Source organism: Lysinibacillus sp. 1 U-2021 (assembly GCF_029916965.1).
Taxonomy (GTDB): domain Bacteria; phylum Bacillota; class Bacilli; order Bacillales_A; family Planococcaceae; genus Lysinibacillus; species Lysinibacillus capsici.
Genome location: NZ_CP123966.1, coordinates 1,730,147 through 1,845,489, shown reverse-complemented (window position 1 = coordinate 1,845,489; position 115,343 = coordinate 1,730,147). Strand labels below are relative to the sequence as shown.

General features: G+C 39.7%; 116 protein-coding genes and 2 pseudogenes (2 of these 118 running past the window's edge). 62 read left to right on the top strand and 56 right to left on the bottom strand.

Annotation, left to right across the window (positions count from 1 at the left end; translation table 11 throughout):
• The 3 genes from QH639_RS09415 to QH639_RS09405 all read left to right on the top strand — a co-directional run.
• Positions 1 to 721, top strand: the 3' portion of a protein-coding gene (locus QH639_RS09415) for an LLM class flavin-dependent oxidoreductase (RefSeq protein WP_131521583.1). It extends 335 nt beyond the left edge of the window; the window shows 721 of its 1,056 coding nt (coding positions 336-1,056); the start codon falls outside the window, past its left edge; its stop codon occupies positions 719 to 721.
• Positions 722 to 734: 13 nt separating this feature from the next.
• Positions 735 to 1,301, top strand: coding sequence for an NADPH-dependent FMN reductase (locus QH639_RS09410; protein WP_131521526.1), 567 nt, complete (start codon positions 735 to 737; stop codon positions 1,299 to 1,301).
• A 349-nt stretch (positions 1,302 to 1,650) separates the two neighbouring features.
• Positions 1,651 to 2,325, top strand: a complete 675-nt coding sequence (locus QH639_RS09405) for a serine/threonine protein kinase (protein ID WP_131521525.1) — start codon at positions 1,651 to 1,653, stop codon at positions 2,323 to 2,325.
• 86 nt (positions 2,326 to 2,411) lie between these two features.
• On the opposite strand, the gene QH639_RS09400 is transcribed toward QH639_RS09405, so the two are convergent.
• Positions 2,412 to 2,855: a hypothetical protein gene (locus QH639_RS09400; protein WP_281115986.1), complete on the bottom strand. Its 444-nt coding sequence runs from the start codon at positions 2,853 to 2,855 to the stop codon at positions 2,412 to 2,414.
• Positions 2,856 to 3,103: 248 nt separating this feature from the next.
• Here QH639_RS09400 and QH639_RS09395 point away from each other — a divergent pair.
• Together QH639_RS09395 and QH639_RS09390 are read left to right on the top strand one after the other, a co-directional pair.
• Positions 3,104 to 3,294, top strand: a pseudogene (locus tag QH639_RS09395) (DUF3955 domain-containing protein).
• 373 nt (positions 3,295 to 3,667) lie between these two features.
• On the top strand, positions 3,668 to 3,946 hold the full coding sequence (locus QH639_RS09390; protein ID WP_004231354.1) for a YuzB family protein: 279 nt from the start codon (positions 3,668 to 3,670) through the stop codon (positions 3,944 to 3,946).
• Between the two features lie 49 nt (positions 3,947 to 3,995).
• On the opposite strand, the gene namA is transcribed toward QH639_RS09390, so the two are convergent.
• A complete protein-coding gene (namA, locus tag QH639_RS09385; protein ID WP_131521523.1) occupies positions 3,996 to 5,006 on the bottom strand; it encodes an NADPH dehydrogenase NamA in 1,011 nt (336 codons plus the stop codon).
• Positions 5,007 to 5,054: 48 nt separating this feature from the next.
• Entirely contained in the window at positions 5,055 to 5,858 is an 804-nt protein-coding gene (proC, locus tag QH639_RS09380) for a pyrroline-5-carboxylate reductase (protein ID WP_131521522.1), read from the bottom strand.
• 347 nt (positions 5,859 to 6,205) lie between these two features.
• Here proC and QH639_RS09375 point away from each other — a divergent pair, with 347 nt between their 5' ends.
• From QH639_RS09375 to QH639_RS09300, 16 genes are all read left to right on the top strand, one after another.
• On the top strand, positions 6,206 to 7,195 hold the full coding sequence (locus QH639_RS09375; RefSeq protein WP_193767393.1) for an MBL fold metallo-hydrolase: 990 nt from the start codon (positions 6,206 to 6,208) through the stop codon (positions 7,193 to 7,195).
• Between the two features lie 8 nt (positions 7,196 to 7,203).
• Positions 7,204 to 7,959, top strand: coding sequence for an SDR family NAD(P)-dependent oxidoreductase (locus QH639_RS09370; protein WP_281115984.1), 756 nt, complete (start codon positions 7,204 to 7,206; stop codon positions 7,957 to 7,959).
• Positions 7,960 to 8,069: 110 nt separating this feature from the next.
• A complete protein-coding gene (locus QH639_RS09365) occupies positions 8,070 to 8,864 on the top strand; it encodes a MerR family transcriptional regulator (RefSeq protein WP_281115983.1) in 795 nt (264 codons plus the stop codon).
• Positions 8,865 to 8,938: 74 nt separating this feature from the next.
• The gene (locus tag QH639_RS09360; RefSeq protein ID WP_131521518.1) at positions 8,939 to 9,748 is read left to right on the top strand and encodes a CPBP family intramembrane glutamic endopeptidase; all 810 of its coding nucleotides are present in this window, start codon (positions 8,939 to 8,941) and stop codon (positions 9,746 to 9,748) included.
• A 284-nt stretch (positions 9,749 to 10,032) separates the two neighbouring features.
• Entirely contained in the window at positions 10,033 to 11,226 is a 1,194-nt protein-coding gene (locus tag QH639_RS09355) for an argininosuccinate synthase (protein ID WP_281115982.1), read from the top strand.
• Positions 11,227 to 11,307: 81 nt separating this feature from the next.
• Positions 11,308 to 12,687 carry an argininosuccinate lyase gene (argH, locus tag QH639_RS09350; RefSeq protein ID WP_009370279.1) on the top strand — a complete coding sequence of 460 codons (1,380 nt, stop codon included), beginning with the start codon at positions 11,308 to 11,310 and terminating at the stop codon, positions 12,685 to 12,687.
• 202 nt (positions 12,688 to 12,889) lie between these two features.
• Positions 12,890 to 13,267, top strand: coding sequence for a carboxymuconolactone decarboxylase family protein (locus QH639_RS09345; RefSeq protein ID WP_112118372.1), 378 nt, complete (start codon positions 12,890 to 12,892; stop codon positions 13,265 to 13,267).
• Between the two features lie 583 nt (positions 13,268 to 13,850).
• Positions 13,851 to 14,228, top strand: coding sequence for a GntR family transcriptional regulator (locus QH639_RS09340; RefSeq protein ID WP_054549216.1), 378 nt, complete (start codon positions 13,851 to 13,853; stop codon positions 14,226 to 14,228).
• A 7-nt stretch (positions 14,229 to 14,235) separates the two neighbouring features.
• Positions 14,236 to 15,315, top strand: coding sequence for a DUF1648 domain-containing protein (locus tag QH639_RS09335; RefSeq protein ID WP_131521516.1), 1,080 nt, complete (start codon positions 14,236 to 14,238; stop codon positions 15,313 to 15,315).
• 13 nt (positions 15,316 to 15,328) lie between these two features.
• Positions 15,329 to 16,612, top strand: a complete 1,284-nt coding sequence (locus tag QH639_RS09330) for an alpha/beta hydrolase (RefSeq protein ID WP_281115981.1) — start codon at positions 15,329 to 15,331, stop codon at positions 16,610 to 16,612.
• An 11-nt stretch (positions 16,613 to 16,623) separates the two neighbouring features.
• Positions 16,624 to 16,938, top strand: coding sequence for a DUF3784 domain-containing protein (locus QH639_RS09325; protein WP_281115980.1), 315 nt, complete (start codon positions 16,624 to 16,626; stop codon positions 16,936 to 16,938).
• 224 nt (positions 16,939 to 17,162) lie between these two features.
• The gene (locus tag QH639_RS09320) at positions 17,163 to 18,350 is read left to right on the top strand and encodes a hypothetical protein (protein WP_281115979.1); all 1,188 of its coding nucleotides are present in this window, start codon (positions 17,163 to 17,165) and stop codon (positions 18,348 to 18,350) included.
• A 17-nt stretch (positions 18,351 to 18,367) separates the two neighbouring features.
• Positions 18,368 to 19,540, top strand: coding sequence for an amidohydrolase (locus QH639_RS09315; protein WP_281115978.1), 1,173 nt, complete (start codon positions 18,368 to 18,370; stop codon positions 19,538 to 19,540).
• 108 nt (positions 19,541 to 19,648) lie between these two features.
• On the top strand, positions 19,649 to 19,801 hold the full coding sequence (locus QH639_RS09310; protein ID WP_004231380.1) for a YpzG family protein: 153 nt from the start codon (positions 19,649 to 19,651) through the stop codon (positions 19,799 to 19,801).
• Positions 19,802 to 19,920: 119 nt separating this feature from the next.
• Positions 19,921 to 20,457, top strand: coding sequence for a hypothetical protein (locus QH639_RS09305; RefSeq protein WP_054549220.1), 537 nt, complete (start codon positions 19,921 to 19,923; stop codon positions 20,455 to 20,457).
• Between the two features lie 20 nt (positions 20,458 to 20,477).
• The gene (locus QH639_RS09300) at positions 20,478 to 20,816 is read left to right on the top strand and encodes a cupin domain-containing protein (RefSeq protein ID WP_281115976.1); all 339 of its coding nucleotides are present in this window, start codon (positions 20,478 to 20,480) and stop codon (positions 20,814 to 20,816) included.
• A 30-nt stretch (positions 20,817 to 20,846) separates the two neighbouring features.
• Here QH639_RS09300 and QH639_RS09295 read toward each other — a convergent pair whose 3' ends face one another.
• Positions 20,847 to 21,338, bottom strand: coding sequence for a GNAT family N-acetyltransferase (locus QH639_RS09295; RefSeq protein WP_281115975.1), 492 nt, complete (start codon positions 21,336 to 21,338; stop codon positions 20,847 to 20,849).
• Between the two features lie 69 nt (positions 21,339 to 21,407).
• On the opposite strand from QH639_RS09295, the gene QH639_RS09290 reads away from it, so the two are divergent.
• Entirely contained in the window at positions 21,408 to 21,836 is a 429-nt protein-coding gene (locus QH639_RS09290) for an NUDIX hydrolase (RefSeq protein WP_004231389.1), read from the top strand.
• A 52-nt stretch (positions 21,837 to 21,888) separates the two neighbouring features.
• Here the strand turns inward: QH639_RS09290 and QH639_RS09285 are convergent, their stop codons facing one another.
• From QH639_RS09285 to mscL, 3 genes are all read right to left on the bottom strand, one after another.
• Positions 21,889 to 23,049, bottom strand: a complete 1,161-nt coding sequence (locus QH639_RS09285) for an aminotransferase class I/II-fold pyridoxal phosphate-dependent enzyme (protein ID WP_131521509.1) — start codon at positions 23,047 to 23,049, stop codon at positions 21,889 to 21,891.
• Between the two features lie 3 nt (positions 23,050 to 23,052).
• Entirely contained in the window at positions 23,053 to 24,168 is a 1,116-nt protein-coding gene (locus QH639_RS09280) for a methionine biosynthesis PLP-dependent protein (protein ID WP_131521508.1), read from the bottom strand.
• 715 nt (positions 24,169 to 24,883) lie between these two features.
• On the bottom strand, positions 24,884 to 25,273 hold the full coding sequence (mscL, locus tag QH639_RS09275; protein ID WP_009370295.1) for a large conductance mechanosensitive channel protein MscL: 390 nt from the start codon (positions 25,271 to 25,273) through the stop codon (positions 24,884 to 24,886).
• 204 nt (positions 25,274 to 25,477) lie between these two features.
• Here mscL and QH639_RS09270 point away from each other — a divergent pair, with 204 nt between their 5' ends.
• Positions 25,478 to 26,173: a lytic transglycosylase domain-containing protein gene (locus QH639_RS09270; RefSeq protein ID WP_281115974.1), complete on the top strand. Its 696-nt coding sequence runs from the start codon at positions 25,478 to 25,480 to the stop codon at positions 26,171 to 26,173.
• A 38-nt stretch (positions 26,174 to 26,211) separates the two neighbouring features.
• On the opposite strand, the gene QH639_RS09265 is transcribed toward QH639_RS09270, so the two are convergent.
• Positions 26,212 to 26,469, bottom strand: a complete 258-nt coding sequence (locus QH639_RS09265; protein ID WP_004231402.1) for a GlsB/YeaQ/YmgE family stress response membrane protein — start codon at positions 26,467 to 26,469, stop codon at positions 26,212 to 26,214.
• A 790-nt stretch (positions 26,470 to 27,259) separates the two neighbouring features.
• Here QH639_RS09265 and QH639_RS09260 point away from each other — a divergent pair.
• The 17 genes from QH639_RS09260 (at position 27,260) to QH639_RS09180 (ending at position 49,803) form a co-directional block, all read left to right on the top strand.
• Positions 27,260 to 28,435: an amino acid deaminase/aldolase gene (locus QH639_RS09260; RefSeq protein WP_131521506.1), complete on the top strand. Its 1,176-nt coding sequence runs from the start codon at positions 27,260 to 27,262 to the stop codon at positions 28,433 to 28,435.
• A complete protein-coding gene (locus QH639_RS09255; protein WP_281115972.1) occupies positions 28,423 to 29,745 on the top strand; it encodes a D-arabinono-1,4-lactone oxidase in 1,323 nt (440 codons plus the stop codon). The genes QH639_RS09260 and QH639_RS09255 overlap by 13 nt, the downstream gene beginning before the upstream one ends.
• Before the next feature lie 370 nt (positions 29,746 to 30,115).
• On the top strand, positions 30,116 to 31,786 hold the full coding sequence (gene ilvD / locus QH639_RS09250) for a dihydroxy-acid dehydratase (RefSeq protein ID WP_004231412.1): 1,671 nt from the start codon (positions 30,116 to 30,118) through the stop codon (positions 31,784 to 31,786).
• Positions 31,787 to 32,271: 485 nt separating this feature from the next.
• Positions 32,272 to 34,038: a biosynthetic-type acetolactate synthase large subunit gene (gene ilvB, locus QH639_RS09245; RefSeq protein ID WP_237898178.1), complete on the top strand. Its 1,767-nt coding sequence runs from the start codon at positions 32,272 to 32,274 to the stop codon at positions 34,036 to 34,038.
• On the top strand, positions 34,035 to 34,550 hold the full coding sequence (ilvN, locus tag QH639_RS09240; RefSeq protein ID WP_004231416.1) for an acetolactate synthase small subunit: 516 nt from the start codon (positions 34,035 to 34,037) through the stop codon (positions 34,548 to 34,550). The genes ilvB and ilvN overlap by 4 nt, the downstream gene beginning before the upstream one ends.
• 86 nt (positions 34,551 to 34,636) lie before the next feature.
• On the top strand, positions 34,637 to 35,671 hold the full coding sequence (gene ilvC / locus QH639_RS09235) for a ketol-acid reductoisomerase (RefSeq protein WP_016991908.1): 1,035 nt from the start codon (positions 34,637 to 34,639) through the stop codon (positions 35,669 to 35,671).
• A complete protein-coding gene (locus QH639_RS09230; RefSeq protein ID WP_281115971.1) occupies positions 35,658 to 37,193 on the top strand; it encodes a 2-isopropylmalate synthase in 1,536 nt (511 codons plus the stop codon). Before ilvC ends, QH639_RS09230 begins: the two co-directional genes overlap by 14 nt.
• Positions 37,194 to 37,377: 184 nt before the next feature.
• On the top strand, positions 37,378 to 38,478 hold the full coding sequence (leuB, locus tag QH639_RS09225; protein WP_004231422.1) for a 3-isopropylmalate dehydrogenase: 1,101 nt from the start codon (positions 37,378 to 37,380) through the stop codon (positions 38,476 to 38,478).
• A 17-nt stretch (positions 38,479 to 38,495) separates the two neighbouring features.
• Positions 38,496 to 39,905 (top strand): 3-isopropylmalate dehydratase large subunit, encoded by a 1,410-nt coding sequence (gene leuC, locus QH639_RS09220; protein WP_131521502.1) that lies wholly within the window; start codon positions 38,496 to 38,498, stop codon positions 39,903 to 39,905.
• Between the two features lie 33 nt (positions 39,906 to 39,938).
• Positions 39,939 to 40,529, top strand: a complete 591-nt coding sequence (gene leuD, locus QH639_RS09215) for a 3-isopropylmalate dehydratase small subunit (RefSeq protein ID WP_131521501.1) — start codon at positions 39,939 to 39,941, stop codon at positions 40,527 to 40,529.
• Between the two features lie 305 nt (positions 40,530 to 40,834).
• On the top strand, positions 40,835 to 41,719 hold the full coding sequence (rbsK, locus tag QH639_RS09210) for a ribokinase (RefSeq protein WP_131521500.1): 885 nt from the start codon (positions 40,835 to 40,837) through the stop codon (positions 41,717 to 41,719).
• 256 nt (positions 41,720 to 41,975) lie between these two features.
• Positions 41,976 to 43,826, top strand: coding sequence for a dynamin family protein (locus tag QH639_RS09205; protein ID WP_237898177.1), 1,851 nt, complete (start codon positions 41,976 to 41,978; stop codon positions 43,824 to 43,826).
• A 104-nt stretch (positions 43,827 to 43,930) separates the two neighbouring features.
• A complete protein-coding gene (locus QH639_RS09200) occupies positions 43,931 to 45,151 on the top strand; it encodes an RtcB family protein (protein ID WP_237898176.1) in 1,221 nt (406 codons plus the stop codon).
• 72 nt (positions 45,152 to 45,223) lie between these two features.
• Complete coding sequence (locus tag QH639_RS09195; protein WP_231595618.1) at positions 45,224 to 46,225, top strand: LacI family DNA-binding transcriptional regulator; 1,002 nt, start codon at positions 45,224 to 45,226, stop codon at positions 46,223 to 46,225.
• A gap of 100 nt (positions 46,226 to 46,325) precedes the next feature.
• Positions 46,326 to 47,747 carry an aldehyde dehydrogenase family protein gene (locus QH639_RS09190; protein WP_131521496.1) on the top strand — a complete coding sequence of 474 codons (1,422 nt, stop codon included), beginning with the start codon at positions 46,326 to 46,328 and terminating at the stop codon, positions 47,745 to 47,747.
• Positions 47,748 to 47,767: 20 nt separating this feature from the next.
• Entirely contained in the window at positions 47,768 to 48,613 is an 846-nt protein-coding gene (gene ahlS / locus QH639_RS09185) for an AhlS family quorum-quenching N-acyl homoserine lactonase (RefSeq protein WP_115673339.1), read from the top strand.
• 17 nt (positions 48,614 to 48,630) lie between these two features.
• The gene (locus tag QH639_RS09180; RefSeq protein ID WP_131521495.1) at positions 48,631 to 49,803 is read left to right on the top strand and encodes an iron-containing alcohol dehydrogenase; all 1,173 of its coding nucleotides are present in this window, start codon (positions 48,631 to 48,633) and stop codon (positions 49,801 to 49,803) included.
• Positions 49,804 to 49,923: 120 nt separating this feature from the next.
• Here QH639_RS09180 and QH639_RS09175 read toward each other — a convergent pair whose 3' ends face one another.
• Together QH639_RS09175 and QH639_RS09170 are read right to left on the bottom strand one after the other, a co-directional pair.
• Entirely contained in the window at positions 49,924 to 50,433 is a 510-nt protein-coding gene (locus tag QH639_RS09175; RefSeq protein ID WP_048392396.1) for a ferritin, read from the bottom strand.
• Between the two features lie 200 nt (positions 50,434 to 50,633).
• Positions 50,634 to 51,395, bottom strand: a complete 762-nt coding sequence (locus QH639_RS09170) for a TerC family protein (RefSeq protein ID WP_016994674.1) — start codon at positions 51,393 to 51,395, stop codon at positions 50,634 to 50,636.
• A 415-nt stretch (positions 51,396 to 51,810) separates the two neighbouring features.
• Here QH639_RS09170 and QH639_RS09165 point away from each other — a divergent pair, with 415 nt between their 5' ends.
• Both QH639_RS09165 and QH639_RS09160 read left to right on the top strand, forming a co-directional pair.
• The gene (locus QH639_RS09165; protein WP_131521494.1) at positions 51,811 to 53,571 is read left to right on the top strand and encodes an ABC transporter ATP-binding protein; all 1,761 of its coding nucleotides are present in this window, start codon (positions 51,811 to 51,813) and stop codon (positions 53,569 to 53,571) included.
• A 295-nt stretch (positions 53,572 to 53,866) separates the two neighbouring features.
• The gene (locus tag QH639_RS09160) at positions 53,867 to 54,286 is read left to right on the top strand and encodes an SRPBCC family protein (RefSeq protein WP_237898174.1); all 420 of its coding nucleotides are present in this window, start codon (positions 53,867 to 53,869) and stop codon (positions 54,284 to 54,286) included.
• 39 nt (positions 54,287 to 54,325) lie between these two features.
• Here QH639_RS09160 and QH639_RS09155 read toward each other — a convergent pair whose 3' ends face one another.
• The 5 genes from QH639_RS09155 to QH639_RS09135 all read right to left on the bottom strand — a co-directional run bounded on the left by QH639_RS09155 (position 54,326) and on the right by QH639_RS09135 (position 59,408).
• Positions 54,326 to 55,807 carry a spore germination protein gene (locus QH639_RS09155; protein ID WP_131521492.1) on the bottom strand — a complete coding sequence of 494 codons (1,482 nt, stop codon included), beginning with the start codon at positions 55,805 to 55,807 and terminating at the stop codon, positions 54,326 to 54,328.
• Complete coding sequence (locus tag QH639_RS09150; RefSeq protein WP_131521491.1) at positions 55,807 to 56,931, bottom strand: GerAB/ArcD/ProY family transporter; 1,125 nt, start codon at positions 56,929 to 56,931, stop codon at positions 55,807 to 55,809. The genes QH639_RS09155 and QH639_RS09150 overlap by 1 nt, the downstream gene beginning before the upstream one ends.
• 148 nt (positions 56,932 to 57,079) lie before the next feature.
• Entirely contained in the window at positions 57,080 to 57,970 is an 891-nt protein-coding gene (gene rsiV, locus QH639_RS09145; RefSeq protein WP_281115968.1) for an anti-sigma-V factor RsiV, read from the bottom strand.
• Entirely contained in the window at positions 57,963 to 58,481 is a 519-nt protein-coding gene (locus tag QH639_RS09140) for an RNA polymerase sigma factor SigV (protein WP_004230723.1), read from the bottom strand. Before QH639_RS09140 ends, rsiV begins: the two co-directional genes overlap by 8 nt.
• A 153-nt stretch (positions 58,482 to 58,634) precedes the next feature.
• On the bottom strand, positions 58,635 to 59,408 hold the full coding sequence (locus QH639_RS09135; RefSeq protein WP_281115967.1) for a sulfite exporter TauE/SafE family protein: 774 nt from the start codon (positions 59,406 to 59,408) through the stop codon (positions 58,635 to 58,637).
• 215 nt (positions 59,409 to 59,623) lie between these two features.
• On the opposite strand from QH639_RS09135, the gene QH639_RS09130 reads away from it, so the two are divergent.
• From QH639_RS09130 to QH639_RS09105, 6 genes are all read left to right on the top strand, one after another.
• On the top strand, positions 59,624 to 60,049 hold the full coding sequence (locus QH639_RS09130; protein WP_048392403.1) for a hypothetical protein: 426 nt from the start codon (positions 59,624 to 59,626) through the stop codon (positions 60,047 to 60,049).
• Positions 60,050 to 60,123: 74 nt separating this feature from the next.
• Positions 60,124 to 61,119, top strand: coding sequence for an LLM class flavin-dependent oxidoreductase (locus tag QH639_RS09125; protein ID WP_131521487.1), 996 nt, complete (start codon positions 60,124 to 60,126; stop codon positions 61,117 to 61,119).
• A gap of 710 nt (positions 61,120 to 61,829) precedes the next feature.
• The gene (locus tag QH639_RS09120) at positions 61,830 to 62,219 is read left to right on the top strand and encodes a GntR family transcriptional regulator (RefSeq protein ID WP_004230719.1); all 390 of its coding nucleotides are present in this window, start codon (positions 61,830 to 61,832) and stop codon (positions 62,217 to 62,219) included.
• Entirely contained in the window at positions 62,216 to 62,905 is a 690-nt protein-coding gene (locus tag QH639_RS09115; protein ID WP_131521486.1) for an ABC transporter ATP-binding protein, read from the top strand. Before QH639_RS09120 ends, QH639_RS09115 begins: the two co-directional genes overlap by 4 nt.
• Complete coding sequence (locus QH639_RS09110; protein WP_237898172.1) at positions 62,902 to 63,729, top strand: hypothetical protein; 828 nt, start codon at positions 62,902 to 62,904, stop codon at positions 63,727 to 63,729. Before QH639_RS09115 ends, QH639_RS09110 begins: the two co-directional genes overlap by 4 nt.
• A 13-nt stretch (positions 63,730 to 63,742) precedes the next feature.
• Entirely contained in the window at positions 63,743 to 64,960 is a 1,218-nt protein-coding gene (locus QH639_RS09105) for a hypothetical protein (protein ID WP_131521484.1), read from the top strand.
• Positions 64,961 to 65,053: 93 nt separating this feature from the next.
• Here QH639_RS09105 and QH639_RS09100 read toward each other — a convergent pair.
• Positions 65,054 to 65,284: pseudogene (locus QH639_RS09100) on the bottom strand (radical SAM/CxCxxxxC motif protein YfkAB); the annotation flags it as partial.
• 252 nt (positions 65,285 to 65,536) lie between these two features.
• On the opposite strand from QH639_RS09100, the gene yfkAB reads away from it, so the two are divergent.
• On the top strand, positions 65,537 to 66,640 hold the full coding sequence (yfkAB, locus tag QH639_RS09095) for a radical SAM/CxCxxxxC motif protein YfkAB (RefSeq protein ID WP_237898171.1): 1,104 nt from the start codon (positions 65,537 to 65,539) through the stop codon (positions 66,638 to 66,640).
• A 288-nt stretch (positions 66,641 to 66,928) separates the two neighbouring features.
• Here the strand turns inward: yfkAB and QH639_RS09090 are convergent, their stop codons facing one another.
• Positions 66,929 to 67,183: a hypothetical protein gene (locus QH639_RS09090; RefSeq protein WP_131521482.1), complete on the bottom strand. Its 255-nt coding sequence runs from the start codon at positions 67,181 to 67,183 to the stop codon at positions 66,929 to 66,931.
• A gap of 402 nt (positions 67,184 to 67,585) precedes the next feature.
• Between QH639_RS09090 and QH639_RS09085 the strand changes: the two genes are divergently transcribed.
• The 5 genes from QH639_RS09085 to QH639_RS09065 all read left to right on the top strand — a co-directional run bounded on the left by QH639_RS09085 (position 67,586) and on the right by QH639_RS09065 (position 71,292).
• Entirely contained in the window at positions 67,586 to 68,290 is a 705-nt protein-coding gene (locus tag QH639_RS09085) for a YjjG family noncanonical pyrimidine nucleotidase (protein ID WP_259419640.1), read from the top strand.
• Positions 68,291 to 68,472: 182 nt separating this feature from the next.
• Positions 68,473 to 69,108, top strand: coding sequence for a 50S ribosomal protein L25/general stress protein Ctc (locus QH639_RS09080; RefSeq protein WP_048392414.1), 636 nt, complete (start codon positions 68,473 to 68,475; stop codon positions 69,106 to 69,108).
• A 139-nt stretch (positions 69,109 to 69,247) separates the two neighbouring features.
• Positions 69,248 to 69,481, top strand: a complete 234-nt coding sequence (locus QH639_RS09075) for a hypothetical protein (RefSeq protein WP_281115966.1) — start codon at positions 69,248 to 69,250, stop codon at positions 69,479 to 69,481.
• A 327-nt stretch (positions 69,482 to 69,808) separates the two neighbouring features.
• Positions 69,809 to 70,822, top strand: coding sequence for a hypothetical protein (locus QH639_RS09070; RefSeq protein ID WP_001590894.1), 1,014 nt, complete (start codon positions 69,809 to 69,811; stop codon positions 70,820 to 70,822).
• 8 nt (positions 70,823 to 70,830) lie between these two features.
• A complete protein-coding gene (locus tag QH639_RS09065; protein ID WP_000340973.1) occupies positions 70,831 to 71,292 on the top strand; it encodes a type II toxin-antitoxin system death-on-curing family toxin in 462 nt (153 codons plus the stop codon).
• 412 nt (positions 71,293 to 71,704) lie between these two features.
• Here QH639_RS09065 and QH639_RS09060 read toward each other — a convergent pair whose 3' ends face one another.
• Positions 71,705 to 71,992 (bottom strand): PerC family transcriptional regulator, encoded by a 288-nt coding sequence (locus QH639_RS09060; protein ID WP_000617437.1) that lies wholly within the window; start codon positions 71,990 to 71,992, stop codon positions 71,705 to 71,707.
• A 77-nt stretch (positions 71,993 to 72,069) separates the two neighbouring features.
• Between QH639_RS09060 and QH639_RS09055 the strand changes: the two genes are divergently transcribed.
• The 3 genes from QH639_RS09055 (at position 72,070) to QH639_RS09050 (ending at position 74,236) form a co-directional block, all read left to right on the top strand.
• On the top strand, positions 72,070 to 72,216 hold the full coding sequence (locus tag QH639_RS09055; protein ID WP_281115964.1) for a hypothetical protein: 147 nt from the start codon (positions 72,070 to 72,072) through the stop codon (positions 72,214 to 72,216).
• 451 nt (positions 72,217 to 72,667) lie between these two features.
• A complete protein-coding gene (locus QH639_RS26495) occupies positions 72,668 to 72,853 on the top strand; it encodes a helix-turn-helix transcriptional regulator (RefSeq protein ID WP_001236873.1) in 186 nt (61 codons plus the stop codon).
• A gap of 1,032 nt (positions 72,854 to 73,885) precedes the next feature.
• A complete protein-coding gene (locus tag QH639_RS09050) occupies positions 73,886 to 74,236 on the top strand; it encodes a hypothetical protein (protein WP_024196381.1) in 351 nt (116 codons plus the stop codon).
• Between the two features lie 18 nt (positions 74,237 to 74,254).
• On the opposite strand, the gene QH639_RS09045 is transcribed toward QH639_RS09050, so the two are convergent.
• The 23 genes from QH639_RS09045 to QH639_RS08935 all read right to left on the bottom strand — a co-directional run bounded on the left by QH639_RS09045 (position 74,255) and on the right by QH639_RS08935 (position 93,229).
• A complete protein-coding gene (locus QH639_RS09045) occupies positions 74,255 to 76,360 on the bottom strand; it encodes a hypothetical protein (protein ID WP_001029852.1) in 2,106 nt (701 codons plus the stop codon).
• Positions 76,360 to 77,781 (bottom strand): phage DNA ejection protein, encoded by a 1,422-nt coding sequence (locus QH639_RS09040; RefSeq protein WP_000246959.1) that lies wholly within the window; start codon positions 77,779 to 77,781, stop codon positions 76,360 to 76,362. Before QH639_RS09040 ends, QH639_RS09045 begins: the two co-directional genes overlap by 1 nt.
• Entirely contained in the window at positions 77,781 to 78,458 is a 678-nt protein-coding gene (locus QH639_RS09035; protein ID WP_000909175.1) for a hypothetical protein, read from the bottom strand. Before QH639_RS09035 ends, QH639_RS09040 begins: the two co-directional genes overlap by 1 nt.
• Positions 78,452 to 78,913, bottom strand: coding sequence for a DUF2824 family protein (locus tag QH639_RS09030; protein WP_000420670.1), 462 nt, complete (start codon positions 78,911 to 78,913; stop codon positions 78,452 to 78,454). The genes QH639_RS09035 and QH639_RS09030 overlap by 7 nt, the downstream gene beginning before the upstream one ends.
• A 16-nt stretch (positions 78,914 to 78,929) precedes the next feature.
• Positions 78,930 to 79,091: a hypothetical protein gene (locus tag QH639_RS09025; RefSeq protein ID WP_001018524.1), complete on the bottom strand. Its 162-nt coding sequence runs from the start codon at positions 79,089 to 79,091 to the stop codon at positions 78,930 to 78,932.
• Positions 79,092 to 79,675: 584 nt separating this feature from the next.
• On the bottom strand, positions 79,676 to 82,432 hold the full coding sequence (locus QH639_RS09020; protein WP_001244106.1) for a TOPRIM and DUF927 domain-containing protein: 2,757 nt from the start codon (positions 82,430 to 82,432) through the stop codon (positions 79,676 to 79,678).
• Positions 82,419 to 82,790 carry a hypothetical protein gene (locus QH639_RS09015; protein ID WP_001208876.1) on the bottom strand — a complete coding sequence of 124 codons (372 nt, stop codon included), beginning with the start codon at positions 82,788 to 82,790 and terminating at the stop codon, positions 82,419 to 82,421. The genes QH639_RS09020 and QH639_RS09015 overlap by 14 nt, the downstream gene beginning before the upstream one ends.
• Positions 82,783 to 83,124: a hypothetical protein gene (locus tag QH639_RS09010; protein WP_000628970.1), complete on the bottom strand. Its 342-nt coding sequence runs from the start codon at positions 83,122 to 83,124 to the stop codon at positions 82,783 to 82,785. The genes QH639_RS09015 and QH639_RS09010 overlap by 8 nt, the downstream gene beginning before the upstream one ends.
• A gap of 10 nt (positions 83,125 to 83,134) precedes the next feature.
• The gene (locus QH639_RS09005) at positions 83,135 to 83,737 is read right to left on the bottom strand and encodes a hypothetical protein (protein WP_001058740.1); all 603 of its coding nucleotides are present in this window, start codon (positions 83,735 to 83,737) and stop codon (positions 83,135 to 83,137) included.
• On the bottom strand, positions 83,730 to 83,951 hold the full coding sequence (locus tag QH639_RS09000) for a hypothetical protein (RefSeq protein ID WP_000181940.1): 222 nt from the start codon (positions 83,949 to 83,951) through the stop codon (positions 83,730 to 83,732). Before QH639_RS09000 ends, QH639_RS09005 begins: the two co-directional genes overlap by 8 nt.
• The gene (locus QH639_RS08995) at positions 83,948 to 84,211 is read right to left on the bottom strand and encodes a hypothetical protein (protein ID WP_001024677.1); all 264 of its coding nucleotides are present in this window, start codon (positions 84,209 to 84,211) and stop codon (positions 83,948 to 83,950) included. The genes QH639_RS09000 and QH639_RS08995 overlap by 4 nt, the downstream gene beginning before the upstream one ends.
• Positions 84,208 to 84,402, bottom strand: a complete 195-nt coding sequence (locus QH639_RS08990; protein WP_001065661.1) for a hypothetical protein — start codon at positions 84,400 to 84,402, stop codon at positions 84,208 to 84,210. Before QH639_RS08990 ends, QH639_RS08995 begins: the two co-directional genes overlap by 4 nt.
• On the bottom strand, positions 84,395 to 85,462 hold the full coding sequence (locus tag QH639_RS08985) for an ash family protein (protein WP_000958748.1): 1,068 nt from the start codon (positions 85,460 to 85,462) through the stop codon (positions 84,395 to 84,397). The genes QH639_RS08990 and QH639_RS08985 overlap by 8 nt, the downstream gene beginning before the upstream one ends.
• The gene (locus QH639_RS08980; RefSeq protein WP_000476150.1) at positions 85,456 to 85,638 is read right to left on the bottom strand and encodes a DUF4222 domain-containing protein; all 183 of its coding nucleotides are present in this window, start codon (positions 85,636 to 85,638) and stop codon (positions 85,456 to 85,458) included. The genes QH639_RS08985 and QH639_RS08980 overlap by 7 nt, the downstream gene beginning before the upstream one ends.
• Positions 85,631 to 86,464: an antA/AntB antirepressor family protein gene (locus QH639_RS08975; protein WP_001019369.1), complete on the bottom strand. Its 834-nt coding sequence runs from the start codon at positions 86,462 to 86,464 to the stop codon at positions 85,631 to 85,633. The genes QH639_RS08980 and QH639_RS08975 overlap by 8 nt, the downstream gene beginning before the upstream one ends.
• A 12-nt stretch (positions 86,465 to 86,476) precedes the next feature.
• A complete protein-coding gene (locus QH639_RS08970; RefSeq protein ID WP_000412546.1) occupies positions 86,477 to 86,908 on the bottom strand; it encodes a hypothetical protein in 432 nt (143 codons plus the stop codon).
• Entirely contained in the window at positions 86,908 to 87,111 is a 204-nt protein-coding gene (locus QH639_RS08965; RefSeq protein ID WP_001090781.1) for a helix-turn-helix transcriptional regulator, read from the bottom strand. The genes QH639_RS08970 and QH639_RS08965 overlap by 1 nt, the downstream gene beginning before the upstream one ends.
• 112 nt (positions 87,112 to 87,223) lie before the next feature.
• Positions 87,224 to 88,069 (bottom strand): hypothetical protein, encoded by an 846-nt coding sequence (locus QH639_RS08960; RefSeq protein ID WP_000735991.1) that lies wholly within the window; start codon positions 88,067 to 88,069, stop codon positions 87,224 to 87,226.
• A 95-nt stretch (positions 88,070 to 88,164) separates the two neighbouring features.
• Complete coding sequence (locus QH639_RS08955; RefSeq protein WP_001384863.1) at positions 88,165 to 89,424, bottom strand: tyrosine-type recombinase/integrase; 1,260 nt, start codon at positions 89,422 to 89,424, stop codon at positions 88,165 to 88,167.
• A gap of 188 nt (positions 89,425 to 89,612) precedes the next feature.
• The gene (locus QH639_RS08950; protein ID WP_281115962.1) at positions 89,613 to 90,005 is read right to left on the bottom strand and encodes an endoribonuclease YicC domain-containing protein; all 393 of its coding nucleotides are present in this window, start codon (positions 90,003 to 90,005) and stop codon (positions 89,613 to 89,615) included.
• A 37-nt stretch (positions 90,006 to 90,042) separates the two neighbouring features.
• The gene (locus QH639_RS08945) at positions 90,043 to 91,470 is read right to left on the bottom strand and encodes an amino acid permease (protein ID WP_281115961.1); all 1,428 of its coding nucleotides are present in this window, start codon (positions 91,468 to 91,470) and stop codon (positions 90,043 to 90,045) included.
• Positions 91,471 to 91,580: 110 nt separating this feature from the next.
• A complete protein-coding gene (locus tag QH639_RS08940; RefSeq protein ID WP_131521587.1) occupies positions 91,581 to 92,342 on the bottom strand; it encodes a dimethylarginine dimethylaminohydrolase family protein in 762 nt (253 codons plus the stop codon).
• Between the two features lie 14 nt (positions 92,343 to 92,356).
• Entirely contained in the window at positions 92,357 to 93,229 is an 873-nt protein-coding gene (locus tag QH639_RS08935) for a dimethylarginine dimethylaminohydrolase family protein (RefSeq protein WP_281115960.1), read from the bottom strand.
• A 309-nt stretch (positions 93,230 to 93,538) separates the two neighbouring features.
• Between QH639_RS08935 and QH639_RS08930 the strand changes: the two genes are divergently transcribed.
• Both QH639_RS08930 and rpmB read left to right on the top strand, forming a co-directional pair.
• Positions 93,539 to 94,282: an IclR family transcriptional regulator gene (locus QH639_RS08930; protein ID WP_131521589.1), complete on the top strand. Its 744-nt coding sequence runs from the start codon at positions 93,539 to 93,541 to the stop codon at positions 94,280 to 94,282.
• A 186-nt stretch (positions 94,283 to 94,468) separates the two neighbouring features.
• Positions 94,469 to 94,657: a 50S ribosomal protein L28 gene (rpmB, locus tag QH639_RS08925; protein ID WP_004227417.1), complete on the top strand. Its 189-nt coding sequence runs from the start codon at positions 94,469 to 94,471 to the stop codon at positions 94,655 to 94,657.
• 92 nt (positions 94,658 to 94,749) lie between these two features.
• On the opposite strand, the gene spoVM is transcribed toward rpmB, so the two are convergent.
• From spoVM to QH639_RS08850, 15 genes are all read right to left on the bottom strand, one after another.
• On the bottom strand, positions 94,750 to 94,851 hold the full coding sequence (spoVM, locus tag QH639_RS08920; RefSeq protein ID WP_099805045.1) for a stage V sporulation protein SpoVM: 102 nt from the start codon (positions 94,849 to 94,851) through the stop codon (positions 94,750 to 94,752).
• Positions 94,852 to 94,869: 18 nt separating this feature from the next.
• Positions 94,870 to 95,523: a thiamine diphosphokinase gene (locus QH639_RS08915; protein ID WP_259419881.1), complete on the bottom strand. Its 654-nt coding sequence runs from the start codon at positions 95,521 to 95,523 to the stop codon at positions 94,870 to 94,872.
• The gene (gene rpe, locus QH639_RS08910; RefSeq protein WP_131521707.1) at positions 95,520 to 96,188 is read right to left on the bottom strand and encodes a ribulose-phosphate 3-epimerase; all 669 of its coding nucleotides are present in this window, start codon (positions 96,186 to 96,188) and stop codon (positions 95,520 to 95,522) included. The genes QH639_RS08915 and rpe overlap by 4 nt, the downstream gene beginning before the upstream one ends.
• A 2-nt stretch (positions 96,189 to 96,190) precedes the next feature.
• A complete protein-coding gene (gene rsgA, locus QH639_RS08905; RefSeq protein WP_131521591.1) occupies positions 96,191 to 97,075 on the bottom strand; it encodes a ribosome small subunit-dependent GTPase A in 885 nt (294 codons plus the stop codon).
• A gap of 11 nt (positions 97,076 to 97,086) precedes the next feature.
• Positions 97,087 to 99,075, bottom strand: coding sequence for a Stk1 family PASTA domain-containing Ser/Thr kinase (gene pknB / locus QH639_RS08900; protein WP_237899602.1), 1,989 nt, complete (start codon positions 99,073 to 99,075; stop codon positions 97,087 to 97,089).
• 2 nt (positions 99,076 to 99,077) lie between these two features.
• Positions 99,078 to 99,827, bottom strand: coding sequence for a Stp1/IreP family PP2C-type Ser/Thr phosphatase (locus QH639_RS08895; protein ID WP_131521593.1), 750 nt, complete (start codon positions 99,825 to 99,827; stop codon positions 99,078 to 99,080).
• A 6-nt stretch (positions 99,828 to 99,833) separates the two neighbouring features.
• Positions 99,834 to 100,976, bottom strand: a complete 1,143-nt coding sequence (gene rlmN, locus QH639_RS08890) for a dual-specificity RNA methyltransferase RlmN (protein WP_048395368.1) — start codon at positions 100,974 to 100,976, stop codon at positions 99,834 to 99,836.
• Entirely contained in the window at positions 100,976 to 102,337 is a 1,362-nt protein-coding gene (gene rsmB / locus QH639_RS08885) for a 16S rRNA (cytosine(967)-C(5))-methyltransferase RsmB (RefSeq protein WP_131521594.1), read from the bottom strand. Before rsmB ends, rlmN begins: the two co-directional genes overlap by 1 nt.
• Positions 102,334 to 103,275: a methionyl-tRNA formyltransferase gene (gene fmt / locus QH639_RS08880; RefSeq protein WP_259419882.1), complete on the bottom strand. Its 942-nt coding sequence runs from the start codon at positions 103,273 to 103,275 to the stop codon at positions 102,334 to 102,336. The genes rsmB and fmt overlap by 4 nt, the downstream gene beginning before the upstream one ends.
• Position 103,276: 1 nt before the next feature.
• Positions 103,277 to 103,771, bottom strand: coding sequence for a peptide deformylase (gene def, locus QH639_RS08875; RefSeq protein WP_004227388.1), 495 nt, complete (start codon positions 103,769 to 103,771; stop codon positions 103,277 to 103,279).
• A gap of 84 nt (positions 103,772 to 103,855) precedes the next feature.
• Positions 103,856 to 106,267 carry a primosomal protein N' gene (priA, locus tag QH639_RS08870; RefSeq protein WP_237899600.1) on the bottom strand — a complete coding sequence of 804 codons (2,412 nt, stop codon included), beginning with the start codon at positions 106,265 to 106,267 and terminating at the stop codon, positions 103,856 to 103,858.
• Complete coding sequence (coaBC, locus tag QH639_RS08865; protein WP_131521598.1) at positions 106,264 to 107,268, bottom strand: bifunctional phosphopantothenoylcysteine decarboxylase/phosphopantothenate--cysteine ligase CoaBC; 1,005 nt, start codon at positions 107,266 to 107,268, stop codon at positions 106,264 to 106,266. Before coaBC ends, priA begins: the two co-directional genes overlap by 4 nt.
• Before the next feature lie 134 nt (positions 107,269 to 107,402).
• Positions 107,403 to 107,630 carry a DNA-directed RNA polymerase subunit omega gene (rpoZ, locus tag QH639_RS08860; protein WP_004227380.1) on the bottom strand — a complete coding sequence of 76 codons (228 nt, stop codon included), beginning with the start codon at positions 107,628 to 107,630 and terminating at the stop codon, positions 107,403 to 107,405.
• A 4-nt stretch (positions 107,631 to 107,634) separates the two neighbouring features.
• Positions 107,635 to 108,252, bottom strand: a complete 618-nt coding sequence (gene gmk, locus QH639_RS08855; protein ID WP_004227379.1) for a guanylate kinase — start codon at positions 108,250 to 108,252, stop codon at positions 107,635 to 107,637.
• 43 nt (positions 108,253 to 108,295) lie between these two features.
• Positions 108,296 to 109,171, bottom strand: coding sequence for a YicC/YloC family endoribonuclease (locus tag QH639_RS08850; protein WP_259419884.1), 876 nt, complete (start codon positions 109,169 to 109,171; stop codon positions 108,296 to 108,298).
• A 262-nt stretch (positions 109,172 to 109,433) separates the two neighbouring features.
• Between QH639_RS08850 and QH639_RS08845 the strand changes: the two genes are divergently transcribed.
• From QH639_RS08845 to QH639_RS08835, 3 genes are all read left to right on the top strand, one after another.
• Positions 109,434 to 111,131: an Rqc2 family fibronectin-binding protein gene (locus QH639_RS08845; RefSeq protein WP_259419885.1), complete on the top strand. Its 1,698-nt coding sequence runs from the start codon at positions 109,434 to 109,436 to the stop codon at positions 111,129 to 111,131.
• A gap of 254 nt (positions 111,132 to 111,385) precedes the next feature.
• Positions 111,386 to 113,071 carry a methyl-accepting chemotaxis protein gene (locus QH639_RS08840; protein ID WP_131521601.1) on the top strand — a complete coding sequence of 562 codons (1,686 nt, stop codon included), beginning with the start codon at positions 111,386 to 111,388 and terminating at the stop codon, positions 113,069 to 113,071.
• A 909-nt stretch (positions 113,072 to 113,980) separates the two neighbouring features.
• On the top strand, positions 113,981 to 115,343 hold the 5' portion of the coding sequence (locus QH639_RS08835; protein WP_237899592.1) for a peptide ABC transporter substrate-binding protein. It continues 296 nt past the right edge of the window; 1,363 of the gene's 1,659 nt are visible here — the first part of the coding sequence; the start codon lies at positions 113,981 to 113,983; its stop codon lies off the right edge, out of view.

Genomic DNA, 115,343 nt, shown 5'->3' with positions numbered 1-115,343 from the left:
ATCAAATGGTCGTGCAGAAATTGTAGCGGGACGTGGTTCACGTGTAGGTGCCTATCACTTACTAGGTGTTGATTTACAAGATTATGAAGAAATCTTTGAGGAAAAATTAGAGCTTCTTATGAAAATCAATGATGAGGAGCTTGTGACTTGGGAAGGGCAATTTAGAGCACCACTCCACCATGCACAAATTTTACCGCAGCCAAAAAACGGCTCGTTGCCAATATGGCGTGCGGTGGGTGGACCACCTGCCAGCGCCATTAAAGCAGGTTATATGGGCATTCCGATGATGCTTACAACATTAGGTGGACCTGCTATCAACTTTAAACCATCAGTGGATGCCTATCGCGAAGCGGCAGAGCGCAAAGGCTTTGACCCAAATGAATTACCTATTGCCACAACAAGCTTGTTTTATGTAGCAGACACAACAAAAGAGGCATTGCAGGGCATGTATCCACATTTAAACGGTGGTTTCCAAGCGATTCGTGGTGGGGGCTATCCAAAGCAACAATTTGCACAAGCGCCTGATACACGTGATGCTTTAATGGTGGGCAGTAAAGAGCAAATTATTGAAAAACTACTTTATCAATACGAACTATATGGCATGCAACGCTTTATGGCACAAATCGATTTTGGTGGCGTACCATTCGAAAAATTGATGAAAAATATTGAAATCATTGGTAATGATATAATTCCAGCGATAAAAAAACACACAGCAAAATAAGGAGTGGCTCATTATGAAAATTGTCGCACTTGCGGGTTCTATTGTCGGCTCAAAGACAAGAACAGCTACACAAAAGTTAGTCGAGATGTTACAAGAAAAATACCCACAGCATGAAGTAACATTACTAGATCTTGCTGACTATCAGCTAGTTTTTAGTGATGGACGTAATTACTTTGACTATGAAGGCGATACAAAATATGTGACGGAAACCATTATGGCTGCAGATGCGATCGTTATTGGGACGCCAACATTCCAAGCATCTATACCAGCTACATTAAAAAACATCTTTGACCTTTTACCTGTCAATGCCTTCCGCGATAAAGTCGTCAGTGTTATTGTTACAGCGGGTACATCCAAGCATTATTTAATGGTGGAACAGCAACTAAAGCCGATCCTTGCTTATATGAAAGCGCACATCGTACCGACCTATGTATTTATAGAAGAAAAGGATTTTTTACGTAAAGAAATTGTCAATGATGATGTCCTTTTTCGTCTAGAACGGTTAGCGGAGGATACCGTGATGGTTACAGAGGCTTTTGCAGAAATTCGAGCCAAAAAAGATGCTGAATATGATTTTTAAAGATTAATAGAAGAAACGCTGTGAAGTAGTCTGACACAGCGTTTCTTTTTGTGTCAAGGCTAGCTATTAGTTCGTGACAATCATGATAAAAAATAAAACCCAAATCACTTTGAGTTTTTAATAAAGGTGGTTAAGGGTAAATAGAGAATAGAACTTGTTCTTCTGTAGCTAACTAAGCAGTATACTTTCCATATGGAGAAATGGAAATAGAAACTTCTAGTAGTTCCCAACGTTTTAAAATTAAAGAGTATGTGTAGGAAACTTGAGATTTGAATATTGTTAGGGGCGATATAGAATTCCTACTGAAGTAGTGTAGTTTTCTTCAATGTAAATGATGGGAGAGATGGAAATGGAAAACGACTGGGACAAAGCTATAGGTTCTCTTTCTAAAATAAACGTTTTTTCAAACCCAAATAACGAGCCTGTTACCATAAGTGGTGAAGCTGATGATTTGAAATGTATAGGTGTTGGAACGGATGCGGCTGTTTTTCAAGCTCTTTCCGCCCCAGCGTATGCATTTAAACTATATGCCAAAGACAAAGTGCACAAAGTAAAAGTTGAAGCAAATGTGTATCAAATACTTGGAGATTCACCTTTCTTTTCAACATGCTTTGCTTCACATGACGAATACCTTGTTTTAAGTTACGAAGAAGGAAAAACGCTTTTTGATTGCATTCTACAAGGTATTCACATTCCAAAACAGGTTATAAATGAAGTGGAGGATGCAAGAGAATATGTTCGGAAGAAGGGCCTTAACCCTCGTGATATTCATTTGAAAAATATTTTGCTACAGAATGGAAGGGCAAAAATAATTGATGTCTCTGAGTACACACTACAGGGTAATGATCATCGATGGGAGCATTTAAAAAAAGGATATGAGCAATACTATCATGTAATTGATGGAAATTCTGTGCCGTTTTGGTTAGTAGAAACAATACGAAAGTGGTATAACCAGCGTGGAAAGAATACTTCATACGAAGAGTTTACAAAAAATATTTTAAAGTTTCTATTAAAAAATAATTGAACTTACGGGAGCTACCTTTTACGAGATGCTTTAATAGAAATAAAGAAAACAGACAACAAAATTTCATTGACTGTTTTAAAAAATACTTATTCGCTTATAATAGTAGGTTTATCAAATGAGACAATATCAATAATATGGTCTAAACAAACAATCTGATAATGGAATAGCTCCTTGTAGGAATAGATATCGAGAGCTATAGTTCCTTTACTTATAAAATCTAAATAAGTTGATTTTGTAAAAAGACGTACTGAGTTACCCAAGAAATCATCTTCTTGATTGACAAAATGAAATGATTCGTCAAAAACAGTATAGGCTACATATGAATCGAATTCTATATGTATGACCGGTAATGTCTTATCAATTTCAATAGGATAGACATCATTTATAGTATATTCCTCAAAACTTATATCCTCGATTTCGGAGCTGACGGAAGCTCTAGAAATAGAGACTCTCAGAGAGTTTGTCCCTGGCTCTACTATATTATCTAAAAACAAATAACCTTTCCATTGCATTAAATCTTCATAGTTCATACAAATCATCCTTCCATATTATCACTTGAGATTATGGTCATTTTATAGTTAGAATTTCAAAATGTCAATTTTGAGATTGGTTGAATTAGAATAAAAATTTATTGTTTATCAATAAAAAATAATTGACTTAGAATATATTTTGGGTTTGTGATTGTTACAGCGAGTTGTAGAAAGCTGCAGTGTAGGAATTAAACATAAAAATATTTAGGAGAGAAGAAAAAGTTATGAAAAAATATATTTTGGCATGAATGCCAATCATATTAGGCGTACTTAGTTTTTTAATCTTTATGGTGAAAGGGAGTAATGTAGCACCTGATGGTACATTAGAAGAACCATTCTTTCTTATTCCAATAGGATTTTTATTGTTATTTATTGGATTTATATGTGTAGTAGGGTGGCGTTAAAATCGGTTATTAAAAAGACACAATACGTTAAATAAGAGATAAAACAACCAGGTCATACATAAGAGACTTGGTTGTTTTTAATATTTACTTAATAAAAGCACTACATTTGTGTGGGAGTTTTGTTTACACGATCTATGACTGATGATTTGATTGAACAACATAAATAGCTATTTTAGTTGACTGCAAAATTGTACTTGAAGGTTTTGCATGATAAGTTTGTAACTACCTTTTTTCAAGGCAGTCATCTTCGTTTAATGGTTGTACATTAATTTCATAAGAAAAACTTATGTTGATTGAGCTGAAAGATTAATAGTATTTTATGATAATCATTTTGCTTAACGCTACAGTTTTCATGTAGTTTATGGAATTGTGGTATGATTATTTTTAGAGAGTAGGGGGTCAATAAACATGGTATTTTCTCTTTTTAAAAAAAAGAAGGAACCACAGCAGCTAAAAAATAGAGTGGAGTTTTGTATCACTAATTTAGCTCTTGGTGCGGCAGATGCGTATGATGTATTAGTAGAACGAGAAGATATTGAGATAGAGGAATCTGGTTGTACATCCCATTGTGAAATCTGTGAGCAAGGTATTTTTGCGATAGTAAATGGGGAAGTTGTGACAGCAGATGACGCGGAGACATTGGTACAGGCTATTGATGAAGAATTAAAACAAAATCCACTTTTCTAATGAAAAAACAGCTTGCTGGAGCACAAGCTGTTTTTTGATGGAAATGTAATTACCAACCACGAACGTATTGAACGGGAGGCTGCACGTCTTCTCCTAGCTCTTTAGCTGCATGTAGTGCCCAGTAAGGGTCTCGTAATAAAACACGCGCTAAGAATATTAAATCTGCACGATTATTTTGGAGTATCTCTTCGGCTTGAATGGCTGTGGTAATAAGACCAACTGCACCAGTAGGAATATCAGCCCCATGCTTAATCGCTTCTGCATGTGGTACCTGATAGCCTGGAAAGACATTGATGGCTGCTGGTACAACGCCCCCTGTTGACACATCAACTAAATCAACACCTTGAGATTTCATCCAGCGGCTAAAAACAATAAAGTCATCCATTGTTGTACCATCTTCCGCATAATCTTCCGCAGAGACACGTACCAATAAAGGACCATCCCATACACTGCGAACAGCATCGATGACTTGACGTAGAATGCGATATCGATTTTCCTGTGAGCCCCCATATCGATCTTGACGTTTATTCGTAGCAGGTGATAAAAACTCGCTAATTAAATAGCCATGTGCGCCATGAATTTCTAGTACATCAAAGCCAGCCTTTGCGGCACGAATAGCTGCTTGTTTAAATGCCTCGATGACATAGTGAATGTCCTCTTCTGTCATTTCTGTTGGCGTTTTATAGTCTGAACTAAAGGCAATCGCTGATGGAGCAAAAATTTCGCCATCTACTGTTGCTTTGCGACCAGCATGTGCAAGCTGGATGCCTGTTTTAGCGCCGTACGCTTTCATCCCCTCAACTAATTGACTTAATCCTTCAATATGTGCATCATCCCAAATCCCTAAATCCTTATTTGAGATACGACCTTCTGGCACAACACCAGTAGCTTCTAAAATGATTAAGCCTACTTGACCAGCTGCACGTGTTGCATAATGGACCAAATGAAAGGGTGTTACCATGCCATCGTCTTGTGCTGAGTACATGCACATAGGTGCCATCACAACACGGTTTTTTAAGGTGATAGATTGCAATGTATAGGGTTCGAATAATTTACTCAAAATAAAGCCTCCTAATTCCTAGTGATACACTCTATTTTGCACATAATGCTACCCATTTGCAAGTGAACGAGATCGTGCCTCGGCTTCTTTAATACAGGCTTCGATGGCTTCATTAAATTGATATTGCTCTAATGCCTGTATCCCTGCCTCCGTCGTGCCACCAGGACTTGTCACCTTTTTGCGTAAGACATCTGGTTCATCTAATGACTGCTTGAGCATCTCAGCTGTCCCCGCAAGTGTTTGAGTCATTAGCAAGCGCACCGTATCTTTCGATAAGCCTACCTTCGTCCCTACTCGTTCAAAAGCTTCCATTAAATAATAGATATAGGCAGGGCCGCTACCTGAAAGGGCTGTGACTGCATGTAACTGATCCTCATCGACTTCAATAACGGAGCCAACAGCCTCTAATAACTGGAGGAATAGGATACGCTGGTCTGCAGATACCTCGTTATTGAATGCAATGCCACTTGCTGACATGCCGATTGTAGCGGAAGTATTCGGCATCACCCTTGCTACTGGGCGACTCCCTAAAAATTCTGTAATTGTATCAATCGCAATGCCTGCTAAAATAGATAGTACAGCAGTGTGTGCCGTAAGTTTAGGCTTTAAATCACACATAGCAGCAATAGCATCTTTCGGCTTCATCGCTAAGATAATCAGATCTGCCTGTTGAAAAATCGCAGGATCAAACACACAATGGACACCATATGTTTCATGTAGGAAATGTAAGCGTTCCTTGTCTGAGCGATTGGTGACGTAAATTTCCTGTGGTGTGAACACCTTTTGTTTAATCCAGCCTTGCATCAATGCTTCCGCCATTGAGCCTGCACCGATAAATAAAATTTTTCTCATGAACAAAACCTCCAGTTCAAAATAAAAAAGCGCTCTCGTCCTTATCTAGAAGGACGAAAACGCTCTCGTTTCCGCGGTACCACCTTTGTTTGCCAATTGTTGGCACAACTCTTAGCCCTCTTATCGCAAGGGAAACGGTTATGTTTGCATAACTGCTCAGAAGTAGGTTCGGTAATGGGAGCGGGTGATGTTACTCTCAGCAAATGTAACACTCTCTAACACCTTCACCAGATACGTACTCGTCTTCTTCAACGCACATAAATAATTAGATTATTCAAAATTATAGTGAGGAATAAGCAACCTGTCAACAGGAGGATGACGAAAACAGAAAAAACTTGTAAAATAGAATGAATCAGTATTCACAAGTGCGTGAAAAGGGGGAGACAACTTTGTCTATATACAAGATAGAAATACCAACACCCTATGCAGTAGGAGATGTCAATGCATTTATTGTAAAAGGCGATGCACTTAGCATTTTTGATGTTGGCCCAAAAACAATGGAAGCCTATGATGCTTTAAAATGGGGGATTCGAGCAGCAGGCTTTGACATGCAAGATATTGAACAGGTTGTGTTAACCCATCACCATCCAGATCATGCGGGATGGGTCGATGCTTTTCCATATGCAGAAATTTTAGGGCATGCCTATAATGACAAATGGCTTCGTCATGATGAAGACTTTTTACGCTATCATGAACAATTTTACAGTGAACGTTTATTGGAGCATGGGGTACCACAAGAATATATTGCAAAAAGTGTCCATGTTCGTCGTGAATTGGAGCTTGTAGGGGAACGACCATTAACGCAAATTTTGGCAGATGGAGATGAAGTTCCTGGGCATCCAGGATTAAAGGCAATCGAAACATTAGGTCACGCACAAAGTCACTTCATTTTTTGGGATGAAAAAACTCATCATGTGATTGGTGGAGATTTATTGCTTGAAAAAATAACGCCCAATCCATTAATAGAGCCACCATTGGATCGTACTGTAGGACGTACAAAATCTTTACTACAATATAATGCATCCCTTGAAATTCTACGTCAATTACCTGTCAAAATGATGCATACAGGGCATGGAGCAGAGCTAGAGGATATTCCGTTGTTAATTGTTAAACGATTAGAGCGACAGCACCAACAATCAATGAAAGTTTTTGAATTATTAGGCGATGATCAATTAACAGTTGTCCAAGTAACAAAACGCTTGTATCCTGCTATCTTCCAGCATCAGCTTGGTTTAACTTTATCTAAAACACTTGGTCATTTAGATTACCTAGAGGCCAATGACTATATTACGTCAACAAAGACAGAAGCAGGTATCTATTTATTTCAAAGGAAGTAGGTTTATACATGAAACATCCTAACAAAACAATCTTTGTGACAGGAGCTACAAGTGGGGTTGGCTTAAAAATAACTGAATTACTAGTAGCTCAAGGGCATATCGTTTATGCCACAGGTCGCAATGCCGTTGCACTAAAGGTGCTAGAGCGTTTAGGTGCTCAAGTGATCCAAGCGGATTTAACCAATCTACATACACTTGATGATGTTTGTGCGCAGCTACCACCGATTGATGTAGCGATTCTTTCAGCAGGTGTAGGGAAGTTTGCTGTAGCCCCTGCTTTACAGGATGAGGATATTGCGCAAATGATCGAATTAAATGTTAGCGTACCCATTTATCTTGCCAAACGATTAGCCTCTAAGATGATAGAGCGTAAACAGGGCCATTTAATATTCATTGGTTCTCAGGCTGGGAAGGTGGCCACACAAAAAGCGAGTGTCTATGCTGCGACGAAACATGCTATTGTCGGTTTTACCAATGGATTGCGTATGGAATTAGCTCCGTACAATGTAAAAGTGACAGCCATCCATCCTGGTCCCATTGATACACCATTTTTAGATAAAGCCAATGATACAAGTGGCTACCGAGAATCCTTAGGGCGCTTTTTATTGTCAGCGGAGGAAGTAGCCAAAGAGACAGTGAAAACGATTGATCGTCCTGTTCGTGAGATTAATCTACCTAGAATTATGGGATTGTCGAGTAAATTGTATGCATTAGCCCCTGCGACCATTGAATGGCTAGGCAAATCATTTTTCCATAAGAAATAACAACATTTGAAACTGTAAACATGCTTCACGAGCTTGTCTACGGTTTTTTTCATATTTACATATAATAGTAGCTATAGTAGTAAAGAGGAAGAGATGAAAGGAAGACTTAGATGTATACAATTGGTCAAGTTGCAAAATTTTTAGGAGTTTCTAGAGATACCTTAAAATTTTACGAAGAAAAGGGATTAGTAAAGCCCCAGCAAAATAGTGAAAATGGGTATAGAACTTACAATCATTTTGATATATACGACATTACAACAATCAATTTTTATAGAGAAATTGATTTTGAAATCAAAAAGATTCAGGAATTGAGAAAAGGCAAGAGTATAGAGGGCATCCAATCATTGTTAGTAGAAAAGGAACAAGAAGTATTAGAGGAAATAGCTTATAAAAAGCTACAATTAAAAAAGCTCCAGCTTGTAAAAGAGGATTGTCAAAAAATTAGCCAATATCTAGGCACGTATACTATAAAGGAAATGAAACCATTAGAAATAATGGGCGTAATAGATCATTATACAGCCTATGATGAATATGATTCGTTAAAAGAAAATGCAGATAGTATAAAGAAAGCGGTAATTCTTACTTCTTTAAGAAGAGTTATTAGATTCGATGATAGCGGAATGCTCGTAAATAAATTTATGGTTGTCAGGAAAGTAGAAAATAGCGATCATCCAATTAAAGGTGAAGTTTTAGCGCATCCCAAATGTCTTTATACAATTATTGAAGATGGGCGCTGGTCAACAGGTGGCAAAAATACAGACAATAAAGTAGAGGCTGGTATAAGAAAAGTAGCTAAGGAAAATGGCTATGAGCTTTTAGGGCTTGTTTATATCAACTTATTGCTTACCACTTATGAAGAAGGGCTTGAACGTATTTTTTTAGAAATGTATGTACCGATAAAATAATGGCAAAATGGGTTTGACCTGTGAGCAACCCCTAGGTTTATGCTGAAGATATTCAGATGAAATGGGGGATCTACTTGCGTAGAAAAAAGAAATTAAAAAAACCAGTAGCAAGCTTTATTATTTTAACCAATATTATTTTTTGGCCACTTTTCTGTGTTGTAGGAGCCGTCAAGCTATTAGGCTATCCTACTTGGCTATTTGATACCGTACGCTGTCTATCGGCTTGGTCATCCACCTTTGCCTTTGCGTTACTATTTCCAAGAATCTATCCTGGGCAACGTTTTATCCACTTTGTCAAACAAAAATTCAAAAACAAATTGTCACTTTCAGTAATTGTTTTAATCGTGATGATACAAACAGCTATCTTTATCATGATTTTGTTTCAAATCATGAATAATTATGAAGAAAACTCTATTTTTACGGTGTCTTCATGGGGCATGCTCAGTTTTTATTTTGTTAAAACGCTTTTGTCAGGACCACTGGGTGAGGAGTTAGGATGGAGGGGCTTTGCACTGCTGGAGCTGCAAAAGAAGTATTCGCCATTAATAGCTTCAATTATCATAGGCTTTTGGTGGGGAATGTGGCATTTACCGATATGGCTTACAACAGGGTTTATAGGAATGGATTTGATCAAATATAGCTTCTTCTTTATGTTAACGATTATAGCTACGACCATCATCATGACAGTATTTTATACGATCAATCAGAATTTAATGATTCCTATTATTATTCATCAGCTCTTTAATTTTTTTATCGGCTCTATCAATGGCAACCTAATTGATTTAATCATGTATAATGCCATTTTATATTCGGCGGTGGCCGTTCTACTGATTTTGATTAATCCTAAAAAAGTATTGTATAAGATAGATCAGCTAAGTAACTAGAAAGAATCCAGTTTGTATCATGGATTCTTTTTTTTCGTCCGTTGCTAAATTTATATAGTATACATTTATATATATAGTAAAAAAACGTTTTTTTGAGTGAATTGCCATGGATTTCTTGTCAACCTTATACAAGGAACGACTTACTTTTGACAATAAAAATAAAAGTCTATGAATTTATAAAAATACACTTGTATTTATTTTTATAACATGATACTATTCGTGTATAAACTTTTAAATGAATGTATAAACATACATATCGATAGAGCAATGGAGGCGCATTTTTAATGGCAAATAAAAAAGTGGTATTAGCTTATTCAGGTGGACTTGATACTTCGGTAGCAATTCCATGGTTAAAAGAACAAGGTTGGGACGTAATTGCAGTATGTCTTGACGTTGGCGAAGGGAAAGATCTTGAATTCGTAAAAAATAAAGCGCTTCAAGTAGGAGCGATTGAATCTTATATGGTAGATGCGAAAGACGAATTTGCTGAAGGGTATGCATTAATTTCTTTACAAGCACATACATGGTATGAGCAAAAGTATCCTTTAGTATCAGCACTTTCCCGTCCACTTATCTCGAAAAAACTAGTAGAGATTGCTAATCAAGTAGGCGCAGATGCTGTTGCGCATGGTTGCACAGGTAAAGGGAATGACCAAGTTCGTTTTGAAGTATCGATTAAAGCATTAAATCCAGATTTAGAGGTATTAGCACCAGTACGTGAGTGGGGCTGGAGCCGTGATGAGGAAATCGAATATGCAATGAAGCATAATGTACCGATTCCTGCAACATTGGATTCACCATTCTCAATCGACCAAAACCTATGGGGCCGTGCGAATGAAGCTGGCATCATGGAAGACCCATGGGTGTCACCACCAGAAGAAGCGTATGGCTTAACTGTTTCTGTTGAAAATGCACCGAATGAAGCAGAGTATGTGGAAATCGAGTTTGTAGCTGGTAAACCAGTAGCATTAAACGGAAAAGAAATGAAGCTTGCTGATTTAATTCAAGAATTAAATGCAGTAGCGGGTGCTCATGGTGTAGGACGTATCGATCACGTTGAAAATCGTTTAGTTGGTATTAAATCTCGTGAGGTTTATGAAATTCCAGGTGCAAAAGTGCTGTTAACAGCGCATAAAGAGCTTGAGGACTTAACGCTTGTAAAAGAATTAGCACACTTCAAGCCAGTAATCGAGAAAAAACTATCCGAATTAATTTACGACGGTCTATGGTTCTCACCATTACGTGATGCTCTGGAAGCATTCCTTGAGCAAACACAACAATATGTGAATGGTACAGTACGTGTGAAACTATTTAAAGGACATGCGATTGTAGAAGGACGTAAATCACCAAATTCATTATACAGTGAAAAGCTAGCAACATACTCGAAGGAAGATCAATTCAATCATGCTTCCGCTGTAGGCTTTATCGAGTTATGGGGTCTACCAACTGTAGTGAACTCATCTGTGAATAAAAAGTAATGTTGAACAAGCAAGGTGTGGTGAGGCATTTGTGCTTATACTACACCTTTTGATAAGTAATCGAGGAAAAGGTGAGCTGACATGACAAAACTTTGGGGTGGACGTTTCCAAAAATCAGCAGAAGCATGGGTAGACGAATTTGGCGCATCCATTGGCTTTGACCAGCAACTTGTGCTAGAGGACCTTGAAGGTAGTGTTGCACATGTCACAATGCTTGGTGCCACAGGAATTTTACCAGCAGCTGATGTAGAGGCCATACTAGGTGGTCTTGCCCAATTAAAAGATAAGGCAATCGCAGGTGAGCTTGAATTTAGCGTTGCCAATGAAGATATACACTTAAATTTAGAAAAAATGTTAATTGATTTAATAGGTCCTGTCGGTGGCAAACTACATACAGGACGTAGCCGAAATGACCAAGTAGCAACGGATATGCATCTTTTCTTGAAAAAGCGTGTGCAGGAAGCAATTGATTTAATTGTGACGTTCCAACAAACACTATTAGACAAAGCACAAGAGCATATTGAAACGATTGCACCAGGTTATACGCATCTACAACGTGCACAGCCAATCTCCTTTGCACACCATTTAATGGCTTATTTTTGGATGCTAGAGCGTGATAAACAACGTTTTACAGAATCCATAAAACGTATTGATATTTTACCTTTAGGTGCTGGGGCAATGGCAGGGACAACTTTCCCGATTGACCGTTTAAAATCAGCAGAGCTATTAGGGTTTAGCGAGGTTTACGCAAACTCCATGGATGCTGTAAGTGATCGTGATTTTATCGTAGAATTTTTAAGTCATTCCTCCTTACTTATGGCGCATTTATCACGCTTTGCTGAGGAAATTATTATCTGGTCTACAGATGAATTTAAATTTATCGAACTGGATGATGCCTTCTCAACAGGTTCTTCGATTATGCCACAAAAGAAAAACCCAGATATGGCAGAGCTTATTCGTGGTAAAACAGGGCGTGTTTATGGGAATCTAATGGGCTTATTAACGGTGTTAAAAGGCACACCATTAACATATAACAAAGATATGCAGGAGGACAAAGAGGGGATGTTTGACACTGTTCATACGATTCTTGGTTCACTTAAAATCTTTGAAGGTATGGTTCGTACAATGACTGTCAACACGGAACGCTTACATCAGGCTGTTCACGCTGATTTTTCAAATGCAACGGAGCTAGCAGATTACCTCGCTACAAAGGGGATGCCATTCCGTGAGGCACATGAGGTGACTGGTAAGCTTGTCTTTACATGTATTCAAAAGGGCATTTATTTATTAGACTTGCCATTGGAAGAAATGCAGCAAGAAAGTACGTTAATTGAAGCGGATATTTATGATGTACTAGCGCCAGAAGCTGCTGTTCGCCGCCGCCATTCCTTAGGTGGTACTGGCTTTGAACAAGTAAAAATCCAAATTGAAAAAGCGAAAGCCTGTCTTGTAGCCATTTAATTTTTGCGTGCATGTCCTTGTGACTTTTTGCATAGATATTCATTAAAGCTGTCCTGTGAGGCACTATGAAAACCTTTATCCTTTTTCACTGAGCCAGAGGGTGACGTAAAGAAGAGAACCTTACATATGTGAAGGACAATCCCCAATTCTGGAGACGCGGAATTGGGGTTTTTGTATAAGTAAATGTAGGAGGGATGAAGAAATGAATGAACGTTTTACAAAGGGGCTCGAAACAATTAAACAATATGTGACAGAAGAAGAAGCAGCACGGATGATTGAATCCGATGCATTAGCCGATATAGCACCCGATTTACGCAAAATGATTATTGAATTTGCTTACGGTGATGTCTATGCACGGCCTGGGCTGGATGCAAAGAGTCGAGCACTCGTCGTGATAACAGCGGTAGTTACACAAGGTGCTGCACCACAAACCAAAACGCATATTCAGCGTGGATTACATGCAGGCTTGACACAGACAGAAGTGGTCGAGGCACTTTTACAATTAGCACCCTACATCGGTTTTCCAAGAGTGCAAAATGCTTTAACGATAGCCCAACAAGTCTTTGCAGAAAAAAGCTAAAGCATGTATAAAAAATAGAAGAAGGCTCATAATAAGAGAGGAACCACTTATTAATCTAATCTGATGGGGAGGATGCAGAATGAGTAGTAATAGTCAAACACCCAAAGACCAAGAATCTCAGGAAAGTCCGCCACAACTGTTGAAGGTTGAAGCTTCATAAATCTTAAGCCTAAAGGTGAAACAGACTATTCTGTTTTGCTATAGATTAAGAAGAAGTGTAAACCATACCAGTTAAAAATCAAATAGAAGCAATAAGTGTCCATGGATCCAGAATTATTCTGGGTCCTTTTTGTTTCTTATTTGGGGTCTAAAGTACTCAAGATATCCGCTCTAAATGAAATTCAAAGCGCTCCTAAGGAAGGGGTATCCGCTCTAAATGGAGTTCAAAGTGCTCCTAGGGGAGGAGAACCCGCTCTAAATGAAGTTCAAAGCACTACTAAGGGAAGGCTCCCGCCCTTATTGTGAAAAAACCTCTACTCAACACCATAAAAAATTCCTTCATTTGACATTAAAGAAAATCTGTATTACTATATACATAACAGATTTCTGTTTGGTTACAAGCAATACAGATTGGAGGGTTATTATGCAAATACAATTAGATCCAAACAGTGAATTGCAGCTATATAAACAATTGGCCAATCAAATAATAGAATGCATTGCGCAAGGTGAGCTGAAAAATGGTGATACTTTACCGTCTGTACGTTCGATGGCTACAGATCTAGGCATCAATGTTAGCACGGTCAGTAAAAGTTATCATGAGCTTGAAGAGAAGGGCTTAATTGAATTGAAGCCGAAAGCAAAAGCGGTCATTATTGGTGGTCAAAAGAGGGCGCTGGAAGAAACGGAGGTTGAAAAAGTCGAAAATGCCTTGAAGCCTATCATGGCGGAGGCTTTTGCGCGTGGCCTCGAGAAAGAGCAAATGACAAGTTTGTTCCAGCGAATTTTAAAACAATGGAAGTAGGGGTAGTATGCTTATAATTGTAGGCATCTTTATCATTGTCGGAATTATGGAAATGATGACACCACATTTAACAAGAAAAACACTTGTTTTTGGTGTTTCCATACCCGAACCATATGTCAAACATCCACAATTAAAGCTGTGGAAGAAGCATTATAGCCAAATCATCGCAGGGATTGCTGGCTTATTCCTAGTAGGTCAAATCGCTCTCTATCTTTCACCTATACAAGAGGAGAAGGTATCTTTAATTTCCTTTATCCTTTTGTATGTCATGCTCCTTTTATCATCAGGTCTTTACATGAGTTATCATGCTAAAACGAAAAAATTAAAGGTGCAGGAGCAGTGGGAGGCACAAATAAAAACAATATATGTGACAGATTTGTCTATCCGTCAGAAAGAGGAAACATTATCACCTATATTTTTTAGTGTACCCATTATCATCACACTTGCATTAATCGCTTTTACGTACATGAACTATGAGTCAATCCCTGAGGTTTTCGCGATACATTGGAATGGGGCAGGGGAGGTCGATGGTTGGACTCAAAAATCGCGGCTCTCAGTCATCAGTATGCCACTGATATTATTGGCAATACAAATTAGTTTTTTCATGATGAGTCAAGGCATGAAAAGTGCCAAAATTCAATTAAGTGCACAGGCCAAAGAAGCATCCATTCATCGGGAGTTAACTCAGCGTAAATACGGAAGCTGGTACCTGGCAGCTATTAATTTTAGTATGACAATTCTATTTGTTGTTTTACACTATACAACTGTTATTTTACAAGACCAAACAGCTCCCTACTTCTTCCCACTTTTTCTTGTCTTTAATGTCGTTACGTTGGGTGGTTTACTAGTGTTCATTTGGAAGCTCAGTAAAAGTAATGAACGTTTTGATGAGGTACATACAAATGAAACAGCTGCCACAGATGATCAATACTGGAAATGGGGTATTTTTTATTGCAATAAAAATGATCCATCCCTATTAGTGCCTAAAAAGTTCGGGATTGGTTGGACTGTTAATTTCGCGAACAAATGGTGTTACATCTTAATAGTGATTACGTTACTGCCAATTTTATTGGTGATTTTCATATAGAAAGGAAGATTAGATGAAAAAATGGTTATTGATTTGCTGTACAATTTTACTTTTAGCTGCCTGTGGGCAAAAAGAGGTCACTGCTCAACATCAAGGAACAAAGGGGACAAATGCAATGAATGAACAGTTTATTGGAAAATGGGAAGGGAATATTGAAACGCCAAACGGACCATTACCGATTATTATTGATTTAAAGAAGGAAAGTGGTACATTATCCGTGCCAGCACAGGGCTTATCTAATTTTCCGTTTCAAAGTGTGACGTATACAGGTGATAAAGTAAAAGTGTCCATAAATTTAAACGGCTCTGCTATTGCCATTAATGGCACAATCAAAAATGAACAAATAGAGGCTACATTTCAACAAAATGGTGGGAAATTTCCTTTAATACTAAAGGCTTATAAAGAGCAACCTGTTACCTATGACACATTAAAAATTCCCGTTCAAAACGGCAACTTAACGGTAGCTGTACAAAAGGCTTCCCCATCTCCATCACCAGTGGCACTGATAATAGCAGGATCGGGGCCAACTGATAAAGATGGTAATTCCGCTTTGGCTGGAAAAAATAATAGCTTGAAAATGTTGGCCGAAGGTTTAGCACAACAGGGCATTGCGACGGTGCGTTATGATAAGCGAGGACTTGGTGACAATCAAGCGCTCTTAACAAAGGAAGAGGATGGAACGTTTGACCAATACGTGGATGATGCTGTACAAATTATCCAAACATTGATGGCTGATAAAGCCTACACAAGTGTCCATATAATTGGCCATAGCGAAGGCTCACTCATTGGTTTGCTCGCGGCTCAAAAGACAGGCGTAGCATCCTTTGTCTCCTTAGCTGGTGCAGGTAGATCGTTAGATGAAGTGCTTTTAGAGCAATTAAAAGGTCAATTAGCACCAAAGCTTTTTAATGAATCCACGAATATTTTGACAGCTTTAAAGCAAGGGGAGCAAGTGAAAAATATTTCGCCAGAGCTACAGGCCCTTTTCCGTCCATCTGTACAGCCTTTTCTAATTTCCTTGCTAAAATATCAACCTGCTAATGAGCTTGCAAAAGTAAAAAGCCGTGTATTGTTAGTCCAAGGAACAACGGATTTACAAGTGAAGGAAGCCGATGCTGAGGCATTGAAGAAAGGCAAACAAGACTCAAAATTACTTTATCTAGCGGGTATGAATCACGTATTGAAAAAGGCACCGGCAGATCGCGCCAAAAACTTAGCAACCTATGCAGACCCTTCGCTGCCACTGCATGAAGAATTACTACCAGCAATTGAGCAATTTATTAAAAATGAAAAGTAGGATAATTAACCTTGGGAGTACTTGTCTATTTAATAATCATGCTGCCGTTTCTCATCTTCGCCATTGTTCTATCGCAAGGTAAAGGAGCTTTTCTACTTGAAGGCTTTCATACGATGGCACAGGAAAATAAAGAACAATATGATGAAAAGGCACTGGCAAGATTTATGGGAAAAATGATGTATGGCTACTGTTTTTGTGTCCTTTTATGGATACTAAACGAATTTTTCCATACACAATGGTTATTTCATGTAGGTCTTGTACTTTTTGTTGCCCTTACGATATTTTTATTGATCTATGCGAACACAAGTAATCGTTTCAAAAAATAGCATGTAAGAGAAAGTAGAACCATTTTATAATGGTTCTATTTTTTTGTAAGCGCTTTATGAAAATTCTTTAAAATCTAAATATTTGGAAAACCGTAATTTTAGTGTCGCGAATATGCTCGTTCACGCGCTGTTTTTCTTCTTTTCTGTAAAAATAGAATTTTAAGAATAATTAGTATTATTATAGATGACATTAAAAAATTACTAAGTTAGGAGAATTCTTTGATATGTCGCAAATGTTAGCACTGACGATAGTACTTGCTATTCTTTACATCGGAGATATCGTAGCAACAAGAACGAAGGCGTGGATTCCATCTGTGTTCGTCTGTGCGGTATTATTTTTAATTGGCTATTGGACATTCTTCCCGAAAGATATTGTTAGTATTGCCGGGATTGGTCCAGTCGTTGCCACGATGTTAATGTATTTATTAATTACGAATATGGGTACACTTCTGTCCCTTAAGGAATTGAAAAACCAGTGGAAAGCCATCGTTATTTCTTTAGCAGGTATTGTAGGCATCATCGCCATATTATTTACAATTGGTGCCTTGCTATTTGATTTAAAAACGATGATTGTTGCAGTTCCACCATTAGTCGGTGGTGTTGTGGCAGCGCTAGTGATGTCAGAAGGCGCTTCTGCAGCTGGCTTAGAGGATTTAGCCGTCTTTGCCATTGTAATTTATGTCATTCAAGGTTTTGCAGGATATCCCATCACGTCCATTGTATTGAAGCGTGAAGCAAAACGTTTATTAAAAGAACACCAGCAAGGGAATATACAATCGGTAACACAGGTAGAGGAAGATGTTGAACAGGCATCTGAGCAACCAAAATTATTTAGGAAAATTCCTCCCAAGTACAATACAGAATACTTTAAATTTTTCCGTTTAGCGCTTGTTGGATTATTAGCGTATGGTACATCTACAGCATTAGCACCTGTTGTGACAGTCAATGCGTTAGTGCTATGCCTAGTGTTTGGTGTCCTTGCATCGACATTTGGTTTTTTAGAAAGACAACCATTGCAAAAAGCAAATGGCTTCGGTTTTGCCATTATGGGGTTAATGCTCTTTATATTTGATGGCTTAAAACAGGCTTCCCCTGAAATGCTGATGCGTATTATTGTGCCATTAGTAGTGTCTATTGTCTTAGCAGTTATTGGTATGTATATTTTCTCTTTCATCGTAGGGAAAGTTTTAAAGGTCAGCCCGAATTTAGCGTTTGCTGTATCCTTAACAGCGCTCTATGGGTTCCCCGCAGATTATATTTTAACGAATGAAGTAGTGAAATCGTCCACAGCCGATCAAAAAGAACGAGAAATGCTGTTAAGTCATATGTTACCACCGATGCTTGTGGGAGGTTTCATTAGTGTAACGATAACATCTGTGATTTTAGCGGGTATTTTTGTCAATTGGCTATAAAGAAGGAGAGAGTCAGCATGAATAAAATGAAAGAAATTATTGCGGAATTAAATAGTGAGCTTGTGGCAATTCGTCAAAAATTGCACAGTGAGCCAGAGCTTTCTTGGGAAGAATATGAAACAACGAATTATGTAGCAGCATATTTAGATAACCTGGGTATTCCATATAGACGAACAGAGCCAACAGGCATTATTGCGGAGTTAAAAGGGGGCAAGGAAGGAAAAACCGTTGCCTTACGTGCAGATATGGATGCATTGTCAGTTTATGAAATACGAGAAGATATTCCGTATCGCTCTAAAACGGATGGTAAGATGCATGCCTGTGGTCATGATGCGCATACAGCCATGTTGCTGATTGCAGCTAAGACATTACATACGGTACAAGAAGAAATTGAGGGAACAGTTCGTTTTATTTTCCAGCCAGCGGAAGAAGTAGCTACAGGCGCAAAAGCGATGGTAGAGCAAGGAGCAATGAAAGGTGTAGATAACGTCTTTGGTATTCATATTTGGTCACAAATTGACACAGGGAAAATTCAGTGTAATAGAGGTCCTGCCTTTGCCTCTGCTGATATTTTCAAAGTGCGCTTTAAAGGGCAGGGCGGTCATGCCGCAGTACCACATGATGCCATTGATGCCGTGATGATTGCTTCAACGTTTGCTTTGAATGTCCAAACAGTTGTGGCACGTACAGTCAATCCACTTCAACCTGCCGTTCTTACAATTGGAAAAATGGAGGTTGGCACACGCTTTAATGTAATTGCAGAAGATGCCATTTTAGAAGGGACTGTGCGTTGTTTTGATAAAGAGGTTCGTTCACATATCGAAACGCAAATTCGTCATTATGCTGACCAGATTGCCTCACTTTATGGTGGCACAGCAGAGGTCGTTTATGAATATGGTACACAAGCCGTCAACAATGATGTGGCGAGTGCCAGCTTAGTCGAGCGCCTTGCAGCTGAACATTTTGGCGCGGATGCTTATCATATTGATGATCCGACAATGGGTGGAGAAGACTTTAGCTTTTACTTAGATGAAGTACCTGGCTGTTTTGCTCTAGTAGGCTCAGGCAATACAGAAAAGGATACACGCTGGGCACATCATAACGGCCATTTTACTATCGATGAAGATGGTTTGCGCGTTGGAGCCGAATTATATGTACAATATGCGTTAACTTGGTTAAGCGAAAACTAATAAAGTGAAGTAAATAAGCTTCTTATGAAATTAGTATAAATTCACCTTAACTGGTCATAATAAAGAAGATTTCACTTATGAAATCTATAATGATGAGGAGGATGAAAAATGAGTAGGTTCGAACAACTAGACCCCAAATCTCAAAAAATCCACCGCAACTGGTCAAGGATTAAGCGATCAAAATCGCAAGTAAATGGTGAAACGGAGATTACTCTCCATAACCGTCTCTTGCGAAGTGAAGCAAAGGCCCGTCAGTTTTAATCATGCTAGAAAAGTAAGTGTCATCAAGCCCAGAAAAAATTCTGGGTTTTTCTTTATGACTAAGAAAGATGTATTATATTGTAAGGAAGTAATTTCTAACAGAAAAGGAGGGGAAAGCTATGATTAATCCTATTCCCATTTATCTACAGCAATTTGCAGGAAACGTCCAAATTATAGATGACGTTGAATCCCAGTTTCAGCTTCATTCTAGTGCAGGCAATGAACAATTTGAAATTTGGTATTACGGTGATTTGCTAATGATTGAAGGGGAGGAAATGCCTTATATTACAGGCTCAACCGCTAGAATCGTTGCTAAAGATCCTTTATCCGCCGAGGAAATTTTGCTCTTTGATGCGACGCTACATGGTTATAATGCGCTATTTTGTGAGGCGTATACAGAGAATCACCGTGACAACCGTCCACTAGAAAAATATAATTTACCCGAAACAAAAGTCGTATTATCATTTTTCTATAACATCGACTATGACGAAGAAATAGACGACTATGAGGTAGATGAACAAGAAAATGTTCAACTTATAAATGGAGAAACCACTAACTGGGAAACGATTAAAAGAAATGGCTATGATGCATTTGCTTTTTATTTTAAAAAAGAAGATGGAACACTTTTAGCATTTGCTGAAGAAGAACTAGCCTAATAGGAAGGGATTTTCGCGAAATGCAACTCATACAATTTACACAAGATTTAGCAAATCCAATTCATCAATACCAATCCATCGATACATTTTATAGAAAAATCACGAAAACGGAAGTACCTACGATGATTGGTTTCATCTATATTGAGCCAGGCGGTGTGGTTGGTTTGCATGACGCCCCCATTCCACAGCTATTTATCGTTATTAATGGAGAGGGATGGATTAGTGGTGAAGATGGTGAAAAAATCACGATAAAAACTGGACAGGGAGTACTATGGCATCAAGGACAGGCACATGAATCTGGTAGTATAACGGGCTTAACAGCACTTGTTATCCAAGCGGAGCAGATAAATCTTACATAAATAAAAGTGTAACGGTAGTTGCAAGAACCGTTACACTTTTTCATATTGTTTAACCAATTTAACTGTTTTAAGTAGATGGCCATCAAATTGTTCATCAAATTCTTCTATTGCTACAAATCTCTTTGCTTGATAAAAATGCATACCAAGTTTATTTTCTTTCTCTACACAAACAAATAAAGACGATAGATTTGGGAGCATGCGTAGTCCTTCCTGTAAAAGTGCAGTACCCACGCCCTTACCATGCATATCAGGATGTAAATAAATCGCATGTAGCTCCGCCTCACCTTGTGTTACATTTGAAAAATTAGCAAAGCCTACTAGCCATTCATCAAAAATTGCAACGAGAAACGGACTATTGATAAGACGTTCGATTAATCGTTCTCGACTATAAGCTAGTTGTAAAAAACGATCTTGAATGTCACGTGGAATGATTCCTTCGTATGTATGATGCCAGCTTATTCTAGCAATTTCTTGTACAAAAGTAATGTCATTTTCTTGCATCTGTCGTATAATAAGTGTCAACACTTTTCACCTGCTATTCCAATTTTTCTCTTTATTGTAACATTCAATCATTCAAAGGGGGTCACTTTCATGCAAGTAATTGAAAAAGCTTTTGGCTATATCACGAGAACGCATGAGGATCAATTACAGGTACTCGTATTTGAACAGAATTCAGTTGGGGCAGGTATCCAGGTGCCCAAAGGTACGGTTGAGGAAGGGGAAACACCTTTAGATGCTGTGAAACGTGAAATGCTAGAAGAAACAGGTCTAACCACACTTGTCGTTCAAGCGCTAATAGCACAGGATTATTTTAACCATCCATCAGGTGTTTTACAGAAACGGTATTTTTATCATTTAACATCCGATGAAACACGGGATGCATGGCAACATCATCCAACAGGCTTAAACGAAGGGGATTTAATCTTTTCATTCTATTGGATTTCAGCTGAGCAAGATGCCCTGCTAGCAAAGGGGCATGGCGATTATTTATACCGATTGTTAGCAAAGGTGAGAAATTGAACCTATCATAATAAAACCGCGTCAATTGGACGCGGTTTTTATGTTGATTCAATTAAGCCTTGGCAGCAATCTCTAGGGCTTGTGCAAAATCAGCAATTAAATCATCAACATGCTCAAGTCCTACAGAAAAACGTAGAAGACCATCTGTGATGCCTCGTTTAGCACGCTCTTCAGGCTCCATAGCAGCATGACTCATTTTTGCAGGGTAAGAAAGGATAGATTCTACTCCTCCAAGAGAGACCGCAAATACTGGAATTGTCATCGCCTCAACCAATGCCTTTGCAGCTGTATAGCTTGGTAGTCGGAAGGATAAAACGGCCCCAGGACTTGTGCTTTGACGTTGATGAATAGCGTAGCCAGGGTGTGAAGCAAGCCCTGGATAGTAGACCTGCTCAACTAGTGGATTGCTAGCCAAATACACAGCAATTTTTTGTGCAGATTCAGCAGAACGACTAAAACGTACATCTGTTGTTTTGATGTTTTGTAGTAGTGTGAATGAATCCTGTACACCTAAAATATTACCGAATGAATTTTGGATAAAGTAGAGATCCTGACCTAGCTTTTCATCGGCAGTAACCGTTAAGCCAGCAATAATATCAGAATGTCCAGATAAAAACTTCGTTGCACTATGAATGACGACATCTACACCAAGTTCTAGTGGGCGTTGGTGTAACGGTGTCATAAAAGTATTATCCAAGAATGTGAGGCAGTGGTGTTGCTTAGCAAGCGCCACTACACCACGAATATCTGTAATGCCTAACGTTGGATTTGATGGTGTTTCCATATAAAGTAGTTTTGTAGCTGGCGTGATTGCTGCTTCTACAGCTGCTAGATCCGTAAAATCTACAAATGTATGGGAAATCCCAAAGCGCGGCAACACCTTTGTTACAAAACGATAGGTTCCACCATAAACATCCTCAGTCATGACGATATGATCTCCCTGCGATAACAGCATTAATGCTGCTGATACGGCAGCGATACCAGATGAAAATGCATGGGCACGAACGCCACCCTCAAGCTCTGCTACAGCTTTTTCTAACGCATCTCTTGTAGGGTTGCCTGAACGAGCATAATCATATTCTCCAAATTCATCTATACTTTCTTGATGGAAAGTAGACGACAGATACATCGGGACGTTAACAGCCCCTTTTTTATTACTATAGCCATCACGAACACCTGCGTGAATGAGGCTTGTTTCAATACGGTGCTTCATCAATTACGCCTCTTTTCTAAGGATATCAAACACTTGTCGTAAGTCTGCCATTAAATCTTCTGCTTCCTCAATGCCAACAGAGAAGCGTAATAAACGATCACAAACGCCACGCTCCACACGCTCTTCATAAGGCATATCTGCATGTGTTTGTGTAGCAGGATACGTAATAAAGCTTTCGACACCGCCAAGACTTTCAGCAAAAGTAATTAACTTTAAGTTACGAAGGAATGGGTCAATCCACTCAGGCTTTTGCAAGCGGAATGACAGCATGCCACCTTTTCCAGTATAAAGGACATCGGTCACTAACTCTTCTTCCTCTAAGTAAGCAGCAATTGCCTTCGCATTGGCATCATGTTGCTTTAAGCGTAGATGCATTGTTTTTAGACCACGAATAAGTAACCATGAATCCATAGCTCCTAGCACCATACCACTACCATTATGAATAAAGCCAATGCGTTCGGCTAATTCTGTGCCTTTAGCAACCACTAGCCCAGCTAAAACATCATTATGACCACCAATATACTTCGTTGCAGAATGAAGCACAATATCTGCGCCTAATTCAATAGGGCGTTGGAAGTATGGCGTATAAAATGTATTATCCACAATTAGCCATGCCCCATGCTTATGTGCTAACTCCGCATACACTTGTAAATCAAACTCCTGCATAAGTGGATTTGTTGGTGTTTCAATAAATATTGCACGGGTATTTTCATTCATCAATGCTTCCACCTGTTCAACCGATTCAAATTTTGAATAAACAGGCTTAATATTATAAGTATCTTGGAAGAAGTTAAATAGTCTATATGTACCACCATATAAATCATCTGGCACGACTAATTCATCGCCTGGTTTAAATAGGGATAACACCAATTGAATGGCAGCCATCCCGGAACTACAGGCAAAGCCCATATCGCCACCCTCTAAATCAGCAATTCCTGCTTCTAAAAGAGCACGTGTTGGATTTTTTGTACGTGTATAGTCAAAACCAGTAGATTCACCAATCCCAGTATGTTTATAAGCAGTCGATAAGTGAATGGGTGGGCTCACAGCTCCTGTTGCTGGGTCACTTAAATTACCAAGTTGTACAAGCTTTGTTTCTATACTTCTGTTTAATGTCATGACGTCACTCTTTTCTTCAATATTATTAAAAGCAACAGCTTTCGCTTTCAATTTAATAGTATTCTCAATAATTGTTACCAATTTAACATGGATACTAAAGAAGAACAAGGTGATTTCTGAAAATTAGCTAGATTATTTATAGTTAATCACCTAGGAATAGTAGGAGATTAACTGTGGCTTTATGCGAAATAAATAGTTTCTAAGTTAGCGAATAGAAGATAGAAAGTAGCGGTTAGAACGTGAAAAGTAGTGGATACAACGCGAAAAGTGGCGGATAGAACAGACAAAGTGAGGGATAGGTTTTGAAGTAGCGGATAGAACGTAAAAAGTGGTGGATACAACGTGAAAAGTGGCGGATAGAACAGACAAAGTGAGGGATAGGTTTGAAGTAGCAGTTAGAACATGAAAAGTAGTGGATACAACGTGAAAAGTGGCGGATAGAACAGACAAAGTGAGGGATAGGTTTTGAAGTAGCGGTTAGAACGTGAAAAGTAGTGGATACAACGTGAAAAGTGGCGGATAGAACAGACAAAGTGAGGGATAGGTTTTGAAGTAGCGGTTAGAACGTGAAAAGTAGCGGATACAACGTGAAAAGTGGCGGATAGAACAGACAAAGTGAGGGATAGGTTTTGAAGTAGCGGATAGAACACAAAAAGTAAAGGATGCAAAATAAAAACATCTGCCTCCTTTGAGAGACAGATGCTTTAACAACATGTTAGGCTTGTTCTTTTTTTAGCAAGTCGCGAATTTCTTTGAGAAGCTCTTCTTTGGCATCGAGTTCAGGTGCTGGTTCTTCCACGACTGCTTCTTCTTTTTTACGTGTGAGCTTTGTCATAATTCGTAAGGCCATAAAAATGGCAAATGCTATGATTAAAAAATCAATGATGGATTGTAGAAATACACCAAAATTGATTTGGGCTTCACCTGAGCCAAAAACAAAACTCTTTGTTAAATCAATACCACCTGTTAAAACACCGACTAATGGCATGATGATATTTTCAACTAAGGAGGTAACAATTTTACCGAAAGCACCACCAATAACTACTGCTACTGCTAGATCGACAATATTGCCTTTCATCGCAAATTCTTTAAAGTCTTTCCACAAAATAAATTCCTCCCTATTAATAACCAATAAACGAATCAATCTGTATTTTACTATATTTTTACCAAACCTTTCAACTGCTTTCATGGTGGAAATGATGTACTTTCATAGATGTGGAAGACTTCAATCTTTCAAAATGAAAAGATATACTGCACATGACGGAAAATTTGGTAATATAGAAAAAGAATACTAGATTAGGTGTGACGTATGGCAAAGAAAAAGAATAACAAACCCATGTTATCACCCGCGACAAAATTGGGTATGATAGCATTATTGATTCCAATTGCAATTACCGTGTATGTCCTCACGTTTTTTACTTGGAAAGAGCTTCAAACATTACCGATATTCGAAAAGCTTGTCCAGCAAAAGGCAATTGAGGAGATTCAACAGCATTTCGATATGAAAATTCCTGAGCAATACATTCCCGTTTATGTAGCTGCAGAAGAAAAATATGGTGTACCCTGGACATTACTTGCTGCTCATCATCGTATTGAAACACGGTTTTCTACGGTAAAATCAATGGTATCATCTGCTGGGGCAGAGGGGCATATGCAATTCATGCCCTGTACATTCGTTGGCTGGCAGCATCCTACATGCTCAGGTTTAGGTAAAGGAAGTATCACGAAAACTGAATTAATGAGTCCTGAGACAATTGCTAAATACGGAGGATATGGTGTTGACGCAAATGGGGATGGAATAGCCGATCCTTATGATATAGAGGATGCAGTATTTAGTGCTGCGAATTACTTATCTAAATACGGTGCTGCGACAGGGAATATTAAGAAAGCTGTTTATCAATACAACCATAGCGAGAAATATGTTGAGGATGTGTTATATTACTACCAGTTGTATGATGATTTTCACGATGAGCTCCAAGCAGCTGTTCTTTTACATGGAAAATAATAAAGAGCCATCACACTGGATGGCTCTTCATTACATATTTAAGTTGCTTTACGCATACCTTTTAAAATAAGGCTGACGATAAAGATCAACACGATGGCACCGATTAGTGCTGGGAACACGTAGAAATCACTTACTCTCCAGCCCCAGTTCCCTAAAACCATACTACCAATCCAAGAACCGACAATCCCTGCAATAATATTCCCGATGATGCCGCCTGGTACATCTTTACCTAAAATGACGCCAGCTAACCATCCAAGAATTCCTCCAATAATTAAATACCAAATGAAACTAATCATTACTTTCATCTCCTTAAATTTAAGATATAATGGCGATTACTTAGTTATACCCTGAATGGAGTAGATTAAACACTGTGATTTGTTTAGTAATTATTACATGTTGTAAATAAGGCTGTAGACAAATGAATGCAGCTCCTTTGCTGTGCTCACTTTATAGCTAATCCAACTGCATAAATTACTGTGAAAATGTCCACATTAACTACAATTACTTCTATATTGTACATACACCGATTATCGCTTACTTCTATAGTATGTTCATGCATTCAATTCGTACCAGAAATGAATGAAACGCCAGTAACAATAAAAAACAGCCATTTAACTAAATTATTTACTACAATAGCCATTTCATTCGTGAAAAAATACATTATTTATTGAAACAGAATGTCAATTCCCTGTACAATTCCTTATTTTTGGGGAGAATTTTTAGAGTAGAGAAAGAAAAATGGGTAAATTTCCACTTTTTAATAGTTTGAAAATTCTGTATAAAGGAATTATAATGTAGAAAAGGAGCGTGGTCGTATGAATATGGCTGTTATGAAACGTTTAAATCGTCAAGGGTTTTTAATTGCTGGTTTGCATTTATTAGTGATGCTAAATCTTGCAGCTGAATTCTTATACGCATCGTAATCAACTTAATAGAAAGGTGAATAAAATGTTTATCCCCTATTAAAACAACCGTGTAGTCTTATTGTAAAACAGGCTCACGGTTGTTTTATTATGCTTAATTAACTGAAAAAAGGAATTGTTCTGCTAAATGTCTAATACATAGTTTATACAAGGGAGTGATGAAATGACGTCAAGATTGGATCAAGCATTTTGTGATTTGGAAAGACCATTTGCATGGTTAGATTTAGATGCACTAGATAAAAATATACAAATGGTTCAAGATGCTTGTGGTGGAAAACAAATTCGTATTGCAACAAAATCGATTCGTTCTATTGAGGTCCTTCGTTATATACAGAAAAAACTTGTGAATGTTGTGGGGGTTATGACATTTACTGCAGCAGAGACCCTTTTTTTATTGGAGCAGCAGTTTGATGACTTATTGCTTGGCTATCCAGTAATGGAGGAAGCAATGATTCGTCGATTGTTGCATTTTGTAAAGGAAGGAAAAATCGTTACCTTTATGGTAGACAGAGCAGAACATATCCAACTATTGGCGAAATTAGGACAAGAGATTGGCGTACGTGTACAGGTTTGTATTGATCTTAATGTTTCTAATGATTTTAAAGTATTGTATTTTGGAACAAAACGTTCGTCATTGTCTTCTCTTGAAACGTTGACACCTTTTTTACAAACCATTCAAAATACCCCTGTAATTGAAGTGGTAGGAGCGATGGGCTATGAGGCACAAATAGCAGGGGTTGGCAATCGTCCTGCAAATGCTTTAAAAGGTAGAATCATAGAAGCCATGCAAGTACAAGCCAAAAAGCAAGTAACGCAGTTTCGTCGATTAGCGATCGCCCATATCAAGGCCTATTTTCCCAATCTGCGCTTTGTGAATGGTGGAGGATCGGGAAGTATGACGTACACCAATCAACAGAAGGAAGTAACGGAAATTACAGTTGGCTCAGCTTTTTATGCACCTGCATTGTTCGATCAATTTACACATTTACAGCTAGAAAAGGCTGCTGGATTTGCCTTACGTGTAACAAGAATGCCGGAAAAAAATATCGTTGTTTGTCATGGGGGAGGCTACACGGCTTCTGGAGCCATTGGGATGGATCGTTTGCCTGTATTCTATGACCCTACTACTTTTGCATATCTTAGCCTAGAAGGCGCAGGGGAAGTGCAAACACCCATTAAGGTCAAAGGGAAGAGTGTCCATATTGGCGATACCATTTATTTTCGACATGCGAAGGCTGGAGAGCTTTGTGAGCGTTTTCAGGTCCTCCATGCTATTCGTGGGAACAAGTATGCAGGACATTACACAACATATAGGGGGGATGGACAATGTTTTCTATAGAAAAATGGCGAAATGGTGAAAAGTGGACAAACTGGGCTGGTAATGTTATTTCCTATCCGAGTGAAATCTATTTACCACACTCTATTGATGAAGTTTCAGCAATTGTGAAGCATGCGTGTCAATCAGGAAAGACAATCCGTGTCACAGGTGCTGCTCATTCTTTTAGCGCTGTGGCTATGCCTGAGCATATAGCCATTTCCTTACATAATCTGCGTGGATTAATCGCTGTGAATGAGGAAAGGCAGGAGGCAACATTATGGGCGGGGACCTACCTATATGAAATTGGACCAATGCTAGCGAAACACGGTTTTGCGTTAATCAATATGGGCGATATACAGGAGCAAACCATAGCAGGAGCAGTGTCAACTGGCACACATGGTACAGGGGTTACACTTGGTTCTCTATCGTCAGCTGTCCAGGCATGGGGATTTGTAGACGGTACGGGTACTTATCAGGAACATAGGAGAGGTATGGATGATTTATCTGAAGCACTGCATGTATCTCTTGGGATGCTAGGTGTTCTGGTCAAAGTAACGATTAAAGTCATACCACTATATGGTTTGCATTATGTGGGGGCAAGAGAAACATTAACAAATGGTCTCTCGTTATTTGCGGGGGATATTCGTCAACATCGTCATGTGGAGTGGTTTTATTTCCCTGGTAGTGAAACAATTCAAGTAAAACGGATGAACGCGGTCGCGCCTGTCTTTCAAAGTGAATGGAATAAAAAAATAGAAACGTTAAAGCTACAAATAGTAGAAAATGGTGCTTTCTTTGCGATGTCAGAGCTTTGTAAGTGGAAACCAGGTTTAAGTGGTGCCATGAGCAAAATAGCGGCTGCCAATGTGGTAGAAAGTGAAAAAGTAGGGATAAGCTATGAAATTTATCCCTCACCTCGTAGCGTGAAGTTCCAAGAGAGTGAATATGCCATCCCACTATCACAGTTTGCAGCTTGTTTGGAGGAAATCCATGCAACCTTTAAAAAAGGGACTTTTAATGTTCATTTTCCTTTAGAGTGTCGAACAACTGCAGGCGAAGCAGGTTTTTTAAGTCCAACACAAGGGCGTGAGTCGGCTTTTATAGCCTTTCATATGTATAAGGGAATGGCAGAAGAGCCTTACTTTAAATGGGTGCATACATTGATGCAAAAATATGAAGGTCGTCCTCACTGGGGAAAACAACATCATTTAACAGCGCAAACGGTCTATGCGTTGTATCCAGAGATTGAAAAGTTTTTAAGCATTCGACACCAATATGATCCTGAACAAGTATTTTTTACAGGATACTTAAAAAAATTGTTTCTATTGTAAGCGTTATCTCTAGGGTTGGATGATTTAAGTTATTCAAATATATGGGAATTATTTATTTACTTATTGTTGTTTATTATTGAAAAATTAAAATTTGAACGAAATGTCAAAATTTTTATCAAAACGAGATAAAACTGATGCTTAATCAGCATGTAAACGATTTCAATTTTGACAGATTTTTTGAATTGTTTAAACAATTCAAAAAATACTGTTGACGAGACCTTTTTTTCGTACTATGATAACAACAATTTAACACGTTCGTTACAGCGGTAATCGTCTAAGAGACTATTACTCTATAAACAAAAATTAAAAAGACAGAACATTTTGTCTATAGAAACGAACATAGTATGGATAGCAATGAGGGGCGTTTAAAATGAGAAGTGACATGATTAAAGTAGGCGTAGATCGAGCGCCACATCGAAGTCTTTTATATGCAACAGGCAAAGTAAAAGCAAAAGATCTAGGCAAACCATTTATTGGGGTTTGTAACTCTTATATCGACATAATACCAGGTCACGTTCATTTACGTACGTTCGCTGATGTAGTGAAAGAAGCTATTATTGAAGCGGGTGGTATTCCATTCGAATTTAATACAATTGGTGTCGATGATGGTATTGCAATGGGGCATATTGGTATGCGTTATTCCTTACCAAGTCGTGAAATTATAGCAGACTCTGCTGAAACAGTTATTAATGCACATTGGTTTGATGGCGTATTTTATATTCCAAACTGTGACAAAATTACACCAGGAATGCTTATGGCAGCGGTTCGTACGAATGTACCATCTATCTTTGTTTCAGGTGGTCCAATGGAGGCAGGAACTTCTGCAGCAGGGAAACAGCTTTCCTTAACATCTGTGTTTGAAGGTGTAGGAGCACACAAATCAGGAAAAATGTCTGCGGAAGAGCTGTTGGATATTGAGAATAATGCTTGTCCGACGTGTGGTTCATGCTCAGGCATGTTTACAGCAAATTCCATGAACTGCTTAATGGAAATGCTTGGTGTTGCTTTACCTGGAAATGGTACAATCGTTGCCACTTCTGAAGAGCGTCACAAGCTGATTAAAGAAGCAGCTAAGCAATTAATTCGCATGGTCAAGGAAGACGTTAAACCTCGCGATATTATTACAAAAGAGGCAATTGATGATGCTTTTGCTCTTGATATGGCAATGGGGGGCTCCACAAATACAGTTCTTCATACATTAGCAATTGCCAATGAAGCCGAAATAGATTACAACATTGAAGATATTAATAAAGTAGCGGAAAGAGTGCCTTATTTAGCAAAAATCATGCCTGCTTCAGATATTTCAATGGATGATATTAATAAAGCGGGTGGAGTAAGTGCCATTATTAATGAATTAACATCTATTCCAGGTGCTATTCATCCAGACCGTCCAACCGTAGCAGGCGTTACAATGGGTGAGCTTGTCAAAGATTATCACATCACGAATGATCAAGTCATTCGAACAAAAGACAATCCATATAGTGCTGTAGGTGGATTATCCGTTTTATTCGGTAACATCGCACCAGATGGCTCTGTTATTAAAGTAGGGGCCGTTGATCCTTCTATCAAAGTATTCAAGGGCGAGGCAATTGTTTTTGATTCACAAGAAGCAGCACAAGAAAACATTGATAATGGAACGGTGAAAGAGGGCCATGTAGTCGTCATTCGCTATGAAGGACCTAAGGGTGGCCCAGGGATGCCAGAAATGCTTGCACCAACATCTGCCATTCAAGGTCGAGGCCTTGGTACAAAGGTTGCATTAATTACAGATGGTCGTTTCTCAGGTGCATCTCGTGGTATTTCAATTGGCCATATTTCACCAGAAGCTGCTGAAGGCGGTCCAATCGCTTTAGTAGAAAACGGAGATATTATCGAAATTGATCTACCAAATCGTACGATTAATTTACAAGTTTCAGATGAAGTTTTAGCTGAACGTCGTGCAAAATTACCAGTCTTTGAGCCAAAAATCAAACGGGGTTGGTTAGCAAGATATTCAAAATTAGTGACGAGCGCTTCCACTGGAGGCGTAATGAAAATTTAACAACTAGATAAATAAAAACGTTGATGAGGTTAAAGGTTCTAGAGCCTTGTATCTACCAGAGAGCCGGTCGTGCTGGAAGCCGGCGATACAACTAGATCCGACATCCCCTCGGAGTGGGCTATTAAACGTGTTAACACCATTAGATAGCTCCGGGCATAGTCGAAAGTGCTCGTTATTAATGAATAAATGTTTTATGGCACTATATTGGATGCGATGTCTTTCGCATTGGTGCATAAATGCTGTCATTTATTCGCGAGGTAGCAATTATTTGCTATAAAAAAGGGTGGTACCATGGAAAGTCTTTTTCATCCCTACGTAAGGTAGTTCTTTGCGTGTGGAGAAAAAGGCTTTTTATTATTTTCACGATGCAATTGAACAGCCTCTCAACGAAAAGGATGAGAGGAATAGTCAATCCAGCTATTGACACTTCACTAATCTACAACACTGATGTGTGAGTTTGAAAGAAATGAAGGAGGCATAATTTGATGAGTGCGAATGTTTCAATCAATGAACAAGAACAATTAGCTACAACAGCAACAGCTGAACAAACCTATCAAGCAAAGGACGGTGCAGATGTATTAGTGCAGGCATTGCACGATCAAGGGGTTGAAATTGTCTTTGGCTATCCAGGAGGAGCCGTATTACAAATTTATGATGCGATGTATAAAAACCCAATTCGCCATATTTTAACAAGACATGAACAGGGTGCTATTCATGCGGCGGAAGGCTATGCTCGTGTTTCAGGTAAAACGGGCGTTGTTATTGCCACAAGTGGACCTGGTGCAACAAACCTTGTAACAGGTATTGCGGATGCCATGATCGACTCTATTCCATTGGTTGTTTTTACAGGACAGGTTGCGACATCTGTGATCGGAACAGATGCTTTCCAAGAAGCCGATATTATGGGGATTACAACACCGATTACAAAGCACAACTATCAGGTGCAGGATGTCAATGATATTCCCCGCATTGTGAAGGAAGCTTTCCATATCGCTAGCACAGGTCGTAAGGGACCAGTTGTCGTGGATTTCCCAAAAAACGTTTCCCAAATGTTGTTTGATGTAGAGAATCCACCGCAAGCACCTGATGAAATTTATTTACCAGGCTATCAGCCAACATATAAACCAAATTATCTACAAGTCCAAAAGGCGATTCAAGCCATTTCATTGGCAAAAAACCCAATCATCTTAGCGGGTGCAGGTGTTCTTTTTGCGGATGCACGTGAGGAATTAACGACTTTCGCAGAAAAATATCGTATTCCAGTAACGAACACATTGCTAGGATTGGGCTCCATCCATGGTGAACATGACTTATTCCTTGGGATGGCTGGGATGCATGGTACAGCTACAGCAAATACAGCGATCACAAAATCGGATTTATTACTCAATATTGGGGCACGATTTGATGATCGTCTAACAGGTAATCTAGCTACATTTGCACCAAATGCAACGATTATCCATATCGATATTGATCCTGCTGAAATTGGCAAAAATGTACCGACAGATATTCCAATTGTTGCTGATGCCAAGGAGGCTTTAAAAGCCCTATTGAAAAAGGATTTCCAAGGTCCTGATACAGCCGATTGGTTAGCTTATTTAAGGAATCATGCAATGGAATATCCATTATGGTATTGCAAGGATACAAATACGCAAGAAATCCTACCACAAGAGGCATTGCAATTAGTGCACAAGGTAACTGAAGGGAATGCCATTGTGACGACAGATGTTGGGCAGCATCAAATGTGGGCAGCACAATATTATCATTTAAATAATGATCATGCATGGGTAACGTCTGGTGGACTTGGTACGATGGGCTTCGGCTTCCCGGCCGCAATTGGCGCCCAATTTGCGAAGCCAGACAAAAAAGTTATTTCGATTGTAGGAGATGCAGGATTCCAAATGACGGCACAGGAGCTATCCATCCTACAGGAATTTAACTTACCAGTAAAAATAGTGATTTTGAATAATAGCTGTCTAGGCATGGTGCGTCAATGGCAACAAACATTCTATGAAGAGCGCTATTCATCATCACTGATGCCGATCCAACCAGATTTTGTTAAGTTAGCTGATGCTTATGACATTAAAGGCTATCGTATTAACACAATCGATGAAGCAGAGTCTATTTTCCGTGAGGCACTGCTGTCTGATGAGCCAGTATTAATTGACTGTCGAGTGAAACAGCTTGAATGTGTTTACCCAATGGTAGCACCTGGCAAAGGCTTACATGAAATGATTGGGGTGAAAAAGAATTGAAACGAGTAATTACCGTAACTGTGATTAACCAAAGTGGTGTATTAAACCGTTTGACAGGTTTATTGATGAAGCGTCAGTTCAATATTGAATCGATTACAGTAGGTCATACGGAGCAACCGAATTTTTCAAAGATGACCTTCGTTGTTAACGTAGAGGACGAACGCAAAATTGAGCAGCTAGTGAAACAGTTATCCAAGCAAATTGATGTGTTAAAGGTCAATGACATAACCGATAAATCGATTGTTCTGCGAGAGCTAGCACTAGTAAAGGTGATTTCCCCACCAAATTTACGTTTGGAAATGAATTCAATTGTTGAGCCGTTCCGAGCCCAAATTATTGATACAGCCAAAAATGTTGTGACATATCAAGTAGTAGGACATCCAGAGAAGATTGATGCCTTCATCGAACTCATTCGACCGTATGGCATTAAAGAACTTACACGTACAGGAGCAACTGCCTCCGTTCGTGAAACACAAAAAGTCTCAAACCCGCAGCTCTCTATTTTAAAATAGTTTGCATATAAAAATAAATAGCTTTATAGACAAAGCAAGAATCTAAAGCTATAAAAAACAAAACATATTCTAGGAGGAAATTAACTATGGCTACAATGTACTATGAGCAAAATATCAACGAGGACGTATTAAAAGGAAAGAAAATCGCAATTATCGGTTACGGTTCACAAGGTCATGCACATGCTTTAAACCTTAAAGAATCAGGTTTTGACGTGGTAGTAGGCGTTCGTCCAGGTGGATCTTTCGATGCGGCAAAAGCAGATGGTATTGACGTAAAAACAGTAGCTGAAGCTGCACAAGAAGCAGATGTTATCCAAATTCTATTACCAGATGAGCGTCAAAAAGCAGTTTATGAAGCGGAAATTGCGCCACATTTACAAGCTGGTAAAGCATTGATGTTTGCACACGGCTTCAATATCCATTTCGGTCAAATTACACCACCAGCAGACGTTGACGTATTTTTAGTAGCACCAAAAGGACCAGGACATCTAGTTCGTCGTCAATTCCAAGAAGGTGCTGGGGTACCAGGACTATTCGCTATTCACCAAGATGCTACAGGCCAAGCAAAAGATTTAGCGCTTGCGTATGGTAAAGGAATCGGTGCTGCACGTGGTGGGCTTCTTGAAACAACATTCAAAGAAGAAACAGAGACAGATTTATTTGGTGAACAAGCGGTACTTTGTGGTGGTGCAACACAGCTAGTAAGAGCAGGATTCGAAACATTAGTAGAAGCTGGTTATCAACCAGAATTAGCCTACTTTGAAACACTACATGAGCTTAAATTAATTGTTGACCTAATGTTTGAGGGCGGTATGGCAACAATGCGCTACTCAGTTTCAGATACAGCAGAGTGGGGAGATTATGTGGCAGGACCACGCATCATCGATGAGTCTGTAAAAGCTCGTATGAAAGATGTATTAACAGATATCCAAGATGGTACATTTGCTCGTCGTTGGATTCAAGAAAATGAAAATGGTCGTCCAGAATATACAAAATTCAAAGAAGCTGGTGCGAACCATCAAATCGAAGAAGTAGGCGCTAAACTACGTGCTATGATGCCATTCATCAACGAAGGTAAAGAAAAAGTTGTGAGAGAAGTGGCGACAAGTGCGAAAAATTGATATTTTCGATACTACGCTTCGCGATGGTGAACAATCTGCTGGGATTAACTTAAACACAGCTGAGAAGATTGAAATTGCCAAACAATTAGAGCGCCTTGGTGTGACAATTATCGAAGCAGGATTTCCTGCTTCGTCACCCGGTGACTTTGATGCGGTCCATCGCATTGCAGGTACAGTAAAAAATTCCATTGTGACGGGGCTAGCTCGCTGTATCCAAAAGGATATTGATGCTACATGGGAAGCGATAAAATTAGCACAACAGCCACATATTCATATTTTTCTAGCCACATCACCTATTCATATGGAATACAAATTAAAAAAATCTCCTGATCAAGTGATGGAGCAAGCGATAGAGGCTGTTAAATACGCTAAAAAATTCTTCCCACTTGTACAATGGTCTGCTGAGGATGCATTCCGCTCTGATCGTGAATTTTTAGTGCGAATTATGAACGAAGTGGTTGCTGCTGGTGCAACAACGATTAATGTTCCAGACACTGTAGGGTATGCATCCCCACAAGAATATGGTGCATTATTTAAGTTCCTACTGGAAAATGTCAAAGGTGCTGACAAAGTGAAATTCTCCGCCCATTGTCATGATGATTTAGGGATGGCAACAGCTAACACGATTGCAGCAATAGAAAATGGTGCTGCACAAGTCGAAGGAACGATCAATGGTATCGGCGAGCGCGCAGGTAATGTGGCACTCGAGGAAATTGCTGTAGCACTTCATATTCGCAAGGACATTTATCAGGTGCAAACAGGCATTCAGTTGCAAGAAATTAAACGGACGTCTCAATTAGTCAGTAAATTGACAAATGTTGTGATTCAGCCAAATAAAGCGATTGTAGGAAGAAATGCATTTGCACACGAATCGGGCATCCATCAAGATGGTGTCTTAAAAAATCCAGAAACCTATGAAATTATTTCACCTTCTTTAATCGGCGAAGGTGAAATACCATTAGTTCTCGGGAAACATTCTGGTCGTGCAGCCTTCCGTGATCGTGCGGAAACAATGGGCTTCCATCTTTCTGATGAAAAGTTGAACAAAGCATTTGTGGAATTTAAAAAATTGGCTGATCGTAAAAAAGAAATTACAGAGGAAGATTTACTCACTCTTCTTACTGAGCAGCAAGTTCAAGTAGAAGATGTACCACTCTTTGAGTTGAAAATGGTGCAGGTACAATATGGTACTGAAAATATTCCTACAGCGACAGCCATTGTGCTTACACCTGAGGGACTAGAGAAAACCGTTGTAGCTACTGGCTCTGGTTCAGTAGAAGCCATTTTTAATACACTGGAGCAACTTGTACCTGGAGCTGTACATGTCATTGATTACCGTGTGACCTCGGTTGGCAAAGGACGAGATGCACTGGGTGAAGCGGTTATTAATATTCGCTATGATGAGGTTTCGACTACAGGCCGTAATTCCTCTCAAGATGTTTTAGAAGCATCGGCAAAAGCTTATTTAAATGCTATTAACCGTCATTTAATTCAAGCAAGCCTTCGCGCACATCCTGTATAGGTTTCTGAGGTAGTGAATTGTATGAAGTACCATTCACAAGTCGGATGCAATGATGTCATGGCGTATTGTATCAATTAATCAAAAATTACGCTTAGACGTAATGACTACGCTCACCTCGATAAAAGGTAGGTGAGCGTCTTTACTAAATTAGCGAATACGCTATACAAAGAAAGGTGTTTTGACGATGGAGAGAAAAATTACAGTACTTCCCGGTGATGGAATTGGGCCAGAGGTTGTTGCTTCTGCTGTACGTGTATTACAGGTGATTGGTAAACGATTTAATCATACATTTCATTTAGGATATGCAACAATTGGTGGTGCTGCGATCGACCAGCATAATAATCCATTACCGGATGAAACAATCGAGATGTGTGAAAATAGTGATGCGATTTTATTAGGAGCTGTAGGTGGTCCAAAGTGGGATCAAAACCCTCCTGAATTGCGCCCAGAGAAAGGGTTACTGCGAATTCGGAAACACTTCGATTTATTTGCCAATCTACGTCCAGTAAAGGCGTTCCCGAGTTTACTAGATGCTTCACCATTAAAGCGTGAAGTGGCTGAGAACGTTGATTTAATGATTGTACGTGAACTAACAGGCGGCGTATACTTCGGGGAACCACGTATGCGTACTGAAAATGGCGCAATTGATACAACGGTTTACTCTAAAGCAGAGGTAGAGCGTATCGTTGAAAATGCCTTTGAACTAGCACGTTTACGTGGTGGCAAATTATGCTCTGTTGACAAGGCGAATGTGCTTGAAACAAGTCGCTTATGGCGTGAAGTTGTAGAAGCAAAGAAAAAAGAGTATCCAGATGTAATCGTAGAACATAACCTAGTAGACTCTGTCGCAATGAAACTGATTACAAATCCTGGACACTATGATGTAGTCGTTACTGAAAATATGTTTGGTGATATTTTAAGTGATGAAGCATCTGTTATTACTGGTTCTCTAGGTGTTTTACCATCCGCATCCATTCGTGGTGATAATTTTGGCTTATATGAACCAGTACATGGCTCCGCACCAGAAATTGCAGGGCAAGGTGTAGCAAATCCTGCTGCAACCATTTTATCCGTAGCGATGATGCTGCAATATTCATTTGGCTTAAAAGAAGAAGCAGCAGAAATTGAACGCGCGGTAAGTGCAGTATTTGATGATGGCTACTTTACAGCAGATCTTGCTCGTGACGGCAGTCGTATTTTATCAACTAATGAATGGACAGATAAGGTAATTAACGAAATTGATACTAGCTTTGTATCACAAAGTATTATGACAACATATATTTAAAGAAATAGGTGAAGACAATGGGTAAAAATATAATTGAAAAGATTTGGGATAAACATGTTGTTTATCAGGAAGAGGGCAAACCGGACCTGTTATATATTGATCTTCATTTAATTCATGAAGTAACATCTCCGCAAGCTTTTGAAGGGTTACGCATGAACGGACGTAAAGTGCGTCGTCCTGATTTAAGCTTTGCGACAATGGATCATAACGTACCAACAAAAAATTTACCAACTATCCATGATCCCATTGCGCGCAATCAAATCGAAACATTAGCTAAAAATGCTGAGGAATTTGGCGTTGAGTTAGCAGGCATGGGTCACCCTGACCAAGGGATTGTCCATGTGATTGGGCCAGAGCTTGGATTAACACAGCCTGGTAAAACCATTGTTTGTGGGGATTCTCATACATCGACTCACGGTGCCTTTGGGGCCATTGCATTTGGTATTGGAACATCAGAGGTGGAGCATGTATTATCGACGCAAACATTATGGCAAAATAAGCCGAAAACGATGGAGATTCGTGTCGAAGGGGAGCTACCAGTTGGGGTAGCGGCAAAGGATATTATTCTAGCCATCATTGCCAAGTTCGGAATAGGTGTTGGTACAGGACATATTGTGGAATTCACTGGAGAGGCTATCCACAAACTATCTATGGAAGAACGCATGACGATTTGTAATATGTCAATTGAGGCAGGCGCAAAAGCAGGGCTTATCTCACCTGACCAAACAACAGTCGATTATATTCGTGGACGCAAATATGCACCGCAGGGAGAAAAATTGGAAGAAGCAGCCGCTTACTGGTTAAGTCTTGCTTCAGACGAAGATGCAACGTACGATACGGTTCGTATTATAAAAGCTGAAGAAATTGAACCAATCATTACGTGGGGAACAAACCCATCGATGGGTACTGGTGTTTCTGGGCATGTTCCAACACAAGCAGATTATGAGGATGAATCAGACAAGGCGGCACTTCAAAAAGCACTTGCCTATATGGGCTTAGAGGAAGGCCAGCCATTAACATCCATTGACATCCAGCATGTCTTCATTGGCTCCTGCACAAACTCACGCATTAGTGATTTGCGTGCAGCTGCTGATGTCATCAAAGGACGTAAGGTGCATGACAAGGTCACAGCCATCGTTGTCCCAGGCTCACATACAACGAAAAAACAAGCTGAGGCAGAAGGTTTAGATAAAATCTTTTTGGATGCTGGCTTTGAATGGCGTGAGTCTGGTTGCTCGATGTGCCTTGCGATGAATGATGACGTCGTACCAGCTGGAGAACGCTGTGCCTCTACCTCAAACCGCAACTTTGAAGGACGTCAGGGCGCAGGAGCTCGTACACATTTAGTGTCACCACCAATGGCAGCAGCCGCTGCGATTGCAGGTCACTTCGTCGATGTACGTGAATTTGTGAAGGAAACAGTGTAAGTCTTGCTTTACTCGGGAAGGGATGATTGAAAAATGGAACCAATTAATATCGTAAATAGTGTCATCACACCACTTGATCGAAAAAATGTTGATACCGATCAAATTATTTCAAAAGAATTTCTAAAACGTATTGAGCGCACAGGTTTTGGACAGTTTTTATTTTACCATTGGCGTTTCGATGCACAAGGCAATGAAATAGCTGACTTTGTATTAAATAAACCTGAATTTAAAGAATCTAAAATTCTAGTGGCGCAAGATAATTTCGGCTGTGGCTCCTCTCGTGAACATGCACCATGGGCAATTTTAGATTACGGTTTTAACGTTGTGATGGCACCTTCTTTTGCAGATATTTTTCATAATAACTGCTTCAAAAACGGTATCTTACCGATTAAGCTAACAGAATCGGAATGTGATGCTATTTTAGCAAAAGGCTTAGCAAAGCCCTATAGTATGGAAGTAAATCTTGCAGAGCAAACCGTAACAGGTGAAGATGGTACAGTTTATCATTTTACAATTGACCCGTATTATAAAGAAACGTTACTGAATGGTTGGGATGAAATCGCCTTAACCTTTAAATATGAGGACCACATCGCCGCATATGAGGCGAAGCGAGTAGCCTATTAATGGATGTGACTGAAGACAAATTTGATGTTGTCTTCAGTTTTTTTGTGTTTGTAGTGCATTTCCTATATGAAATTATTTATAATAAAGGAAACATCAAATGCGAAGGTGGCACTATGTTATCATTATAAAAATATTTGTATATTAAAGGACAAATCCAGCTAGCTTTTGAAAGCATCCCTAAAACAGTCGATAGGCATTTCGGAAATTTTTAATTCATACGAATTTTTATATTGTTAAGCTACTGAAATGATACTACTCATTTCAGTTGTTTTTTTGTTTGATCAAAAGATGAAAGGTGGAATTCCATGATTACAGTTATAGGAAGTTTAAATATGGATTTAGTTGTACAAATGAATGCTTTTCCAAAGCAGGGGGAAACCATTCTAGGTAACTCGTTTCAAACAGTTCCAGGAGGAAAAGGGGCTAATCAAGCAGTTGCCGCAGCTCGTCTTGGCAGTGAGGTGGCGATGGTTGGCTGTTTAGGGAATGATCATTTTGGTGAGACATTACATGCTGCTTTACAGCAAGAGCAGATTCAGACAAACGCCATTGTAAAAAGCACCACTGCTCCTACAGGCATTGCTAATATACTTATTTACAATAACGATAATCGAATTGTTGTCGTACCTGGAGCTAATTATGACCTAAGCATATCCCATCTTGAAGCTTCAAAAGAGTTGATACAAAAAAGTAACTTGGTAATTATACAGCTTGAAATCCCTAAAGAGACGACAGCCCATGCCATTCATTTATGTAAAGAAGCGGGTGTTCCGATACTGTTGAACCCTGCTCCAGCAGCCAATTTTGATGTGCAGTGGATGGACGATATTACCTATTTAACACCTAACGAGACAGAATGTGCTGAAATTTTTAACGAGCCAGTGGAACAAGTTTTAGAAAAATATCCTAATAAATTAATCGTGACGCTAGGAAGTGATGGTGCACGTTATTTCGATGGCTCCTATCCAATTCATGTTCCAGGTTATATGACAACAGTCGTGGATACAACGGGCGCAGGTGATACCTTTAATGGTGCTTTAGCCTATGCTTTAGTAGAAGGGCAATCGTTGGATGAGGCTGTATATTTTGCTAATATCGCTGCCTCCTTATCTGTAGAGAAATTAGGTGCCCAAGGTGGAATGCCATTACTTGGAGCTGTTTATGCTCGTATGGCTGGTTTGGAGGAATAGGACAAAGGTCAGCTATTCAGCAACCTTGGAGAGAAATCTCCAAGCCTAATACTTCTAAACTCATAGATGGGACTATTCCCTTTAGTCTGTGTAGCAATCATATATGAAGCAGACAGGAAATAGGTGTAAGGATGAATTCCTATTTGTCGTATAAACGTATAAGTATATTGTCCTCTTTTTATCAATCCGTGTATTAGAAAAGCCATAGTTTCATTTATAATGGTCTTATAGATACATACGAAAAGAGGTTTTGAGGATGACGAACATTGACAATACGCCAATCGAAAATACAACCTCAGCGAATAATATTTTGCCGCAATTTGTTGACCAACTACGACACTTGTATGGCATCATCGTCCAAAATACATATGTGAAAGATACAGCAAAACATTTAAATCGAATCATTCAAGATGCCAATAACCAGACGATGATTTTAATAGTTGGAAAAGAGCGGGTGGGCAAAACAACACTTGTGAATGGACTTCTAGGACGCGAAATATTATCGGTAGATGATCAGCATCCAACAAGTGTAAATACGTTTATACGCTACGGCGAGCAAGAAGAGATTAAAGCTTATTTTTTAGATGGTGTTGTCGCTGTATTTGATCTCAGTAAATTAGAGCTACTAACAACTGGCGATACGTTTGCTTCCCAGATTTTACGTGAACACTTAGATTACCTAGAAGTCTATTTGAAAAATGATTTATTAAAATCCGTGACAATAATTGATTCTGTGTCATTAGAAGCAGGCGGAGGAGAAATGGCTTATTTTTCAGAGGCGCTTATGAACCGTGTTGATGAAATTTTCTGGGTGTTACGCGCTGGTTCAATGGCAATGGATGCTGAACTTCTCTTAATTGAAACGTTAAAGAATAAAGGTGTTGAACCTTTATGTGTCATCAACGGCATCGATGATGAGGAACATGCCACAGCATTTATGGACTCTGAACAACAACGTATTGGTCATTTGATGAGTGATTTTATAGGGATTTCAGCAATTAATGCACTAGTAGCCAAACAAACAGACAGTCATGAGCTTTGGCAAAAAAGTCAGTATGATCAATTAATTGCTCACATTCATCGTGTGGCTGAAAATAGTGATAAAAAAACATATGCCATCCTAATTCGCTTCTTACAATGGCTTGAACGATTCCGCTTCGAATTAACTGTAATTCCACAACGAGATCCATTTCAATCTGCTGTAGAGAATATTGAAAAATACGCAGGCGATACCCAATATGAATATTCTCGCTATCAACGTGACTTAGCAATTGTCAAAGAATATGAGCAAGAATATGAACAGGTAGCGAACACGTTTAAACAGGTTCAAACACTGTATCAGCTATTACAAACGATAGCGCAACATGATTATTTACACGATTCCAAGGTGGAAGAATTTACTGAAATTGCTGTGCACTATCAACAAGTGTTGCGTGAATACCGCAACATGCACAGTGAGTATTTACGCGAATATGAGCGTTTAGATGCACAACATAAAAAAATTCATGGTAAAGGTCTTATGAAAGCTTTCTTTGGCCAACATACGCAAAATGAATTTTTCAAAGAGCGTGTTCAAAAACTCAATGAGCAGCAAGAGGTTTGTGTCGCCCAATATGCCAAGGTACAACAAGCAGAGGTTTCAATGCTACAGGCGATTCGAGATACACAGCCTTTTTTGATTGATTTAGTGAAAGTACGCATGAGCCGTATTGAACAAAAAGTACAGAAACTAAATCAACAGCGTGCAAAAGATAAGCGTCAGTTAAAGCGCTATGCTGAAAAATTAAATGAATTTTCTTGCTTAATCGAAGCACAGGGTTATATAAAAGAGCATCTTCAACCATTTTTAATGAATGAGCAAATGCCGTTGAAATCGAAGGATATTGCCATGCTTGAGGAAACTGTGCAGGCTATTTTAGCCATTGATTTATCAAACAATGGCTTACTCGCAAGAAGTCAAATGAATAATAAAATGGAAAGTATTGCAATACCTTTTGAGGTGCAAGAAAAATATCCCATGCAAATGCTTGACTTAAGGGAAGAAGATGTAAAATCAAATGATATACCCGAAATACCTAAAAAATTAGTTGTACAATATGAAGATTAGGTTTTCACCAAACGTTCTAAAAGTAGCATGCTTTTAGAACGTTTTCTTTATGATATGAAACAAATCATTCCAGTTTTACGTATAAGTAGTAAGGAGGGATACACTTGATTGAAATAAATGGACGCTTCACGAATGCAAAAATCTTTGCGCAAACAGCATTACAAACAGCTGTTGATCAGATTCAAGAACTAACAGACCAGGCTTTTATGGCAGGCACTAAAGTACGTATTATGCCAGATTATCATGCGGGTAAAGGATGTGTCATTGGCACGACCATCCAATTGCAAGACCGTGTTGTACCCAATCTTGTCGGCATTGATGTGGGGTGTGGTGTATTTGTAGCACAACTTGACGTAACAACAGTTGATTTTGCTCAACTCGATGCCATCATTCGCACATATGTACCCAGTGGGCAGGATATTCATAAAGAAGTATCGCCAAGCCGACATTTTGTAGAGTTTGAAGGTAAACAATTTCGAGCGAGCGGCTTGAAAGATGACTATACGAACTTGTCATTAGGTACACTTGGGGGAGGCAACCATTTTATTGAGCTTGCCAAAGATGAAGATGATCAGCACTATTTGCTCATCCATACGGGGTCACGCTATGTAGGGGCAAAGGTTGCTAATTGGCATCAAAAAAGAGCTTATGAAAATTTACGTCGAGAAGATTTGACAGAAAAAATAGAAGCAATGAAACAGCAAGGACGACAACAAGAGATTCAATCCATGATACAAGCCTATAAAGAACAAACACCGTTCGTTCCGAAAGACTTGTCATATTTAGAGGGTGAAGCTTTCCATGATTATATCCATGATATGAAGATTGCACAGCAATTTGCACGGATGAATCGTTGGACCATTGCAGAAACCATAGCTAAACAGATGGATTGGCATTTTACGGATACGTTTGATACGATTCATAACTATATCGATACAGAAACGATGACGCTTCGCAAAGGGGCTGTTCGTGCAAATAAAGATGAAAAGCTAGTTATTCCAATGAATATGCGGGATGGATCTCTGATTTGTATAGGGAAAGGCAATGCGGAATGGAATTATTCAGCCCCCCATGGAGCAGGACGCATGTTTTCACGACGCGCAGCGAAAAAAGCTTTGAATATGGCCGATTTTAAAGATACGATGCAGGGGATTTGGACAACATCAGTCAATGAAGAAACATTGGATGAGGCACCAATGGCCTATAAGCCGATGACAGAAATTACTTCTGCGATTGGGGAAACTGTAGATATTGTCAAAGTTATTAAACCTGTTTATAACTTTAAAGCGAGTGAAGCTGCAAAGCCATATGAGCGAAAGCGTTAAGGTAGAGAAGAAATCATCACTATAATCATTATTCTATAGATGATATAATATAGCTTCACAATGATGAAATGGGTGGTTTTTTTGGTATCTTCAAAAGATGTGGCGAAGCATGCTGGTGTCTCACAAACAACTGTATCTAGAGTATTGAATACACCAGAGCTTGTAAAGCCAAAAACAATTGAAAAAGTAATGCAGGCGATAGAGGAACTAAACTATGTGCCAAATGATATAGCAAGATCGCTTGTTCAGAAAAAAACAGGCATTATTACATTGATTTCGGGGCCCTTACACAACCCTTTTTTTGTTGATACAACTACAGCCATCGTGAATTATGTTAATGCACGTGGCTATAAAGTGAATGTCTATTTTGGCACAGAGGATAATCTTAATTCAATCTACAATGCTGTTTTAGAAACGAAAGCAGACGCAATTATATTGTCTTCTATGTTGTATCAAGATGATTTATTTTATAAACTAGAAAAACTAGCTATTCCATTTATTATGTTTAACCGTAAGCATAAAGAGAATAGACATTTTGTAGAAATTGATAATGTTCAAGCAGGTTACCTTGCGACCAAGCATGTCCTATCATTAGGGCATGACTCTTTATGTTGGATAGGGGGTCCACATCAAATGAGTACCTTCTATGGACGCTATCTGGGATTTGAACAAGCTTTACAGGATTATGGGCTAGATGCAAAATTAGTGCCTACTTTTTTAACGAACACCAATAAAATGGATATTGAACGTGCGTTTGCAGAGCTTTTACAACTCGAAAAAAGACCAACAGCTATTTGTGCTGCTACGGATGCCATTGCCATTGAAATATTGAATCTTTGTTTAGAGAGAGGTTTTCAGGTTCCGAGAGATTTTAATATCATTGGTATTGATAATGTCGAGCTTAGTAAACATCACTCTATTGCCTTAACAACAGTAGGTTTAACATCAGAAGAGAACTTAGGTTTTATTGCTATCGAAAAATTATTTGAGGTAATGGAGAAAAAAAGTACTTGCATTAGACAAACAGAGTCTGTTAAGATTTTCCCAAGAAATACAACGTGTAAAATAAACTGATAGACCATCAGTTTATTTTTTACACCAAAATGGTTACGTATTCATTTCTTTATTTTCTGAAATGAATACGTAACCATAAAAAGAAAGGAGTGAATTACGATTGAAAAAGGGCTTATGGATTAATGGAGAATGGAAGATAACTGCTGAATGGATGGAGATCCATGCTCCCTATTCACAAGAGGTATTGGCACACTTTGCGATGGCCACTGAAAAAGATGTACAGGAGGCCATTGAAAGTGCGCATGCTGCAGCTCCTCAAATGGCTGCATTAACTGCTTTTCAACGAGCAGAGATATTAGAGCAGTTATCCACCCTTTTTGCAGAAAATAGAGATGAAGCAGCAAGTATCATTGCAATGGAATCAGCTAAACCGTTAAAGTATGCTTACGCTGAAATTGATCGCACAGTTGAAACCTATAAATTTGCGGCAGAAGAAGCAAAGCGACTTACTGGTGAAATGGTTCCAATGGATGCATCAAAAAATGGAGAGGGGCGCTTTGCTTATACATTAAGAGAGCCAATCGGTGTTGTGGCAGCGATTACACCATTTAACTTTCCGCAAAATCTAGTAGCACACAAAGTTGGACCTGCATTAGCTGCTGGCAATACGATTGTATTGAAACCTGCCACACAAACAGCATTATCTGCCCATTTTTTGGCAAAATTATTGGCGCAAACAAATTTACCAGCAGGTGCCTTTAATCTTGTAACTGGTCAAGGTAAATTAGTAGGCGATGCATTTTTAGCACATCCAAATGTTAAGATGATAACGTTTACAGGAAGTCCAGCGGTAGGGATTTCTCTACGCAATCGAGCAGGCTTGAAGAAAGTAACCTTAGAATTAGGTTCCAATGCAGGCGTAATTATAGACGAAGGGGTACAGCTAGAGCGTATTATGGATCGCATTGTGATGGGGGCCTTTTCCAACCAAGGTCAAGTCTGCATTTCTTTACAACGTATCTATGTCATGGAAAGTATGGTGGAGGAATTTTTAATACGGCTGAAGGAAAAAATAGAGCAGCTTACAATTGGTGATCCAATGGATAATCAAACAGATCTTGCTATGATGATTTCACAAGCTGAACAACAGCGTGCTTATCAATGGATTGAAGAGGCAGTAGCTGAAGGGGCACAAGTAATTACAGGTGGTCACATTGACAATCATATTTTATTGCCCACTGTTTTATATAATGTTCAGCCACAGAGTCGTGTATCCTGTGAAGAAATTTTTGCACCTGTTGTTATCGTTAATACGGTATCCACCATTGATGAAGGGATAGCGGCTATCAATGATTCTCACTATGGCCTACAGGCAGGCATCTTCACTCCTTCTATTCAGACAGCTTTTCAGGCTACAAAAGCATTGCACGTTGGTGGAGTCATCATTAATGATGTACCTACTTATCGAGTAGATCACATGCCATATGGTGGTGTAAAGGAAAGCGGCACAGGCCGTGAAGGCATTAAATATGCGTTAGAAGAAATGACGGAAATGAAGCTAGTAATTTGGAATAACCAATAATCACGAATGGAGATGGGAAAATGAAAATGATTAAACAACATCCAAAATTGTATGTGATGGACAATGGTACGATGCGAATGGATAAAAATTATATGATTGCGATGCACAATCCCGCAACCATCGATCATCCAAACCAGCCAAATGAATTTGTTGAATTCCCTGTTTATACAGTATTGATTGATCATCCAGAAGGTAAAATTCTATTTGATACAGCATGCAATCCAAACTCAATGGGTCCAGAAGGGCGATGGGGTGAATTTACGCAAAAAGCATTTCCTATTAATATGCCAGAAGAATGCTATTTACATCATCGTCTAGAAGAATTAAATGTTCGTCCAGAGGATATCAAGTATGTTGTTGCTTCCCATTTGCATCTCGACCATGCAGGGTGCTTAGAACTCTTTACAAATGCCACAATTATTGTACAGGAAGATGAGTTTAATGGCACATTACAAACATATGCTAGAAACGTGAAAGACGGTGCCTATGTTTGGGGTGACATTGATATGTGGATTAAAAACAATCTACAATGGCGCTTAATCAAACGTGGCGAGGATCATGTAAAACTAGCTGAAGGGATACAAGTATTAAATTTTGGTAGTGGTCATGCTTGGGGAATGCTAGGTTTGCATATTCAAATGCCTGACACAGGTGGTATTATTTTAGCTTCAGATGCCATTTATACGGCAGAAAGCTTTGGCCCTCCTGTCAAGCCACCAGGCATTATCTACGATTCTGTAGGTTATAATACAACTGTGGAACGGATTCGAAGACTAGCAAATGAAACAAATTCACAGGTATGGTTTGGCCATGATCCTATTCAATTTAAATCATTTAGAAAATCGACGGAAGGCTATTATGAATAGATAGGAGTAGAGAAGCCATGCATAAATTAACCTTTACGCCTGCTAGCTATACTGGCTGGGGCTGTTTGAGTCAGCTTCTGCTAGAGGTAAAGAAGTTTAATGCTCACAATATTTTAATCGTGACCGATCCATTATTAAAAGAAATAGGTCTAACGGACAATGTGGAAAAGCCTTTAATGGAGAAAGGCTATACCACAACCATTTATACGGATATTGCACCAGAGCCTCCGCTTGCAATTGGCGAAAAACTGGTTGATTTTACGAGAAAGCATCCATTTGATTTGGTGATTGGTGTAGGTGGGGGCAGTGCACTAGATTTAGCAAAGCTTGCCGCTGTATTAGCAAAACATGATGGAAAAGTTGCAGATTATTTAAACCTAACAGGAACGAAAACATTAGATAATAAAGGGTTACCTAAAATCTTAATTCCTACCACTTCTGGGACAGGCTCGGAGGTAACAAATATTTCTGTGTTATCATTGGATACAACCAAGGATGTTGTGACACATGATTATTTATTAGCGGATGTAGCGATTGTAGATCCTGCCTTAACGATTTCCTTACCATCAAAGGTGACAGCAGCGACTGGGGTAGACGCGTTAACTCATGCGATAGAAGCCTACGTATCCGTAAATGCGAATGCAGTAACGGACGCACTTGCACTACAAGCTATCCGATTAATTAGCCAGTCAATCCGAACAGCTGTCCATAATGGACAAGACAAGCAAGCGCGCACAGATATGAGTTATGGCAGCTATTTAGCAGGATTAGCCTTTTTCAATGCCGGTGTAGCAGGCGTCCATGCCTTAGCCTATCCCCTGGGAGGTCAGTTCCATATAGCTCATGGTGATTCCAATGCAGTACTATTACCATATGTCATGGGGTATATTCGTCAAAGCTGTGAAAAACGAATGAAAGATATTTTAGATGCCATGGGAATATCATCATCCTATTTATCGCAAGAAGAGGCTTCCTATAAATGTGTTGATGCCTTACAACAACTCGTTCAAGATGTGAAAATTCCCTCAACATTACAAGGATTTAATATCCCTGCATCAGCACTTGAACAGCTAACAGAGGATGCTACAAAACAAACTCGCATTTTAGCTCGAAGTCCAATGCCATTAGGGCGTGAAGATATCTATCAAATCTATCAAGCTGCCTTTGATGGAGTGGTAAGAGAACCATAAAGAACCTGAGAAACGTTGATTTTTCAACGTTTCTCTTTTATTGCATCTTTTGAAAATCCCACAAGCAAGATAGTTACCTAAAAAAATCTGCCTTCATGGCAGATTTTTTTATAAGAACTATCATGCTTCTGTATCTGGTGTAAAAGTACGAGTCGCCAATTCTGCATCAAGCATAAAGATTGCGTTTGAGTCAGTTTCGATACGCTCGATTTTACGAATTAATGTATCAAATGTAGATTCTTCTTCTACTTGCTCGTCGATGAACCATTTTAAGAAGGCCATTGTCGCATGCTCACGTTCATCTAAAGCAATGTCTGATAAATTGTAAATACGGCGTGTTACTTCTTTTTCGTGTGATAGAGCCGTTTTAAAGGCATCTAAAATGGATTCGAAATGATTGCCTGGGCTTTCAAAACCTTGAATTGTTGCGCGGTAGCCCATATCACTTAAGAAATTATAAAATTTCATGGCATGGAAGCGTTCTTCTTCTGCTTGTACTAAAAAGAAGTTAGCGAAGCCATCATAATCTTGATCTGTGCAATAGGCTGCCATTGCCATATAGGCATGCGCAGAGTAGAATTCAAAATTCATTTGTTCATTAAGAGCTGTGTGTAGTTTTTCAGATAACATAAAAGTTTTCCTCCTTTTGCAGTAAATGACTTCTTTACTAGTATACAGCGTAGAAGCCGTAACATACAAAAAATTTAATTTTTAAAGTAATTCATGTAAAAAAATAATTGATATTCGTTCTCAATTAGAAAATACCTTCTTTTATACTTTTAAGAAAATAAAAAAATCGCCCCGATCGTAATCGAAGCGATTTTTCATTATTATTGTTCTTGTTTCTTTTGATTTTTGACACCGATTAGGTAGCCACCTAATGCGATAGCAATTAAGACAATCCAGAAAATAGCTTTCCAAAGAGTGGAGTGGGGGAATTCGTGTGGAATCACACCCAATTTTTCATGTGCTAATGTTAATACAGCTAATTTTACACCAACCCAGCCGACAATTAGGAAAGCAGCTGTTTCAAGTGATGGGAATTTGTCGAGAACCTTTACAAACCAACGAGCTGCGAAACGCATCATGATGACACCAATAATACCACCTAAGAACATCACTGCGAACTGACCTGCGTTAATACCGCCAATATCAAAATCACCGATATGTGGAAGTGTGACAGCAATGGCAACCGCCGCAAGAATAGAATCCACAGCAAATGCGATATCAGCAAGTTCTACTTTTACAACCGTCATCCAGAAGCCAGATTGTTTTTTCGGCTCTTGAATTTCTTCGGAGTTTTGAGATGCTTTCCGCGAATCATAAATATGCTTAATAGACATAAACAGTAGATAAGCTGCACCTATTGCTTGAATCTGCCAGAAATTAACGAGCGTTGTAATAAGGAATAATGCGGCAAAACGGAAAACAAATGCCCCCACCAATCCATACAATAAAGCTTTTTGTTGTTGTGCCTTTGGTAAATGCTTAACCATAACAGCCATTACGACGGCGTTGTCTGCTGCTAACAAACCTTCTAGTACAATTAATACGACAAGTACCCATGCGTATTCTAAAAATATTGCCTCCAAATTTATTGCCTCCTTTAATTGTTGAACAGAAATGAATGGCTTGCTAACTTATTCTTTCCCTATTTTAAGCAAAAGAAAAAGACCCCTGCCTAAAAAATAGGCAAAGGTCTTGCTAAGCAATTAACTGTTCGTTGCACAGAAAGTGTTCTGTGTGACAAAAAATGCCATCACACCCGATGGTAATATACCATGTAATGACGAATGTGAATCAGATGCTTCGATCGCATCTGCTAGCTACTCCCCTTTGACAATAAAGTCAAAAGCTATTCAATTCTTACTAACATAGTAACATGCAACATTTTAAAAGTAAATAAAAATATACTGCTATGGAGAAAAAATACTTTTCCGTTACGTTTGCACAAATGGTACTATTAAAAGATAGGCAAAATTTTTACAACTTAGAGAGGAGACAAACATGTATAGAAAATTTTTTTCCTACTACAAGCCACATAAACGATTGTTTGTCATCGATTTTTCGAGTGCCATTATTGTAGCAATCTTAGAGCTTGCGTTTCCATTGGCTGTTCAATGGTTTATCGATGAGTTATTGCCAACAGGGGATTGGGGCATGATCGTGAAAATAAGTGTCCTATTACTGCTTGTTTATGCCATTAGTACATTATTGAACTTTATCGTTAACTATTTAGGGCATAAACTAGGCATAAATATCGAAACGGATATGCGTCAGGAATTATTTACGCATGTACAAAGGCAATCTTTCCGATTCTTTGATAATACGAAAACAGGTCATATTATGAGTCGCATTACCAATGATTTGTTTGATATAGGTGAGTTTGCCCATCATGGACCAGAGGATCTCTTTATTGCGATCATGACCTTTGTTGGGGCCTTTGCCATTATGTTTAATGTCAATCCAACACTCGCTTTGATTGCAGCGATTATGGTGCCATTTTTAACATGGCTTGTGACATTTAGTAATATAAAAATGAACAATGCTTGGAAAACGATGTATGGCAAAATTGCTGATGTGAACGGACGTGTAGAGGATAGTGTGTCTGGTGTCCGTGTTGTGAAATCCTTTACAAATGAAGATTTTGAAATTAAACGCTTTAAGGAGCAAAATGGATTTTTCCGTACGGCTAAATTATATGCCTATAAAATTATGGCAGGGACACACTCCAGTATTTACATGATGACGCGCCTCCTTACATTAATGGTGTTAGTGGTCGGCGCTTGGCTAAGCTTTAATGGGAAATTATCTTATGGGGAGCTAGTGAGCTTTGTTTTATATACGAATGTCCTGATTAAACCAATTGATAAAATTAGTGCTTTATTAGAGCTTTATCCGAAAGGAATGGCTGGCTTTAAGCGCTTCCGTGAATTAATTGAACAGGAGCCAGAAATTCAAGATCGTGAGGATGCAAAGGTTATCAAACATTTAGATGGAAATATTGCCTTCAATCACGTTCATTTTAATTATGATGCATCCAAACAGGTTTTACATGATATATCATTTGATGTAAAAGCTGGCCAAACCATTGCCTTTGTAGGGCCTTCGGGTGCTGGTAAAACTACAATCTGCTCATTGATTCCTCGATTTTATGAGGTGACAAAAGGCGCTATTACGATTGATGGTATCGATATACGTCATATGACACAAGCGTCATTACGTGCTCAAATTGGTATCGTACAGCAGGACGTCTTTTTATTTACAGGTACGATTCGTGAAAACATTGCCTATGGAAAATTAGATGCAAGTGAAGCGGAAATTCGAGAGGCAGCGAAAAAAGCACATCTAGAGGCATTTATTGCTGAGCTACCCGATGGCTATGATACACAAATAGGTGAACGTGGCTTAAAATTATCAGGAGGACAAAAGCAACGACTAGCGATTGCTCGTATGTTCCTAAAGAACCCGCCTATCTTAATTTTGGACGAGGCAACCTCTGCCTTAGATACAGAAACAGAAATGATTATTCAGCAATCGTTAACAGAGCTTGCTGAAAATCGTACAACACTAGTTATTGCCCATCGACTGGCAACTATTCGCAATGCCGATCGCGTATTAGTTGTGACACCGAAGGGCATTGAAGAGGATGGTACCTATGATGAGCTAGTGGCTCAAAATGGGATTTTTGCAAAGCTTCATCATATTCAATTTCGCAAGGGACAAACAGAACAAAGCGTTCAGAAAGAGTTTGTGGAATTGACGTAAATGAAGGAGGGGGAGATTGTTTTTTAAAACAATTTCCCTTTTTTGGTTGCTTCCCTTAGTTACTTGTCCTACTGCTTATGTGGTAGCCAAAGGACACTGACATGCATAGTGAAGGTTTATGTGGAAAGAGGGAATCGATTGAAGGTAATGCCATCGAATATGCATAGGGTAACAGGTCAAATCTTTAATATGGAAAATGGAACATTCATTTATGAATCATAGAAGGAATGTTTAGCAGGTAAATCGAATAGAACATTACAGTTCACAATAAAGGTCATAAAATAGGGGTGAAGCAATGGATAACGAGAGAATCATCGGTCAAACGAAAAGTGTGGGTTTTCAAATCGGGGTTAGAAGGACATTTCCAATTTCGCAGGAGCAAGCATGGGCATTGATTACGACAACAGAAGGAGTACGTACATGGCTGGGGGAAGACACTTCAGTTATATTCGAACCTGGGTACAAATTCCATTCAAAGACAGGGACAGGCGAAATCAGGATTGTTAAACCATTAGAGCAGCTTCGATTGACTTGGCAAAAGGAAGAGTGGTCAAAACCATCTACCGTACAAATCCGTATTTTACCCAAAGAGCGTAATAAAACAACCATTAGCTTTCATCAAGAACATCTTTCTGATCAAATAGTACGAGAAGAAATGAAAGGTCATTGGGAAAGTGTACTGGACCTTATCAAAGAAAGAGTCCAAAATAGTTGAGCGAATAAAAATAGCATCCCTTCACAATCGATAGGGATGCTATTTGTTTTTATTTGGAGAATCTTTGTTCTCATGCCCTTTTGAAGTTCGTGTATAATCTTGAGGAGCAAGCGCTTTGTTCCGCTCTGTATAGCCTTTGGGTGATAATCGAAAGATGGATTTTTTAATGGTTGCCCAATTTAGATCTGTTGCTAGGTTCATGTAAGAGTAGCCGTAAATTCGAATATTACTTAAATAAAGCAGTGTCAGGTATAAAGAAACAAAGAAGCCAAATAACCCGAAAAAGGCACTAGCAAAGATAAAGGCAACGCGTAATATGCTAACTGAAGTAACAAGTGACTGATTCACTAATGTGAAGGAAGCAATGGTAGAAATAGCGATGACAACGATCATTTCAGGACTCGTTACACCTGCTCGAATGGCTGCATCCCCAATAATTAATCCACCTACAACACTGATGGTCCCACCAATAACGGAAGGGAGACGCAAGCCTGCTTCACGAAATAATTCAAACATCAGCAACATGAGCAACATTTCAAGCGAAGAGGGGAGCGGTAAGCCAGCCTTCGCTTGCACGACGGTTGCGAGTAGTTGAAGCGGCAATTGGTTTTGGTGATAGGTTGTCAAGGCAAGCCAAAATGCAGGGAGTAGTAATCCGATTAGAATACCGAATATTCTTAATAATCGTTCGAGTGAACTGAAAATAATAGGATATTCATTATCCTCAGCTGATTTCAGTAAGAGAAACAAATTGACAGGGGTAATGATAGCATAGGCGACGCCATCTACAAAAATAATAAAACGTCCTCTCGCTAAGGCCTGAACCGCATAATCAGGTCGTCCCGTATAATCAAACTTCGGAAAAAGCTTGGAATTTTTATTCACCCGTTCCATCAATAAATCGCCACTAAAAACAATATCTGTATCAACAGCAGCAAGCTGCTTTTTGATGCCATGTAAAATATCCATATCCACAATATCATCAAAATAAAGAATGGCTACCGTAGTTTTTGATCGTTTCCCAAGCTCCACTTTTTCCACACAAAATGAATTGGTCGGCAAACGTTTTCTTATGAGTGCGATATTGACGCGAATATCTTCAATGAAATTATCTCTTGGCCCTTTAACAAGAACCTCCATGCGCGTTTCTTCAGGCTGGCGATTCGGCTTTTGGGCAATATTGCTTGCATATAAAAGATTGTCTTCGTCAAAATACAACAACAAGAAGCCACTATAGACAAAAGTTATTAGCTGTTCCTTGTCTTGTACTTTTTGAATACTTGGAACATGAAGATGCCTTGCGATATTCTCTTCAAAGGGAACCTCATCCAAATGATCATATAAATATTGAATACGTTGAATAATCACTTCATTAAGCATTTGTTGATCAATCATAGCATCACACGTAATAAAGTGTACTTTCTGCTGATTAAACATATATTCCTGAAATTGAATATCTGCTGATTTTTGAAATAATTTTCTGAGCGTACTAAGATCTAGCGCTTGTTCTTGCTGAGGCATTATGATTCACCACTTTTCCTATCTTGTTTTTCAGTTTTCCCCTTTTTAGAAGATTTATCCGACAAGAAAGCTACGACTACGAAAAATATTGACAGTAAAAAGAAAAAAATAAAAGTGGCTGCAAGAATATAATGTCCTTTTACCTTTAAAAATAGGCTTTCATTTAGCATGATTAATGGTAAACAAAGAATAAAGAAGGGAGGAGCGAGCATTTGCCATATACGCTTCGGATCTCCTGTCATCTTCAATAAATCTACCACAATGTACAAAAGGAAACTAACACGAATAAAGGTTCCTGTCAGCCATTGATAAATGGAGAAAAAGTCAAGATGCTCGATATAGCGACCAATTGTCACTAATCCCCATTCTTCGTAGGCAGGATAGCGTTGCTTAGCCGCTTCATTCGGTCCAAATTCTGTAATGGCTCCAATTAAAGGTCCTAATGTCAGTCCTACTAAAATGGCCAGCATAATAGCAAAGTGGTACCAGCGAATACGTTCCTTAAATTGATGCTGTAAAAATAGCAACATTAAAAGCTCGATAAACCCTGATGCAGGGAAAATCATGCCTCGCAAGACAGGCTGGAATCCATGTTCAAAAAATGGACGTAATAATTCATAATCTTTCACCTGCATGTTCGTAAAGGCAACGAAAAAGCCAAAGATAACTACTCCGAATAATACAAAAACGTTTAAAATAACGAGCGTCTGTAAGCTAGTCGTCACAAGAAGAATACACAGAATGGTATAGATAAATAGTAAGATGATCACAGGGGTTTGTGGTAAAAATGTAGTATTAATCCATTGCAGTGTTTCAACCATTGTAAAAGCTGCGATAATCATTAAAAAAATAGCAACTGTATAAATAACAATAGTAGAGCCAATTTTCCCTATTTTTGAATCGAGCCAATCTCGGATGGGCTCCTGATTAGATTTTGATTGAATATATACTAATAAAAATAGCCAAAAGAAAATAATTCCTCCAGCAAATAATACGGATAGCCAGCCATCTCTTTTGGCCACATCTAGTAGTGGAGGAATAATGGTTACATGATTTTTTAAGCCAATAACAGTCATTGATAGGAAGATGACATGTAAAATACTGATTGATCCTACACTTTTCATGTTGAAAACCCTCTAACATTGATTGATACATATTAGCTTTGACAAAAAAAGTCGGCTTTATAAGCAGAAAATGGTATGGTTTCATGAAAAAACGAGGTATTGGATGACACCATCATCCAATACCTCGTCATAGGAAAAGTAAGCTAAATTAATGAATATATTTTGTGCTTACAAGATCGTCTTTTAAGACATCTGTTGGGATTTCAAACTCTACAACGCCCATATAGCCAGGTGCCACTTCATATTTATCAAAGGAAATCACAAGCTTGCCTTTATCAGAAATGTAGAATTGCTGATCAGGTTTAATAGTTGTAAATTCCTCCATTAACGCTTCATCGGCAAGGCCAGCACCCTTTACCCAATAAACTTTATCTTGATTCGATTCAGCTATTTGTGTACGCATTTGTTCTTTAATATTTTCACTAATTGTTTCAATATAGTGTTGATCTTTAAAGAGCATAGGTAAAGTAATTAAAATTTCGTTTTCTTTATCGATCGTATCGTATTCCATCACCGTTGAAGAAGAAGCAACGGTATTCACTACATAACGGCCAATCGACAAAATTTGTTCGTTATCAGTTTTGATTTCGTAGCCACTATCAATACCTAAATGACCACCGCCATTTAATTTTAAATCGCCCACTTCTGCCATAAATTCATCGTAAAGTGTCTTACCTTCTGCACGATATTTTTCATTTAATGTATTCGCCAGATCTTGATTTTCTAAGTTTTCAATAGAAGGTACTTTAATGTTGGCATCATAATTATCTTCAGCCACTTCATATTCTGTCCAAGTCAATACTTTTATCACACTACCAACCACGGGAATTTCTGAGAGTGTGCGGGCCATTGCAGGATTTACATTTAAACCAGCTGTAAATAGCATGGCTGCAGCGGCAGATCCAAGGACCCATTGAGGTGTACGATTTTTTTTCTTTTTTCGACCTTGCTTAAGTGCTTTTTCAACCACGAAGTCTAGCTCTTTTGGAATCGGGACTTTCATATATTGTTTTTCTAACTCCTGTAATTTTTTATCCATGTGCAGTTTCTCCCTTCACATCTTCCAATTGGATTTTCAATAGTTTTAATGCTTTATAAAGACGCGATTTGGCTGTACTCAACTTAATGTCGAGGATGTTCGCCACGTCAGCGAGTTTTAAATCCTCGAAATAATGGAGAATGACAACCTCTCGATACATTTGCGGGAGTTCATCCAACGCATGCTCCAAGTCAACATTCTCATAAACATCCTCTTGAGCAGGTGTTAAATATTGTAATGTATCATCATCTGTCACTTGTAAGCGTTTATGCTTACGTAAAAAATCTATGGCTGTACGGACAACTATTTTATAAAACCAGCTTTTCATATAGGTCACATTTTCAAGTCGATCTAATGAAAGCATGGCTTTTTGGATACTGTCTTGTACAACATCTAGTGCGTCCTGTTCATTTTTTGTATAGCTATACGCGAGCAAATAAAAACGCTCTTTTTGTTCTCGAATGAATTGGACAAACACCTCTTCATGTTGAAATGCATTTCTTGTTCTCATGTCCAAAGAAGCTCCTTTTTAACATTATCAAATTGTATACATTTACTAGACGTACGAGGAGAGGGAAAAAGTTGATACCATGAAAAAAACTTACCCCAATTGAGATAAGTTTGATCCTTCTATAGTATTGGCATACGTTAGTATAACGGCTGATCATGAAAAATAGTCATATGTATTTTTCAAGAGTAATAGAATGGTCACAACGATAAATAATTTACGTACATAGCCACTGCCGCGTTTAATGGCAAATTTTGAACCAACAATAGCTCCTGCAATTTGCGCAAGACCCATTGGTAGTCCATAGGCATAATTTATTTGTCCTAAGTATATAAACATAAGGAGGGCAGCTACATTACTGCCGAAATTTAAAAATTTGGCGTTTCCTGCTGATTGTAAAAAATCATAGCCAACTATGAGAAAAGCAAAGAGTAGAAACGAGCCTGTCCCAGGACCTAAAAAGCCATCATAAAAGCCAATAAGTGTAATCACGAAAACAAAAATAATAGAACGCTTAGGAGTTAATTGTTTAAAGGTGGTCATACTGCCCCAGTCTTTTTTAAAGATGGTATAAATGGCAACGACTGCAAGCATAATCAGCATTAATGGCTTCAGTACACTTGGGTCCATTAAGTGGACAATCCAAGCACCCAGCATAGAGCCAAAAAAGACGAAGGGGAATAGCTTATAGACGGCTTTTATATCTAGTTTACCAGAGCGATAAAATGTCACTGTACTAGTAAGGGAACCCATTGTACCTGCCAATTTATTGGTTGCTACGGCAACAGAGGGAGGAAGACCAACGAACATAAGAGCTGGTAATGAGATAAGCCCACCTCCTCCAACCACTGAATCAATAAAGGCTGCTAAAAAACCGAAGAGGATTAAAATTAATAAAATATTTACATCTAAATCTAAATCAAAAGGCACAATAGGTCATCTCTTTTCTATCATAATAATCTGATAGTAGCGAACTGAGGATAGGCTGTAAACACTCTAGCTGCTATTTTTTAATAGAAATAAATGAAGTGATTCGATTTGAAATGACGATAATTTCTACATAACTCAAAAAAATTCTACTTGGAGTCATTATTTTGATGTATTATGTAGATAATGGTGTTTTTACGTAAAGGGGACGTGATGACATGAGTTTAGGAAATCATATACGTGTATTTCTCTGTGTTGTGTTTATGGGCGTACTTGTAGGGTATGTCTTTAATGCAAAAAAAGATATAACAGATCATGAGTATATTGATACCGTAAAGGAAGGCTATTTGGAGAATTTTTCAGATGTCACAGTTCGAAATGCGTTTAATTACGCTTTTTATGAACCTTACTGGCGCTATTATGAAGCAAAAACTGGGGAGCAAGTTGTAGAATTATCAGGTGATATTACGTTTCAAGACGAAAAAGGACATGCTATTCTCCAATTTGTCGTGAACGAACAAACGCAGCAATTTTCCCTAGAGGCAATGAAATTTAAAGAAGTCGTATTAAACCAGCAACAACAACAAAAGCTTGTTGGCATGGTCTATCACACTTGGGAAAAGAAACAACTAGCTTATGAGTAAGGTTTTTTATTTTGTAAATCATCCAAACTGTATTACAGTAAAAGGGGGAGCTAGAGACAGAGAGGATGTTTTACATGAGATTAAGTATTTTAGATCAAATGCCGATTCCAAAAGGTCATTCTGCAGAAGAGGCCTTCCAACGTACAGAACAGCTGGCATTGCTAGGTGAAGAGCTTGGCTATCACCGTATGTGGCTTGCTGAACACCATAATAGCCAGTCATTGGCGAGTTCAGCTCCTGAAGTAACTGCTGCTTTTTTAGCTGCTAAAACACAGCGGCTTCGCATTGGTACGGGTGGTGTCATGATGATGCATTATTCACCCTATAAGCTAGCAGAGGTCTTTAAAACATTATCGGGGCTGGCACCCAATCGTATTGATTTTGGTGTGGGGAGAGCTCCTGGTGGTGATCATGCCGCTATCTATGCCTTGGCAGAGGGAAGACGACAACGCTTCACAGAACAGTATGATAAGCTAGAAATCATATTAAAGCTAATGAATAATCAAAAAACAGGTGAACATGTCTATGATCAAGTCGTTGCAGCTCCTGCTCATATTTCATTACCAGAGGCTTGGTTACTAGGTTCTAGTGGTCAGAGCGCAATGCAGGCTGGCCAGCTGGGAGTAGGCTATTCGTATGCACAATTTTTCACGGGCAATATGTCAAAGGATATCTTTGATGCCTATAAAGCCTATTTTACGCCTTCTTATTATATGGATAAACCACAAATCATTGTGACATATGCAGCAACAGTTGCCCCAACCCTAGAAGAAGCGGAATATTTAGCTAAACCGATTGATATTTCTCGTCTTCAATTAATGAAAGGGCAAATCATTCAAACAATGTCACCCGAAGAAGCGAAAGATTATCCATTAACTGAAATGGATAAATTGACGATTGACAATAATCGCAAGGCGAATCTTGTCGGGACACCCCAAGATATTGCTGCTTTTTTAAGCGCTGAGCAAGAACGCTATGGCTTTGATGAAGTGATGCTAAATTGCAATCAATATGCATTAGAAAGTCGTTTAAATACCTATAGATTCCTTGCGAAGGAATTAATCAGATAAGAGGAAAAGCCATATTCAGATGAATATGGCTTTTATGTATTTAGCTGAAATAGAATAGCGATTTTACAATTAGAAAAACCCGGAAATTTACTTCCGGGTCTGATTACCACTTACATTTTCTGCTCCATGACACACTGCCTCGCTTCCGCATAGGATCTTAAGATATTCCTAAGAAATCTGTACTTTAGCTTATTCAGTTTTGATGGTCCTTCTGAGTTATCGATCAATCGCACTCATCGGGTTAACCCTCCTAGTCATTGGATTTGAAGTGAAATCTTTAATAGTATAACCCTACCTCTATTTCTTATACCTCTAGTGACCATAAAATTTAATTTTTTGTGCTAAAGAAGTAAATACAAGAAAACATACAGTCATTACCAGTTAACAATGAAGATAAAAACACTCGTCTGTTTGAAGAAAAGTATATTTGCATCCATGATGTACATGCTAAAACTGGCTGTTATTTTAATTATTGATAGATATTTCCATAAATGTGGTTGACTTAAAATGTGTATTAAGCATATAATACATTTCAAGAAGTGTATTATATGCTTAATACATTTTTTTATTGTCGGTGTATTAAGTGCTTAATACGCTGAGGTGTTAACGTGAGAAAAAATATGTCCATGTTGATAGGTGCAACCCATCATTCTACATACTGTGTATTAAGTGTTTAATACGCGGAATTAATTTTTGAGGAGTTGAGTTATTTGACTATAAATTTTAATAATCGGGACCCGGTGTATGTCCAAGTGATTCGGCATTTGAAAGAACAAATTGCCAAGGGATTTTATGAGCCAGGTCAGGAGATTCCATCCAGAAGGGAATTAGCCAATCAGTTAAAGATTAACCCAAATACTGCACAACGAGCTTATAAGGAAATGGAGGAACAAGGATTGATTTTTACAGAGGGGAATATGCCTAGCTGCATTACGAAAGATGAAGCAGTCCTTAAAAATGTTCGTGAGGAATTGATTATCGAAGCGGTTGACTTATTTTTAGGCTCTATTAAATCTATCGATGTGCCTTTAGCCGAAGTATTGGAACTTGTAAAGAAAAAACATGATGCCGAAAGCGGAGAAGCGGAGGAATCGAAATGATAGAAGTAAAAAATATTAACAAGAAATACGGCAGGAAACAGGTTTTAAAAGACATTTCTTTTACTGCAGAAAAAGGAGAGATTACTTGTTTAATAGGAATAAATGGTGTAGGTAAGACGACCATTATGAAAGCTATTATGGCGCTCACCCCAATTAATAGTGGTGAAATTTTAATGGATGGAGAAAAAATCACAAAAGAAAGTTTTGAAAAAATAACCTTCATCCCAGACACAATAACGATGTTGCCACAAATGAAAATCAATGAAGCTTTTGCGTTCATGGCTGATTTTTATAAAAGCTGGAATCCTCAGAGGGCAGAAGAATTATTACAATTTTTTAAACTTGATCCGAATGAACGTATTGCTAACTTATCGAAAGGAAATACAGCAAAAGTGAATATGCTACTGGGATTGTCACTTGATGTCGATTATTTACTGATGGATGAACCATTCTCTGGCATTGATATTTTCTCTCGTGAGCAGATTGCAGAGGTGTTTACAAGCCATTTAATTGAAGAACGTGGTGTCATTATAACAACGCATGAAATTAGTGATATTGAGCATTTGATTGATAAAGCAGTCCTTATGGATGACGGTGCAGTATTGAGGGAATTTAGCGTGGAGGAAGTACGTGAAAATGAAGGGAAATCAGTGGTTGATGTGATGAGGGAGGTATATCGAGCATGAAAAACTATTTAAAACTTGTTAATTTTGAAGTAAATCGATTTTTTAAATTGTATTTGATTTTAATAGGCTTGACCATGCTCAGCCAGCTTATAGGAGCGGGAATTATCTCACAAACCTATATGAAAAATGCTAAACAGTTGATGGCAGAAAACCAGTTATCCATGAACCAGTATGTGGAGCAATACGGGACTTTTTCTTTCGATCGATTCACTGATTCAGAATGGTTTCTGCTGCCAATCTTTTTTTGTATCGCCATGTTGATGATCTATGTTTTCTTTATTTGGTATCGAGATTGGTTTGGTAAAAATACATTTATTTACAGATTATTCATGTTACCAACTGAAAGAATCGCCATTTATTTTGCGAAATTAACGACGATTATGCTTTTAGTTCTTGGCTTGATTGCTTTGCAAATCTTGCTAATTTTGATGGAAAAACAAATAGTGAATAAGATTATACCAATAGACCTCCAATCAAATTTCTCAATTTATGCTAGTTCTACTTTAAATATGTGGAGGTGGCTGTATCCGACTAGCTTTACAGAGTTTATTTTGGTTTATGCACTTGGGTTACTTTTCGTGGCAGTAATATTTACCGCGATTTTAATTGAGCGGAGTTATGGTTTAAAAGGGATTTTTTACGCTATTTTTTATGGCTTACTGTCACTTGGGGTATTTTTTGCTCCAATCCTATTAGTTAATGTTTATACAAATTACTTTTACCCACTTGAAATTTTCTTAATGGTACTGGTTACGAGCACGATTGTTTTAGGCAGTGCCATTTGGATTGCGAATCATTTACTAAAATATAAAATCAGGGTCTAGAGGAGGTATAACAATGAAAAAATATTGGAAAACAATCAGTATTAGTTTCTTCATCGTGGTGTTTATCAGTTCTTACTATATCCAAAAAACAGCAATGGCTTCTAAAAATGATAGAACCTATAAAATTGAAACGATCAGCGGAAATAAGGAAGAAATTGAAAATCTTATTCTTCAAACAAGTTATCAAAGTAATGATCTTTATCATATGTTGTACATATCAAAGGATGGTTCCACGAATCCCAATAGTCAGTCTTTTTTTAGAGATTTGATGGCACCGAATGAACCTATGATTCTTCGAAAATATATTGAGGAACACCGTAATTTTATGCGTGGGAAAGAATTTGATCCAAGAAAATATTATGAAGACAAATCACATTTGACTTACACAATATTTCTAGATGATGGTCGAAAAGAAGCTAGAGGCAATGTTATAACGCTTCAAATTGATACACTTGATAAAAAAACAAATGATAGTTCTTCCTTTAAGATCGATATACCAGTCAAAGCAAGCTATGATTGGATTAATGTAAATGACGTCTACGTAGGGAATGGAAAAATAAATATATTAACAACAAACTATTTATCAGCCAACTATCTTATAAAAGGTAGGGAAGAGTTGCATGTCTATACGATTGATGAGAACAAGAAGGAATTAGTAAAGGACGACATCCTTGCAGAATTAGTGTCAGAAGAAAGAGGCACTTCCAGTATCCGTATTTTTAATGAAAACAATACTACTACTCAAAACGAAAATTATTATTTATATATGGTAGAAAAATATAGTGATCGAAAAGAAGGTACTGAGCCAGAAATTATCTCTAGTCAAATATATCTCTATAATAATGCCAAGAATGAAGCAGAGGAATGGACTATGCCAGAAGAATTAAAACCCTATCGGAAGTCAATGCTTATTCATAAAGAAACGATATACATTCCTGTATATTCAGCCAATGGTTTAACGCTGAATCGATATCATATTGAAAAGAAACAGTGGGAAGACCCCTTAACCCTTCAATATTCAAGCATTACGAATGAGAATGATGCTCCATATTTACGTATAGCAGAGGGAAAATTTTATTTAATATATCGTGTTTCTGATGGACAGTGGTTGTCTATCGTTGATTTACGTACAGGTGGATTGATTTATGAAGGGAAAATCATTTCCGAAGACAAGAAAAATCAAGAGGCGGATTCCTCACTTACGATCGAACAATTATATATAATGCCTTAAAGAACAGGTATAAGGACAACCTACAATCTATAACGCCATATATAAAAGAAACTCCATGTTGATCAGTCTTTGTTCAACATGGAGTTTCTTTCTTTATCGATGAACGTATACACGAGCAGAGCCACTCACAAACGCGGCATCTTGATAATACATATTTTTTACAAGTACATTTGGCCCTAAGCATTTGACTGCTGGACAGTGGCAGTTAAGTGATTTTGCCAAGTCGGTTGCCATCCATTTATCAAAAATCAATGGTAGTTCGTCATGTACAATAGTGCCGAGGGCTGGTGTGTCACCAAAGTCGGTAACAATCACATCGCCTGTTTACTGTAAATCGAAAATAAAAGCATATAATTTAAACTCCTTGTAATTACAGTGGCGCAAGAAAAATTAATTGTATAGAAGATAAAAGAGGATACGAAGATAGAGTTGTCAGAAATAGAGCAGATGTAAACAAAATAATAAAAAAGTTATAATAAAGATTAAGTTCGATTCCGAGATAATTTATAAATAAATGCACTTTAAAAATTATTTTATCTGTGCGAAAATTATAAGCATGGAAAGGAAGTTTTTTATATGTTTACAGTACAGAAAACTCATGATGAATGGGAAAGTTACCATGACATTGATAGGTATGGGAAATTAACTTTATCAAATATTGAATTTACTACAACACATTTATGTAATATGAGATGTTCGCATTGTGCAGTTGGCTACACATTATTAACCAAAGAATTACCAGCATTACCTACAGAAGAAATTATCCACAAGTTAGATGAGGTGGAAACTTTACGTACAATGAGTTTTACAGGTGGAGAACCTTTAATGACTAAAAAGGGTATAAAGGAAAATTTGTTACCACTTTTGAAATACGCTAAGGGTAGGGGAATTAAGACGCAAATTAATTCGAATTTAACTTTGCCTATGTCTCATTACGAATTAATTGCTCCTTATCTAGATGTTATGCACATATCACATAACTGGTGTGATGAAAAAGAATTTGTTGAAACAGGCTTCGCTATGATGGAAAAGCAACCTTCAATTGAATATAGAGGCAATTTATATCGTAATATTTTCGACAATGCAAGGGAACTTTCCAAAGGAGGGATGTTTGTATCAGCAGAAACAATGTTAAATCGTAATACTGTACCCTATATGGAAAAAATTCATAATGAAGTGGCTAACGAAATGTTATGTAAGCGACACGAAATTCATCCTATGTATGCTAGTGACTTCGCTGAAAATTTAGAAGTTATTAGTTTGGAGGAATACAGAAAAGTTGTGAATGAAATTCTTGATTATAGAAATAAAGACATATGGGTATTGTTTGGTACATTGCCATTTTACCCTTGTAGTCAAGATGAGCGAGATTTAGCGTTAATCAAGCGAATCAATAGTGAACATAATATAACAATCAGAAATGATGTTGATGGACGATCAAGAATGAATTTAAATATTTTCACAGGGGATATATCGGTTACGGATTTCTCAGATGACGGTTCGGCTTTCGGAAATATAAAAAATGAATCATTACCTCAAATTTACGAACGGTGGTTAGATTCCAATATTTCTAAATCAATTAATTGCCACTGTCCAGCAGTCAAATGTTTAGGACCAAATGTAATTGTAAAGAATATGTATTATCCTGATAAAACATTTATTAGTGGCTCAGTTAAATAATGAATTGAAGACCTCCATTGGAATAACCATTGGAGGTTTTTTAGCGATATATACTATATAATTTTTCTACTCAGTTTAAATTTAAAAGTTTGTCAAAACACAATTTACTTGTACCTTAATACAAAGAAAAAGGCCTATAGCCTGTTATTCACAGCTTTGAGCCTTTGTCTTTGTAAGACCATTCTTTTTAAACAGTCGTTTTACTCTTTATCTGAATTTGAAGTTTTGTCATAAAAATTAACAAGAAATCGTTGGCTGATCTAAGTTTACTGACATGGTGTTGCTTGATTAAACAGCAGTAGTGCCCCAAAATATACTGATTCCAAAAGCTACTACTACTCCAGCAAAAACCCAACCCATAGCGTATTTCCTTAGTCTGAAGTTATTTATACTCAACATTAAAAAGCAAAAAGTCATAACAACTTGTATCCAAATTGGTCTATCAAAACGCTCTTTATGCCAAATGAAAGAATAAAGAACCCCGATAACCATAATAGACAGCACTACTAACGCAATTCTATTAAATATGCTAGACTTTTGCAAACCTATAAACCTCCTTAATATGGCTTTGTATTAAAATACCAATCACCAGTACCTCTTAATTGTTCATTCATACTAAAACCTGCAACGGAAGCAATTACTCTAACATTTTCGTTTTTGTAAGGTCGTCATCTTTCGTACATCTTCCTTTCTAGCATTCTATTGTCTCATATTCAACGATAATTTCAAATATGAAATTGCAGAACGGGCTATTTTAGGGCTAGACGAACATTTTTTTCCATTATCGAAAAAGTTCCCTCGTTTCAATGGACGGATAAGCATGTGTATAAAGCGCATACATGTTCTAATATTCTGTCATAGGACATTTTACTGTTATTTTTCATAAAAAACGTTATCATGATATAGAGTAAAAGTCATAATGCATTAAAGAAAGTGGGAATGAACATGACGAAATATGAGATATTATTGTTTGACGTAGATGATACATTACTAGATTTTGATTTAGCTGAAAATGCAGCACTTGACCGCATGTTCAGCGAGGAAAAGATAGCCACTACGCCCGAGATGATAGCGCGTTACAAAGAAATTAATGAATCGATGTGGCGAGCTTTTGAGCGTGGGGAAGTGACCAAAAATACACTACATAATACAAGATTTGCGATTGCTTTAAAGGAATTTGGGATGGAGGTCGATGGTGTCTACTTTGAATCGTTATTCCAAAAATACTTACAGGAAGCACATCATTATGTAGAGGGAGCTTATGAAGTCATCGCTCAACTAGCCAATCACTATCATTTGTATGTCGTATCAAATGGCGTAACGTTGACACAGAATAAACGACTAGTGGATGCCGATTTAGCACAATATTTTAAAGGCATCTTTATCTCCGAGCAAACGGGCTATCAAAAACCAATGCCTGCCTTTTTTGATTATGTATTTGAGCGGATTGAGCATTTTGATAAAGCTAAAACGCTTATAATCGGCGATTCTTTGACATCAGACATTAAAGGCGGATTGCTGTCAGGCATTGATACATGCTGGTTTAACATCCGCAATGTTGAAAATACGAGTGGTATTGAACCACATTATGAAATTAAAAAATTGCATGAGTTACATGAGCTATTGCATACAAAAATAGCACTATATTAAGACAGTAAGACACTTCCTTTGTTCCATGAACAGAGGAGGTGTTTTTTTATGTTTTTTCGCTAATAAAATTTAAATTATTACTACAAGGCTGACCAAATAATCGCTTGCTTGCTATGTATAAAATACAATAGAAAAGGCAAAACCTTTTATGAGACTAGTTTCCATGAAAGGGGAAATATTCGATGAATATGGTTTTAACTGCCAGTAAACGTCAAAAGGGACAACAATCTTCTTTAACACAGCTTCGACAAAATGGGGGCATTCCAGGTGTAGTTTACGGCTTTCAAATGGAATCAACGGCGATTATGTTAGATGCGAGAGCCTTTGCAAAAATGTTAGCTACACACGGCACAAAAAGTGTTTTCCAATTAGATGTTGAAGGAAAACGGATTAATGCAGTTTTGACAGAGGTACAACGTTGTGCATTAAAAGGGAATGTTAAGCATGTGGATTTTAAATCCATCAATATGTCAGAGGAGCTAGAAGTGGATATTCCAGTGACTGTAATTGGGGATGCAGTAGGAGTTGCTGATGGCGGATTCCTGCTCCAGCCTAATCGTGAAGTGCGTATTAAAGTGAAGCCAACTGACATTCCAGAAACCATTGAAATAGATGTTACAAATGTTGCAATTGGGACTTCTCTATACGTCGGAGATATTCGTCAACAGTTCTCGTTTGAAATTTTACAAGAGGATGACTACACACTCGTGACGATTACACCACCTGCTGCTGAAAACGTACAGGAAGATGATACAGTGGACGATACACCAGAAGTGATGGAAGCAACAGGACAAAATACTGCTGAACCAGAAGCATAAAGGAAAGATGAGCCTCCTTACACTACGTAAGGGGCTCCTCCTGTTGTTGAAAAAGATCATGTCACTAGCAGAAAAAGACCTTTTAGCAAGGTGAGAGGTTGATTTCCGTTCCGCCAGCGTCCTTTCCAGGGGGCGTCCGATGAGCCGCTTCACTCACTTGCGCTCGCTCCAGGGTCTCCTCAGTGACGCTAAATCCCCTAGGCGTGACGCTGGCTCCACTCCAATCAACCATTCTGCTATCTCACGTTCTCAGTGTGCTGGGCAAAAAAACATCGCAAAATCTGGAGCAGGCACGCAAAACAGAATTGAAGTTGCGGGGAAGAAAAATGCCGCTCTGTTTGAGTGGGCGGCATTTGTGAAGGCTGAAAAGTAAGAATTAGTGTTACGAGTTACTCAATATTGAATCTGTTTGTAGAGTATTGGCTTCAATGCCGCATTGTGGCTGGTTTCTTGCTAATGCGATTTTTGATTATGTACACCCTTATGTACACGGTTTTTTCTGGTGCTATCAATCATTGAGCATTTATCGAGCACTGTTTGCTCAGTAAGAAATTGTCGGTATGTAGATAGTTATAGTACCAGATTCGGTTTTTCAGACCCCCATCCTAAACCAGCATGAATCAGACTAAAAGTTCACTTACCCATACTGGCATTAACAATGTTATCGTATACACGTTATTGCGTCTTTATAGGTGTTAACATGGCTAAAGATTTAACAACCTCTGCTCATGACAGACAAAATATTTTGAATAACTCTTATGCACTCCGACATGCTGAAAAACACCTTGCTCTTGGCGGAGTTGAGTTCGATGGAGAAAGAGTTTTTACCAAGAATCAACTGGTAGATCTGTTTGATGTAAGTGATGCGACCATTGAGAGGTATATAGCTAACAACTTGGATGAGCTGAAGAACAATGGCTACATCATTTTGAGAGGTAAAAATCTAAAAGAATTCAAGGAAGTAGCTGATGGTGCCCTCATTAATGAGGGTACCAAGACTTCAGTGCTGGGAGTGTTTAAGTTTAGAGCCGTATTAAACCTTGCAATGCTACTTGTCGAAAGCGAGCAAGCCAAAATAATTCGCACTAGACTGTTAGATATAGTGATTGATACGCTTGCTGAACGAGCCGGTGGTCACACGAAATTCATCAACCAACGTGACGAAGATTACTTAGTTGCCTCCTTTAAAGAAGAGAGTTACAGAAAGCAATTTACTGACGCCCTCAATGAATATGTTGATGCCAATGGCTGGAAGTTTGGAAAACTAACAAATGCGATTTATCAAAGCATTTTCCATGAAAATGCCAATGAGTACAGAAGCGTATTAAAACTCCATCAGCACGATAAAATACGTGACACTATGTACTCTGAAGTGTTGACGCTGATTGCCAGTTTCGAAGCTGGTTTGGCTCATGAGATAAAACAAAAGTCACTCCAGATAGGTAGGAAACTCACATACAAAGAAGCTGAAGCCATATTAACCACTATGGAAAAACATCCTCTATATGAACCAATGTTGGTTGATGTGCGAACGAAAATGGCAAGCCGAGACTTATGTTTTCGCGATGCTTTACATGAAAAACTGGAAGCATATGTGCGAGCTGTACCTGAAGGAGACTTTGAACGTTTCTTGGGTGAGAAAAGTAAATCACTTGAAGAACGCCTGAACGATCCAGAAACCCTAGAAGTGTTCAAAAGACTAAAAGACCGATAGGGGGATCAATGGACGATATACAATTCAATTATTTTGATATTGAACACGCCATTCGGGTTCATGATTGGATCATTGAGAAAACAGGCGGCTTACACGGAATCAGAGACCAAGGGGTACTGGAGAGTGCCCTTGAGCATATCCAAAACGACTGGTATTACCCCGGGTTTGTAGACAAACTAAGTCACTTGTTCTTTGCAATCAATAAATTCCATGCTTTTAGTGACGGAAATAAAAGATCAAGCATCGCCCTTTCAACATACTTTCTTGAGATAAATGGTTTTGGCCATTGTGTACAACTTTTTGTGCGAGAAATGGAAAACATCGCAGTTTGGGTGGCTGATGGAGCAATCGATAAGGAGCTACTCAAAAACATCATTCATGATCTGGTCTTATGTGAAGAAATACTTGAAACGACTAAGCTGGAGATCACTATAGCAGTTATGAATTATGAAACTCTAAGGCACGGGTGACAAACACACTACAGGATGGGAAGTATCGCAAATTTGTCAGCACGTAGCTAAGATGCTAGGCATATTTGTTACGCGTGCGTATTGCTCGCGAAATTGCTGTACCCAATAGTGATGTCCGAAAAAAACTCCGTCCTCACATGAAACAGCCATGTGCAACTGGTAACTGAACAGACTGGTAGACCGTTCGTTCAGTAAATACCTGATATTTCCGCCAACGAGAAATTGCGTTGGCTGGCAGAGTGCAAATTTGCACGATGGCCTAACCCATTGATTCTTTCGAAAATCCCCATTGGGGGAAAAGGCTACCCCATTGGTTTTTCCACAATCCTCAATTTGAGGAATGTACCTAAAACCATTTTTATAGCTCCGATCCCTTCAAAGTGAGGGGTAATTTGCAAAAACAGAGAGAGCATTACTGTCTCTGGCAATCTTTATCACGATAACGCCTGAAGTACCCTCTCGCTTCCTCATCCATACCAAGAGCCGAATGAGTTCGCTTAACTGCCTGTCTTAAATCTCCGAATCTGTCTATAGTTGCTGGTGGGCGTGCCGCCCTACGGATACATTCAGAGCGTCTGTTTGCTGCATGTTCACGTTCTTTATCGCCATCTGCCAGCGTCAGGACTTCTGTCCATCGTGCGGCAGCTCTCCGGCATAGCCCTTTTGACTCCAGCTCTTCAGCTTTCCTGTCCCTTATCATTTCTGCCTCTCAGACTATATAGATAAGCAAAAAGGTGTTGGTTCAGTTGGTTCAGTTGGTTCAATTTGTAAAGAGTATTGTTTTTAAAAGGATTATTCGCAAAAAGTGAACCAACACACCCCATTTTTGAACCAACAAAAAGAGGCCGTGAACCAACACGCCGTTTAAAAACCGCTAATTATGAGGGACATCCACCAGCACAGGGCTTGTCTAGTGCTGGTTAGGTGCTGCTCACCGCGCACGGAGCGGCGCTGGTTTGCTCCAGCGATATGCGGGGCTGGTCATCATTTCGCGGTACCGCCTGGCTATTACAGGGCCCTCTGCCAGCTGGCGCCTTAATTCCCGCAATTCTGCCGGGCTGAGCTGGTGGCCGTCATGCTCCAGCTTGGCAATGGTCAGCAGCTCGATTTCTCGTGGTGTCATGGATTCCCCTCTGATGGTGATCGGCATTATATTGCCAGCCAGGGTGATTCTTCACTGGCCGGAGCCGTTGTGCGTGAAGTCTATGCGTGAACTCCATATGCTATGTGTTAAGTTACAGCTCAAAATGTCCTGTTCCGGTGGTAACTTTTTTGGTAAACAGCGTTTTGGTGGATACCAACATGGATACCTCGCTTTTGGATACCGCCCAAAGCCAGATTGTCACTATGCTTAATCTAAAGCAGAGGAGCCTCTATGCGCCTTATCAAATTAAGCGAAGTCATGCTCAGAACGGGCTTCAAGAAAACGGCAATCTACTCATGGGTTAAGACGGGCACGTTTCCACAGCCAGTTAAAATTGGTAGATCAGCTAGATGGTCGCTTGAGGAGGTTGAAGCTTGGATCCAGAACAAACTTGATTCGCGGGCTGGCAACCAATGATTAACTTTAATATCGAGTGGTGGATAGTCCATGGACAAGCTGATGGGCGCACTCGACGAAAACGATGCGCCAGGCGGACTGTGTCGCTCATAAACCGGGAGTTGGCCAGAGGACTTAGTTGTCCTTTGCAATTCTGCAGGTTCGCACGTGAAAGTAGCCAAAACCCTGCGAACCTGAGTGCAAACCTGCAACTGCGAACCACTGAGGTGGCCTCTCATAGCTGGTGGTCATACTGGATATTAATCAGGCCTGCCACAACCATAACAATCCATAACAGGCGCATCGCACCAACAATTACTAATAGGTCCGCTCGCAACACTAATTTTGACTAAGCCTGAACGCAATGCTCAGAAAGAACGAAGAATGGAATGAATCGTACCATCATGTTGCTCCATGATTTTTACGTTCAAGACAGTTGCTTAATCTCGCCTCGCAATTCAGCCCCCTTGCCGTTATCGAGAAGTCTTTATCCTTTCGGTTAATGCTATCGGTCTTCATATTACCAGCAGCATACGCCATCCGATTATTTCGATGCTACGTGCGCGTACTTGTCGCAAAATACCAGGCAAAGGCCAGATTCAGAACGTCGTGATAACCACCAGCACAACATGAGAGGTCATGTAACGCGATTTATCACACCAGATACATGTGATTGGTGTACCCGCATAAAACATCGTCATAGCGCGTCCTGTGCGCATATACGCCGATAATCAACACATCACCACCACTCTGTCTTATGTAGAGAACAGTTTTATGGTGCTCCCCGCCATCGCGTGCGTACTGGTCGGACACAGCTGCAAAAAATTTTGCAACTGATACACCTCGCGCGCGTACTGGTCACGAAATTGGTGTTTTGCTGTGGCAGTGATATCAGAAAAATCTTCCTGTTTCACATAAAGCGGATATGCGCGTACTGTAACGGCCCCATCAACGGGGATCGGATTTGAAATCCCGACCCAAGCTATGTACCAAATGCCATGTCTTGGATATATGATGATTGCCATTCTAAACAACGCTAAAGGGAGGGTTGGTGTGAATGCTCAGGCTGTCATCATGGTTTTCCTTGGTCTGGTTGTCGCAAAACTATATCCAGACTGGTGGAAAGGGGCATTAGCAACTGTCGCCATCTATTTGCTTTTATCCGTCGTTAAGCGATCATTCGCTAAGACCGTAAATCAAGCAAAACATTTCTCATTTAAGAATTTAATAAACTATATTACTGGGCTTATTTTTTGCCTTTCAATTTTGATCGCTTCAGCTTTTTTGCCCGTATCAATAGCTAATTTTTTTGGCGCACCATATGAGGTAGGTTATCTATTCTCTGTTTTTTGTCTTGTTATTGCCCTTCTTTACCTGTGGATGAGAGCAAAGAACAAAAATTAGCCATCCGTGGCTAACCAGTTATTGAGCTTCTTTTTGTGATGCCTGTACGACTCTGGTGAGCGATTGTGTGACCGTACTGATCGCTCTGTCATATGCTGTGCTACCTTTTGGCGTATTTGCCAGACGTAACAAGGCATTTCGTATAACAGGGCTTTCGTATGCCTTCGCTGCTCCGCCTACGGCACCAGCAGCAGGAACAATAAACGCAGCCGTTTTTAGCATCCCCGCCAATACTGCTGCGTTTATGATGCCACCACCAACTAACAATCCATAAAGCTGCTGACCATTTAAGTTTTGAACGTTCGCTTTTGCCGCGTGTCTTGTATCGTTGAGGTATTTAATAACGCCGTCCAGTTCCTTTCCATGTACGCCTTTAAAGAAAGTTGCTGATTGCTTCCTGTTCCGGTGTAACGCATTAATAAACTTCTCAACACTGATATTTCCAGACGGATCAGTCGCCTTATCTACAGCATTCTGAACTATAGCTGCTCGTGCGTTTTGCCTACCATTGTCATCCAGAAGCCTGTAAAGCTGAGAACGTTCTGATGGGCTTTGGCTAAAAACGAGTTTTGTTACATCCTCAGGCGTGGCCTTGCCGCTGGCTATTGCCTTTTGAACGCGCGTTCTTCCCATCATGTCATTGAATTTAGACCATGAGCGATCAACCCTTGCCATATTAATGGCTTCGTCTGCTCCAAGATTTTTGGCTACGGCTTTTTTCATATCCGCCGTATATGCCTTGTAGATAATATCGCTGGCTTTCTGGAGCGTATCTTTATCAACAGTGTCAGATGACGCTATAAATCGCTTTCGAAGATCGGTTCTGTTTTCCCTCGCCAGACGCAGGTCATTTGGTCCGCTGGTGATATCGTCTTTAAATTGCTGCAAGACTTTTACCGCGGCTCTATCCTGAGATTTGCCAGGGCGGCTTAACACGGCAATCTGATTGTCGATAGTTTTTACCGTGTTTGAGAGATCGACAGGGGTATCCCCCATAGCGTCAATTATGCGGTTATATCGCTTTCCTGCTGCCTCAATGAATTTTTGTTGCCCTTTAGTCGCAGATTCATAAAGCTGTTTATCAGAAATGCCACCCAGACCATCGCTAAATGTTCTGACTAAATTTTCTCGTGCTTGTTGTTGATTCAGCCGATTCTTACCGGTTCCAAAAAAAGGAACTCTTTCGCCTAATGTCTGAGCCTGACTCTGCATAAAGGTTTTATCTTTCAGCATGTCACTGGTCATTAACGGCAGATTTCTTTCCGATGCAAAGTCGACAGCAGCCTTTGCTTCAGGCGACATATCACCACGAACAGCCCTCGAAACCGCACTCGCTGTATTTTCCAGCCCCTTACCAATACCACCAATGCCAGCAGAAATTACCGTTTGTAACGGATCAATATCTTCTCCACCAGCAAGGCTGGTGGCTCCCTGTAGTGCTAAATCTGTAGCTGCTGATTTTCCTATGGCACCAAGCACCGTTCCAGCCCTGCCCGCTGGTGTAAACGCCAGCGCATTAGCAAGAAACGAAGTCAGGTCTTGCGGTGATAAACCCGGCTTGTTCAGGGCATAATCACCTGATGGCAGAGAAACGATAGTATTCCCCTTCTCATCCTGCCTTAATGTCGCCCCCATTCCCTGAAGAATCTTTTCCTGAGACGCGTCAGAGCCGAAAAGTTGAGACCATCCAGCCTTCAGGGCATCCATGCTTAGTGAGTTCAATTCTGGGGCAGAGGCGACATTTTGCAGTCTCTCCATCTCTGGAGTCATTCGGCTTTCGCCTGTTATAGCATCGCGCATCGCAGCCCCAAGACTGGCTCCCTGTTCTGCTGAACGCTCAAGCCCCTCTCTTTGCTGAGTAGCTAACTTTGCATACCCTGACGCAAGAGAATTATCAGATGATGTATGTTGAATATTTTGAGTTGCTGATTGGGATCGGTCTATTTCATTCGTAGATGGTAGTGGATAGGCAGCATAAAAAGCCTGCTTAGCCTGCTCTACACTTTCTCCGGCTTGCGGGGCCACGACTTCATTGAAGTATTGCTCCTGAGCCTGCACTTTTTGTTCTGGTGCTAACGCCTGATACTGTGGAGAGGCGATAACATCTTTCCATGCTTTAGCCATTAATCACCCCATAGTGAAGAAAAATTACTGCTGGCTGCTGGCTGTGATACCTGCTCAGATTGCGGCAATGTCTGCGACGAAGAAGAAGTTCCTCTGTCAACTGCTGAAATAACACGCAAAGCATCATAAGCTCGACCAGAAGCAGCTTTCAGCGAATTGAACTGGTTTTCCATCTTCCGGCGCTTGGTATCAATGGTTTTTGTGGAGTCGCCAGGCTGAGGGAAATACATTTGATAATATTTTGACATTTCAGCAGGTACGATAGCTGCCCCTGTTTCCTGACGGAGTATTGCCATTATTGCGTCATTAGCATTAACAACGTATTGCTGCTCTGTTGGGCTGAGCGTTAAGTTAGCCAGCGTCCCATTACCCAAAGCATTATTAATGATCGCCACTCGCTGTGGGCTAAGCTGGCCTTTCAGTGTATCCATTGAATCAAGAGCATCCCTAACTCTGTATGCAAATCCAGCAGCTTTTTTAGCCCCTTCTGGCGACTTTTCCATGATCTTTTGGGCTGTTGGCAAAGCTATTGGACGAAACCCATCTCCAGATATTGGCTGGTTTAGTTTTCCCTGCTCTTCACTTCCGTCTGTGTAGTATTTTGTGACAGTGCCATCATCGTTTTCCCTAACACTCATTAATTTTTTGGCGTTTGTATTAATTCCAGCCGCTGCCGCAAATGCCGCTGCCCCCTCTGGATCCGCCTTTAACATTTGCGCGTACTGATTGTAATTCTGCATTGCGGCTGTTGGTGCATATGCTGACGTTAACGCATTTGCTCGGCTAATATCCTGCCCTCTCGCCTGAAGCGCCTCTCCAGCCTGATTGCTGCGGATTGTCTCTGCCAACTTGCCACGCTCAATATCCCGACCTTCCATTCGATCTTTGATATCGAAGTACTTCTCATGACCGAGAGAAAACAGTGCCATACTACCAGCAAGCCGCTGGAATTCCTGTGGATCATTAACATGCATTTCGGCAACAGACTCAGGAGAAATTCCCAAGCGACGCATTTCATCTTCGTTATCTGCTATGAATTTTCCAAATGCCCCAGTTCCGAGCGAAGATGCGATTTGAGCACTAGTCGCAAGATGACCAATAGAATTTCTCTGGTCGTCATCAATAAAGCCCATCCCTTTCTGAACGCTTTCAAATTCTTCTGGATACTCAGAAATAAGACTGCGCATTTTGTTTCTGTCTCCAGACTCAAAAGCCCCGGCATATGCTTTCTGAAACTCTGCTTTACGCTGTTGTTGACGTGCCTGCTGATTAATCTCAGCAACGCCTCTTAGCCCCTGTAGCGCCATTAAACCTACGTTTGGCTGCTGCTGATACTGCACAGGCTGAGGAACGGAAGAACGAGGAGCATTATCATTTTGCGGTGCCATGCTAGGCAGCCCGCCAAGTTGCCATGTCGCCATTAGAATCCAAGCCCCCCAACAAGACCAATAAGCCCACCACCAATAGCCCCGGCGACATTACCTATACCCGGAACAACGGAACCAAGTTGCGCACCCGCTAAAGCGCCTGATGCCGCCCCACCAATACCACGCGCAAGACTGGATGGCTGCTGCGCCTGACCTGCACGAATAGCGCCAAGCCCCTGCAAGAGTTGTCCGGTATTATTGGCGTAGTTTTGCCCTGCCGTTGCCTGCCCTGATGCCGCATTCATCCCGACATTTAGCAGGTTTCCATAATTTTGCATTTGCCCACTAAGCCAATTGTTATAAAGCATGGGCGCAATGGAAGATAACTGGTTACTGGTAGCTGTTGAGCCAAGCCCCCCGGTAGCTTCTGCTGAGACAAGGTTCTGATAACGGGCCTGATCTGCCTGTGTTTTATATAAACCAGAACCAAAGAAATCATTCGCGGCTTTATTCTGCCCTTCCAGAGTCATCAGTCCTTGTAGTTGTTGTAAAGCAGGCAATCCGACTTCTGCATACGGCTTGAGATTATTCATCACCGTATTCCACTGCTCGCGCTGCAAATCAATTGCCTGCTGCTGGGCCTTCGCCTGAGCTTTAGAGGCACCACCATCACCGCCTTTTTCGTATACGGCACGATTGAGATGTTTATGAGCTATATGGGTAATTAACATTCGCTGAATTCCTTATATTGTTGCCGAGTTAACTGATAAAGCGTTACGCCGACGGGTTTACCACATCTGATATAAGCATCATCAAGGTGACCAACACGGGTAGCGCCAAGCAAACGGATAATTGCCCGTCCGTATTTCGTGGTGTCAGGAACCATAGTGATGCTGTTAAGGAATGGTGAGTTTTCGAGAAGCCATTTGCAGAATAATCGATGCCCTTGCAGTGCATATTCACCACGGAATCCGGGGTCGTACACCGCATGGCATTCAACAATGCTATGCCAGAAGTTACGCACTTCATGAACGCCAGCCAGCACCAATCCTTCGTAGATGCCGAGATATACCGCATCAGGCTTGATGTAGTACGTGTGCCCCGGCTCAACAATATTTTCGGTATTGCCAGGATCGTTAAGAAAGGCCTGTAATCGCACAGGGTTATCAATAAATTTTAGTTCCATGCGATGCCATCCATTTTCACATACAGCCTGCCAGCGCCTTATCTATTAACCCTCGAGCAATTTCATGCAGAGTTGGCGCTACTCCAATTCCTGATTTTTTACGCTGCTCTTCCTGAATTTTCTTTATCGCTTCCATTTGCTTCTCACTTATCAATACCGGCTTTACTGAAATAGCCATAACGCCCCCTTAGAACTGTATAAAACAACAGTTATTATAGTTTCACAAATCGCAATATTCATCATCGTAATTGCAAAATATGAAACAGATAGCACAAAAAAATGCCACCGCTCAGTAGCTGGTGGCATCGTTCTGTGTGTCAGGTTTTGACAGGTTTTTTATGGACTCTAAAAACTATATTTATGGTGTCGCATTACCCTTCACGGCAGGCGCTTTTCAGTTCTGCCCTTGCTTCTGGCTCCATTGGTAATTTGATTCGCGATCAGCTATGCGGATGGTTTGCTGAACAGGCATAACAACTTCTCAGTGGCTGTTTTCTGAACTACGAAAATTTCGTAGTGCTCACTTTCAAAAACGTCACGCCCTTGTACACAGGATTTTACGAAAGTCTCGTAAAACACTCTCTGATGCCAGCCAGGTGTTGTGCGCATCAATTCAGTCACATTGTGTTGGTTCAAAATACCGTGTTGTTGGTTCAGTGTTGGTTCAATAAAAAGAATAAAATCCTTATAAAACAATACTCTTTACAAATTGAACCAACTGAACCAACTGAACCAACGCCTTTTCTACGCACATGAAGAAGCTCATTCTTCAGATGAGTTGTAATCTCCTGGCTGGTAATTGAGTACATAAACGTTTATTTGTCGTCCCTGAATACGTGGTGATTTTCTTTGGTATCCACGACCGCTGTTTGGTGGGGTTAGCATCCCGGCTTTTTTCAACACTTCAGCAAACTGTTTTGCGTTGAAACCACATGCGATCTCCTTTTCAAATGTGGCCGGGAATGTGTAGAAAATCATTGGGCTTTCGTCATGTTCTCCACGCTGACGGTATCCGGCTAAATCTTTGATGGGCAAATCTGCCGGGCTGTATGGAAATGGTGCAAAACGGCTAAGCCCATAGGCATTAAGAAATGCCTCCGTTTGTTCAATAATCTGCTGATGTTCTTTGTTACCTGTGCCGAACTCGCGCAACCATGCGTTATAGCTGTGCTGTATCGCATCACGGCATGTCTGAGCATCCCAGCCTGTTACAACCTCGCCTAACAGCAATGCGGCCTCCAGAATGGCAAATCGCGCGGCTACACGGTGAACCTGCTCACCATAATCGGATGGGATCAGACTTCTCCATCTGCTTTCGCAGTCACGAACAGTTTTAATTGCCTGTTGCTGGTGGTCTGCCAGCCATTTAATCCACTCACGCCCGGCTGCGCCGTGGTGATGCTGGTAAGCGTCTTTCAGTGCGTCTGCGTGCTGTTTTCCGTTCTGGTAATCGTGAAAGCGTACTGCTTTACTCAACGGAATATTCAGCAGTCGCACCAGTTGCCCGGCTTTGGTTTTTCGCCCGGAAGTAGCGATAAATGTTTCTAAATCCATTTCTCCGGTGCTGATTGCCACTGTACGCCAGCGTTTTAGATCCCGGTTTCCACCATCTTTAGCGCCTTGCAGTTTCCCTACACCGTTAAATAACGCATAGGCAGACTGTGAAACGCTGACAGGATCAGCGCCCTGACCAACTTCATCAAGCGGCATTAGTCCGTCATTGTGGGCGGCGGCCTCATTTGCCAGCCCCAGCGCGGTTCCGTACCACGTCAGCCGCAGTAAATCAGGGTTGCCGTATAAGCTGCTCGCCACGTTTGCCGTGGTGGTCTTACCTGCGCTCGACTGCTCATAGAAATGAATGCCGAACCCGTCAGCGCCCACCAGCCCAATCAATGGCGCTGCCAGTGCTGCGCCGATCCCGGTCATCATTGAATAGTTACCAAAGGCCAGACGCGCCACGTTATCACGCCAGCTTTTCGCGCTCCCTGAGACGGTATATCCGGCTGCGGCTGAGCTTCTCCCGCTGAACAGCACAGGATTTTCAGGTGTTCCGATGATTTCCCCATCAGGCATGATGTACGCTCCGCATTGCCAGCCAGTGGCATGAGCAACACGCCACAATTCACGAGAGCCACTGCGTTGTAGCCAGTCTGCCAGTATTGCTCTGAGGCTGCTTTTGGTCGTGACATTTACCCCACCAGCTTTAAGTGTGCGCCATCCTTCACGTTCACCAATATCAGCCAGTGGAATGGCAGCGGTTGTCGGCGTTTCAGAACCAAACGACAGCCAGCGAAGAATGAGATACTGGTCTTTATCGTCTCTGCCAGTACCGATAACGCTTAACGGAGAACATAACCAGCTTTCGTTATTGATGATTTCTCCACTCTGGCTGTCAGCTCTCGGAGATACCCAATAAATACCATCCTCGCGGCTTTCTATTCTTGGTTTCAGTGGGTCGGTATCCATAACCTTAAAATCGCTTCCCTCAATGGTCTGTGGCTCCTGTTTCACGCCATTACCCTGTGGTTGGTACATTGACTTATTGAACGCTTCTGTGGCGCATTTAATGCCGTGTTTTTGGTGGTAATCATTCCAGTCTGCTTTGTGATCTGTCGGGGGTAATGCCACCCATCCAGAAACAGATAAAGCTGCTTTTTCTGCTGCTATTCTCCCCGTGTTTTGTCTTCCTTCGCTGTGGTCGTTATCCGCAGCAATGATGATTTGTGCTGAAGGAAATTTATCCCGCAGTACCTGGGCGACATATAACAGGTTCCCGGCATCAATCGCCGCCACTGTCAGCGCCTCTGGACGAATTAAATGGGCAGATAATGCCGTTGCCAGCCCTTCTGCGATTAAGATGCTCTGTGTTGTTTCTGGTGCGTTTATGGCGTGATATGCCCCTCGCTTTGCTGAACCTGTCAGGAGTCTTTTTTCACCATGTGAGGTAATAGTCTGTGCTGCTGTTACTGCGCCGGATTTATCCACCAGCGCCAGCAACAGAGATCCATCGGGCAACACGGGGAATGTAAAATCACCTACCCCTTTCGCAACCAGATAATCAGATTTGCCGTTTACAGCCTTTCTGCGCATGTCATCAAACTGACGGGAAAACGTATCCCGTCTTTGTTGTTCGTCCTTCTCTGCCCTTTTCAGGCGCTCCTGTTCGCGTCGCTGGCGCTCGGTTTCCAGTTGTTCCCGTTTCTGGCTGGTGGCTTCTGGTGTTTCCGTTGTCCGGTAATCAATACCCAGAACATCAGCGGCAAGAAGCGCCGCCTCTGTTGTGTCGCAGTTATTTACGCGTTTAATTAAATCCAGTCCATCACCAGCGCCGCACTGATTACAGATGAAGCTACCGCGCCCGTTGTCATCGAACCGGAATCGATCTTTGCCCCCACATGCAGGGCAGGGAGCATGACGGCGCGGAGAGTCAGGGACATTTATGTTCAGGCAGCCCAGCACATGAGGCCAGTTGTTTTCAGACGCACTGATAACCTGGCGGATAAGATCAATGTTTCGCATCACCGTACCCCACGTGGTCTATAGCGTTTGCGATATGGCTAACCAGCATCTGCCACTTGGTTATTCCGTAATCAGTCAGCATGCCATCATTGTTTAGCCACATATCAAATTCAGCGGTTGTCGCAAGTTTCCACTTATCGCCGTGGACAGTCCTCATTGCTGGGTACATGAATGCGCAAATCAGATCACAAACATCTGACGCCTTCAGAGATGTAGTAATGGTGCGTCCCTCTGGCGTCTGAATTGCCATTTTCTCTTCACCAGTAGAATGAAGGTTATGAATCCACACAGCGCCAGCAATCTTTGCCACCTGCTCTCCGATTGCGGAGCTAAGCGCCATTTCTGCATTTTCACGCATGAGAACCTCCCGCTACAGTTGCGCCCATGTCATTAACCATGCTTTGCCATATCTCACGCCCGACGTCAGTCAATCCGTCCTTAGTGACGCAACGATCAAGAAGCTCTATCCCCACGGTTTCCCACTGCGGGTAGAACACTTTCATGGCTGCCAGTGTGTAGCTATCGATCAGGCTGCGAACGCCTTTTACTCCATTGACGATTTCCACACGGACGGCCTCGCCGTCCGCATGAACCATGAAATAGTCCCCGCCGCTGGTGGAGGTAATGTGGTTATACAGTGCCGACGCATACTTATTTGCCAGCGCATTCAGTCGGAAATTTTTAGTAATCATGGATCCATCCTCAGTGCGTCACTGGTTCCGCTGGCATGCCGTTTTCATTCAGTTCAGCTATAAAGCTGTTGTGAAGTTCAGCAAGCGTTTCACGACCAAATGGAGTCAGTGCTCCTTGTTCCACATCCATCATGGCTCTGTAGAAAATGATGGCGCGTTCTGTGCCAGACTCGATGCCAAAACGTTCTATCATCGCGCCCTCAATGTTGTTTGCCATAGCGAGGCGCTCTGCTACTGGATACAGCGGCATGGCGACGATGCCGTTGGAATAAACAGCCACTTCGGAAGGATTGCCAGTATCATCAATGATGCTGACAGTGCCGTTTTCCTCTCTCATTTCCAGCATGAATACTGTTGCGATCAGCCATCTCCACATAATGACGTTATGCTGTGATGTGTAATCGAAATATCCCTGGTTGCCGCCATCGGCAATAGCGAGATGTATTGACATACCTTCATCTGGTTTATCGTCATAATCCCCGGCATCCAGACGATTTACGGCATCAATATATGAAACGGTCTCAACGCGTTCTGTCATGCCATCGTTGCTGCGGTGCATGATGTTTACGCCGTCAGGCGTTGCTTCTGCATGGAAGGTTAAGAAATTATTCATGTTTCGCCTCGCCTGAATGATTCTGTAACTCATATTTGCCCAACAATTCGTCTGCTTCCTGAATAGCTTCTGGTACGCCATTGAGCAGTGACATAACCGCGCCAATCATTAACTTGTCTCTGTTGCTGGGGCTGGCCCCTTCAAGCCAGAACCCTAAAACAGTCTGAACCTGTTCGATGCGACATTGCGCTTCAATGAGCTGGATGTTGGTCATTTCGCACTCTCCGCATCGATTAAACTGATATCTATCAGGGAGGTAACTTTTTGTAGCCAGCTATTGATTACTGTCGCCTGTTCCCCTCCCACCGATGGAAGAATCTCATTCATCACATGAACCAGACCTGTGCGCGCTCTGGTAAGCCGTTCAGTCGTGCGATCTGCAAGAGTGAATGTGTCTGGATATAGCTCTTCACGACTCAGCAATGATTCAATTTCCAGCTCACACGGATGACGATAAATTAAGTTGATATTCATTTTTCACCCCCAAGAATTACCAGCTCTGCACGGGCATCGTTAACCAAAGATGAGCACGCTTTAATCGCATCCACGACATCAGCAGCGTCCATTTCTTCAGCCGAAAGACTGACAGCAACCAGGACAGCCGCTGCTTGCTCGATTAATTGAAGTGCGGACGTAAGTCGAGGGGCATTAATTGAGTTATTCATTGGTTGCCCCCGTTTTTCCTGGCATTTCGCCACCTTCCAGCAGGAAATGAACGTCACGAACGGCGAGATCCAATATCGCGAGTAACGCCTTCAGTCTTTCGTCTCGTGAGGGAGAGTTGCTCACCAGAATGTCGTTAATCACTTCTGTCAGTGTGATGATCTGGCTTGTGCGTTCGAGGGGATCCATATGCACATCGTAGGTTTTAATCATGTGCCACCTCCATGCGGATACGACCAGCAAAAAAGCAGACGTGATCGCGCACCAGAGAACGGCGAGCATCGCGTTCAGACTCGGCAGCAATATGATGAATTTTGGCGGTAATTGTCGGGCAATCGCGGCGAACTGCGGCGATAATCCAGATAAATTGCGGTTTTTGGGTAGGGGTAGTAGCCAGCATGTGGCAGCCTCCATTCGATAGCATGTAACGCTACCACCGGAAACGCCAATTTCGCTGGTGGTAGCCCAGACAGGGTTGGCGTAACCGGCTCGAATGGATACCGGCGCTTCCGAAGAAGCCCCTGCCTGAGCCACCATTGATTGACAAAGGCGCTGGATTATACACCAACGCCCAAAAAATGGGTGAGTCAGACCTACGACATAAAAAAAGACGCTCGGCGCGTCATATGTCGCCATTCGATTTACCAGGACGCCAATCCCGGCACCCGTTTTATGAGGTGCCTTATAACCATAAACCGTGTTGCCGCATAACGGCAAGCTCTTTTTTATGGACTCCGAAAACTCACTATTGGAAGCACCAGATGCACAATACATCGCGCTCATTTCGTTAACGTCGCGCGTGTGGACGAAGGTTTTTGTGGAGTCACTACGCGAGCAGAGAAAGCCATCTACGACCAGAAATTCTCTGGCGCAGCCGCCGACCTTCTCAACGCTAACACCATCGACCGTAATTTCTGACATAGTTAAGGCATCCGCTCCTACCACCAGAAAATGATAAACTTTGCTTGCATCTGCTGTATTAATGCCAGACTTTGCTGTCATATTGCTGGATTTTGGCGACATACCAGCCAGTGAAAATATCTTCTTCTGGACGGTTAGCATTTGTTAACCTCCGCGAACTCCTTCATGAAGCGCGCCAGCGGTTGTACGCATGGCGATTGATACCCGTCGCGATAAAACGTCACTCGGTTGTGAGACACGCTTTCGACAGTAACGAGTGCTCCGTGGGCATCTTTGTAGCGTTTTTGAGGTTGTGGTGTTCCTGTCGGCTTAAACATGGACCGCCTCCAGACGCTTGGCGAGCCAGCGTTGCGACAGGCGGGTGAGTTCTCCTTTGCGCTGCTCATATTCCATGCCCATATCAATTAACGTGATATTGGTGCTTTCGAGATATGAGAGGTGCTCAAGCTGTTCTGCGTTCATATGGTCGCGAGGTTCGCCAGAATAGCCATTTATCCGCGCCCACTGCTTAGCAGTTAGCCCTCCAAGAACGATACGAGAAATCATATTGCTCTCGTTTGTGTAGTGGTGTTGCTGCGTCGTTTTCCCCTGCTCGGCACGGGCCATATTCAGCGCATCGCACATTGGCTTAAAGTTGTTTGCGGCACTGATACGGGCTTTTAGCTGGCGACGATAGCGGGCGGCGATTTCAGGCACGCTACGCTGTAATTCTTCCTCGCACTGGATGAAATAACGACGGATAGCGCGACCCTGATCATTGCGTTCGATCATTGCCAGTTCTTTCGCCATTCCGACACTTAACAGATAGTCTTTGCCGGGTCTGCCAGACTGCTTAATCTTGCTGTAAGCCGCGCCATTCGGGCTTTTCCCCAAATTTGGGGAAATTGTTTTATGGACTGAGTAATCGTGCCCAATGGTGAAGTCATATTCAGAGATGCGATCAGTGATCCATGTAGAGAAGTCTTTTCCCACGCCCAACGCTTTGTGTAACGCTTTTGCGCTAACAATATTGGTTTCACGCCCACCGATGTGACCAGGAATAACCGGGACAATTGCGGCAAATTCATTACCGTTAATTGTGCCCAGAGAGGCGTTCAGATGAGGGGCGGCCTCAGAAATTAATCTGCTTTTTTCGATGTTCATTTTCAGTCTCCGTTAGGCGGCGTTAAACGCGTCCGGGTAGAGTTTCAGAATGTCGGCAATTTCCTGCTGAGAAAGTCCGTTGTGATCATTTATGTTCGCAAGATGGTTAATATGAGTGATCACTTTCAGAACATCACCGCGGCAGGAGAAACGGTAGCGAAGGTGTGTTCCGATACCATCAGGATTCTTTTCGTCGATACGCTCCAGAGTGATTCCAAGCTGGCGTTCTAACTCTGTTGCATAGTTACGACCAGAAGACAGGCGGCAGTAGCGAAGAATGTCATTTTCTGTCCATCCCTCTATACCAGTACGCAGCATATAGACTCTGGCACGATGCTTTTTCGGTGTGCGCTTTGGTGCTTGAAGGGATTTTGTAAGGGGCGTAACATCAGATACGCGAGTATCTGAATTAGCCGCCTGTAATGGGCGGTTTTTCTTTTCCATCAGGCCACCTTCCCGCGGCGTTCTGCCAGCCAGTTGTGAATCTCAACCGCATCAAACGCAGTTATTTTTTCTCCCAGCTTTACCGGACGTGGTAGTGAACCGTTTCTTACTTTACGGTCGATGGTGGATACACTAACGCCCAGCAATTCAGCCAGGCGAAAGCGTCTGATATAGCCTTTTGTAGGAATCGTGTCGGTGTTCATGCTTCCCGTAACCTCTTAGCGATAGTTGTTGCTTCGTTACGGGTATTTAATGGTGTGCATGCTCAAAAGTGAATTACAGTAAATTTTATTGTCACGATACTAAATTTTATTATCATGATTTCTTCTTTCCTGCCGTGGTACGTTTTTCCGGCAATCTGTCCATGTCAGATATGATCTTCTTTAAATAATCTGTAGATGGTTCATCATAATCGCCACCCACATGTGGCCAGTGGTCTATCGTAGCGTTTGCCCACGCTTCGTTGGTTTCTTTCCCGTTTTTCCCTTTGCACTCTTCCGGATAGTGCCGTTTCACATAAATCAACGCCATAATGCTATTCTCACGGTTCAGGCTATGTCGTGCTCTATTTCCATGCTCTATGTTTTTAAATTCCTTTTCATAAAGATCGTGTGAACCCAAATGGAGTATGCTGGGTATTGGCTGATTTTTATCCATGCTTTCAGCTATATATTCAACCCACGGTCTTGATATATACAAATCTTCCACAGACGATACGGTGGTATCATGTTCGCGAAAATCGTAGAAAAAGTAACGTCCTGATGTGATATCTAGTTCTTTTTTTATATATGCTGGTGAGAATATGAGTGGAATGTCAGGGGCTCTCTTAACCCCTGCAAGGGAAGCAATGAAATCACTAGGAACGTGCCATAATCCACTTGCTAAGCACTTCATACCATCGAAAACACCTTCATTTAGATATCTTTCGGTATCTTCTCTAGTAGAAATAATAGAACCAAATAATAAGTTTTCTATGTCTTTGCTGCCGTGGTCTGGTGGCAAGTTTCCCGCTTGATAGAGTACGCCTTCATACTGGTGAATTATTGTGCTCAAAAATATAGAGCCTGATACTCCCATAAGTAGAAGATCATCGACTTCTATTTCTAATAAATTTGCTGCTCTATTAAGTCGGAAAAAGAGATTTGGTGGTAGTTTTTTCATTGCGTCACCTTTTACGCTGCGCCTTATTTTGTGATTGAGCCAGGCGGTAAGGCTTCCCGCTTTTCGCCCCGTCGAGCTAGGCTCAATCTATTCAGTTAGTTCGCCCTTCTGAGAGGCGTTACGTTGTGGTCTTTTCCGCTTTCCAGTGCCACCAGCAGATCAGCCCACTGTGCCAGTGCTGCTTTACGCTCATCAAAATACTGATGGCGGTTATAAATCCCCTCTACGCCCTTAATGCGATGATTGAGGCATCGTTCCGCCACGACAGGATCAACACCCAACGCTGCTAAATGAGTACGTGCGGTGCGTCGGAAGTCGTGAATCGTGAAATTAGGCACATCCGGTATTTCGGCGCGAACCTTAGCCAGTGCTACGGGCAAAGTGCTTTCCTGAATATGTGGGATCATTCTGTTTTGCATCTTCCTGGCTGGAAGCACCCATGCGCTATTACATGAAAAGGTGTGTAGCTCTCTCAACCATTCAACGGCTGGGGAAGGTAGAGGTATATCAATAGGGTCTCCGTTTTTGCTGCGTTCTTCCGGCAAATGCCATACCGCACCATCTAAATCAAACTCTTCCCATCGTGCGGCGCATAACTCCATCTTACGAACGCATAGTGCCAGCAATAGCTTAAATGTCAGTTCGTTCTGGCGGCTGAATCCTTTTGCGGTGCGCATAGCTTCGAATAGCCTGATAAGCTCATCGCGAGTTAGCCAACGGTCGCGGGAAACCTCTTTACCACCAGCATCAGATACTTCAAACGCTGAACAAGGGTTTATCTCCAGAGCGTGGCGTTTTATCCCATAGTCAAAGATACGGCGTGTCCAGCGTAATACATCTGTTGCTATCGTTGGTGCTCCTCGGTCAACGATACCTTTCAACATGTCGTCAATGTGGCGTGGCTTAACGTCCTCCACCTTCATATGCCCAATGCAGGGGTTAATATCCTTATCAATTCTCCGGCGAAGGATATCGGGATGTTTCCATCTTGGAAGTATCTGGCGCTCGAAGTATTCGGCGGCCAGATCTGAAACGCGCATGGCGTTTTTCTCAGCCTCCATTTTTGCCAGTGCTTCAGCTTTTCGTTCCTGTTTCTCTGCTGCTACGTCATAGCCAAGAGCAACTCTGGCTGACAGCTCTTTTGCTGTTTCTCTGGCTTTTGATAGTGACAGTTCGGAGTAAGAGCCTATAACCATAGCCCGCTGCTTTCCTGCGAGCTTATAGCGGAATCGCCAGAACGGGACTGTGTAGTTTTTTGGGTAGCAAATATAAAGGCCGTTGCCGTCTGCCTTGCCATCAAATCTGTCTCCCGCCTTTATCCATGCGCGGATCTGCATATCTGTGAGTTTTGGCATTGCGAATACCTGAATATCGAATATGGGTGTGTACATAAAGCAATGTACATGAAAGTCATTATGTACACCTCTATGTACACGCATATTGTGCGCTTTGTTGCGTCGTTATGATAGCTCATGATAACAAAAAAGCCCGACATTTCGCGGGCTTTGTGGTTTTTTGCTGCTTGGTGATTTTTATTGATAGCTTATTCGATATTCTGAATCTGCTCGCGCATCTGCTCAATCAACACTTTCAGCTCGATGGCGGAGTTTGTCACTTCGGCATTGATAGATTTCGACGCAAGAGTGTTCGACTCGCGGTTGAATTCCTGCATCATAAAGTCCAGACGACGACCAACGGCTTCTTTTTTCTTCAGAATGTTGTAGGTCTCTTTGACATGCGCTTCCAGGCGGTCCAGTTCTTCGGCAACGTCAATCAAGTCTGGGTGCTTTTCAAAATATGGAAGCGTTAACAATTTATCTTTTAAGCGAAAGGCAAATTTATTTTCGCCCTCCGTTAATGTTCGGCTTTCCCAGCTCACAAGCTCACATAATAGGGCACGTAGTTTTTCGGGTATATCCCACATAAAAGTATTCATAAAATTCTCCTTTAACTCCCCTTCGTTAGAGGTACGATTAACGAACTTCTAGTGTTTCTTCATTTTTGCTATCTGTAGCAGCAGTCGCCGCTTTTTTTAATTTCAATTGATAAAAGATCATACAGGCAATAAAGAAGCCAATCCCGTATAGTAAACCAATCCTTTGCGTTGGATCAAACGCTAAAAATACTAAAATTAAAACACAAAAGATTATACAAAATACTGGAATCAACGGGAATAGTGGTGTTTTAAATTTTAGTTCAGCCACATTTCCTCCCGACTTCACATAGCGATAACGGAACATTAACTGAGAAGCACATATCCCCATCCATGAAATTGTGACAGATATACCTGCTACCGACATTAGTAATACAAATACAGCATCCGCTTCCATAACACTAGTTAATAAAGATAAGAGTGAGAATACCATCGTAAAAATAAGCGCATTTAAAGGTACTTTATTTTTCGTTAATCGACCAAATAACTTGGGCGCCATCCCCTCTTGTGACATGGAAAATAATAAACGTGTTGATGCATATAAACATGAATTACCGACTGATAAAATAGCTGTCAAAATAACAAAGTTCATGATACCAGCGGCATATGGTACACCAGCTAAATTCATTAACGTGACAAATGGACTTTCCATCAGCCCAAGCTCTGATGCTGGGAATATTGCTGATAATACAATAATGGAAGCAATATAGAAAACGATGATTCTAAATAGAATCGTACGAATCGCTCTTGGAATATTTTTTTCAGGGTTCTCGGTCTCCCCTGCTGCAATCCCCACCAGCTCTGATCCCTGATAAGAAAAAATTACATTCATCATTGTGACAAAAATAATCGTAATACCTGCTGGGAATAAACCAGAAGGTGCTAAATTTGTGAGATGTGGGGTAGGTCGATCTGCTAATGGAATTAAACCAAAGATTGCCGCTCCACCAATAATGATAAATGCAATCACTGCAACAACTTTTATACTAGCAAACCAGAACTCTGCTTCAGCAAAGCCCTTCGTTGTTAAAGCATTTAAGACAAATAAAAGAACCATAAACACAGCACACCATATCCAAATTGGTACACTTGGAAACCAATGCTGCATTAAAATACCTGCAGCCGTAAATTCAACGCCCGCTGTGGCAGCAGACCCGACAAAATACATCCAACCTAATGAAAAACCAGCTGAAGGACTAATGAAACGTGTTGCATATGTTTGGAAAGAGCCTGTAACAGGCATGTAAACAGCCAATTCCCCAAGGCAATTCATGACCATAAACAAAATTAAGCCACCAAATAAGTAACCAATCAGTGCACCTCCGGGTCCTGCCTGGTTAATGGTATAGCCTACATTTAAAAATAAACCTGTTCCAATTACCCCCCCAAGTGAAAGCATTAACAAGTGACGACTTTTCATCGAACGTTTTAATTGATTATTGTGAAGCTGATCCCCTTTATTCAACATCCATCCCTACTTCCCATATAATGTAAAAATATTAAATATTCTGATTTTTCTAGAATGAAAGTACCCAATCAATTTTCTCTTTTAAATTGATTGGGTATTGTTAGATTTACTTAAAAACGTAATGATAAACAGCTTAAACCACCATCATGTTTTCTAAATTCAGACATATCAAGTTCAATTATTTGATAGCCAAGGTCCAGTAATTTACGATTTGTTTCTGGATAGCCAGCTGGGATAATAATATAATCATTTACTTGAATACAGTTAGCTGAATATTCATCCTCTTTAGGAATCACGATTTTTTCGTAAGATTCAAATGCAGGATGATCGACAAATTCACCAGCTAACACCATACGATTTTCCCCAACATAGGCAATTCCAGTTTTTAAGTGGAAGAATTCTTTTAATGGAATAATAGTTGCTTCATAGCCTTCTTGTTCAACAATCTCTTTAAATTGCTGAGCGCCTTCTTCATTTGTGCGATCTGAGATCCCTACGTAAAACTTTTTCTCTGCTTGTAGTACATCTCCGCCATCAAGTGTTCCTGAACCTTTAATATAGTAAATTTTTTCATAGAATTGCTTTACAGCTGGTTCGATTTCTTCAATTTCGCGGTTACGAGCTGCTGCTCCAGGATTCGATATAATAGCAAATTCAGGCGTTAATACAGCTGTATCCTCTACAAATGTTGAATCTGGAAATGCTTCATTTGCTGGTAATTGTGTAACTTCTACACCGCATTTTTTTAAAGCCTCTACATAATGTTCATGTTGTTCAAATAATTTTTCTAAAATCGGCTTTCCTAAATCACTAGTTGTTAAACCGTTTACAAAACTATTTCCTGGATTTTTAACAATAACATTTTTAAACATATTCATCTTCTCCTTTATCCTCTTACTACTGGGCAAGTTAGGCAAGTCGGCCCACCTGTTCCTTTAACAGTAATTTCATCGCCTTTATATTCGTACACAGTGGCTCCAGCATCAAGTAGCTGTTGCTTTGTTGCTTTGTTGCCTTGAGGAATCACACATACCCTCGGTGCAAGCGCTAACACATTACAGCCTAACGAATCGTATTCATCTTTAGGTACTTCTACTAGCTGGATGCCCCGCTCAATTAGCAGTTGTCTGAAAAATACTGGCATTAAACGCGAATGCACAACAGCTAAATTTCGGTCTACCATACTTATGAAAGACATTAAATGTAAACATTCAGCTTCACCAAGATCATGTGGTAGTTGTACAACTATAAATTCATCTACCATATCGGCTGTCATTTCCTTTAACTGACGAATGGCTTCATCGTTTGTTCGATAACCTCTACCCACAACGAGCGTTCGATTATCTAGCCAAACAATATCTCCACCGTCTGAAACTGCCTCTCCAGTAAGTTCACCAATTATTGGTATACCTTTTTGCCGTAAAAAGTCCTTGTATACTGCTGCTTCTGGTTGTCTTAATTTTTTGCCTGATTTCAGTATAATGGCACCATTTGGTGTGAATTTAACTGGATCATGTGCATAAAGAGAATCTAATCCTACTTCATCTGCTTTAGGCAAATATTCAATAGTCTCAACATACCTTTCAAGAATCCCAATAAATTCAACGTATTCGCTTAGAGCTTCTTCATAATTAGGCTCAGATAAGTAGTTAAATGTTTTCCATTCCTTACTAAGATGTGTTTGGCTTTGGAAAGCATCTTTTGGATCTTTTACAATAACGTGTTTCAAAGGCGCATACATTGATGAACAATAATGCATTCCTTTCACCTCTTTTCCGTGTAGTGGAAAACGTTTCCGTTAAGAGGAAAGTTTATATGAAGAATATATTCGTTTTATGCTATACTGTCAATATATTTAGAAAACTTTTAATTTTTCTTTTAATCTAGCTTGCATTCACCCTTGGAAAAAGAGCCGTAAAACATTTATTAAATAAGCCTAAAAGGATTCTTTTGTCGCTTTCGTGTATTAAAATAAAGCCTTTGTTTAGACTTCTGATTTTTCTGGGAATATTGAAACTAGACGTAGATGGAGAATAAAAATAAAATAGGATGAAGGGAGGTGGGACAAATGCAATTATTAGAGCGAGCGATGACAATTGCCAAGGTTTTAGCTGCTGATGCAAATGACAGTAGCTTGTCCATTTCAGAGCTTTCTACAAAATGCGATTTACCGCTAAGTACTTTACATAGAATTTTAAAAGCCATGATTAAACAAGGGATGATTGAGCAAGATGAACAGACTAAATATTATCGGCTTGGAACCATATGGATGGAACTTGGCTTACAGGTGTATGATACGATGGATTATATTAGCAAAATCAGACCTGAGTTAGAACGATTAGCCAGAGAGGTTGAAGAAAGCGTTTATTTAAGTAAACCAGCTGGATTAGATACGATTATTATAGAACGAATAGACAGTGCAGCAAATCCGATTCGTATTTATGATCAGTTGGGTATTCGCATACCTATGCATATCGGAGCGGCCAATAAAGCCATACTTGCCTCAATGTCCGTGATTCAATCCAAAGAAATACTAGAGCAACTAGTAACTAAAGATGAAATGGCCGAATTAGAGGAACAGCTTCATCAAATTCGACAACAAGGCTATGCAATAAGTCACGGAGAACGAACTGCAGGTACTTCCTCTATTGCTGTCTCTGTTTTAGATGGTTTTGGTGAAGTGATAGGAGCAGTCAGTATTAGTTTTGTAAACTTTAATGTCTCTCAAGATCATATTAATACATTAATTGAGCGATTAGTTGATACTGGTAGACGTGTATCACTGAAACTTGGTTATCGAGGAAAAGGTTAGGAGAACTATTCCCCATTAAACTTCTCTACTTTTCATAAACGTTTTATGTCTGTAAAGGTTTTTTTCTTGAAAGGTTATGTGAAAACTGTTGCACTGAACGCCATCGTATGTTAAATTATTATGGTATGTGAAATACCGAACTGAAATAATAATCTTTCAGCATCAACAGTAAGGAGGGAATACAACATGCCAAAACAATGTGTAATCACTGGACGTAAAGCTCGTACTGGTAACAACCGTTCCCACGCTATGAACGCTAACAAACGTACTTGGGGTGCTAACCTTCAAAAAGTTCGTATCTTAGTTGACGGTAAACCAAAACGTGTATGGGTTTCTGCTCGTGCATTAAAATCAGGTAAAATCGAGCGCGTTTAATCGCTGCTTCTAAAAAATCGATTTCGCATTGAGCGCAATCGATTTTTTTCTTGATTAGTATTCTAGAAGAAAGTAAAAAAATCCGACTAGTGTTAGTCGGATTTTTTTACTTTCTTATCTTTTTTAAATAGGTTAATACACGTACGCGTGATACTACTCACGAATTTCGGCAATTGGAATGTATATACTTTCAGGACTCTCTCCCCCTTACGCTAATCTATGCTTCTTATCATTAAACATATGCCATGCGAGAAAGATATAGACCCTGAAGTTCCTATTATTTCATTACTTGTAAATCGAGATGTTCCTAAGGAAATTTCCTCATTCGTTGTTTCATATTTTACTTGTCGTAAAGTTACATCTTGAATAGGCTCCTCGTGAGCAAAAAAAGACAAGTATCGGTATCGATCATCCGCATAAATTGTATGTGTACCTGGTAGTAAAAATTGCAACATATTAGTATAATTGATTATCTTTAGCTCAATTTGAGGATGCTCTTTTTGTAACCGATAAATAGAACGAACAGCTGCCTCGTAATGATCTAAACGCCCACCCGTCACACCTGTCAGAACAATTTCTTGTGGTGCAAACGTATAGGCTTTAAGCAAAGCTAAATCCGTATCTGTTTCATTTTTCTCTTCTTGAAAACGTTGTTGATCATTGGTTTGTGCCATCACTTGTCGATATTCTTCATCCGTTAAAGAGTCAAAATCACCAACAATGGCATGAGGTGTAATTCCCTGCTCAATTAAATATAAAGCACCACGATCAGCCCCGATAAACACAACATCCTGTTGTTGCTGAAACGATGAAAATGAACATAGCTCATTTTTTGGACCACCTGCACAAACAACGACTGTCGTCATCCTTTAATCGCTGCCTCTCCAGCTAGTAAAATCTCTTGAAGAGCAGCTGTTCGATCTTCTTTACTATAGATAGCTGACCCAGCTACAAAAATTGTCGCTCCAGCCTGTGCACATGGCACAATTGTTTCAGCAGTAATACCACCATCAATTTCAATGGCAATATCTAAGCCACGCTCCTTAATCAATGTTGATAATGCTTCAATTTTAGGTATAACAGAATGGATAAATTTTTGTCCACCGAATCCAGGATTAACAGTCATTAATAATACCATATCAATATCTTCTAAAATGTGTTGAATTGAGTCTATCGGTGTATGTGGATTTAATACGACACCCGCTTTTACTCCAAAAGAACGGATTAATTGAATTGTTCGATGTAAATGACGGCATGCTTCTACATGTACCGTAATATAATCTGCTCCAGCTTTTGCGAACAGTTCAATATACTGGTCTGGATTTTCTATCATTAAATGCACGTCTAATGGTAACTTCGTTAATGGACGGATAGCATCCAATACAATGGAACCAAATGAGATATTCGGTACAAAGTGACCATCCATTACATCAATATGAATAAGTTGTGCACCTGCTTGCTCTACTTCCTTTACTTCTTCACCTAACTTTGCAAAATTTGCTGCTAAAATTGATGGTGCTATTTGTATCATCATTAATACCTCGGCTTTCGATCCATAATTTCTTGCATAAATTGTTCATAATGCTTGTAGCGGTAGTCACGAATTTCCCCTGCTTCTACTGCTGCCTTTACTGCACATTTTGGCTCTTTCAAGTGTAAGCAACCCCTAAATTTACAATCATCCGCTACTCTAGCCATTTCAGGAAAACATACACCTAATTCTTCTTTCTCAATTTCGTCAAAATCAAAGGAACTAAATCCAGGAGTATCTGCCAATAAACCATCACAGACTTCTATCAGTTCAACATGACGAGTAGTATGTTTACCCCGTCCTAAGCTTTGGGAGATAATACCCGTTTTTAAGTTCAACTCTGGAATGAGCGTATTAAGCAAAGTTGATTTGCCAACGCCCGATTGGCCCGCTAAAACGGTGGTTTTTCCCTTTAAAATAGGACGTAATCGTTTTACTAATTCTTCTTCATCTTTATATGTTTGCAAAACTGTATAGCCCATGCCTTCATAATCTGCTATATAATTTTGTAATTCATCACGTTCATCATTTTCTAGCAAATCCATTTTTGTTAAACAAATAATAGGATGTACATGGAAGGATTCTAACACAACTAAAAAACGATCCAGTAAAATGGTATTGAAATTCGGTTCCTTTACGGAAAACACCAAAATACCTTGATCAATATTCGCAATTGGCGGACGTACTAATTCATTTTGACGCTCAAAAATCTTTTGTATTGTCCCATCAGAGCCTTCAGTTTCCATTGTATACTCTACAATATCGCCTACGAGTGGGGATTCGCCACGATTACGAAATACCCCACGTCCTCGACATTGAATCAGTTGATGTCCATCAAATACATAATAATAACCACTTAATGCTTTTCTTATTTGGCCTTGCGCCATCCAATTCCTCCTTAATCGACATCATTATAATGAACTTTGCCTTCTAAAATTATTTCTGAATCCCGAATTATTCTATAACTCGCATCTTTGCCATCTTCAATTGTAAGCTGAATGTTGTATGGCGTATCACCTAAAATTTCAAATACTTCAACAGGTTCAGACAATGTATGATTTTTATCTTGAATTTCAATTCGAATATTTTGAGCTATTCCCTCTTCTGTAGGTTTATACTCAATGACTACAGGTATTAGACGTAGTTTATCAGGCTGTTTCGCTGGCCCTTTACTTATTACAACCGATATCATAGAACCTTCCTCTACCATAGTACCCGCTTTTGTCAATTGCGAAATTACACTCCCAGCTGGGATGGTTTCATGATGTTCTTCACGAGATATACGCCAATTGAGGCCTACTCTTTTCACATAGTCATCCATATCCGCTTTCGTATAATTTACAACGTTTTCAACCCTTACCATTCTAACTCCTTGGCTAACTTTAAACGTGATTGTTTCTTCTTTCGCTACTACCTCAGAATTTGGAGGGATGCTTTGCTCAATGATACTTCCTTCTGGCTCATTAGAAGGGACATCCTCTTTTACCACGTCTTTATACTTTCCTTTTATTAAAGCTTCAACTTGACTATAATTTTGTCCTACATAATTATCTACAGTCGTCATCTCTACACCTAAACTAACGATTAAATCTACCTCTGAGCCTTTTTCACGTAATGAATTTTTTGATGGGTCCGTTTCAATAACCTTCCCCTTTTCAATTTCCTCATGATTTCGCTCCTGATGCTCTTCACCAACAACAAATCCATCTGCTTCTAATTTTTTTGTCGCTTCCTCTATTGTTAAATTTGCTACATCTGGTATAGCCACTTTTTTCGGGCTAAATAAATCTTTTGCAAAAATAAAGAATAAGAAAATGACAATCACAGCAATGAATAGTCCAGCAACATATTTGGGCCAATTTTTCTTCTTTGCCTTAACAGGAACTGGCTTTTCTACAGGCTTTTTAGGTTGTGGTTGAGAAGGAGCTTTAGCTTCCATAATTGGTTCAATAACTCTTGTTTTAGTTAAATCTTCGTCTTTTTTATGCATCTGCTCTTTAATGATGGGAATAGCCTTCGTTACATCATTATCTACAGGTATGACAAATTTGGGATCGTTGATTCTAGATGGTGATAGTACAGTTTCCAAATCTTCATACATTTCTTCCACTGTCGTATAACGATGGGATGAATCTTTGGCAGTAGCCTTTAATACTACATTCTCCAAGCTTTGGGGAATCGTTGCATCAAAAGCACGGACAGAAGGCGTTTCGGCTTGTAAATGCTTAAGTGCTATTGAAACAGCTGATTCACCAGAAAATGGAAGTTCACCTGTTAATAATTCATATAATACAATACCGAGTGCGTAAATATCTGATTTGTTTGTAGCTGTACCGCCGCGAGCTTGCTCCGGTGATAAATAATGCACTGTGCCAAGCACAGAATTTGTTTGAGTAAATGATGTAGCACTTAACGTCATGGCAATACCAAAATCCGTAATTTTCACATTACCTTCCGCATCCATTAAAATATTTTGCGGTTTAATATCACGGTGGATAATATGGTTTTCATGGGCATTAGCAATGGCAGACGTTAATTGCTTCATAATATGCACACTTCTTGCAGGAGAAATTGGTGCAAATTCTTGTATGTACTGCTTTAATGTTTTTCCTTGAACATATTCCATCACAATATAGTGTAGATCTCCATCGTCACCTACATCATAAACACTAACAATATTCGGATGTGTAAGACTTGTAGCAGACAGTGCCTCACGTTGAAAACGTCGATGTAATTCATCCTCATTGGAAAAATCATAGCGTAATATTTTAATGGCTACATCACGATTTAAGATCATATCGTGTGCTAAATAAACATTGGACATACCTCCGCCACCAATGAGTTCTATAATTTTATAGCGGTCACTAATTCTTTTACCTACAAGCATTCTTACACCTCCTCATCCCTTTTTGTTAATAGCACGAGGGAGATATTGTCTTCTCCCCCGCTGGCATTTGCTAATTCTACAAGTTTACGTCCCTTTTCCTTAATGGAGTCTGGATACGTAATGATCGATGCCATTTCATAAACAGTTAGTTTATTGCTTAATCCATCTGAACAAATGAGTAAATACGATTCTGATGCTAAATCTACTTCATAAAAGTCTGGTTCGATTGTGTCCTCTGTCCCAACCGCTTTTAAGATGAAATTTTTCTTTGGATGTGTCAAAGCCTCTTCTTCGCTTATCTCACCATTTTCGACCAAGACGTTCACATATGAATGATCTCTTGTTATTTGTTGTGCACCATCTTCAAAGAAATAATACACACGACTGTCCCCCACATGTGCAATGAAGCAATGTTGTTCTTCGATTAACACTGCAATAAATGTCGTGCCCATTCCTTTACAGTCTTCATGTGATAAAGAATAGTCATATATTGTTTTATTCAATTGCTTAACTGTTTGTAATAACCATTCTTTTTTTGATGTTGTGGATACAAAATGATGTGTGTCTGCCTGTAAAAAAAAGGATTCCATTTGTTGAATTGCCATATCACTTGCTACATCACCAGCATTATGACCACCCATGCCATCCGCTACAAGTGCTAGTGCAAGCCCATCTGGACGTTTAAAGAATGCAGCACGGTCCTCATTAATGGATCGTTTTAAACCAATATCACTTTCGACTGTGTATTCCAATACTGGTCACCTCGTTTCTTCAGATCTCTCTTGTGCACGTAATTGACCACACGCAGCAGCGATATCTGAACCTTGCTCTCGGCGGATCGTTACGTTAATACCATTTTTCTTTAATGTTTTTTCAAAAGCAAAAATTTGACTACGAGATGTACGAACATAATCACGTTCTGGTACATAGTTTACAGGAATTAAGTTGACATGACATTTAATTCCTTTAATTAAAGCAGATAGTTCCTCTGCTATTTCTACTGAATCATTTTCACCCGACATCAGTCCATACTCGAAACTCACTCGTCGACCTGTTTTTTTTGTATAGTATCGCACTGCTTCCATTAATTCTTCCAATTTATAAGCACGGGCAATTGGCATTAGCTTTTGACGTGCTTCTTGGTTTGGCGCATGCAGAGAAACAGCAAAGTTAATTTGTAATTGTTCATCTGCGAACTGGTAAATTTTAGGTACAATACCCGATGTTGAAACCGTGATATGACGTGCTCCGATATTTAAACCTTTTTCATGATTGATCACTTTTAAGAAGTTCATCATTGCATCATAGTTATCGAAAGGTTCACCAATACCCATAATGACAATATGAGATACTCGCTCGCCCAATTCATCTAATGTTTGTTGGACTTTGACAACTTGCTCCACAATTTCCCCTGCTAATAAATGTCGCTTCAAACCACCTAAAGTGGATGCACAAAACGTACAGCCAATTCGGCAACCTACTTGTGTTGTTACACAGACAGAATTTCCATATTCATGGCGCATTAACACAGTTTCTATTGAATAGCCATCTTGTAATTGGAATAAAAATTTAATGGTACCATCTTTAGATTCTTGTTTAATAATGGTTGATAGTGTGGATAATGCAAAATTTGCAGTTAGTTTTTCGCGTAATCCCTTTGAAAGGTTTGACATTTCTTCAAATGTCTTTACACGTTTATTATACAGCCAGTCAAAAATTTGAGCAGCACGGAAAGGCTTTTCGCCATTTTCCTTTAGCCATTCTTCTAATTGATGAGGTTGTAATGAATAAATGGATTCTTTTAAATTTGGCTTTTCTTTTTTTACACGTCGAACGGGCTTTTCTTCCGCTTCTTCGACTAAATCGTTAATACGTTCATTAAATTTCTCTTGATCCACCATTAGTTGGATTCTCCTTTTTTACGAAAGGCGGCGACAAAGAAACCGTCACTGCCAAAGTCTTGTGGAAAGACTTGAAGCATGCCATTAGCTTGCTTTTCCGCTAATTTTGTTGGTAAAGATTCTAGTTGTATAGCTTCCATTTCTGGATGTGCTGTTAAAAAGGCTTTCACAGTGCCTTCGTTTTCTTGTATGTCTACTGTACACGTACTATATACAAGCTTACCATCTGTTTTCAAAACTTTCGTTGCAGCATCCAGTAAAGCTAATTGGATTTTTTGAAGACTTTCTAAATCTTCTTCTCGCTTTGTATACTTAATATCTGGCTTACGTCGCATAACTCCTAGTCCACTACATGGTGCATCGACTAAGATAGCATCAAAAGACGCTGCTTGTAAAAATTCTGGTGCTTTCCGTCCATCTATTGGGGCTGTTTCAACAATATCAAGCCCTAGACGTTCAGTATTATGGTCGATTAAATCTAATTTATGTGGATGAAGGTCTGTTGCTAAAATAGACCCTTCATTTTTCATTATTTCGGCAATATGTGTTGTTTTTCCACCAGGTGCCGCGCACATATCCAAGACACGCATACCTGGAGCTGGTTTTAGCACATTAGCAGGTATCATTGAACTTTCATCCTGAATAGTAATTATACCTTCTTTGAAGGCTTTTGTACGAGCTGGTTGACCGTTTGTAATGTATAAGCACTCTGGTATAACATCGCTTTGATTAGCCGTTAATCCTTCTGCCTCTAACTCGGCAATTGCTTGCTGAACAGTTGCTTTTGTTGTATTAACACGCACAGTCTGCACAGGCGGTCTATTATTTTCATGCAACATTTCAGTCGCTACTTCAAGACCGTAGTTATCAACAAATCTTTGAACTAACCACATTGGATGACTTGTTTCTATAGAAAGACGCTCAATTGGATCTGCTATGTCATCTGTTGAAGAGACTCCACCGCGTAACACGGATCTTAATATGCCATTGACCATAGAAGCGATCCCACGATGCCCTCGACGCTTGGCAATTTCTACTGCTTCGTTTACTGCAGCGTGTGGAGGAATACGTGTTAAATAATGGATTTGATACAACGAGATTCTTAATAACCAGCGAACCCAATGATCAATTGAACCACGAATAAATGGCTCTAAGTAATAATCAAGTGTCATTTTATGCTGTAAAGTTCCATACGTTATTTCAGTCAATAAAGCACGATCTTTTGCTTCAATTTTATGTCGTTTAATTGTTTCATTTAGCAATAAGTTGCTATAAGCCTGATTTTTATCAACTGCTAATAGAATTGACAATGCGGCATCTCGTACATTGCCATCCCAAATCACTACACTTTTTTTACTCATTTAAATTGGTCCCCAATCTGTAATTTAGAACCTGTCCCACGTAAATATTCCTCTGCGGTCATACGCTTTTTTCCAGCTGGTTGCACATCATATAATGCTAAAGTTGTCCCGTTGCCAGCTGCTACCTCAAAATGATCTTTAGCAATGGCCACCACTGTACCTGGATTAGCTTCATGCTTACTTTTGCCAATCGTTGCCCACCAAATTTTAAAATTACCATCCTCAAAAGTGGTATAAGCAACAGGCCACGGATGAAGACCACGCACTTGATTGTATAAAGTAATAGCATCGTTGGTCCAATCAATCCGTTCTTGTTCTCTTGAAATATTACGCGCAAAGGTAACTTGTGCTTCATCTTGAACTATACGGTTATTTGTACCATTTATAATTGAAGGAAGTGTTTCCTTAAGTAATTCACAGCCAACCATACTTAGCTTATCAAAAAGTCCACCAGTATGATCATCCTCTTCAATAGGGATTGCTTTTTGAGAGATAATATCTCCCGCATCAAGCTTTTCTGCCATATACATGATTGTTACTCCTGTTTCTTTTTCACCATCCATGACGGCTTGGTGAATTGGAGCCCCTCCACGATATTTTGGTAATAGTGAGGCATGGACATTAATGCAGCCTAGAGCTGGTGCATCTAATAATTCTTTTGGTAGTATCTGTCCAAATGCTGCTGTTATTACTAGATCAGGCTGTAAAGCAAGAATCTGCTGTAACTCCTCGGAGCCACGCAATTTTTCAGGTTGAATAATTGGCAAGCCAAGTTCCAAAGCCGTTGCCTTTACTGGCGGCGGTGTTAATACTCGCTTACGCCCAACTGGACGATCTGGTTGTGTTACAACTGCTTTAATAGCATATCCTTCATCATGTAGCATACGCAAAATAGGTGCGGAGAAGTCAGGTGTCCCCATAAAAACGATAGATGTCATTTTATTCCTCCTCTTCAGCGTACATTTCTTCTAATTCTTCTGCTGTGACAATACGCTTGATTTTTGAATCGAAAAGCACACCATCTAAATGATCAATTTCATGTAAAATCGCACGGGCATCAAAGCCACCTGCCTCTAATTCATAAACACGTCCTTCACGATCACACGCTTCAATTTTGACATAACTAGGACGTTCCACTTCTCCATATAACCCTGGAAAGCTCAAGCATCCTTCAATATCTACTTCTGCTCCGTCCGTTTCAACGACAGTTGGATTAATCATTTCTAAAATATCACGTTCTTCACCTAGTTCAACAATTGCTACCCGTAACCCTACGTCTATTTGTGGTGCCGCAATTCCAACGCCATCATATTCCACCATAGTGTCATATAAATCATCCAGTAATGTAATAATTTCATCATTAATTTCTGTCACTTCAGCACACGGTGTTGATAGTACTTTTGCAGGGTTTTCAATTACTTTTTTTATAGCCATTATTATTTCCTCATTTCTGCTTTAAAGCTAGTGCACTAGCTAATTGATACTTTTATTAAAAATCGTGCTATTCTTACACGCTAACTATATAGTAGACGGATCTAAATCTACCGTCATTAATATTCCTTGTTTAATCCACTCTGCTCTATACATAGCAAGTAAACGTTGTAACACGGGAATTAGATTTGGTTCAATTTTATATTTTATCAAACATTGATAACGATATCTATTTTGGAGACGAGCAATACTCGCAGTTGTTGGTCCTATTATTGCTACTTGATTCGATAAGTTTCCTCGTAACCAATCAGCCACTCGACCAGCATATTCAGCAGCCATCATGACATCTTCATGGGATAATTGAATAAGAGCTACAAAATAATAAGGTGGATAGTTGGATCTGCGACGTAAAAACATCTCACGTTCATAAAAAGGTTCATACTCTTGGGTTTTAGCTAATTCAATTGCGTAATGCTCAGGTGTATACGTTTGAATGATGACTTCCCCTAGCTTGTCATGTCTCCCAGCACGGCCACTTACCTGTGTTAATAGCTGAAATGTTCGCTCTGCTGCGCGGTAATCAGGTAAATGTAAGGATGTATCAGCACTAAGTACACCGACTAGTGTAATATTTGGAAAATCCAGACCCTTCGCGATCATTTGAGTACCCAGCAAAATATCTGCTTGCCCTGCCCCAAATGTCTCCAATATTTCTTCATGTGCCCCTTTATGCTTCGTAGTATCTACATCCATACGTAATACTCTTGCCTCAGGAAACAACTTGTACAGTTCCTCTTCCACCTTTTGTGTACCTGTACCAAAATAACGAATATGATCACTTTGACATTGCGGACATATTTGAGGAACATGTTCCTCGTAACCACAATAATGACATTTCAATTTTTCAGTTGTTCGATGATAGGTTAATGAAATATCACAATTTGGACATTGGACAACTGTTCCACAATCTCGACAGAGTACAAATGATGAATAGCCACGACGATTTAAAAACAGCACCATTTGCTCTTTTTTCTCAAGTCTTAAACGGATTGCTTCAATCAGTGATTGGGAAAACATCGAACGATTACCCTGTCTCAGCTCTTCACGCATATCTGCAATAAAAACAGTCGGCAAAGCCTGATGTAAAGCACGATGTTTTAAGGAGAGTAGCTTATATACTCCCTTTTTAGCTCTTGCAAATGATTCTAATGCTGGTGTTGCACTCCCTAAAATAATAGGACAGTTATAAAATTCGCTACGCCAGATGGCTACATCTCTTGCATGATAACGCGGTGAATCTTCTTGCTTATAAGTTGATTCATGTTCCTCATCCAATATAATAAGCCCTATATTCGTAAAGGGAGCAAAAATAGCTGAACGAGCTCCAACTACGACCTTCACTTTGCCTTGTTGGATTTTACGCCATTCATCATATTTCTCCCCTACAGATAATCCACTATGCATCACAGCAACCAGCTCACCAAAGCGACTGCGGAATCGTTCGGTCATTTGTGGAGTTAAAGAGATTTCAGGTACCAACATAATGGCTTCTTTTCCTTCTTCTAATACCTTTTGAATAGCCTGCAAATAAACCTCTGTTTTGCCACTCCCTGTTACACCATGTAATAAAAAGGTTTGCGCTATTTGCTGATCCATAGCTGTAGTAATAGCTTTGAGAGCAACCTGTTGCTCTCCCGTTAATTGTAAGGCTTGTGTACGTGAAACTTCCTTCGTAAATGGATCACGAAATACTTCCTCTTGAATAAATTGAGCAGCTCCCTTGTCAATTACTGCCTCTAATACTGATATAGAGACCCCTGCTTCATCACAAATTTGTTGAGGAGAAAAAACCTCTCCTAAGTGTTGGCACATCCATTGCAGTAATAGCCGTTGTTTAACTGCTCTGGATGACTGCTCTAAAGCATGTTCAATAAGTTGTTGGTCTGCTGTTATTTGAACCATTCGAATTTCTTTCACATTTCCCTGTTGCTTGACAACATTTTCGATTGTAACAATGTTTTCTGCAACCAAATGTTTTAATAGGGGTAGTAAACCTGCTCGTTCAAATTCTTTAAAATTTGCCCGTTGACGCTTGCCGAATATAGCCTGTACCTCTAGTGGCAATTGTTGACCTTGTTGTAGCTTAATCATTTTTTCATACTTGGCTCGAAGTGCAGATGGTAACATCACTTGTAAGGCATCTATTTCATAGCAAATCGTATCGTTCTTCAACCACTTCGCCATTCGCAACATCTCTTCTGTCAGGACTGGCTCCATATCTAAAATTTGATTGATTGCCTTTAGTTTATTTAACGGTACATCTGTTTCTTTCTTCAATCCAACAACAAAACCCAGGACATTTCGTGGACCAAATGGCACTTTAACACGACTTCCTAATTCGATAACACTAACCCATTCTACAGGTACTTGATAATCAAATGGACGGTCTACATGGTAAGTAGAGACATCTACAATGATCTCTGCTATCAAAAAGCTCATTGTTCCTCACCCTTTATAATATAAGACCATAATGTCTGAGCAAAAAGTTGTGGGTTCATTGTAGCTAAAAACTGTCCGTTAAGCTGCGCTTTTTCACTAAAATCAATCCAACTTTCAGAAAGTATGTTAAGCATTGGTGTTCCTTGCACTTTTTGTCCGAAAGTGATCGCTTTTATGCCTTCTACCGAAATGATCGGCGTTTCCTTTATAGTCGGCACATTTGCCGCATGGATTAATATTGCTTGAGGGTATTGGATTTTATAAGCTTCTAGTTGCTGTATAGCATCAAACAAATTAGAATTTTCTATTTCAATTACATGTGCGCCTAGCATTCTTGCTTCATGTGCTAAAGCTCGTCCTATGGCTCCATTTGCCTGTGGGCTAATTACATGCTGTTCATCCAATGGTACATGCAGGGCACCTGCTGTCACTATGACTGTTTTATCTGTCAGTTGTTTAGTTTTTCCCGAAAAAAAATCTTGAACAAGTGCAGTGATTTTTTCTGGCTCCTCTAGACGTCCCTTCCCGACATAGCCGCATGCTAAAAACCCTTCGGAAGGCTCAATAAATTTGTAGCCATCAGCTAATAGCCTATCCAAATTACGTTTTACCGCTGGATGGTCGTACATGTGTACATTCATGGCTGGTGCAATCCATACGGGTGCTGTCGTAGCAAGCAGGGTTGTTGTGATCATATCATCTGCTATACCATTGGCCATTTTTCCTATTATATTTGCTGTAGCAGGCGCTACTAAAATTAAATCAGCCCAGTCTGCTAAGTCTATATGAGCAATCACACTTGAATCTTTTTCATCAAACGTGTCAAAATAAACATCATTTTTGGACATCACTTGAAAACTTAATGGATTTACAAACTTTCTAGCAGAAGCTGTCATGATGACTTTTACATTGGCTCCTGCTTGTGATAGCTTGCTTACGAGTGCCACAGCCTTGTATACGGCAATCCCGCCTGAAACACAAAGTAAAATATTTTTATTCATGTTAGGTGTCGTCCTTTCAAACGATAAGCTCCCAAAGAAGGATTCCCTGGGAGCTTTCGGCATTCTGTATAATCAAAATCAACTGCTAACTAGACTAACATGCTTGTAAACATAGTAAAGCACTTTACATGATGTTAGATTTCGTCCTCATACACAGTTGACTCATCCTGTGATACTTTCGTAAGTACACCTGCCGCTACTTCTTCAAGTGCTTTCCCTACATATTTATGGGAAACATACTTGTGTAAGCGTTCTGTGTCTTGCTCTTCTTGCATTTGGCGAGCACGTTTAGAAGCAAGGCTCACTAATGAATATTTTGAATCGATTTCTTTTTTTAAAGCGTCTACTGATGGGTATAGCATTGTTTTATTCTCCTCTCAACATTGACAAATATCTTTTTTCAACACGTTCTCTACGACAATGCTCGGCTTTAATAATCGCATTTATACGATCACAGGCATTCGTCACTTCATCATTTTCCACAACATAATCATACAAGCTCATCATTTCAAGCTCTTCACTTGCAGTAGCGATTCGTTTGGCAATGATATCCTCTGTTTCTGTCCCACGTCCAACTAAACGATCTTTTAATTCCGTTAAACTTGGAGGGGCTAAGAAAATAAATAAGGCATCTGGTGCTTTTTTACGGATTTGTGCTGCACCCTGCACTTCGATTTCTAAAAATACATCACGACCTGCATCAAGTGTTTCATTTACATAAGCTAATGGTGTTCCATAATAGTTACCGACAAATTCAGCGTGCTCTAATAAGCCACCTTGTTCAATTAACACTTCAAATTCATGACGTGTCTTGAAAAAATAGTCTACACCATCTACTTCACCTTCGCGAGGATTTCGTGTTGTCATCGAGATGGAATACTCATAATTCGTATTCGGCTGAGAAAATAATTCTTTTCGCACTGTCCCTTTACCTACACCAGAGGGGCCAGACAGAACAATTAATAATCCACGTTCTTTTATCATTTATTCTCTATATCTCCCTTAATTTATAACAGATACGTGCAAGTTATTCGATGTTTTGCACTTGCTCACGCATCTTTTCTAAAATTGTTTTTGCCTGAACAACAGCAACCGCTGCTTCTGTAGATTGATTTTTTGAACCAATCGTATTAATCTCGCGATGTATTTCCTGCATTAAAAAGTCCAATTTACGCCCAACCGAAACCTTTTCAAGTAATGTTTCCTCCAGTTGATTGAAGTGACTATCTAATCTGTCTAACTCTTCGGAGATGTCTACTCGTTCCGCAAAAATTGCTACTTCCGCCAGTAAACGATCTTCTAGCAATGTGCCATTTGCAACTTCATTAATTCGCTCTATTAATCGTGTACGATATTTTTCAACAGCAAGTGAAGAACACAAACGAATCTGATTGACCTGCTCCATTAACTGTTCCTTATATTGTACAACAACCTCTTGTAATTCTTGCCCTTCACGCTCACGCATTTGAACGAGCTGTTCAATTGCTTGTGAAATCGCTTGTTCAACAGCACTGAGCAAATCCTCTGGTGTAAGCTGGGGTTTTTGCTGTACAAGTGCCTGCTCTAACGATAAAAGCTCTTGCATCGTCCATTTTTCTTCAAGTGGTACTTTACTTGCTAATTGCTCTTTTGCCTTACGATACGCTTCAATTAATGACCAATTAATCTCAATAGATTGCTCTACGTTCTCTAAGTCCTTCACATATACCATCACATCAATTTTGCCGCGTGACAAAGCTTGAGTAATTAGTTTCTTTGCAAAAATTTCAGCTTCAAGCCATTCTTTCGGAAATTTTGCATTAATTTCTAAAAAACGATGGTTGACCGAGCGCATTTCCACGGTTAATTGAAAGTCTCTAGTTGTTGTGACACCTCTGCCAAAACCAGTCATACTACGCACCAAGGTTCGTCACACCTTTCTTTGCATACTGGGATTATTATAACATAAGCTTTGTCGATTATGACGACTCTCCAAAAAAATTTGGATAAAGTAAAAGCTAATTCTACCACAATTGAAGCTATATTTTAATATTCACCTAAAAAATGCTATGATAAACATACCAAAAGAGTATTTGCGGAAGCTTAAAAATAGTAAATGCAGATACATTAAGAAAAAAAATACGAAAGTACCAAGATGCTTGATATCGTTGGAAAGAGGAATTCATATGGCATTTGATGGCTTATTTACTTATTCAATAACTGCCGACCTACAACAGCTAGTCACTGGTCGGATTACCAAAATACATCAACCTAATGCACAAGAAGTTATTTTACATGTGCGAGCGAACGGAAAGAATCATAAATTACTGTTTTCCATCCACTCTTCTTATGCACGTGTACACCTTACTGAACATGTGATTGAAAATCCAGCAGAGCCGCCAATGTTTTGTATGCTTTTGCGTAAGCATATAGAGGGTGGTTTTATTGCTTCTATAAAACAGCGTGATTTTGATCGCATTATAATAGTAGAAATTGAAAGTAAAAATGAAATTGGAGATCCAATTGTAAGAGAAATACATGCTGAAATTATGGGTAGACATAGTAATCTACTGTTGATTGATCAAGAGCAGGGAAAAATTATTGACAGCCTAAAACATCTACCGCCTTCAGTCAATAGCTTCCGTACTGTACTACCAGGGCAACCGTATATTGCGCCACCCCCACAAAACAAATGGAATCCTTTAACAGTGACAGATGAAGAACTAACAGCATTTTTTGCTGAAGGAAAAACCTCTAAAGAGCTAGTGCAACAATTAGCTGGTTTTTCACCTCTTCACGCGGAAGAATTATTGTATCGAATGAAGACGACTTCAAATATGCTAGCATGTTTCAAGGATTTTATGACCGCCTTTGCGAACGGTGGAATAAAGCCTATGTACGTACTCTTTAATCAGAAAGTATACTTTTCCCCTATCGAATTAACGCACTTGCATGATGGGGATATAACAATCTATCCTAATGTCCATGCGCTTCTTGATCGTGTATTCTTTGCACGTGCAGAGCGAGATCGTGTAAAACAACAAGCAGGCGATTTAGAGCGCTGGCTACAAAATGAGATTGATAAACTAGCTTTAAAAACAAAAAAATTAACAAAGGATTATGAACGTGCCTCCAAGCTCGATCAATTCCAACTATATGGTGAGCTATTAATGGCTAACATCTATGCCTTTGAAAAAGGAGTTAAGGAAGTTACTGTTACAAATTACTATAGTGAAACTGGCGAAGAAATAACGATTCCAGTAAGCGAACGTAAAACACCGATTGAAAATGCCCAAAGCTATTATACAAAATATACAAAGGCAAAAAATGCTTTAGTCATGGTTCAAGAGCAGCTAGAAAAAACAACTGATGAAATTTCTTACTTCGAAATGCTAGCTCAGCAAGTTCAGCAGGCTTCCCCTGGAGATATTGAGGAAATTCGTGAAGAGCTAGCAGAGCAAGGTTACTTAAAACTACGTCATGCGAAGAAAAAGAAAAAACAAGCAAAACCTGAACCAGAACGCTATGTTTCTTCTACAGGTGTAACAATCTCTGTTGGGAAAAACAATAAACAAAATGACATGTTGACATTTAAACTAGCAAAACGAACTGATATTTGGTTACACACAAAAGATATTCCTGGATCTCATGTTGTCATTCATTCAAGTGAACCAGATGAAACGACATTGCGAGAAGCTGCCACATTAGCCGCCTATTTTTCTAAGGCCAGAGAATCCTCTTCTGTCCCTGTAGACTATACCGAAATACGACAGGTCAAAAAACCAAATGGTGCTAAACCTGGTTTCGTCATCTATTTTGAACAAAAGACACTGTATATTGACCCTGATGAGGCAGTCATTTTACAGTTAAAGAAACAGTCATAAAGGAAGAAACCGATACAAATTGTATCGGTTTCTTCTTTTTTATAACGCGTACACGTAATCAGTACTATAAAACGATGAAAACAACCTTCTTTTGATTGATTTTTACAGACAATCTTCCTTATTATAATAACAATATAAAAGCACATGAATAATCTGCACTGTTTCCTTCAACGAATATTGACTTCTACTACTGAGAAACGCTAAATTAAAGTATAAAAAATTTTATAGAGCATTTAAGGAAAGGGCGTATCTATATGTCTGTAGGTAAAAAATTAAGCTTTGGTTTCTTTGCAATTATTCTCACATTAATCATTTCTTTGTTCATTATGTTCCTGTTATTTTCAAACATTGAAAAAAAGATTGAAAATGCATTAGAAGGACATGTTGCCCTTGTAGAATTAGCAGATGATATTCAATACGAAATGGCTATGCAAGGTCTTTTCATTCGTGCCATCATCATCGAAGACAAACCTGCTAACAAAGAGAGTTTCTCAAAATATGCAAGTATGCTCGACACACATGTAGAAGAAATCATTGAAAAATCGAATTCAGCCGAAATGGAAACATATGCACAGGAATTAAAAGTTTATAATGATACTTTTAACAAGGCAGCAACCGAAGCAATAGCTCTATTTGAAGCTGGTAATCTAGAAGGTGCTTTGCAGAAGGTAAATGGTGAAGTACAACAAGCTAATAAAGGTATACAAGATGTATCCGATAAAATTGGAACCTATCAAAAGGAACAACTAGATATTGTGACAAAAGAATCTAAACAGGCTGTGTTTAATTCCCAACTTATTTCCATTATCGCAATCATTATTGGTATCGCTCTAGGTATTTTCCTTATTTTCTATATACAACGAACAATCTCACGCCCTTTAAAATCTGTCGTTCTGGCAGCAAACCATGTAGCTAATGGTGAATTAATTCATCCAGATATTACCCATCAATCAAAAGATGAAATTGGTCAGCTTTCAGCATCTTTTAATGCCATGAAGGGTAATCTGAAAAATTTATTAACGCATATACAGGACAATGCGGAGCATTTAACAGCTTCAGTAGAGGAACTTTCTGCCTCAACTGAAGAAATTACTGCCACTGCTGATGAAATTACAATACGGATTAATGATACAGCTGATGCTGCAGTGACAGCTACAGTTGCAGCTAACGAAAGCGCACACGCAATGGATGAAACGGCTGTAGGTGTTCAACGAATAGCTGAGGCAACTCAACAACTACATCAAAACGCTATAACAACTTCTGAATTAGCAACAAATGGAAACGAGACGGTAGAAGAAGCTCAGCAACAAATGAACGTCATCCATGAATCAACACAAACGATTAATAATCTTGTTCAAAAATTGAGTAAGCAGTCAGATGAAATTAGTCAGATCACAGCAGTTATTACAGCCATTACCGATCAAACAAATTTATTGGCACTCAATGCAGCCATTGAAGCGGCTAGAGCTGGAGAGCATGGCAAAGGATTTGCGGTAGTAGCAGATGAGGTTCGTAAGTTAGCTGAGGAATCAAAACAATCCGCCAACCAAATCGTTGCCTTAACCCTAGATATTCAACAGGATACACATAATGTAGAAAAAGCTGTCTTTGATGGACTTCATTCTGTCACAGAGGGCGTTAAAATCATTGGACATGCAGGACAAGCCTTTGAAGGAATTGTGAAAGCAATTAATACGATGACAGATCAGATAGAAGATATATCAGCTACCTCTGAAGAAATTTCAGCTAGCGCTGAACAGGTTGCAGCATCCGTTGCAGAAATCGCCCATGGTGCTTCAACGAGCGCGGATAATACAAAAATTGTAGCTTCAGCAACAAGAGAACAATCTATAACAGTACAACAAGTAAACCAAGTTGCCGCAGATCTAAGTGAAAAGTCCTTAGATTTACAGAATCAAATCAATCAATTTAAACTTTAAATAGAAAACAGTGCATTTTATAGTTGGGATGCACTGTTTTTTTATATTTTTTTCATAGTACACCACTTAAAATGCGGAAGAATATCCTTTTGAATAGCTATTGTTAACGTTTTCATTCGATGAATAAACTGATTTTTAGTAATTATTTGCATTATCAATCCTCTTCAGTAAGACAAATGACATCCTCAAAAAAACAATACGATTTAAACGGTTCTCTGAGAAAGAATATAAGGCTAAATGAAGCATTTCTTTTCTTTTTTGACTGATGAATAAAACAGTAACCAACTGCATATATGCATGTATATACAACTAGCTCTAAAATTATTTCAAAAAAACTTAATCTCGTAAACTAGCTTGTCACTAAATCCAATTTTTTCTTAGTATGGGTACCTTTTTTCATACAAATGCTCATTTTTTTCTTTTCCTTCCCCACAAATGGATAATCCTAGAAAAATACAAAACAAGTTTCTTATATATCATTAATAGATAAAAATATTCATGTTTTGCGATAATAAATTACAAGAAATTGCCTGTAAAAGAATCTAATTCACTGAGTTTTACATAGATTTTCTACAAATCTATACAAATTCCTCAAGGTATTACATCCATGACTTTTGATTCATTTTTCAAATATCGATAATATTATCAAAAAAATAGGAATTTTCCGTATAGTAAATCATTTTTTTATTTTTACTTTATTTTTGATATTCAGAATAAGTAAATATCAAATTTTTAATATATATACACTTCGCCTCTTTAGCGTGATAAATCGGAAAAATTTATTATTCTCCTAAATGTCAGATAATACTATATAAATTCGAATCTTTTTTATTTTGTACACAATGATTTTTTTGGTATATTAAATAGGAGCTTCACAAAAGGCTTAAAAATTGTATAAGGGGGATTCACATGAATAAAAACAAAAAGTTTTTATTACTAACAGTCCTTGCAGTATTTTCTTTAGTACTTGCTGCATGTGGCTTCGGTGGAGATTCGTCTGACAAATCAAAAGACGATGAAAAAGATTCAGGTTCTTCTGAAACAACTTCAGGCGGCGAATTAAATGTAGCTGTAGCTTCTGAGCCACCATCACTTCATCCTGCATTAGCAACAGATACAACTTCTGGTGTTATTCTTACAAATACTTTTGAAGGATTAACAACACTTGATGCAGACGCTCGTCCAGTTGCTGCTGCTGCTGAAAGCTGGGAAGTTAGTGAAGATTTAAAAACATACACGTTCAAATTACGTGATGCTAAATGGTCAAACGGAGATCCAGTAGTAGCTGGTGACTTCGAATACGCTTGGAAATGGGCATTAAACCCAGACAATCTTTCTGAATATGCTTCAATCCTTTACCCAATTAAAGGTGCTACAGCATATAACAACGGTGAAGGTTCTGCTGATGATGTAGGCGTTAAAGCTCAAGATGAAAAAACATTAGTAGTAACTTTAGAAAATCCAACACCTTACTTCTTAGAATTAACAGCATTCAAAACATATGCACCATTAAACCAAAAAGTAGTTGAAGGTAATGATGAGTGGTACACAGATGCTGGTGAAAACTTTGTTACAAACGGTCCTTTCACATTAGCTGAATGGAGACACAATGATACAATCGTATTAAAGAAAAACCCAGAATACTGGGATGCTGATAAAGTTTCTTTAGAGACTGTTAATATCGGTATGGTTGAATCTGAAACAACTGTAGCTACAAGCTTCAAAGCTGGAGAACTTGATTATGTAGGGGCACCTTTCCAATCTGTGGCACTTGACTCAATCGATGGATTCAAAGCAGATGGGAAATTACGTATTGAAGACCAAGCTTCTGTTTATTGGTACAAGCTAAATACAAAAGATAAAATCACTGGAAATGCTAACATCCGTAAAGCGTTAGCATTAGCAGTTGACCGTCAAACTTTAATTGATAATGTTACTAAAGGTGAGCAAAAACCTGCATTAGGTATGGTTCCTATCGCAGTTCATGGCTTTGAAGAAGACCGTGGTTACTACAAAGATAATGATATCGAAGGTGCTAAAGCAGCACTTGAAGCTGGTATGAAAGAACTTGGAATTACAAACCCAGCAGATATTAAAATTAACCTTTCTTACAACACAAGTGAAGCACACGCTGCTATCGCACAATTCGTTCAAGAGGGCTGGACTAAAAACCTTGGTATCACTGTAAGTCTTGATAACTCTGAATGGCAAGTATATTTAGAAAAACTTAACCAATTAGATTACCAAGTTGGCCGTATGGGCTGGGTTGGTG

What these genes read in the sequence shown, in the direction of transcription:
- QH639_RS09410 (WP_131521526.1), top strand. Translation starts at nt 735, where the DNA reads ATGAAAATTGTCGCACTTGCGGGTTCTATTGTCGGCTCAAAGACAAGA.
- QH639_RS09405 (WP_131521525.1), top strand. Translation starts at nt 1,651, where the DNA reads ATGGAAAACGACTGGGACAAAGCTATAGGTTCTCTTTCTAAAATAAAC.
- QH639_RS09400 (WP_281115986.1), bottom strand. Translation starts at nt 2,855, where the DNA reads ATGAACTATGAAGATTTAATGCAATGGAAAGGTTATTTGTTTTTAGAT.
- QH639_RS09390 (WP_004231354.1), top strand. Translation starts at nt 3,668, where the DNA reads ATGGTATTTTCTCTTTTTAAAAAAAAGAAGGAACCACAGCAGCTAAAA.
- proC (WP_131521522.1), bottom strand. Translation starts at nt 5,858, where the DNA reads ATGAGAAAAATTTTATTTATCGGTGCAGGCTCAATGGCGGAAGCATTG.
- QH639_RS09375 (WP_193767393.1), top strand. Translation starts at nt 6,206, where the DNA reads ATGAATCAGTATTCACAAGTGCGTGAAAAGGGGGAGACAACTTTGTCT.
- QH639_RS09370 (WP_281115984.1), top strand. Translation starts at nt 7,204, where the DNA reads ATGAAACATCCTAACAAAACAATCTTTGTGACAGGAGCTACAAGTGGG.
- QH639_RS09365 (WP_281115983.1), top strand. Translation starts at nt 8,070, where the DNA reads ATGTATACAATTGGTCAAGTTGCAAAATTTTTAGGAGTTTCTAGAGAT.
- QH639_RS09355 (WP_281115982.1), top strand. Translation starts at nt 10,033, where the DNA reads ATGGCAAATAAAAAAGTGGTATTAGCTTATTCAGGTGGACTTGATACT.
- argH (WP_009370279.1), top strand. Translation starts at nt 11,308, where the DNA reads ATGACAAAACTTTGGGGTGGACGTTTCCAAAAATCAGCAGAAGCATGG.
- QH639_RS09345 (WP_112118372.1), top strand. Translation starts at nt 12,890, where the DNA reads ATGAATGAACGTTTTACAAAGGGGCTCGAAACAATTAAACAATATGTG.
- QH639_RS09340 (WP_054549216.1), top strand. Translation starts at nt 13,851, where the DNA reads ATGCAAATACAATTAGATCCAAACAGTGAATTGCAGCTATATAAACAA.
- QH639_RS09335 (WP_131521516.1), top strand. Translation starts at nt 14,236, where the DNA reads ATGCTTATAATTGTAGGCATCTTTATCATTGTCGGAATTATGGAAATG.
- QH639_RS09330 (WP_281115981.1), top strand. Translation starts at nt 15,329, where the DNA reads ATGAAAAAATGGTTATTGATTTGCTGTACAATTTTACTTTTAGCTGCC.
- QH639_RS09320 (WP_281115979.1), top strand. Translation starts at nt 17,163, where the DNA reads ATGTCGCAAATGTTAGCACTGACGATAGTACTTGCTATTCTTTACATC.
- QH639_RS09315 (WP_281115978.1), top strand. Translation starts at nt 18,368, where the DNA reads ATGAATAAAATGAAAGAAATTATTGCGGAATTAAATAGTGAGCTTGTG.
- QH639_RS09310 (WP_004231380.1), top strand. Translation starts at nt 19,649, where the DNA reads ATGAGTAGGTTCGAACAACTAGACCCCAAATCTCAAAAAATCCACCGC.
- QH639_RS09305 (WP_054549220.1), top strand. Translation starts at nt 19,921, where the DNA reads ATGATTAATCCTATTCCCATTTATCTACAGCAATTTGCAGGAAACGTC.
- QH639_RS09300 (WP_281115976.1), top strand. Translation starts at nt 20,478, where the DNA reads ATGCAACTCATACAATTTACACAAGATTTAGCAAATCCAATTCATCAA.
- QH639_RS09290 (WP_004231389.1), top strand. Translation starts at nt 21,408, where the DNA reads ATGCAAGTAATTGAAAAAGCTTTTGGCTATATCACGAGAACGCATGAG.
- QH639_RS09285 (WP_131521509.1), bottom strand. Translation starts at nt 23,049, where the DNA reads ATGAAGCACCGTATTGAAACAAGCCTCATTCACGCAGGTGTTCGTGAT.
- QH639_RS09280 (WP_131521508.1), bottom strand. Translation starts at nt 24,168, where the DNA reads ATGACATTAAACAGAAGTATAGAAACAAAGCTTGTACAACTTGGTAAT.
- QH639_RS09270 (WP_281115974.1), top strand. Translation starts at nt 25,478, where the DNA reads ATGGCAAAGAAAAAGAATAACAAACCCATGTTATCACCCGCGACAAAA.
- QH639_RS09265 (WP_004231402.1), bottom strand. Translation starts at nt 26,469, where the DNA reads ATGATTAGTTTCATTTGGTATTTAATTATTGGAGGAATTCTTGGATGG.
- QH639_RS09260 (WP_131521506.1), top strand. Translation starts at nt 27,260, where the DNA reads ATGACGTCAAGATTGGATCAAGCATTTTGTGATTTGGAAAGACCATTT.
- QH639_RS09255 (WP_281115972.1), top strand. Translation starts at nt 28,423, where the DNA reads ATGTTTTCTATAGAAAAATGGCGAAATGGTGAAAAGTGGACAAACTGG.
- ilvD (WP_004231412.1), top strand. Translation starts at nt 30,116, where the DNA reads ATGAGAAGTGACATGATTAAAGTAGGCGTAGATCGAGCGCCACATCGA.
- ilvB (WP_237898178.1), top strand. Translation starts at nt 32,272, where the DNA reads ATGAGTGCGAATGTTTCAATCAATGAACAAGAACAATTAGCTACAACA.
- ilvC (WP_016991908.1), top strand. Translation starts at nt 34,637, where the DNA reads ATGGCTACAATGTACTATGAGCAAAATATCAACGAGGACGTATTAAAA.
- leuB (WP_004231422.1), top strand. Translation starts at nt 37,378, where the DNA reads ATGGAGAGAAAAATTACAGTACTTCCCGGTGATGGAATTGGGCCAGAG.
- leuC (WP_131521502.1), top strand. Translation starts at nt 38,496, where the DNA reads ATGGGTAAAAATATAATTGAAAAGATTTGGGATAAACATGTTGTTTAT.
- leuD (WP_131521501.1), top strand. Translation starts at nt 39,939, where the DNA reads ATGGAACCAATTAATATCGTAAATAGTGTCATCACACCACTTGATCGA.
- rbsK (WP_131521500.1), top strand. Translation starts at nt 40,835, where the DNA reads ATGATTACAGTTATAGGAAGTTTAAATATGGATTTAGTTGTACAAATG.
- QH639_RS09205 (WP_237898177.1), top strand. Translation starts at nt 41,976, where the DNA reads ATGACGAACATTGACAATACGCCAATCGAAAATACAACCTCAGCGAAT.
- ahlS (WP_115673339.1), top strand. Translation starts at nt 47,768, where the DNA reads ATGAAAATGATTAAACAACATCCAAAATTGTATGTGATGGACAATGGT.
- QH639_RS09180 (WP_131521495.1), top strand. Translation starts at nt 48,631, where the DNA reads ATGCATAAATTAACCTTTACGCCTGCTAGCTATACTGGCTGGGGCTGT.
- QH639_RS09175 (WP_048392396.1), bottom strand. Translation starts at nt 50,433, where the DNA reads ATGTTATCTGAAAAACTACACACAGCTCTTAATGAACAAATGAATTTT.
- QH639_RS09165 (WP_131521494.1), top strand. Translation starts at nt 51,811, where the DNA reads ATGTATAGAAAATTTTTTTCCTACTACAAGCCACATAAACGATTGTTT.
- QH639_RS09160 (WP_237898174.1), top strand. Translation starts at nt 53,867, where the DNA reads ATGGATAACGAGAGAATCATCGGTCAAACGAAAAGTGTGGGTTTTCAA.
- QH639_RS09155 (WP_131521492.1), bottom strand. Translation starts at nt 55,807, where the DNA reads ATGCCTCAGCAAGAACAAGCGCTAGATCTTAGTACGCTCAGAAAATTA.
- QH639_RS09150 (WP_131521491.1), bottom strand. Translation starts at nt 56,931, where the DNA reads ATGAAAAGTGTAGGATCAATCAGTATTTTACATGTCATCTTCCTATCA.
- rsiV (WP_281115968.1), bottom strand. Translation starts at nt 57,970, where the DNA reads ATGGATAAAAAATTACAGGAGTTAGAAAAACAATATATGAAAGTCCCG.
- QH639_RS09140 (WP_004230723.1), bottom strand. Translation starts at nt 58,481, where the DNA reads ATGAGAACAAGAAATGCATTTCAACATGAAGAGGTGTTTGTCCAATTC.
- QH639_RS09130 (WP_048392403.1), top strand. Translation starts at nt 59,624, where the DNA reads ATGAGTTTAGGAAATCATATACGTGTATTTCTCTGTGTTGTGTTTATG.
- QH639_RS09125 (WP_131521487.1), top strand. Translation starts at nt 60,124, where the DNA reads ATGAGATTAAGTATTTTAGATCAAATGCCGATTCCAAAAGGTCATTCT.
- QH639_RS09115 (WP_131521486.1), top strand. Translation starts at nt 62,216, where the DNA reads ATGATAGAAGTAAAAAATATTAACAAGAAATACGGCAGGAAACAGGTT.
- QH639_RS09110 (WP_237898172.1), top strand. Translation starts at nt 62,902, where the DNA reads ATGAAAAACTATTTAAAACTTGTTAATTTTGAAGTAAATCGATTTTTT.
- QH639_RS09105 (WP_131521484.1), top strand. Translation starts at nt 63,743, where the DNA reads ATGAAAAAATATTGGAAAACAATCAGTATTAGTTTCTTCATCGTGGTG.
- yfkAB (WP_237898171.1), top strand. Translation starts at nt 65,537, where the DNA reads ATGTTTACAGTACAGAAAACTCATGATGAATGGGAAAGTTACCATGAC.
- QH639_RS09085 (WP_259419640.1), top strand. Translation starts at nt 67,586, where the DNA reads ATGACGAAATATGAGATATTATTGTTTGACGTAGATGATACATTACTA.
- QH639_RS09080 (WP_048392414.1), top strand. Translation starts at nt 68,473, where the DNA reads ATGAATATGGTTTTAACTGCCAGTAAACGTCAAAAGGGACAACAATCT.
- QH639_RS09075 (WP_281115966.1), top strand. Translation starts at nt 69,248, where the DNA reads ATGAGCCGCTTCACTCACTTGCGCTCGCTCCAGGGTCTCCTCAGTGAC.
- QH639_RS09070 (WP_001590894.1), top strand. Translation starts at nt 69,809, where the DNA reads ATGGCTAAAGATTTAACAACCTCTGCTCATGACAGACAAAATATTTTG.
- QH639_RS09065 (WP_000340973.1), top strand. Translation starts at nt 70,831, where the DNA reads ATGGACGATATACAATTCAATTATTTTGATATTGAACACGCCATTCGG.
- QH639_RS09060 (WP_000617437.1), bottom strand. Translation starts at nt 71,992, where the DNA reads ATGATAAGGGACAGGAAAGCTGAAGAGCTGGAGTCAAAAGGGCTATGC.
- QH639_RS26495 (WP_001236873.1), top strand. Translation starts at nt 72,668, where the DNA reads ATGCGCCTTATCAAATTAAGCGAAGTCATGCTCAGAACGGGCTTCAAG.
- QH639_RS09045 (WP_001029852.1), bottom strand. Translation starts at nt 76,360, where the DNA reads ATGGCTAAAGCATGGAAAGATGTTATCGCCTCTCCACAGTATCAGGCG.
- QH639_RS09040 (WP_000246959.1), bottom strand. Translation starts at nt 77,781, where the DNA reads ATGGCGACATGGCAACTTGGCGGGCTGCCTAGCATGGCACCGCAAAAT.
- QH639_RS09035 (WP_000909175.1), bottom strand. Translation starts at nt 78,458, where the DNA reads ATGTTAATTACCCATATAGCTCATAAACATCTCAATCGTGCCGTATAC.
- QH639_RS09030 (WP_000420670.1), bottom strand. Translation starts at nt 78,913, where the DNA reads ATGGAACTAAAATTTATTGATAACCCTGTGCGATTACAGGCCTTTCTT.
- QH639_RS09025 (WP_001018524.1), bottom strand. Translation starts at nt 79,091, where the DNA reads ATGGCTATTTCAGTAAAGCCGGTATTGATAAGTGAGAAGCAAATGGAA.
- QH639_RS09020 (WP_001244106.1), bottom strand. Translation starts at nt 82,432, where the DNA reads ATGCGAAACATTGATCTTATCCGCCAGGTTATCAGTGCGTCTGAAAAC.
- QH639_RS09015 (WP_001208876.1), bottom strand. Translation starts at nt 82,790, where the DNA reads ATGCGTGAAAATGCAGAAATGGCGCTTAGCTCCGCAATCGGAGAGCAG.
- QH639_RS09010 (WP_000628970.1), bottom strand. Translation starts at nt 83,124, where the DNA reads ATGATTACTAAAAATTTCCGACTGAATGCGCTGGCAAATAAGTATGCG.
- QH639_RS09005 (WP_001058740.1), bottom strand. Translation starts at nt 83,737, where the DNA reads ATGAATAATTTCTTAACCTTCCATGCAGAAGCAACGCCTGACGGCGTA.
- QH639_RS09000 (WP_000181940.1), bottom strand. Translation starts at nt 83,951, where the DNA reads ATGACCAACATCCAGCTCATTGAAGCGCAATGTCGCATCGAACAGGTT.
- QH639_RS08995 (WP_001024677.1), bottom strand. Translation starts at nt 84,211, where the DNA reads ATGAATATCAACTTAATTTATCGTCATCCGTGTGAGCTGGAAATTGAA.
- QH639_RS08990 (WP_001065661.1), bottom strand. Translation starts at nt 84,402, where the DNA reads ATGAATAACTCAATTAATGCCCCTCGACTTACGTCCGCACTTCAATTA.
- QH639_RS08985 (WP_000958748.1), bottom strand. Translation starts at nt 85,462, where the DNA reads ATGCTAACCGTCCAGAAGAAGATATTTTCACTGGCTGGTATGTCGCCA.
- QH639_RS08980 (WP_000476150.1), bottom strand. Translation starts at nt 85,638, where the DNA reads ATGTTTAAGCCGACAGGAACACCACAACCTCAAAAACGCTACAAAGAT.
- QH639_RS08975 (WP_001019369.1), bottom strand. Translation starts at nt 86,464, where the DNA reads ATGAACATCGAAAAAAGCAGATTAATTTCTGAGGCCGCCCCTCATCTG.
- QH639_RS08970 (WP_000412546.1), bottom strand. Translation starts at nt 86,908, where the DNA reads ATGGAAAAGAAAAACCGCCCATTACAGGCGGCTAATTCAGATACTCGC.
- QH639_RS08965 (WP_001090781.1), bottom strand. Translation starts at nt 87,111, where the DNA reads ATGAACACCGACACGATTCCTACAAAAGGCTATATCAGACGCTTTCGC.
- QH639_RS08960 (WP_000735991.1), bottom strand. Translation starts at nt 88,069, where the DNA reads ATGAAAAAACTACCACCAAATCTCTTTTTCCGACTTAATAGAGCAGCA.
- QH639_RS08955 (WP_001384863.1), bottom strand. Translation starts at nt 89,424, where the DNA reads ATGCCAAAACTCACAGATATGCAGATCCGCGCATGGATAAAGGCGGGA.
- QH639_RS08950 (WP_281115962.1), bottom strand. Translation starts at nt 90,005, where the DNA reads ATGAATACTTTTATGTGGGATATACCCGAAAAACTACGTGCCCTATTA.
- QH639_RS08945 (WP_281115961.1), bottom strand. Translation starts at nt 91,470, where the DNA reads ATGTTGAATAAAGGGGATCAGCTTCACAATAATCAATTAAAACGTTCG.
- QH639_RS08940 (WP_131521587.1), bottom strand. Translation starts at nt 92,342, where the DNA reads ATGTTTAAAAATGTTATTGTTAAAAATCCAGGAAATAGTTTTGTAAAC.
- QH639_RS08935 (WP_281115960.1), bottom strand. Translation starts at nt 93,229, where the DNA reads ATGCATTATTGTTCATCAATGTATGCGCCTTTGAAACACGTTATTGTA.
- QH639_RS08930 (WP_131521589.1), top strand. Translation starts at nt 93,539, where the DNA reads ATGCAATTATTAGAGCGAGCGATGACAATTGCCAAGGTTTTAGCTGCT.
- rpmB (WP_004227417.1), top strand. Translation starts at nt 94,469, where the DNA reads ATGCCAAAACAATGTGTAATCACTGGACGTAAAGCTCGTACTGGTAAC.
- QH639_RS08915 (WP_259419881.1), bottom strand. Translation starts at nt 95,523, where the DNA reads ATGACGACAGTCGTTGTTTGTGCAGGTGGTCCAAAAAATGAGCTATGT.
- rpe (WP_131521707.1), bottom strand. Translation starts at nt 96,188, where the DNA reads ATGATACAAATAGCACCATCAATTTTAGCAGCAAATTTTGCAAAGTTA.
- rsgA (WP_131521591.1), bottom strand. Translation starts at nt 97,075, where the DNA reads ATGGCGCAAGGCCAAATAAGAAAAGCATTAAGTGGTTATTATTATGTA.
- pknB (WP_237899602.1), bottom strand. Translation starts at nt 99,075, where the DNA reads ATGCTTGTAGGTAAAAGAATTAGTGACCGCTATAAAATTATAGAACTC.
- rlmN (WP_048395368.1), bottom strand. Translation starts at nt 100,976, where the DNA reads ATGGTGGATCAAGAGAAATTTAATGAACGTATTAACGATTTAGTCGAA.
- rsmB (WP_131521594.1), bottom strand. Translation starts at nt 102,337, where the DNA reads ATGAGTAAAAAAAGTGTAGTGATTTGGGATGGCAATGTACGAGATGCC.
- fmt (WP_259419882.1), bottom strand. Translation starts at nt 103,275, where the DNA reads ATGACATCTATCGTTTTTATGGGGACACCTGACTTCTCCGCACCTATT.
- def (WP_004227388.1), bottom strand. Translation starts at nt 103,771, where the DNA reads ATGGCTATAAAAAAAGTAATTGAAAACCCTGCAAAAGTACTATCAACA.
- priA (WP_237899600.1), bottom strand. Translation starts at nt 106,267, where the DNA reads ATGAGCTTTTTGATAGCAGAGATCATTGTAGATGTCTCTACTTACCAT.
- coaBC (WP_131521598.1), bottom strand. Translation starts at nt 107,268, where the DNA reads ATGAATAAAAATATTTTACTTTGTGTTTCAGGCGGGATTGCCGTATAC.
- rpoZ (WP_004227380.1), bottom strand. Translation starts at nt 107,630, where the DNA reads ATGCTATACCCATCAGTAGACGCTTTAAAAAAAGAAATCGATTCAAAA.
- gmk (WP_004227379.1), bottom strand. Translation starts at nt 108,252, where the DNA reads ATGATAAAAGAACGTGGATTATTAATTGTTCTGTCTGGCCCCTCTGGT.
- QH639_RS08845 (WP_259419885.1), top strand. Translation starts at nt 109,434, where the DNA reads ATGGCATTTGATGGCTTATTTACTTATTCAATAACTGCCGACCTACAA.
- QH639_RS08840 (WP_131521601.1), top strand. Translation starts at nt 111,386, where the DNA reads ATGTCTGTAGGTAAAAAATTAAGCTTTGGTTTCTTTGCAATTATTCTC.